Annotated in this window: 116 protein-coding genes (2 of these 116 running past the window's edge); 68 read left to right on the top strand and 48 right to left on the bottom strand. The window is 44.0% G+C overall.

Annotated elements, in window-relative coordinates:
• From proB to OCV24_RS10920, 11 genes are all read left to right on the top strand, one after another.
• On the top strand, positions 1-789 hold the 3' portion of the coding sequence (gene proB, locus OCV24_RS10970; RefSeq protein WP_170960252.1) for a glutamate 5-kinase. Its footprint begins 396 nt before the window's first position; 789 of the gene's 1,185 nt are visible here — the last part of the coding sequence; its start codon lies beyond the left edge, outside the window; its stop codon occupies positions 787-789.
• Positions 790-880: 91 nt separating this feature from the next.
• The gene (locus tag OCV24_RS10965) at positions 881-2,131 is read left to right on the top strand and encodes a glutamate-5-semialdehyde dehydrogenase (protein WP_150879174.1); all 1,251 of its coding nucleotides are present in this window, start codon (positions 881-883) and stop codon (positions 2,129-2,131) included.
• A gap of 156 nt (positions 2,132-2,287) precedes the next feature.
• Positions 2,288-2,737 (top strand): transcriptional regulator NrdR, encoded by a 450-nt coding sequence (gene nrdR, locus OCV24_RS10960; RefSeq protein ID WP_004734394.1) that lies wholly within the window; start codon positions 2,288-2,290, stop codon positions 2,735-2,737.
• A 40-nt stretch (positions 2,738-2,777) separates the two neighbouring features.
• Positions 2,778-3,881: a bifunctional diaminohydroxyphosphoribosylaminopyrimidine deaminase/5-amino-6-(5-phosphoribosylamino)uracil reductase RibD gene (gene ribD, locus OCV24_RS10955; protein ID WP_150879172.1), complete on the top strand. Its 1,104-nt coding sequence runs from the start codon at positions 2,778-2,780 to the stop codon at positions 3,879-3,881.
• A 46-nt stretch (positions 3,882-3,927) separates the two neighbouring features.
• The gene (locus OCV24_RS10950) at positions 3,928-4,584 is read left to right on the top strand and encodes a riboflavin synthase (RefSeq protein ID WP_146449511.1); all 657 of its coding nucleotides are present in this window, start codon (positions 3,928-3,930) and stop codon (positions 4,582-4,584) included.
• 108 nt (positions 4,585-4,692) lie between these two features.
• Entirely contained in the window at positions 4,693-5,802 is a 1,110-nt protein-coding gene (gene ribBA, locus OCV24_RS10945; RefSeq protein ID WP_150879170.1) for a bifunctional 3,4-dihydroxy-2-butanone-4-phosphate synthase/GTP cyclohydrolase II, read from the top strand.
• 279 nt (positions 5,803-6,081) lie between these two features.
• Entirely contained in the window at positions 6,082-6,552 is a 471-nt protein-coding gene (gene ribH / locus OCV24_RS10940) for a 6,7-dimethyl-8-ribityllumazine synthase (protein WP_004741508.1), read from the top strand.
• The gene (nusB, locus tag OCV24_RS10935) at positions 6,552-7,019 is read left to right on the top strand and encodes a transcription antitermination factor NusB (protein WP_017056253.1); all 468 of its coding nucleotides are present in this window, start codon (positions 6,552-6,554) and stop codon (positions 7,017-7,019) included. The genes ribH and nusB overlap by 1 nt, the downstream gene beginning before the upstream one ends.
• Before the next feature lie 88 nt (positions 7,020-7,107).
• Entirely contained in the window at positions 7,108-8,082 is a 975-nt protein-coding gene (thiL, locus tag OCV24_RS10930) for a thiamine-phosphate kinase (RefSeq protein ID WP_102507678.1), read from the top strand.
• On the top strand, positions 8,082-8,591 hold the full coding sequence (gene pgpA / locus OCV24_RS10925) for a phosphatidylglycerophosphatase A (protein WP_017056255.1): 510 nt from the start codon (positions 8,082-8,084) through the stop codon (positions 8,589-8,591). Before thiL ends, pgpA begins: the two co-directional genes overlap by 1 nt.
• Before the next feature lie 35 nt (positions 8,592-8,626).
• Positions 8,627-8,986 (top strand): putative quinol monooxygenase, encoded by a 360-nt coding sequence (locus tag OCV24_RS10920; RefSeq protein ID WP_046223682.1) that lies wholly within the window; start codon positions 8,627-8,629, stop codon positions 8,984-8,986.
• Positions 8,987-9,101: 115 nt separating this feature from the next.
• On the opposite strand, the gene dxs is transcribed toward OCV24_RS10920, so the two are convergent.
• The 3 genes from dxs to xseB are packed head-to-tail and all read right to left on the bottom strand — an operon-like array spanning position 9,102 to position 12,157.
• On the bottom strand, positions 9,102-10,985 hold the full coding sequence (gene dxs, locus OCV24_RS10915; RefSeq protein ID WP_137007445.1) for a 1-deoxy-D-xylulose-5-phosphate synthase: 1,884 nt from the start codon (positions 10,983-10,985) through the stop codon (positions 9,102-9,104).
• Positions 10,986-11,006: 21 nt separating this feature from the next.
• The gene (ispA, locus tag OCV24_RS10910) at positions 11,007-11,894 is read right to left on the bottom strand and encodes a (2E,6E)-farnesyl diphosphate synthase (protein WP_150879168.1); all 888 of its coding nucleotides are present in this window, start codon (positions 11,892-11,894) and stop codon (positions 11,007-11,009) included.
• Between the two features lie 20 nt (positions 11,895-11,914).
• Positions 11,915-12,157 (bottom strand): exodeoxyribonuclease VII small subunit, encoded by a 243-nt coding sequence (gene xseB / locus OCV24_RS10905; protein WP_029626968.1) that lies wholly within the window; start codon positions 12,155-12,157, stop codon positions 11,915-11,917.
• Between the two features lie 297 nt (positions 12,158-12,454).
• On the opposite strand from xseB, the gene pomA reads away from it, so the two are divergent.
• From pomA to rlmM, 7 genes are all read left to right on the top strand, one after another.
• A complete protein-coding gene (gene pomA / locus OCV24_RS10900; RefSeq protein WP_017056260.1) occupies positions 12,455-13,219 on the top strand; it encodes a flagellar motor protein PomA in 765 nt (254 codons plus the stop codon).
• Positions 13,220-13,231: 12 nt separating this feature from the next.
• Complete coding sequence (locus OCV24_RS10895; RefSeq protein WP_017056261.1) at positions 13,232-14,179, top strand: flagellar motor protein MotB; 948 nt, start codon at positions 13,232-13,234, stop codon at positions 14,177-14,179.
• A 344-nt stretch (positions 14,180-14,523) separates the two neighbouring features.
• Positions 14,524-15,972, top strand: coding sequence for a tRNA uracil 4-sulfurtransferase ThiI (thiI, locus tag OCV24_RS10890; protein WP_017056262.1), 1,449 nt, complete (start codon positions 14,524-14,526; stop codon positions 15,970-15,972).
• Between the two features lie 644 nt (positions 15,973-16,616).
• Complete coding sequence (locus OCV24_RS10885; RefSeq protein WP_017056263.1) at positions 16,617-17,525, top strand: transcriptional regulator GcvA; 909 nt, start codon at positions 16,617-16,619, stop codon at positions 17,523-17,525.
• Positions 17,518-18,141: an alpha/beta fold hydrolase gene (locus tag OCV24_RS10880; RefSeq protein WP_046223685.1), complete on the top strand. Its 624-nt coding sequence runs from the start codon at positions 17,518-17,520 to the stop codon at positions 18,139-18,141. Before OCV24_RS10885 ends, OCV24_RS10880 begins: the two co-directional genes overlap by 8 nt.
• The gene (locus OCV24_RS10875; RefSeq protein WP_136978702.1) at positions 18,131-18,529 is read left to right on the top strand and encodes a DUF423 domain-containing protein; all 399 of its coding nucleotides are present in this window, start codon (positions 18,131-18,133) and stop codon (positions 18,527-18,529) included. The genes OCV24_RS10880 and OCV24_RS10875 overlap by 11 nt, the downstream gene beginning before the upstream one ends.
• Positions 18,526-19,617: a 23S rRNA (cytidine(2498)-2'-O)-methyltransferase RlmM gene (gene rlmM, locus OCV24_RS10870; protein ID WP_017056266.1), complete on the top strand. Its 1,092-nt coding sequence runs from the start codon at positions 18,526-18,528 to the stop codon at positions 19,615-19,617. The genes OCV24_RS10875 and rlmM overlap by 4 nt, the downstream gene beginning before the upstream one ends.
• Before the next feature lie 80 nt (positions 19,618-19,697).
• Here rlmM and xni read toward each other — a convergent pair whose 3' ends face one another.
• The 5 genes from xni to queF form a co-directional block, all read right to left on the bottom strand.
• Complete coding sequence (xni, locus tag OCV24_RS10865; RefSeq protein ID WP_136978700.1) at positions 19,698-20,471, bottom strand: flap endonuclease Xni; 774 nt, start codon at positions 20,469-20,471, stop codon at positions 19,698-19,700.
• Between the two features lie 117 nt (positions 20,472-20,588).
• The gene (gene ppnN / locus OCV24_RS10860) at positions 20,589-21,956 is read right to left on the bottom strand and encodes a nucleotide 5'-monophosphate nucleosidase PpnN (RefSeq protein WP_046223690.1); all 1,368 of its coding nucleotides are present in this window, start codon (positions 21,954-21,956) and stop codon (positions 20,589-20,591) included.
• Positions 21,957-22,244: 288 nt separating this feature from the next.
• Positions 22,245-23,810: a GGDEF domain-containing protein gene (locus tag OCV24_RS10855; protein WP_017056269.1), complete on the bottom strand. Its 1,566-nt coding sequence runs from the start codon at positions 23,808-23,810 to the stop codon at positions 22,245-22,247.
• Positions 23,811-23,927: 117 nt separating this feature from the next.
• Positions 23,928-26,186, bottom strand: a complete 2,259-nt coding sequence (locus tag OCV24_RS10850) for a tetratricopeptide repeat protein (RefSeq protein ID WP_017056270.1) — start codon at positions 26,184-26,186, stop codon at positions 23,928-23,930.
• Positions 26,187-26,244: 58 nt separating this feature from the next.
• Positions 26,245-27,090, bottom strand: a complete 846-nt coding sequence (gene queF / locus OCV24_RS10845) for an NADPH-dependent 7-cyano-7-deazaguanine reductase QueF (RefSeq protein WP_017056271.1) — start codon at positions 27,088-27,090, stop codon at positions 26,245-26,247.
• A 131-nt stretch (positions 27,091-27,221) separates the two neighbouring features.
• Between queF and syd the strand changes: the two genes are divergently transcribed.
• The 3 genes from syd (at position 27,222) to OCV24_RS10830 (ending at position 30,157) form a co-directional block, all read left to right on the top strand.
• A complete protein-coding gene (gene syd, locus OCV24_RS10840; protein ID WP_017056272.1) occupies positions 27,222-27,767 on the top strand; it encodes a SecY-interacting protein in 546 nt (181 codons plus the stop codon).
• Between the two features lie 4 nt (positions 27,768-27,771).
• Positions 27,772-28,548, top strand: a complete 777-nt coding sequence (locus OCV24_RS10835) for a Zn-ribbon-containing protein (protein WP_017056273.1) — start codon at positions 27,772-27,774, stop codon at positions 28,546-28,548.
• 403 nt (positions 28,549-28,951) lie between these two features.
• Positions 28,952-30,157 (top strand): carbohydrate porin, encoded by a 1,206-nt coding sequence (locus tag OCV24_RS10830; RefSeq protein ID WP_017056274.1) that lies wholly within the window; start codon positions 28,952-28,954, stop codon positions 30,155-30,157.
• A 96-nt stretch (positions 30,158-30,253) separates the two neighbouring features.
• Here the strand turns inward: OCV24_RS10830 and metQ are convergent, their stop codons facing one another.
• From metQ to metN, 3 genes are all read right to left on the bottom strand, one after another.
• A complete protein-coding gene (gene metQ, locus OCV24_RS10825; RefSeq protein ID WP_046223694.1) occupies positions 30,254-31,063 on the bottom strand; it encodes a methionine ABC transporter substrate-binding lipoprotein MetQ in 810 nt (269 codons plus the stop codon).
• Positions 31,064-31,145: 82 nt separating this feature from the next.
• Entirely contained in the window at positions 31,146-31,829 is a 684-nt protein-coding gene (locus OCV24_RS10820) for a methionine ABC transporter permease (protein WP_017056276.1), read from the bottom strand.
• On the bottom strand, positions 31,819-32,853 hold the full coding sequence (gene metN / locus OCV24_RS10815) for a methionine ABC transporter ATP-binding protein MetN (RefSeq protein ID WP_017056277.1): 1,035 nt from the start codon (positions 32,851-32,853) through the stop codon (positions 31,819-31,821). The genes OCV24_RS10820 and metN overlap by 11 nt, the downstream gene beginning before the upstream one ends.
• A gap of 241 nt (positions 32,854-33,094) precedes the next feature.
• Between metN and gmhB the strand changes: the two genes are divergently transcribed.
• From gmhB to treC, 5 genes are all read left to right on the top strand, one after another.
• A complete protein-coding gene (gmhB, locus tag OCV24_RS10810) occupies positions 33,095-33,646 on the top strand; it encodes a D-glycero-beta-D-manno-heptose 1,7-bisphosphate 7-phosphatase (RefSeq protein ID WP_060468351.1) in 552 nt (183 codons plus the stop codon).
• A 117-nt stretch (positions 33,647-33,763) separates the two neighbouring features.
• Complete coding sequence (locus tag OCV24_RS10805; RefSeq protein ID WP_046223695.1) at positions 33,764-34,099, top strand: MliC family protein; 336 nt, start codon at positions 33,764-33,766, stop codon at positions 34,097-34,099.
• Positions 34,100-34,197: 98 nt separating this feature from the next.
• The gene (gene treR, locus OCV24_RS10800) at positions 34,198-35,142 is read left to right on the top strand and encodes a trehalose operon repressor TreR (protein ID WP_150879166.1); all 945 of its coding nucleotides are present in this window, start codon (positions 34,198-34,200) and stop codon (positions 35,140-35,142) included.
• Positions 35,143-35,347: 205 nt separating this feature from the next.
• Positions 35,348-36,772, top strand: coding sequence for a PTS trehalose transporter subunit IIBC (gene treB, locus OCV24_RS10795; RefSeq protein ID WP_150879164.1), 1,425 nt, complete (start codon positions 35,348-35,350; stop codon positions 36,770-36,772).
• A 141-nt stretch (positions 36,773-36,913) separates the two neighbouring features.
• Positions 36,914-38,599, top strand: a complete 1,686-nt coding sequence (gene treC / locus OCV24_RS10790; RefSeq protein WP_150879162.1) for an alpha,alpha-phosphotrehalase — start codon at positions 36,914-36,916, stop codon at positions 38,597-38,599.
• 100 nt (positions 38,600-38,699) lie between these two features.
• Here the strand turns inward: treC and OCV24_RS10785 are convergent, their stop codons facing one another.
• Positions 38,700-38,885 (bottom strand): hypothetical protein, encoded by a 186-nt coding sequence (locus tag OCV24_RS10785; protein WP_150879160.1) that lies wholly within the window; start codon positions 38,883-38,885, stop codon positions 38,700-38,702.
• Positions 38,870-39,781, bottom strand: a complete 912-nt coding sequence (locus OCV24_RS10780; protein WP_150879158.1) for a hypothetical protein — start codon at positions 39,779-39,781, stop codon at positions 38,870-38,872. Before OCV24_RS10780 ends, OCV24_RS10785 begins: the two co-directional genes overlap by 16 nt.
• Positions 39,782-40,104: 323 nt before the next feature.
• Here OCV24_RS10780 and OCV24_RS10775 point away from each other — a divergent pair, with 323 nt between their 5' ends.
• A complete protein-coding gene (locus tag OCV24_RS10775) occupies positions 40,105-40,644 on the top strand; it encodes a prepilin-type N-terminal cleavage/methylation domain-containing protein (protein WP_150879156.1) in 540 nt (179 codons plus the stop codon).
• Positions 40,645-40,693: 49 nt separating this feature from the next.
• On the opposite strand, the gene OCV24_RS10770 is transcribed toward OCV24_RS10775, so the two are convergent.
• Positions 40,694-42,223 carry a winged helix-turn-helix domain-containing protein gene (locus tag OCV24_RS10770; RefSeq protein ID WP_137008678.1) on the bottom strand — a complete coding sequence of 510 codons (1,530 nt, stop codon included), beginning with the start codon at positions 42,221-42,223 and terminating at the stop codon, positions 40,694-40,696.
• Between the two features lie 69 nt (positions 42,224-42,292).
• The gene (locus OCV24_RS10765; RefSeq protein WP_102507652.1) at positions 42,293-42,892 is read right to left on the bottom strand and encodes a YitT family protein; all 600 of its coding nucleotides are present in this window, start codon (positions 42,890-42,892) and stop codon (positions 42,293-42,295) included.
• A 347-nt stretch (positions 42,893-43,239) separates the two neighbouring features.
• On the opposite strand from OCV24_RS10765, the gene glyA reads away from it, so the two are divergent.
• Positions 43,240-44,490 (top strand): serine hydroxymethyltransferase, encoded by a 1,251-nt coding sequence (gene glyA, locus OCV24_RS10760; protein ID WP_017095533.1) that lies wholly within the window; start codon positions 43,240-43,242, stop codon positions 44,488-44,490.
• A 382-nt stretch (positions 44,491-44,872) separates the two neighbouring features.
• Here the strand turns inward: glyA and OCV24_RS10755 are convergent, their stop codons facing one another.
• From OCV24_RS10755 to tsaA, 6 genes are all read right to left on the bottom strand, one after another.
• Positions 44,873-45,199, bottom strand: a complete 327-nt coding sequence (locus OCV24_RS10755; RefSeq protein ID WP_004736794.1) for a hypothetical protein — start codon at positions 45,197-45,199, stop codon at positions 44,873-44,875.
• Between the two features lie 232 nt (positions 45,200-45,431).
• The gene (locus OCV24_RS10750; protein WP_017056285.1) at positions 45,432-45,623 is read right to left on the bottom strand and encodes a DUF4250 domain-containing protein; all 192 of its coding nucleotides are present in this window, start codon (positions 45,621-45,623) and stop codon (positions 45,432-45,434) included.
• Position 45,624: 1 nt separating this feature from the next.
• The gene (locus OCV24_RS10745; RefSeq protein WP_017056286.1) at positions 45,625-45,828 is read right to left on the bottom strand and encodes a YaeP family protein; all 204 of its coding nucleotides are present in this window, start codon (positions 45,826-45,828) and stop codon (positions 45,625-45,627) included.
• A 164-nt stretch (positions 45,829-45,992) separates the two neighbouring features.
• A complete protein-coding gene (locus OCV24_RS10740; RefSeq protein WP_017056287.1) occupies positions 45,993-46,688 on the bottom strand; it encodes a tellurite resistance TerB family protein in 696 nt (231 codons plus the stop codon).
• 224 nt (positions 46,689-46,912) lie between these two features.
• Positions 46,913-48,628, bottom strand: a complete 1,716-nt coding sequence (locus tag OCV24_RS10735; RefSeq protein WP_017056288.1) for a proline--tRNA ligase — start codon at positions 48,626-48,628, stop codon at positions 46,913-46,915.
• 101 nt (positions 48,629-48,729) lie between these two features.
• Positions 48,730-49,425, bottom strand: coding sequence for a tRNA (N6-threonylcarbamoyladenosine(37)-N6)-methyltransferase TrmO (gene tsaA, locus OCV24_RS10730; RefSeq protein ID WP_017056289.1), 696 nt, complete (start codon positions 49,423-49,425; stop codon positions 48,730-48,732).
• Between the two features lie 125 nt (positions 49,426-49,550).
• Here tsaA and OCV24_RS10725 point away from each other — a divergent pair, with 125 nt between their 5' ends.
• The 3 genes from OCV24_RS10725 to OCV24_RS10715 all read left to right on the top strand — a co-directional run bounded on the left by OCV24_RS10725 (position 49,551) and on the right by OCV24_RS10715 (position 51,910).
• Positions 49,551-49,811, top strand: a complete 261-nt coding sequence (locus OCV24_RS10725) for a type B 50S ribosomal protein L31 (RefSeq protein ID WP_060468340.1) — start codon at positions 49,551-49,553, stop codon at positions 49,809-49,811.
• A complete protein-coding gene (ykgO, locus tag OCV24_RS10720) occupies positions 49,812-49,937 on the top strand; it encodes a type B 50S ribosomal protein L36 (RefSeq protein ID WP_017056291.1) in 126 nt (41 codons plus the stop codon).
• 386 nt (positions 49,938-50,323) lie between these two features.
• Complete coding sequence (locus OCV24_RS10715; protein ID WP_150879153.1) at positions 50,324-51,910, top strand: AbgT family transporter; 1,587 nt, start codon at positions 50,324-50,326, stop codon at positions 51,908-51,910.
• A gap of 111 nt (positions 51,911-52,021) precedes the next feature.
• On the opposite strand, the gene OCV24_RS10710 is transcribed toward OCV24_RS10715, so the two are convergent.
• The 4 genes from OCV24_RS10710 to OCV24_RS10695 form a co-directional block, all read right to left on the bottom strand.
• A complete protein-coding gene (locus OCV24_RS10710; protein WP_017056293.1) occupies positions 52,022-52,465 on the bottom strand; it encodes a YaiI/YqxD family protein in 444 nt (147 codons plus the stop codon).
• An 84-nt stretch (positions 52,466-52,549) separates the two neighbouring features.
• Positions 52,550-52,837 carry a hypothetical protein gene (locus tag OCV24_RS10705; protein WP_017056294.1) on the bottom strand — a complete coding sequence of 96 codons (288 nt, stop codon included), beginning with the start codon at positions 52,835-52,837 and terminating at the stop codon, positions 52,550-52,552.
• 695 nt (positions 52,838-53,532) lie between these two features.
• Positions 53,533-53,841 carry a DUF3301 domain-containing protein gene (locus OCV24_RS10700; protein ID WP_017056295.1) on the bottom strand — a complete coding sequence of 103 codons (309 nt, stop codon included), beginning with the start codon at positions 53,839-53,841 and terminating at the stop codon, positions 53,533-53,535.
• Positions 53,842-53,901: 60 nt separating this feature from the next.
• Positions 53,902-54,942 (bottom strand): DUF3549 family protein, encoded by a 1,041-nt coding sequence (locus tag OCV24_RS10695; RefSeq protein ID WP_150879151.1) that lies wholly within the window; start codon positions 54,940-54,942, stop codon positions 53,902-53,904.
• A gap of 87 nt (positions 54,943-55,029) precedes the next feature.
• Between OCV24_RS10695 and OCV24_RS10690 the strand changes: the two genes are divergently transcribed.
• Both OCV24_RS10690 and truC read left to right on the top strand, forming a co-directional pair.
• Positions 55,030-55,344, top strand: a complete 315-nt coding sequence (locus OCV24_RS10690) for a YqcC family protein (RefSeq protein ID WP_136996732.1) — start codon at positions 55,030-55,032, stop codon at positions 55,342-55,344.
• Complete coding sequence (gene truC, locus OCV24_RS10685) at positions 55,344-56,081, top strand: tRNA pseudouridine(65) synthase TruC (protein ID WP_150879149.1); 738 nt, start codon at positions 55,344-55,346, stop codon at positions 56,079-56,081. Before OCV24_RS10690 ends, truC begins: the two co-directional genes overlap by 1 nt.
• 117 nt (positions 56,082-56,198) lie before the next feature.
• On the opposite strand, the gene OCV24_RS10680 is transcribed toward truC, so the two are convergent.
• From OCV24_RS10680 to map, 3 genes are all read right to left on the bottom strand, one after another.
• Complete coding sequence (locus tag OCV24_RS10680; protein WP_017056299.1) at positions 56,199-56,582, bottom strand: DUF3461 family protein; 384 nt, start codon at positions 56,580-56,582, stop codon at positions 56,199-56,201.
• Positions 56,583-56,781: 199 nt separating this feature from the next.
• Positions 56,782-59,403 carry a bifunctional uridylyltransferase/uridylyl-removing protein GlnD gene (gene glnD, locus OCV24_RS10675; protein WP_046223709.1) on the bottom strand — a complete coding sequence of 874 codons (2,622 nt, stop codon included), beginning with the start codon at positions 59,401-59,403 and terminating at the stop codon, positions 56,782-56,784.
• A 143-nt stretch (positions 59,404-59,546) separates the two neighbouring features.
• Positions 59,547-60,425 carry a type I methionyl aminopeptidase gene (map, locus tag OCV24_RS10670; RefSeq protein WP_060468331.1) on the bottom strand — a complete coding sequence of 293 codons (879 nt, stop codon included), beginning with the start codon at positions 60,423-60,425 and terminating at the stop codon, positions 59,547-59,549.
• A 456-nt stretch (positions 60,426-60,881) separates the two neighbouring features.
• Between map and rpsB the strand changes: the two genes are divergently transcribed.
• The 21 genes from rpsB (at position 60,882) to OCV24_RS10565 (ending at position 83,539) form a co-directional block, all read left to right on the top strand.
• Positions 60,882-61,613 (top strand): 30S ribosomal protein S2, encoded by a 732-nt coding sequence (gene rpsB, locus OCV24_RS10665; protein WP_032547899.1) that lies wholly within the window; start codon positions 60,882-60,884, stop codon positions 61,611-61,613.
• A gap of 138 nt (positions 61,614-61,751) precedes the next feature.
• Positions 61,752-62,597: a translation elongation factor Ts gene (tsf, locus tag OCV24_RS10660; RefSeq protein ID WP_077680693.1), complete on the top strand. Its 846-nt coding sequence runs from the start codon at positions 61,752-61,754 to the stop codon at positions 62,595-62,597.
• A gap of 161 nt (positions 62,598-62,758) precedes the next feature.
• Complete coding sequence (gene pyrH / locus OCV24_RS10655) at positions 62,759-63,490, top strand: UMP kinase (protein WP_017056304.1); 732 nt, start codon at positions 62,759-62,761, stop codon at positions 63,488-63,490.
• A gap of 98 nt (positions 63,491-63,588) precedes the next feature.
• A complete protein-coding gene (frr, locus tag OCV24_RS10650) occupies positions 63,589-64,146 on the top strand; it encodes a ribosome recycling factor (protein ID WP_017056305.1) in 558 nt (185 codons plus the stop codon).
• A gap of 98 nt (positions 64,147-64,244) precedes the next feature.
• On the top strand, positions 64,245-64,997 hold the full coding sequence (locus OCV24_RS10645) for an isoprenyl transferase (RefSeq protein WP_150879147.1): 753 nt from the start codon (positions 64,245-64,247) through the stop codon (positions 64,995-64,997).
• 15 nt (positions 64,998-65,012) lie between these two features.
• On the top strand, positions 65,013-65,855 hold the full coding sequence (locus tag OCV24_RS10640) for a phosphatidate cytidylyltransferase (protein WP_017056307.1): 843 nt from the start codon (positions 65,013-65,015) through the stop codon (positions 65,853-65,855).
• A gap of 50 nt (positions 65,856-65,905) precedes the next feature.
• Positions 65,906-67,114 carry a 1-deoxy-D-xylulose-5-phosphate reductoisomerase gene (gene ispC / locus OCV24_RS10635; RefSeq protein ID WP_077680692.1) on the top strand — a complete coding sequence of 403 codons (1,209 nt, stop codon included), beginning with the start codon at positions 65,906-65,908 and terminating at the stop codon, positions 67,112-67,114.
• Complete coding sequence (gene rseP / locus OCV24_RS10630) at positions 67,111-68,469, top strand: sigma E protease regulator RseP (protein ID WP_017056309.1); 1,359 nt, start codon at positions 67,111-67,113, stop codon at positions 68,467-68,469. The genes ispC and rseP overlap by 4 nt, the downstream gene beginning before the upstream one ends.
• Before the next feature lie 48 nt (positions 68,470-68,517).
• Positions 68,518-70,923 carry an outer membrane protein assembly factor BamA gene (gene bamA, locus OCV24_RS10625; RefSeq protein ID WP_046223715.1) on the top strand — a complete coding sequence of 802 codons (2,406 nt, stop codon included), beginning with the start codon at positions 68,518-68,520 and terminating at the stop codon, positions 70,921-70,923.
• A gap of 27 nt (positions 70,924-70,950) precedes the next feature.
• Positions 70,951-71,451, top strand: a complete 501-nt coding sequence (locus OCV24_RS10620; RefSeq protein WP_017056311.1) for an OmpH family outer membrane protein — start codon at positions 70,951-70,953, stop codon at positions 71,449-71,451.
• A gap of 6 nt (positions 71,452-71,457) precedes the next feature.
• Positions 71,458-72,489: a UDP-3-O-(3-hydroxymyristoyl)glucosamine N-acyltransferase gene (gene lpxD / locus OCV24_RS10615; protein WP_017056312.1), complete on the top strand. Its 1,032-nt coding sequence runs from the start codon at positions 71,458-71,460 to the stop codon at positions 72,487-72,489.
• A gap of 93 nt (positions 72,490-72,582) precedes the next feature.
• A complete protein-coding gene (fabZ, locus tag OCV24_RS10610) occupies positions 72,583-73,035 on the top strand; it encodes a 3-hydroxyacyl-ACP dehydratase FabZ (RefSeq protein ID WP_029626974.1) in 453 nt (150 codons plus the stop codon).
• 1 nt (position 73,036) lies between these two features.
• On the top strand, positions 73,037-73,825 hold the full coding sequence (gene lpxA / locus OCV24_RS10605) for an acyl-ACP--UDP-N-acetylglucosamine O-acyltransferase (RefSeq protein ID WP_017056314.1): 789 nt from the start codon (positions 73,037-73,039) through the stop codon (positions 73,823-73,825).
• 82 nt (positions 73,826-73,907) lie between these two features.
• The gene (lpxB, locus tag OCV24_RS10600; RefSeq protein ID WP_137025769.1) at positions 73,908-75,098 is read left to right on the top strand and encodes a lipid-A-disaccharide synthase; all 1,191 of its coding nucleotides are present in this window, start codon (positions 73,908-73,910) and stop codon (positions 75,096-75,098) included.
• A gap of 54 nt (positions 75,099-75,152) precedes the next feature.
• Positions 75,153-75,773, top strand: a complete 621-nt coding sequence (rnhB, locus tag OCV24_RS10595; protein ID WP_150879145.1) for a ribonuclease HII — start codon at positions 75,153-75,155, stop codon at positions 75,771-75,773.
• Between the two features lie 79 nt (positions 75,774-75,852).
• Entirely contained in the window at positions 75,853-79,332 is a 3,480-nt protein-coding gene (gene dnaE / locus OCV24_RS10590) for a DNA polymerase III subunit alpha (protein ID WP_017056317.1), read from the top strand.
• Between the two features lie 45 nt (positions 79,333-79,377).
• Positions 79,378-80,337 (top strand): acetyl-CoA carboxylase carboxyl transferase subunit alpha, encoded by a 960-nt coding sequence (gene accA, locus OCV24_RS10585; RefSeq protein WP_017056318.1) that lies wholly within the window; start codon positions 79,378-79,380, stop codon positions 80,335-80,337.
• A 124-nt stretch (positions 80,338-80,461) separates the two neighbouring features.
• A complete protein-coding gene (gene tilS, locus OCV24_RS10580; RefSeq protein WP_046223720.1) occupies positions 80,462-81,796 on the top strand; it encodes a tRNA lysidine(34) synthetase TilS in 1,335 nt (444 codons plus the stop codon).
• A gap of 58 nt (positions 81,797-81,854) precedes the next feature.
• The gene (locus OCV24_RS10575) at positions 81,855-82,166 is read left to right on the top strand and encodes a c-type cytochrome (RefSeq protein ID WP_017056320.1); all 312 of its coding nucleotides are present in this window, start codon (positions 81,855-81,857) and stop codon (positions 82,164-82,166) included.
• A 130-nt stretch (positions 82,167-82,296) separates the two neighbouring features.
• Positions 82,297-82,635 (top strand): nitrogen regulatory protein P-II, encoded by a 339-nt coding sequence (glnB, locus tag OCV24_RS10570; RefSeq protein WP_004738609.1) that lies wholly within the window; start codon positions 82,297-82,299, stop codon positions 82,633-82,635.
• 61 nt (positions 82,636-82,696) lie between these two features.
• Positions 82,697-83,539, top strand: coding sequence for an endonuclease/exonuclease/phosphatase family protein (locus OCV24_RS10565; RefSeq protein ID WP_046223721.1), 843 nt, complete (start codon positions 82,697-82,699; stop codon positions 83,537-83,539).
• Between the two features lie 52 nt (positions 83,540-83,591).
• Here OCV24_RS10565 and OCV24_RS10560 read toward each other — a convergent pair whose 3' ends face one another.
• From OCV24_RS10560 to gloB, 3 genes are all read right to left on the bottom strand, one after another.
• Positions 83,592-84,278, bottom strand: coding sequence for a YIP1 family protein (locus OCV24_RS10560; RefSeq protein WP_017056322.1), 687 nt, complete (start codon positions 84,276-84,278; stop codon positions 83,592-83,594).
• The gene (locus OCV24_RS10555) at positions 84,275-85,846 is read right to left on the bottom strand and encodes a LysM peptidoglycan-binding domain-containing protein (protein ID WP_077680687.1); all 1,572 of its coding nucleotides are present in this window, start codon (positions 85,844-85,846) and stop codon (positions 84,275-84,277) included. The genes OCV24_RS10560 and OCV24_RS10555 overlap by 4 nt, the downstream gene beginning before the upstream one ends.
• 70 nt (positions 85,847-85,916) lie before the next feature.
• Positions 85,917-86,675 (bottom strand): hydroxyacylglutathione hydrolase, encoded by a 759-nt coding sequence (gene gloB / locus OCV24_RS10550; RefSeq protein ID WP_017056324.1) that lies wholly within the window; start codon positions 86,673-86,675, stop codon positions 85,917-85,919.
• Positions 86,676-86,728: 53 nt separating this feature from the next.
• Here gloB and OCV24_RS10545 point away from each other — a divergent pair, with 53 nt between their 5' ends.
• Positions 86,729-87,511 carry a class I SAM-dependent methyltransferase gene (locus OCV24_RS10545; protein WP_017056325.1) on the top strand — a complete coding sequence of 261 codons (783 nt, stop codon included), beginning with the start codon at positions 86,729-86,731 and terminating at the stop codon, positions 87,509-87,511.
• 71 nt (positions 87,512-87,582) lie between these two features.
• On the opposite strand, the gene rnhA is transcribed toward OCV24_RS10545, so the two are convergent.
• Complete coding sequence (gene rnhA, locus OCV24_RS10540; protein ID WP_017056326.1) at positions 87,583-88,047, bottom strand: ribonuclease HI; 465 nt, start codon at positions 88,045-88,047, stop codon at positions 87,583-87,585.
• Positions 88,048-88,103: 56 nt separating this feature from the next.
• On the opposite strand from rnhA, the gene dnaQ reads away from it, so the two are divergent.
• Together dnaQ and OCV24_RS10530 are read left to right on the top strand one after the other, a co-directional pair.
• On the top strand, positions 88,104-88,892 hold the full coding sequence (gene dnaQ, locus OCV24_RS10535) for a DNA polymerase III subunit epsilon (RefSeq protein WP_017056327.1): 789 nt from the start codon (positions 88,104-88,106) through the stop codon (positions 88,890-88,892).
• A 9-nt stretch (positions 88,893-88,901) separates the two neighbouring features.
• Positions 88,902-90,149, top strand: a complete 1,248-nt coding sequence (locus tag OCV24_RS10530; RefSeq protein ID WP_150879143.1) for a TIGR03503 family protein — start codon at positions 88,902-88,904, stop codon at positions 90,147-90,149.
• Between the two features lie 130 nt (positions 90,150-90,279).
• On the opposite strand, the gene fadE is transcribed toward OCV24_RS10530, so the two are convergent.
• Positions 90,280-92,745, bottom strand: coding sequence for an acyl-CoA dehydrogenase FadE (fadE, locus tag OCV24_RS10525; RefSeq protein ID WP_150879141.1), 2,466 nt, complete (start codon positions 92,743-92,745; stop codon positions 90,280-90,282).
• A 329-nt stretch (positions 92,746-93,074) separates the two neighbouring features.
• Here fadE and lpcA point away from each other — a divergent pair, with 329 nt between their 5' ends.
• Together lpcA and OCV24_RS10515 are read left to right on the top strand one after the other, a co-directional pair.
• On the top strand, positions 93,075-93,650 hold the full coding sequence (gene lpcA, locus OCV24_RS10520; protein ID WP_017056331.1) for a D-sedoheptulose 7-phosphate isomerase: 576 nt from the start codon (positions 93,075-93,077) through the stop codon (positions 93,648-93,650).
• A gap of 63 nt (positions 93,651-93,713) precedes the next feature.
• On the top strand, positions 93,714-94,559 hold the full coding sequence (locus OCV24_RS10515; protein WP_017056332.1) for a class II glutamine amidotransferase: 846 nt from the start codon (positions 93,714-93,716) through the stop codon (positions 94,557-94,559).
• A 116-nt stretch (positions 94,560-94,675) separates the two neighbouring features.
• On the opposite strand, the gene purN is transcribed toward OCV24_RS10515, so the two are convergent.
• On the bottom strand, positions 94,676-95,350 hold the full coding sequence (gene purN / locus OCV24_RS10510; RefSeq protein ID WP_146449551.1) for a phosphoribosylglycinamide formyltransferase: 675 nt from the start codon (positions 95,348-95,350) through the stop codon (positions 94,676-94,678).
• 132 nt (positions 95,351-95,482) lie between these two features.
• Positions 95,483-96,523, bottom strand: coding sequence for a phosphoribosylformylglycinamidine cyclo-ligase (gene purM, locus OCV24_RS10505; RefSeq protein WP_077680685.1), 1,041 nt, complete (start codon positions 96,521-96,523; stop codon positions 95,483-95,485).
• 169 nt (positions 96,524-96,692) lie between these two features.
• On the opposite strand from purM, the gene upp reads away from it, so the two are divergent.
• Positions 96,693-97,319 (top strand): uracil phosphoribosyltransferase, encoded by a 627-nt coding sequence (upp, locus tag OCV24_RS10500; RefSeq protein WP_017056335.1) that lies wholly within the window; start codon positions 96,693-96,695, stop codon positions 97,317-97,319.
• 141 nt (positions 97,320-97,460) lie between these two features.
• Here upp and OCV24_RS10495 read toward each other — a convergent pair whose 3' ends face one another.
• Positions 97,461-98,699, bottom strand: coding sequence for a uracil-xanthine permease family protein (locus tag OCV24_RS10495; protein WP_017056336.1), 1,239 nt, complete (start codon positions 98,697-98,699; stop codon positions 97,461-97,463).
• 277 nt (positions 98,700-98,976) lie between these two features.
• Here OCV24_RS10495 and OCV24_RS10490 point away from each other — a divergent pair, with 277 nt between their 5' ends.
• A complete protein-coding gene (locus OCV24_RS10490) occupies positions 98,977-100,242 on the top strand; it encodes a DUF2066 domain-containing protein (protein WP_150879139.1) in 1,266 nt (421 codons plus the stop codon).
• A gap of 110 nt (positions 100,243-100,352) precedes the next feature.
• Here the strand turns inward: OCV24_RS10490 and OCV24_RS10485 are convergent, their stop codons facing one another.
• From OCV24_RS10485 to bepA, 4 genes are all read right to left on the bottom strand, one after another.
• A complete protein-coding gene (locus OCV24_RS10485) occupies positions 100,353-100,790 on the bottom strand; it encodes a DUF2069 domain-containing protein (RefSeq protein WP_150879137.1) in 438 nt (145 codons plus the stop codon).
• Positions 100,787-101,380 carry an NAD(P)H:quinone oxidoreductase gene (gene wrbA / locus OCV24_RS10480; protein ID WP_077680683.1) on the bottom strand — a complete coding sequence of 198 codons (594 nt, stop codon included), beginning with the start codon at positions 101,378-101,380 and terminating at the stop codon, positions 100,787-100,789. The genes OCV24_RS10485 and wrbA overlap by 4 nt, the downstream gene beginning before the upstream one ends.
• 6 nt (positions 101,381-101,386) lie before the next feature.
• On the bottom strand, positions 101,387-101,737 hold the full coding sequence (arsC, locus tag OCV24_RS10475; protein ID WP_046223728.1) for an arsenate reductase (glutaredoxin): 351 nt from the start codon (positions 101,735-101,737) through the stop codon (positions 101,387-101,389).
• Positions 101,738-101,857: 120 nt separating this feature from the next.
• Complete coding sequence (gene bepA, locus OCV24_RS10470) at positions 101,858-103,312, bottom strand: beta-barrel assembly-enhancing protease (protein ID WP_150879135.1); 1,455 nt, start codon at positions 103,310-103,312, stop codon at positions 101,858-101,860.
• A 178-nt stretch (positions 103,313-103,490) separates the two neighbouring features.
• On the opposite strand from bepA, the gene OCV24_RS10465 reads away from it, so the two are divergent.
• Positions 103,491-103,730, top strand: coding sequence for a sulfurtransferase TusA family protein (locus tag OCV24_RS10465; RefSeq protein WP_060468303.1), 240 nt, complete (start codon positions 103,491-103,493; stop codon positions 103,728-103,730).
• On the top strand, positions 103,723-104,799 hold the full coding sequence (locus tag OCV24_RS10460; RefSeq protein ID WP_017056343.1) for an AI-2E family transporter: 1,077 nt from the start codon (positions 103,723-103,725) through the stop codon (positions 104,797-104,799). The genes OCV24_RS10465 and OCV24_RS10460 overlap by 8 nt, the downstream gene beginning before the upstream one ends.
• Before the next feature lie 147 nt (positions 104,800-104,946).
• On the opposite strand, the gene bcp is transcribed toward OCV24_RS10460, so the two are convergent.
• Positions 104,947-105,417 (bottom strand): thioredoxin-dependent thiol peroxidase, encoded by a 471-nt coding sequence (gene bcp, locus OCV24_RS10455; protein ID WP_046223730.1) that lies wholly within the window; start codon positions 105,415-105,417, stop codon positions 104,947-104,949.
• A gap of 12 nt (positions 105,418-105,429) precedes the next feature.
• Positions 105,430-105,972: a glycine cleavage system protein R gene (locus OCV24_RS10450; RefSeq protein ID WP_017056344.1), complete on the bottom strand. Its 543-nt coding sequence runs from the start codon at positions 105,970-105,972 to the stop codon at positions 105,430-105,432.
• A 373-nt stretch (positions 105,973-106,345) separates the two neighbouring features.
• Here OCV24_RS10450 and dapA point away from each other — a divergent pair, with 373 nt between their 5' ends.
• Entirely contained in the window at positions 106,346-107,224 is an 879-nt protein-coding gene (gene dapA / locus OCV24_RS10445) for a 4-hydroxy-tetrahydrodipicolinate synthase (RefSeq protein ID WP_136981206.1), read from the top strand.
• Positions 107,225-107,272: 48 nt separating this feature from the next.
• A complete protein-coding gene (bamC, locus tag OCV24_RS10440) occupies positions 107,273-108,319 on the top strand; it encodes an outer membrane protein assembly factor BamC (RefSeq protein WP_150879133.1) in 1,047 nt (348 codons plus the stop codon).
• 141 nt (positions 108,320-108,460) lie between these two features.
• Here bamC and OCV24_RS10435 read toward each other — a convergent pair whose 3' ends face one another.
• The 4 genes from OCV24_RS10435 to OCV24_RS10420 all read right to left on the bottom strand — a co-directional run bounded on the left by OCV24_RS10435 (position 108,461) and on the right by OCV24_RS10420 (position 110,996).
• Complete coding sequence (locus OCV24_RS10435; protein WP_077680679.1) at positions 108,461-108,670, bottom strand: DUF2897 family protein; 210 nt, start codon at positions 108,668-108,670, stop codon at positions 108,461-108,463.
• A gap of 8 nt (positions 108,671-108,678) precedes the next feature.
• The gene (locus OCV24_RS10430) at positions 108,679-109,353 is read right to left on the bottom strand and encodes a M15 family metallopeptidase (RefSeq protein ID WP_077680678.1); all 675 of its coding nucleotides are present in this window, start codon (positions 109,351-109,353) and stop codon (positions 108,679-108,681) included.
• Between the two features lie 45 nt (positions 109,354-109,398).
• Complete coding sequence (gene dapE / locus OCV24_RS10425) at positions 109,399-110,535, bottom strand: succinyl-diaminopimelate desuccinylase (protein ID WP_150879131.1); 1,137 nt, start codon at positions 110,533-110,535, stop codon at positions 109,399-109,401.
• A gap of 113 nt (positions 110,536-110,648) precedes the next feature.
• Entirely contained in the window at positions 110,649-110,996 is a 348-nt protein-coding gene (locus OCV24_RS10420; RefSeq protein ID WP_146449564.1) for an ArsC family reductase, read from the bottom strand.
• A 205-nt stretch (positions 110,997-111,201) separates the two neighbouring features.
• On the opposite strand from OCV24_RS10420, the gene OCV24_RS10415 reads away from it, so the two are divergent.
• The 3 genes from OCV24_RS10415 to OCV24_RS10405 all read left to right on the top strand — a co-directional run bounded on the left by OCV24_RS10415 (position 111,202) and on the right by OCV24_RS10405 (position 113,836).
• The gene (locus OCV24_RS10415; protein ID WP_017056352.1) at positions 111,202-111,489 is read left to right on the top strand and encodes a winged helix-turn-helix domain-containing protein; all 288 of its coding nucleotides are present in this window, start codon (positions 111,202-111,204) and stop codon (positions 111,487-111,489) included.
• Between the two features lie 404 nt (positions 111,490-111,893).
• Positions 111,894-112,799, top strand: a complete 906-nt coding sequence (gene rimK, locus OCV24_RS10410) for a 30S ribosomal protein S6--L-glutamate ligase (RefSeq protein WP_017056353.1) — start codon at positions 111,894-111,896, stop codon at positions 112,797-112,799.
• A 53-nt stretch (positions 112,800-112,852) separates the two neighbouring features.
• Positions 112,853-113,836, top strand: a complete 984-nt coding sequence (locus OCV24_RS10405) for a succinylglutamate desuccinylase/aspartoacylase family protein (RefSeq protein WP_235588151.1) — start codon at positions 112,853-112,855, stop codon at positions 113,834-113,836.
• A 271-nt stretch (positions 113,837-114,107) separates the two neighbouring features.
• Here the strand turns inward: OCV24_RS10405 and OCV24_RS10400 are convergent, their stop codons facing one another.
• Both OCV24_RS10400 and OCV24_RS10395 read right to left on the bottom strand, forming a co-directional pair.
• Positions 114,108-114,974: a universal stress protein gene (locus OCV24_RS10400; protein ID WP_017056355.1), complete on the bottom strand. Its 867-nt coding sequence runs from the start codon at positions 114,972-114,974 to the stop codon at positions 114,108-114,110.
• Between the two features lie 150 nt (positions 114,975-115,124).
• Positions 115,125-115,343: the 3' portion of a DUF4156 domain-containing protein gene (locus OCV24_RS10395; RefSeq protein WP_136981210.1), read on the bottom strand. The gene runs 114 nt beyond the window's last position; 219 of the gene's 333 nt are visible here — the last part of the coding sequence; its start codon lies beyond the right edge, outside the window — the gene reads right to left on this strand; it ends in the stop codon at positions 115,125-115,127.

Raw genomic sequence — 115,343 nt, 5'->3', positions numbered from 1 at the left:
GATGATCGCGAGCGTTTTCTAAATGCACGGGACACGATTAATGCATTAGTCGACCACGATATTATCCCCGTGGTTAATGAAAATGACGCAGTAGCGACCAGCGAAATTAAAGTGGGTGATAACGATAACTTATCAGCACTGGTTGGTATTTTATGCGGTGCGGATAAGCTTTTGCTGCTAACCGACCAAAAAGGTTTGTTTACAGCTGACCCTCGTAAAGATCCAAATGCAGAGCTCATCAAAGAAGTAAAAACGATTGATGACACACTGCGTAAGATCGCAGGCGGCAGTGGAACTACGTTGGGTACTGGCGGAATGGCAACCAAACTGCAGGCGGCTGATATTGCTCGTCGTGCGGGGATTGAAGTGATTATCGCGGCGGGCAGTGCTGAAAATGTGGTGTTCGACTCATTGAGTGACAGCCCACAAGGCACCCGTTTCTTGCCTTTAGCAGAAGCACTTGAAAACCGTAAACGTTGGATTTTAGCTGGCCCTGCTTCTGTTGGTCACATCGTGGTAGATGATGGTGCAGTCAATGCTGTGCATACTAAAGGCAGTAGCTTGTTGGCTAAAGGGGTCGTTCGAGTTAAAGGCGAATTCTCTCGTGGTGAAGTCACTCAAGTCACAGATAGAAAAAGTAAAGTGATTGCGCGTGGCATCGCCAGTTATTCGAGCCAAGACCTAGCGAAAATAGCTGGTAAGCACAGTAAAGATATTGGTGACATTCTTGGTTACGACTATGGTTCAGAGGTCATTCACCGTGATGACCTGGTTGTGATTCAAGAGTAGCTCGTGATGATAAGGCGATGCACTGCGAATATGTATAATCGTAAAGCGCCTTTTTACATCAAACGACAGACTGAATTTAGGAGAGTTAAACATGGATTTAACTAACATGGGTATCGCAGCAAAAGACGCTGCTTTCCACCTAGCGACCGCATCAACGGCGCAAAAGAACAAGGCATTGGCGATCATCGCTGATGAGTTACAAGCAAACGCTGCAACGATTCTAGAAGCGAACGCGAAAGATATCGAATTAGGTCGCGAAGCGGGTTTAACCGACGCACTGCTTGATCGTCTACTTCTTAATGAAGAGCGCTTAACCGGCATCGCTAATGATGTGCGTAACGTGATTAGCTTGAATGACCCAGTAGGCAGCGAAATTGACAGTAAGGTACTGGAAAACGGTATGTCACTGTCTCGCCGCCGCGTGCCACTTGGTGTGGTTGGTGTTATCTATGAAGCGCGTCCGAACGTAACCATCGATATTGCAGCTCTGTGTCTGAAGACAGGTAACGCAAGCATTTTACGTGGTGGTAAAGAGACGTTCTTCTCGAACATGGAACTGGTTAAAGTTATCCAGTCTGCATTAGAGAAAGCGGAGCTTCCAGCTGCTTCTGTTCAGTACATCGAGAAACCAGATCGTGAACTTGTATCTCAGTTGCTTAAACTGGATGACTACGTGGATATGATCATTCCTCGTGGTGGTGCTAGCCTGCACAAGATGTGTAAAGAGAACAGCACCATTCCAGTGATCATTGGCGGCTTCGGTATCAGTCATATTTTTGTTGATGAAAGTGCTGACCTTAAAAAGTCGGTAGATGTTGTCGAAAACTCAAAAGTTCAGCGCCCATCAGCGTGTAACTCGTTAGATACACTGCTAGTACATGAAGCGGTTGCTGAAGCCTTCCTAGCTAAGCTAGCACAGCGCTTAGCAGGCAAAGTCACATTAGTTGTCGACGCTAGCGCAAAATCGATGCTGGCTAGTTTTAACGACCAACGTGATGCAATTGAAGGAGACTTTGACACTGAATGGCTAAGCTACACGTTAGGCGTGAAAGTAGTCGCGGACGTTGCAGACGCGATTGACCATATGCGCGTACACAATGCGAGCCACTCAGACGCAATCATGACCAATAGCCTAGAAAGCTCTGAGCGTTTCATTAACTCTGTGGGTTCGGCAGCTGTGTATGTGAATGCATCAACTCGATTTACCGATGGCGCACAGTTTGGTTTAGGTGCTGAAGTTGCTGTATCTACTCAGAAATTGCATGCTCGCGGCCCAATGGGCTTAGAAGAGCTAACAAGTTACAAATGGGTAGGTAAAGCGAACTATTTAGTTCGTGGTTAACGCTGGTCGTTAATTTTACTCTTCAGCTCATTTTTGAAATGGCTATCGAGTAACAATAATCAATGAATCACCACACAAAAGGGCCTCAATTGGCCCTTTTTCTTTCCTAACGTTTGGCAATTCCGTTACACTAATATTCAATTATTTGGAGGTGATATGCATTGTCCTTTTTGTTCAGAGAACGACACTAAAGTAATCGATTCAAGACTGGTAGCCGATGGCCATCAGGTTCGTCGTCGCCGTCAATGCCTTGCATGTAGTGAACGTTTTACGACGTTCGAATCGGCAGAACTTGTGATGCCGAAAGTCATAAAGTCGAATGGAAACCGCGAACCATTTAATGAAGATAAAATGGTGGGTGGTGTACAGCGCGCCCTAGAAAAGCGCCCAGTGAGTGCTGATGCGATTGAACTTGCGATCAGTACGATTAAGTCACAACTTCGTGCAACTGGTGAGCGTGAAGTACCAAGCGAGATGATTGGTAATCTTGTGATGGGCCAATTGAAAGAACTGGATAAAGTAGCGTACATCCGTTTTGCCTCTGTTTACCGCAGTTTTGAAGACATCCGAGAGTTTGGCGAAGAAATCGCTAAATTAGAGGACTAACCCTTTAATCATGCCGATTTTTACTCCCCTAGATTTTAAAATGATGTCGCGTGCTATTCAATTAGCGAAGCGCGGCATTTATACCACGGCACCCAACCCGAATGTGGGCTGTGTAATTGTACAAACTGACGGCCAGATCGTCGGTGAAGGTTTTCATGCCAAAGCGGGCGAACCTCATGCTGAAGTGCACGCTATGCGAATGGCGGGTGACAAGGCAAAAGGCGCGACCGCTTATGTCACGCTAGAACCTTGTTCGCACTATGGTCGAACGCCACCTTGTGCAGAAGGTTTGATTAAGGCTCAAGTTTCAAAAGTGATTTGTGCCATGCAGGACCCAAACCCAAAAGTCGCAGGTCGTGGTATCAAAATGCTACGCGATGCGGGTATTGAGGTTGAAATTGGTTTGCTAGAGCAAGACGCTCTCGACTTGAATCCTGCATTTATCAAGCGTATGCAAACTGGCATGCCATTCGTTCAGTTAAAGATGGCCGCTAGCCTTGATGGGCAAACGGCATTGGAAAATGGCCAAAGCCAGTGGATCACATCGCCAGAATCGCGTCGTGATGTTCAGAACTACCGAGCAAAATCAGGCGCGGTGCTATCAACCAGCCAGACTGTGATTGAAGACAACGCGTCGTTGAATGTTCGTTGGGCAGAGTTGCCAAGCAGTATCAAAGATCATTACGCTGAAGACGAGCTGCGTCAGCCGATTCGCGTAATTCTTGATCGTCAAAACCAACTGCGTCCTGAACTCAAGTTATTCCTGACTCCAACATCCGTGTTGAGAGTAGCGGAAGCGTCTGCTGATATTGAAGTCGGAACCACAGATGCAGGTCAGCTTGATTTGCACGATCTGATGCGTCAATTACCTGCCAATCATATCGACCATATTTGGGTCGAAGCGGGCGCTACACTGGCAAAAAGCTTGATTGAAGAACAGCTGGTGGATGAGCTAATCCTCTATTTAGCACCTAAACTTATGGGCGGTGACGGACGAGGTTTGATGGGCGCATTAGGGCTCACTTCAATGTCTGACGTTATTGACTTAGAAATTAAAGATGTTCGACAGGTTGGTGTGGATATTCGCATCGTCGCGAAACCAATTATGACTAAACCAAGAGCGGTGAAACCACTCTCGAAATAGTCACCCTAACTACATACGTGTCGTTGACAACAGAAAGAGTTTTAAAATGTTTACAGGAATTGTAGAAGCCGTCGGAACATTGAGTGCAATCACTCCCCGCGGAGAAGACATTACCGTAACGGTTAATGTTGGCAAGCTTGATATGGCTGACGTTCAGTTAGGCGATAGTATCGCAACCAATGGTGTGTGTTTGACGGTTGTTGAGTGCAACGACCACAGCTACAGTGCAGACCTTTCGCTTGAAACCCTGAAAAAAACGGGTTTTGTCGATTACCAAGCGGGCGATAAAGTTAACCTTGAGAAAGCAATGTTACCAACCACGCGTTTCGGTGGACACATCGTGTCTGGTCACGTTGATGGTGTGGGCGAGGTTGTTGAGCGTAATCAAGTAGGGCGTGCGATTGAGCTTTGGGTAGAAATGCCAGCTGAAATAGCAAAGTACGTAGCTCAAAAAGGTTCAGTCACGGTTGATGGCATTAGCCTGACTGTGAACGATTTACGCAAGAATGCCTTTAAGTTGACTATCGTTCCTCATACCTCTTCAGAAACGACCATCGACCAGTTCAATGTCGGTCGTAAAGTGAATCTAGAAGTCGATGTATTAGCGCGCTACATGGAGCGTCTACTGCAAGGCCAACAGCAAGAGTCTGAGCCTGAATCTCGATTGACGATGGAATTCTTACAGCAGAATGGTTTTGCTTAAAAGTTTGTACAAAGCGCGCTAAATACCGCTTTGTAAATCAGAGCAATATCATCAGGTTTAAATAGTGTCGGTTCTAGGAAGCAGAACCATTTCAAAGGATATAGAACAATGCCAATTAGTACTCCTCAAGAAATTATTGAAGACATTCGCCTAGGAAAAATGGTTATCCTGATGGATGATGAAGATCGCGAGAATGAAGGCGATCTGATCATGGCAGCAGAACATGTGACGCCAGAAGCGATTAACTTCATGGCGATGTATGGCCGTGGCTTAATTTGTTTAACGCTGACCAAAGAGCGTTCAAGTCGCATGGGGCTAGCACCTATGGTTCAAGACAATAATGCACAATATACCACCAACTTTACGGTTTCGATTGAAGCGGCTGAGGGCGTAACGACGGGTATCTCTGCATCAGATCGCGCGGTGACGGTTCAAGCTGCGGTAGCCAGAGATGCCAAAGCGGCTGACTTGGTTCAACCTGGTCATATTTTCCCACTGACTGCACAAGAAGGCGGCGTTTTAACGCGCGCTGGCCACACTGAAGCTGGTTGTGATTTAGCTCGTCTAGCGGGCTGTGAACCAGCTTCGGTTATTGTTGAGATCCTAAACGACGACGGCACTATGGCTCGTCGCCCTGATCTTGAAGTGTTTGCAGACAAGCATGACATCAAGCTAGGTACCATTGCTGACTTGATCGAATACCGTAACAACACAGAAACAACGATTGAGCGCGTTGCCCAATGTCATTTACCAACAGAGTTTGGTGATTTCGAGCTGGTGACTTACCGCGATACGATTGATAACCAAATCCACTACGCAATGCAAAAAGGTGACTTGTCTGATGGCGCTCCTTTAGTGCGTGTTCATCTGCATGATACGTTTACCGATCTGCTTCATTCCGACCGTGGCACTGAGCGCAGCTGGTCGTTAGATAAAGCGATGAAGCGCATTGGTGACGAAGGCGGGGTGCTGGTTATTCTTGGTAATGAAGAGTCGTCTGATTCTTTGATTTACAAAGTGAAGACATTCGAAGCACAAGATAAGAACGAGCAGCCAACCATGGCGAAGAAGCAAGGTACTTCGCGCCGTGTTGGGGTAGGTTCTCAGATTCTTCAAGATTTAGGTGTGCACGATATGCGTCTGCTTTCTTCAAGCACTAAGCGTTATCACGCATTGGGTGGTTTTGGTCTTAATGTTGTTGAATACGTTTGTGAGTAGTCACTTACCTATCAGTTTGTAGCACATAAATTAATGATGATTCTGCTTGATCTTTTGGTAACGAATTAAGCCAAAAGAGTATAGTCGCTAAGCTCAATTTTTCGTGCGTTAAATGCAGATGCTTGGCGACTTGTTGTTCCTATACGGATGGGAGCAACACTGCATTATCATCTTTACATCCCAGGTGTCCGTTCTTCTAAATTAGCATTAGATATTGCTCACAGTTTTGTGCTAGAATCCGGCGATTCTCACTTTATGAAAATAGTTAAAGGAAGGCTTATGAAAGTGATCGAGGGTGGCTTCCCAGCGCCAAATGCAAAAATTGCTATCGTTATTGCTCGTTTCAACAGTTTTATTAACGAAAGTTTACTTTCTGGTGCAATCGATACTTTAAAGCGTCACGGACAAGTAAGCGAAGACAACATTACTGTTGTTCGTTGCCCTGGTGCAGTTGAACTTCCACTGGTAGCGCAGCGCGTTGCAAAAACAGGTAAGTTCGATGCGATTGTATCTCTTGGTACAGTTATCCGTGGTGGTACACCTCACTTTGACTATGTTTGTAGTGAATGTAATAAAGGTTTGGCACAAGTGTCTCTGGAATACTCTCTTCCAGTTGCGTTTGGTGTTCTTACCGTTGATACGATCGATCAAGCTATTGAACGCGCAGGGACCAAGGCTGGTAATAAAGGTGCAGAAGCAGCACTTAGCGCACTTGAGATGATCAACGTTCTTTCTGAAATCGATTCCTAATGGGGGCCAGTGTGAAACCAGCCGCACGTCGTAATGCACGTCAATTTGCTCTACAAGCAATTTATTCTTGGCAAATTACTAAAGAAAATATTGCTACCGTTGAAGAACAGTTCTTATCTGGTGGTAAGTATGATGAAGAAGAGCATCATGCTACAGAGCCTGCTCTAGCTATGCCTGAAACAGACGTTGCATACTTCCGCGACCTACTAACTGGTGTTGCTCTTAGCCACATGGAACTTGATAGCAAGCTTCGTCCATTCGTATCTCGCCCTATGCAAGATCTGGATTTGATGGAACTCGCGCTTCTACGTTTAGCTATGTACGAGATGACTCGTCGTGAAGATGTACCATACAAAGTGGTTATCAACGAAGCTATTGAACTTGCAAAAGTATTTGCAGCAGAAGACAGTCATAAGTTTATTAACGGTGTGCTTGATAAAGCTGCGCCGCACGTTCGTAAGAAATAATACGTTCGCTTATTGAATATAAAGGTCAGCTTTTATGCTGGCCTTTTTTGTTACTAAATTATTGTGAAATCTAAAGATAGGGCATGTGATGTCTGGCGAATTTAACCTGATTGAAAAATATTTTGTAAATCGACAACCACAACGTAAAGATGTACATCTGGCTGCGGGCGATGATTGTGCTTTGGTAAAAGCCCCAAGTAATGTTGAGATTGCGATCAGTACTGACACTTTAGTTGCAGGCACGCACTTCTTAGCGGAAGCGAACCCAGCTTGGGTCGCACACAAGGCTTTGGCTTCGAATATTAGCGATCTTGCTGCTATGGGGGCGACCCCGTCTTGGGTTTCACTTGCTTTGACCATGCCTGAGGTGGATGAAGAGTGGCTTGCTCCATTTTGTGATTCCTTTTTTAAACTCGCAGACTACTTCGGTATTCAGTTAATTGGTGGTGATACAACGAAAGGGCCACTAAGCCTGACACTGACGGTGCAAGGTTTTGTGCCCGAAGGACGAGCGCTACGCAGAGATGGCGCTAAAATCGGAGACTGGATTTACGTCACGGGTAATTTAGGCGATAGCAAAGCTGGGTTAGATGTGTTACTTAACCCCGAGAAAAATAAGGCTAAACCTTATGCCCTTGAGCTTGAAGAGAGACACTACCTGAGCACTCCACGCGTTTTGGCTGGTCAGGCATTAGTGAATCTTGCCTCGTCTGCCATTGACATATCAGACGGTGTTATCGCTGACATAAAACATATCCTTAAGCGTTCTCAGGTTGGCGCTAGCATTGATGTTAGTTCGCTACCAATATCTTCTGAATTACGTCAATTCGCCCCTGATATTGAATCTGCCCAGCAATATGCCCTTACCAGTGGTGAAGAGTACGAACTGTGCTTTACTGTGCCTGAAGAAAATAAAGGTTCGTTGGAAAGTGCTTTGTCGCACACTGGAACAAAAGTCACCTGCATTGGGCAAATAAGACCTGTAGAATATTTTGAATTACACAATAATGGTGAACCGCTAAGCTGGGACTTAACTGGTTACGATCACTTTAAGGTTAATTGATGACAAACCCACTATCTCTTATTTCTCTTAAAAACCCTTGGCATCTGTTAGCAACGGGTTTTGGCAGTGGCTTATCGCCTATTATTCCTGGAACGATGGGTACGCTCGCGTCTATTCCATTGTACCTATTGTTGGTTCAATTACCTTTCCCTGCTTATATAGTAGCAGTTGTTATGAGTTGCATTATTGGTATCAAGATCTGCCAAGTGACGTCCGATGATATGGGCGTGCATGATCACGGTTCTATCGTATGGGATGAGTTTGCGGGTTTTTGGATTACCATGAGCCTAGTGCCGATGTTGAATATCCCTACTGATGATTGGAAGTGGTTATTCACTGGCTTTGTGTTATTTCGCTTTTACGATATGGTAAAACCATGGCCAATTGGTTGGCTAGATCAGCGAATCCACGGCGGTTGGGGCATTATGATTGATGATATTGTGGCGGGTATTATGGCCGCTATCTCGCTGTATGCAGTTGCACATTTCGCTGGTTGGTTAGCTAATTAAAAATAGAAAATACTGAATAAGAACAAGGAATAACAATGTCTAAGAAAGTTTATTGTGTTGCTCAGTTTCAGCCAAAAGAAGGTAAATTGAACGAGTTGTTTGAAGTATTAAAGTCGCTAGAGCCAAACACTCTGCGTGAAGATGGTTGTATTCAATACACTGTGACTCGTCATATTCAGAGCCCATTTGCAGAAGGGGATAGCTTTCCTATCGCGTTCAACGAGATTTGGGCGGATAACGAAGCGTTTGAAGCGCATTGCCAACGTCGCGAAATTCAACAGTTCTTCCAAGAGCAGTGTGTTGAAGAGACAGGCTTGGTTGAGAACTTTAATGTGGCTATCTACTCTGATGAGCCAGAGAACTACGACGCACCTGTGCTTAAGCCATGTTACTAAGCAGGTTTAATAGCGGAATAACAGCGAATAGTTAATGAGTTAGCAGATACAAAAAAAGGTTGACCTTAAGGTCAACCTTTTTTGTTTTGTAGCTTATGTCATTTGCTTGTGAAAGCTATTTAGCAAGGTAATCAGAGATAGACTTCTCAATGCCTTTCGCATCTAAGCCAAGCTCTTCATGCAGTTCACCTTGTGTGCCTTGAGCAATAAACTTGTCTGGTAGGCCAAGATTTAATACAGGCATTAGCAGCTTCTCTTGCATTAAGAATTCAACCACCCCTGTGCCCGCACCACCTGCGATTGCGTTTTCTTCGATTGTTACAAGTACATCGTGGTCAGCTGCAAGTTGTTTGATCAGAGCTTCGTCTAACGGCTTCACAAAACGCATATCTGTAACCGTCGCATCAATAGCGTCAGCGGCTTGGAGTGCACTCTCAAGGAAAGTACCGAAGCTTAGAATAGCGACTTTCGAACCATCTTTTGCTTTTGCACTTTCGCGAATGATACGACCTTTACCAATCTCAAGCGCAGTAAATTCACTTTGAATCTCAGTACCCATGCCATTACCACGAGGGTAACGAACGGCACTTGGACCTGTGTGCTGGTGGCCTGTGTATAGCATTTGGCGACACTCGTTTTCGTCGCTTGGCGCCATGATCACCATGTTTGGAATGCAGCGCATGAAGCTTAAGTCGAACGCACCTTGGTGTGTTTGACCATCGGCGCCAACAAGACCTGCACGGTCAATCGCAAACATCACCGGTAAATCCATGATAGCCACATCGTGGATCAGCTGATCGTAGCCACGTTGTAGGAACGTCGAGTAGATAGCTACAATTGGCTTATCGCCAGCAATCGCCATGCCGGTTGCTAGCGTCACTGCGTGCTGCTCAGCAATCGCAACATCGAAGTATTGCTCTGGGTACTCTTTCGAAAAACGTACCATGCCAGAACCTTCACGCATCGCTGGCGTGATCGCCATTAGCTTCGGATCCTGCGCGGCCATATCACACAGGAAGTCGCCAAAAATCTTAGAAAAAGTTGGTTTAGAGCTGGTGCTCTTAGGCAGACTTGAGTGAGCTGGAGCGAACTTAGGTACGGCGTGATAACCAATTGGGTCTTTCTCTGCTGGTTCGTAGCCTTTGCCTTTCTTGGTCATGATATGCAGGAACTGAGGGCCTTTGAGATCCCTCATGTTCTTCAGCGTTTTAATTAGCTCATTTACATCATGGCCATCAACTGGGCCAATGTAGTTAAAGCCTAACTCTTCAAACATGGTGCCAGGAACAACCATGCCTTTTAGGTGTTCTTCTGTACGACGAACGAGCTCTTTAATCGGCGGAACGCCAGATAGCACTTTCTTGCCGCCCTCACGAATAGACGTGTAAAGACTGCCAGAAAGAACTTGAGCTAGGTGGTTGTTTAGAGCCCCTACGTTTTCAGAGATCGACATCTCGTTATCATTAAGGATAACCAGCATGTCATTGTGAATATCGCCCGCGTGGTTCATCGCTTCGAATGCCATACCTGCGGTAATCGCGCCATCACCAATCACACTCACGACTTTACGATTCTTGCCTTCTTTCTTAGCACTGATTGCCATGCCGAGAGCAGCACTGATCGACGTTGAAGAGTGACCAACAGAAAGCGTGTCGTATTCGCTCTCTTGACGCCATGGGAATGGGTGCAGTCCATCTTTTTGACGAATAGTCGACAGACGGTTACGACGACCAGTAAGGATTTTGTGCGGGTATGCTTGGTGGCCAACATCCCAAACTAATTGGTCAAAAGGTGTGTTGTACACGTAGTGCAGAGCCACTGTTAGCTCTACCGTACCTAAGCCTGACGCTAAGTGACCACTTGACTGGCTCACTGAGTTAAGAAGATAGGTGCGTAATTCATCACAAAGCTGTGTTAGCGTCTCTTTCGGAAGAAGACGCAAATCCTCTGGCTTATCAGCCAAAGCAAGAGTTGGGTACTTTGATATATCAAGAGTCATAGGTAATGCGCGCTTATTGTCTTAGTTCTTGCGCTCGATGACGTATCGGGCGAACTCTTCGAGTAACTGGGTATTGTATGGGATTGCAGCCAAAGCTTGAAGCGCTTCCTGTAGCAGAGTGTGCGCTTTTTCTTGAGCACCCTCTAAACCTAACAAAGAAGGGTAGGTGCTTTTGTTTAAATTTTGGTCAGAACCCTGTGGCTTACCCAAAGTTTCGGTATCGCTAGTGATATCTAAGATATCGTCTTGAACTTGGAAGGCTAACCCGATGGCGTCGGCATACTTGTCTAATTGAGGCAGTACTTCAAACGCTTTCTCACCAGCAGAAAGTGCACCTAAACGAATTGCACTTTTCATCAGAGCCCCCGTTTTATTACGGTGAACTTCTTCCAGCTCTTCTAGTGTGACTGCGCGGTTTTCTGCTTCAATATCAAGTGCCTGACCAATGCACATACCTTGAGCACCAGAGGCTTCAGCTAGGCGTTGAATCATTCGAACGCGATTGCTTTCCCCGTCAGCACTTAATGTGCCTTCCGCAAGTATAGTAAACGCGAGAGTTTGTAGCGCATCGCCAGTTAAAATTGCTGTCGCTTCATCGTATTTGATATGGCAAGTCTGATGGCCGCGACGAAGGTCGTCATCGTCCATTGCTGGAAGATCGTCGTGAATCAGAGAATAGGCATGAATACATTCGATTGCAGAAGCTGGAGTATCGAGTTCTTCAGCGGTGCAGCCGAGCATCTCCCCTGTAATGTAGACAAGAAATGGACGTGCGCGTTTGCCGCCTAAAACTAATCCATAACGCATCGCGTTGATAAGATTCTGATTTTGGTGAGGCAGGCGATCAAGCCAAAGGTTCAGTTGCTCGTTATTACGTGCTTGATAAGACAATAATAAAGTCTCGATCATAGGGGATCTCATACAATTCGTTATTCAGGTAGTGGGTGAAAGTCACTAAGTTCTGCATTTTCGTCATTTTGCAGTAGGATACTGACACGCTGTTCAGCATCGTTTAGTTTACTTTGACCAGCACGAGCGAGGGAGATACCTCGTTCGAATTTTTTCAGCGCATCATCTAAAGCTAGATCACCATTTTCTAGTTGATCAACCAAGCCATCAAGCTCTTCGATTGCCGCTTCAAAGCTCATATTTTCAGGTTTCTTAGTAGCCATAATAAATCTGCGTTTGGAAAGATGAACGAACGTTACCCTAGGCCGCAGATATGGTCAAATGTAACCAATAAATTTTGCTATAAAGTTCGTTTTTAAGAGGCTTGAACTTACTTTGGTTGAATAACCTTAGCTTTATCGAGTTTATGCGCTATGGATAAGAGTAAAGTAAGCCAATAGTTGTGATTCAAAAACGAAAAGTGTGATACTTAGGCCAAGAATTGACTAAAAGATCTTATAGTCTGGCCGATAAGAAGATTATCGTCGACGTAGAACTACAAAAAGCATGAGGAGTGCTCAGTGGATTTAGCAACCCTAATAGGTTTAATTGGTGGATTTGCCTTTGTAATCATGGCAATGATCCTAGGTGGTAGCCTCGGGATGTTCTATGACACGACATCCATTTTGATCGTGATTGGTGGTTCAACCTTTGTTGTTCTAATGAAGTTCACCATGGGGCAGTTCTTTGGTGCGGCTAAAATTGCTGGTAAAGCATTTATGTTTAAAGCCGATGAGCCTGAAGATCTGATCGCTAAAGTGGTAGAGATGGCTGATGCAGCACGTAAAGGTGGTTTCTTAGCGCTTGAAGAGATGGAAATTAGCAACAGCTTCATGCAAAAGGGCATCGATTTGTTGGTGGATGGCCACGATGGTGATGTGGTTCGTGCTGCACTACAAAAAGATATATCGTTAACCACAGAGCGTCACGAGCAAGGCGCGAAAGTATTTTCTGCCTTTGGTGATGTTGCGCCTGCAATGGGGATGATTGGAACCCTGGTTGGTCTGGTAGCGATGCTTTCGAACATGGATGATCCAAAAGCGATCGGTCCTGCGATGGCGGTAGCACTTTTAACCACGCTTTATGGTGCAATCCTATCGAATATGGTGTTCTTTCCAATTGCAGATAAACTTGCGCTGCGTCGCGACCAAGAAACACTGAACCGTCGTCTGGTTATGGATGGTGTATTAGCGATTCAAGATGGTCAGAACCCACGAGTGATCGATGGTTACCTGAAGAGCTACCTAAATGAAGGTAAACGTACTATTGATGGTGAACCGGCGTAAGAGGAATTGAAGATGGATGAAGAGAATCCATGTAAATGTCCTCCTCCGGGGTTACCTCAATGGATGGGGACATTTGCTGACTTGATGTCACTGCTAATGTGTTTCTTTGTACTGCTACTTTCGTTTTCAGAAATGGATGTATTGAAGTTCAAGCAAATTGCAGGATCGATGAAGTTTGCGTTTGGTGTACAAAATCGTTTGGAAGTGAAAGATATCCCGAAAGGGACCAGCATCATTGCCCAAGAGTTTCGTCCTGGCCGCCCAGAGCCGACACCGATTGATGTGATCATGCAACAGACCATTGATATTACGCAGCAGACGCTAGAGTTTCATGAAGGTGAATCTGATCGAGCGGGCGGTACAATGCGTGACCAAGGCAAGATGACGGGAGGGAAGTCACCAGAAGTTTCCACTCACGATAATCAAAACTCGGAATCGGACCAGCAACAACAGCAAGCTGAAGCTCAATCGCAAGAGATGGAAACCTTGATGGAGAGTATCAAGAAGGCGCTAGAACGGGAAATCGATCAAGGTGCGATTGAGGTGGAAAACCTAGGTCAACAGATCGTTATTCGTATTCGTGAAAAAGGCGCATTCCCATCAGGTTCTGCATTTTTGCAGCCGAAGTTTAGACCTTTAGTCAGACAAGTTGCAGAGTTAGTGAAAGATGTTCCAGGTATTGTTCGAATCTCAGGGCATACTGATAATCAACGGCTTGATTCCGACCTTTATCGCTCTAATTGGGACTTATCATCACAACGAGCAGTCTCTGTCGCTCAAGAGATGGAAAAGGTACGCGGTTTCTCTCATCAACGTTTGAGAGTGCGTGGCATGGCTGATACCGAACCCGTAGAGCCCAATGATACAGAATGGCAACGCAGCCTAAACCGCCGCGTAGAGATCAGTATCATGCAGGGTGAACCACTTTACAGTGAAGAAGTCCCCGTTATTTCTGAGTAGTATCAAGTGATTGAGTGAACCAGAAAGCCCAACTTTATGATGAAGTTGGGCTTTTCTTTCTATTCATTTAGTTTCTTTGTGTTATTGGCTTGTCATCGACTGATTGCGGGTTGGTGCATCTATCAAACTATTGATGGCAAACAGAGGCGCTATTTTTAATAAGGTGCGTATTTATTAATGGTGCCAAAGCCAAGCACTCTTTTCCTTGTTTCACTTTCTCATGTATAATTCGCGCCCTTAGATTTAGATATGATCTACTCTTGCTTAAAGTGCTGTGTAAATTGTCTAATTTACTTGGCGAAGAGCCTTTTAAAAATTTTGAACATTAATGTTGTGAAAGTACTATGAAATTTATTGTTAAGCCCCATCCGGAAATTTTTGTAAAAAGTGAATCGGTGCGTAAGCGCTTCACAAGGATTCTAGAGTGCAACATTCGTAACGTAATTCAGCGTCGCTGTGAAGGAGTTGCGGTATTTAACCGTCGCGACCACATCGAAGTAACATCAGAAAGTGATAAGTACTACTCAGAAGTGTTAGAGGCATTGACTCACACGCCGGGTATTCATCATTCTCTAGAAGTACAACAGTCAGAATTTAAAGACTTACACGATATTTATGAGCAAGTACTAGAACGCAGCCGTGCTGACATTGAAGGCAAGACTTTCTCTGTGCGTGCTAAGCGTCGTGGTAAGCATGACTTTACGTCTATAGAGCTAGAGCGCTACGTAGGCGGTGGCTTAAACCAAGCGGTTGAGTCAGCGAAAGTTCGACTTAAGAACCCTGATGTGACCGTTAAGGTTGAAGTGTCTAACGACAAACTTAACCAAGTACTCGCTCGTCATAAAGGCCTTGGTGGTTTCCCTCTTGGTACTCAAGAAGATCTACTCAGCTTGATCTCTGGCGGCTTCGACTCTGGTGTCTCTAGCTACCTGCACATCAAACGTGGTTCTAAGGTTCACTACTGTTTCTTTAATCTTGGTGGCCCTGCGCACGAGATTGGCGTTAAACAAGTGGCTCACTACCTATGGAACAAATACGGTTCATCGGCAAAAGTGAAGTTCATCTCCGTCGATTTCGAACCAGTTGTTGCTGAGATCCTTGAGAATGTAGAAGACGGCCAAATGGGCGTTGTTCTTAAGCGTATGTTCATGCGTGCTGGTGGTATGGTTGCAGAGCGTTTTGGTATTGAAGCGCTAGTCACAGGTGAAGCACTTGGTCAGGTTTCTAGCCAAACGTTAACCAACCTTCGTCACATCGATAACGTGACAGATACGTTGATCCTTCGTCCGCTTATTAACTGGGACAAAGAAGACATCATCGATCTTTCTCGTATTATTGGTACTGAAGACTTCGCGAAAGTAATGCCAGAGTACTGTGGTGTTATCTCTAAGAAGCCAACCGTGAAAGCGAAGAAAGGCAAGCTTGAAGCAGAAGAAGCCAAGTTTAACTTTGAAGTGCTGGATCAAGTGATTGAGAACGCTCGTGTTATGGATATCCGTGACATTGAGAAAGAGAGCCAAGAGCAAGCGCCTGAAGTGGAACAAGTTGAAGCCGTAGCTGAGCACGCTATCGTTCTTGATATCCGTAGCCCTGACGAAGAAGACGAAAGCCCATTAGAGATTGAGGGTGTTGAAGTTAAGCACATCCCGTTCTTCAAGCTGTCGACTCAGTTTGGCGACCTTGACCAAGCGAAAGAGTACTTGCTGTACTGTGACCGTGGTGTAATGAGCCGTCTACAGGCACTTTACCTACAAGAGCAAGGTTTCCATAACGTTAAGGTTTACCGCCCATAGTGTGGTGTTAACCGAATAGTTAAATATTTGCAAAGCCGCTTACTGAAAAGTAAGCGGCTTTTTTTTGTTTTCTATGATGAATGATTTACAGTCATCAGAAACAGGAGTGAGTTTGGTGTGCTTTATTCTGAAGTGATGGGTTTAGCTGGTTTCTGAGTGGCTGAAAAAGTGTGAGCATCTTGAGCTATTCTGTTACTTTTTAATGCAACTCAATGGTTCTATTTGTATGTGTTCAGTTGATTATTTGAGTGGATGTCTGATTCTGTGATTAACGATGAAAAATAATAAAGATTAATTAGCACAGCTATTGATAAACTTGTTGTTATTTTTCTTTAAACATAAAAAAACACCGCCATAAAGGCGGCGTAAACAAATTTGACAGACAGGTCAAAATAAATACAGGAAATACATGCTTCGTTTCAGTATAGAACTGCAACAAAGCATTTGGTAGAACTCTACCCAACTCGAAAAGAACGAGTTTGCAAACACAACATCACAGGAGCTAAACCAATTGATTCTGGAGAGAATCAAGCCGTTCAGGCTAGCTACTGCGGGATGAAATATAGAATTTCTCTGGCCGCTAGGCAATGGACAAATTATAATGTTTCAGATAAAAAAAACTAATGCTTATTTAGAGAGTAACTATGTCTCGTCGATTACCCCCATTAAACTCATTAAGAGTGTTTGAAGCCGCAGCTCGACACTTGAGTTTTACGCGTGCTGCAGAAGAGTTGTTTGTTACCCAAGCTGCGGTAAGTCACCAGATCAAAGCACTTGAAGAGTTCTTATCTTTGAAGCTTTTTCGTCGAAGAAACCGTTCTTTGTTGCTGACTGAAGAAGGTCAAAGTTACTTCTTAGACATCAAAGATATTTTTACATCATTAGCAGAAGCGACGGATAAAGTGCTTGAGCGAAGTGAAAAGGGCGCCCTCACTATCAGCTTACCACCAAGCTTTGCTATTCAGTGGTTAGTGCCAAGGCTTGCCGATTTTAATCAGCAAGAACCTGATATTGATGTACGAATCAAAGCCGTGGATATGGATGAAGGCTCACTAACGGATGATGTCGATGTAGCAATTTACTATGGTCGAGGTAATTGGCCTGGGCTAAGAGCCGATAAGCTCTATCAAGAATATCTGATTCCTCTTTGTTCTCCTTCGGTGTTACTTGGCACAAAACCATTAGAGTCTCTAAGTGACTTAGCATGTCATACGCTACTGCACGATACCTCTCGAAAGGATTGGAAACAGTTCGCTAAGCAAAATAGTATTGAGGGTGTCAACGTTAATCACGGTCCGATCTTCAGTCACTCAACCATGGTGCTACAAGCGGCAGCCCATGGCCAAGGGATTGCACTGGGCAATAACGTTTTAGCACAACCTGAAATTGAGGCTGGTCGCTTGATCGCGCCATTTGACGAAGTCTTGGTTAGTAAGAATGCTTTCTATGTGGTGTGCCATGAGAAACAAGCCGACATGGGACGCATCGCCACCTTTCGCGACTGGATGCTGGCTAAAGCACAAAGTGAACAAGAGGACTTGCTGGATGAATAACGTCATTATTGATGGTGAAAATAACCCTATCACCTTTATCTTCGCCCATGGTGCGGGTGCAGGTATGGACCATGAGTTCATGCAGTCGGTGGCAAAAGGGTTAGCCTTTAAAGGGATACGAGTTATCCGTTTTAATTTCCCTTACATGATTAAACGTGCTGAAGATGGCAAGCGTCGTCCACCTGACAGAGCCCCTAAGCTGCTTGAAGCCTACCAAGAGATTATCGAGCAATGTGATGCTGATAGGCTTGTGATTGGTGGTAAGTCGATGGGAGGGCGTATGGCGAGCCATTTGTCTGAATTGGATAAAGTGGCTGCGATGGCGTGTTTGGGGTTCCCTTTCCATCCGCCGGGTAAGCCTGAGAAATATAAGGGCGATCACTTGGCTGAGTTAGCAAAGCCGTGTTTCATCTTACAAGGTGAGCGCGATACCTTTGGTAAGCGTGAAGAATTTGCTGACTTTAACCTATCTGATTCAATTCGAGTCGAATTTATTCCCGATGGCGACCACAGCTTCAAGCCGCGTAAAAGCTCTGGTTACACAGAACAGCAGAACATTGCCTTAACCGTTGAGAAGCTCTCTTCATTTATTAAAGAGGTGCTCAATGAGAAGTAAGTATTTACTCACTATCGCGGGTGTTTCGGGGGCGATTGCCGTGATGCTTGGTGCTTTCGCCGCGCACGGTTTGAAAGCTATCTTGCCTGGGTATCTTTTGAGTGTGTTTGAGACCGGTGTTCAATACCAATTTATCCATACGCTCGCGATATTGGCTTGTGGTGCGTTACTACAGGTGAAACTTGGCGCTAAATCACAAAAATATTTTTTCATTGCGGCAATTTGCTTTATCATCGGCATCCTTTGTTTTAGTGGCAGCCTTTATGGGTTAGCGCTGACAGGAATAAAATGGTTTGGCCCTATAACTCCTTTTGGTGGTCTACTATTTATCATTGGTTGGGGAGTCTTCTCCTTCGCTGCTTTGAATATAAAAGAGGTAACTCAGTGAAACACGTACTACTTTATTGTCGCTCTGGTTTTGAAAAAGAATGTGCTGGCGAAATTCAAGACAAGGCAACACAACTGGAAGTGTTTGGTTTTCCTCGCTTAAAGAGCAATACAGGTTTTGTATTGTTTGAATGTTACCAAGCAGGTGAAGCTGATAAGCTGATCAAAGAGATCGATTTTCAAACGCTGATCTTTGCTCGCCAAATGCTGGCAGTGGCTGTAGAAATTAAAGACCTGCCAATCAATGATCGTATATCTCCAATTCTTGAGGCGCTTTCTGAACAAGAAGGTTTCCCACGATGTGGTGATATCCGTATCGAAACACCAGATACTAACGAAGCTAAAGAGCTTTTGAAGTTTTGCCGTAAGTTCACTGTGCCTATGCGTCAAGCAATGCGTGGTAAAGGCTTGATGACTGCGAAAGATAACGCTAAGAAGCCAGTGCTTCACTTGTGCTTTATCGCTCCAGGCCATTGCTTTGTTGGTTACTCTTACCCAACCAATAACTCACAGTTCTTCATGGGCATTCCTCGTTTGAAATTCCCATCAGATGCCCCAAGCCGTTCTACATTGAAGCTAGAAGAAGCATTCCACGTATTCATCCCTCGTGATGAGTGGGACGAACGTCTAGCTCCGGGGATGTGGGGTGTGGATTTAGGTGCGTGTCCAGGTGGTTGGACTTACCAATTGGTTAAGCGTTCGATGTTCGTTCACTGTGTTGATAATGGCATGATGGCAGATAGCTTAATGCAAACGGGTCAAGTTAAGCACCACATGGTGGATGGTTTTAAGTTCGAACCTGACCGTAAGAACGTAACGTGGATTATTTGTGACATGGTTGAGAAGCCAGCTCGTGTTGCTCACTTAATGGGTGAATGGATCATCAAAGGTTGGGCGAAAGAAGCACTGTTCAATCTTAAACTGCCGATGAAAGGCCGTTACGATGAAGTACTGCAGGATATCGAGAACCTAAAAGTGTTCCTTATTGAGAACAAAGTGAAGTTCAAGATGCAAGCTAAGCATCTTTACCATGATCGCGAAGAGATTACGGTGCATATTCAATCACTTTCAAATATCTCACCACACTAATATTATTGTTAGTGCCAGTGATAAAGAAAATGCTCCTTTAAGGGGCATTTTTAGTTTCTGAGTCGGTGCATCATAGAGAATTAAGCGTTTGCTTCGTAGCGAATATCTTGCAGGTTAAACCCTAAGTTAATATCGGTCTTTAAGGCTGAAACCAACTTGCAGGTACGTGCGGATTCGATATGTTCATCGAATTTTTTACGATATTTCTTTGGTAGTTCTTCAGATTGGAATGCCGTTTCGATATCCGGGTAGGTGGTCAATATCTCTTTGGCTGCTTTTGGCCCAATACCTGGGATCCCCGGAACTTGACTTGAGCTTACTCCTGCTAATCCCCAATAATCAGCGAGTTGTTCAGGGTTGACACCAAATTCAGCTTCAATGAAGGGTTTGTCCAACCAGCGGTGTTGGAAGTAATCACGGATCTGTAGTGTTGGTGATAATAGTTGGCAATAGCCCTTATCCGTAGAGATTATAGTGACCTTTTCTCCATGATCAGCCACTTTCTTGGCGAGGGTTGCCACCAAATCATCCGCCTCATCTCCATCGGATAGCAGAGAGTCAATGCCTAGTTCCCACCATGCTTGCTGGATCGCATCGAGGCCTTTCATTAATGGCTCTGGCATCGGCTTACGGTTTTGCTTGTAAGTAGGCAGAATTTCAGCACGCCAGCCTCGATCTTGCTCATGATGATCAAATACTGCGATGATATGAGTTGGCTGCGACTCATTTAAAATTCGATTTAAAGTTTGCGTGGTTGTGGTGATGGTTCTTGCTATATCGGCTGGGTCCGGCTGAACTGAGTGCACGCGTCGGATGAGGTTTAAAGCATCGATAATAACAAGATGGATAGACATAAGTTTCCAATAAATAAGGGGTTGCTAGCCCCCTTATAGTACCGTATCACTTCGTGAGTTGAAACGTTAGCGACGTAAACGTCATGACTTGTTCATTTGTCTGTGGTGAATGGCTTGCTATCGGATATTTGGCGCAATTTTATAACAAGGAACGTAGTCCGTGTCGCCCGGTAATTTCATCCTATGTTGTTCCACAAAGTCATTCAGCAGCAGATCCATTTTGGTCATCAGTTCTTTATCGCCATCAATGAGGAATGGACCGTATTTTTCTATCTCTCGAATACTTTCGGCTTTGACATTACCAGCCACAATTCCTGAGAACGCTTTACGTAAATTAGCCGCAAGGCTTTCTTTTCTTTGGTCCATGTGAAGGTCGAGTGCCGCCATAGATTCATGAGTAGGAGCGAATGGCAGTTGGAACTCTGGTTCAATATGCAGTGACCAGTTGTAGCTGTATGCATCGCCGGTCTCTTTACGGTGTGAACGTACGTTCGACATGGCTTGTTTCATGATCTTAGCGGCGCGCGCTGGGTCATCAATCACAATTTCGTAGTGTTTCTGTGCTTCTTCCCCTAAGGTTTCACTGATGAACTTATCAATCGAACGGAAGTAAGCTTCGCTCTCTTTCGAGCCTGTCAAAACAATAGGCATAGGTTGATCGGCATTATTTGGGTGCATCATGATCCCTAAGATGTACAACAGCTCTTCGGCAGTACCAGGGCCGCCAGGGAAAATAATGATACCATGTGCCATACGAACGAAGGCTTCGAGACGTTTCTCTATGTCTGGCATGATCACCAGTTCGTTTACTATGGGATTTGGTGGCTCGGCTGCAATGATTGAAGGTTCGGTAAGCCCTAAATAACGATGGTTAGTATAACGCTGCTTAGCGTGGCCAATTGCAGCGCCTTTCATTGGGCCTTCCATAGCGCCCGGTCCACAACCAGTACAAATGTTCAGTTCTCGTAAACCTAATTCATTGCCGACTTCGCGAGTGTATTGATATTCAGTCGCGTTAATCGAGTGACCACCCCAACAAACAATGAGGTTCGGTTCAATGCCTTGAGTTAGAGCTCCCGCGTTTCTCAAAATACTAAATACAAGGTTAGTGATGTGGGTGGCATTGGTTAGGTTGAGTCGCTGGTTGTCGGCCAAATGCATATTGACGTAAACAATGTCACGCAGCACTGAAAACAGGTGTTCTTGGATACCCTTGATGATTGCGCCATCGACGAAGGCATTCTCGGGTGGGTTGCTCAATTCGAGTTTAATGCCACGCTCTCGACGCAGTACTTCAACATCAAACGATTGATATTTGTCGAGCAACTCCTTGGCGTTGTCGGTGTGGCTACCTGAGTTGAGTACGGCTAATGTACAGTTACGATACAGTTGGTACAGATCGCTAGATGCAGTTTTCTTAAGGCGCTCAACTTCAAGTTGAGAAAGTAAGTCCATGCTACCAGTAGGGCTAATATGAGTAATCATAATGCCTCCTTGCTGAAAAGAGCTGAGGCGACTTTGAAGTGACCCTCTAGCTCGAGAGTGAGAAGCAAACGTTGAAAGTGTTTGGTTAAAGGTGAGAGAGTTAACCAGACGAAACGGATACGACAGCGTTGCTTAATGGATTATATAAACTTGCTTAAGAGCGTATATACAGCATTGCTTGCCAAGAATGTTTGTTAAGCGAATGTAATCATTAGCTTAGCAAACATTGAGGAAATTAGTATGTGATAAGTATTTGAAAAAATGAAATAAATTAAATTTGGAGCTGGATTAGTACCGAACAAGTTGGTTTGTACCGCGTTGTTTTGCTTTATTTAACGTTTTATTTAGTCTCTCTAATACTTCTTCTGGTGTATCTGACTCTTTAAATTGAGTACTTGCAGCACACAAAGTAATAGTGATCTGCTGGTCTCGGAATTTAAATGGTAGGCGGCTAACTTGAGTTTGGATATTTTGAATCAATTGATGGCAGTATTCATCGGTTTGCTCTGGTAGCAATAAGATAAACTCTTCACCAGAAAAACGAGCTACGGTATCGGTAGTCCCCGTTTCTTTGGTGATGGTTCTTGCGATGACCTTGAGTGCTTTGTCACCAGCCGTATAGCCAAAACTATCGTTAATGGCTTTGAAGTTATCGATGTCCAGTAGTACCACTTGTAGTGCATGTTGCGCGCGAATCCAACGGCGATATTCAAGCTCTAAGCGATCGGTAAAGGCCGTTCGATTGTAGACTTTAGTCAGAGGGTCAAGCAGCATTCGCTGAGCCTGATCTTCCAAACGTTTTCGGTAATCCTGAGTCACCTCATAGAGAGAGTCTAACTGAGTTTTTCCATAACTCATTCTCTCTATCAGAGCTTGTTCTTTCTGCTCTGCGTGATTAAGCCTTTCTGAAAGGGAGGCGATTTCACGAAGCAAAGGGTTTATCGACTGCTTTAAATTATCAATGTCCGTAGCTTTATCAACAGAATTCAGGCTCTTAGTTACAAGATGGTTTAACTCAGAATTTAGACCTTGGCGGTGTTCAAAGTAGCTTTGGCTTTGGTCTGCATTTTGGTCTGCTGTTTTGATACTGGAAGCGAGTGATGTGTTGAGTTGCTCGATAAATTGCTCAGATTTTTTTCGTTCTAAGTTGGTGCCTTCGATAACCTGTTTGAGGATCTGAAGTGTTAGTTCAAGTAGGTTTTGTACTGAAACACCAAGCAGCAACTTCGCTCGAATATCGGTAAGCAGATCGCCTGATTCACCTTCGAAGTCGAGTTCAGTAATCAGATGTTGTAACTCTGTCGATAAATCGGAAAGTAATTCTTGCTCGGGCGTTTGTGTAGCTTCGGCAAAATGAGTCGGTGAGTTATTTGCCATAATCTTTATGGCACGTTCATAAATGCTGAGGAGTTTCATGGCATGATCGACTTTCTGGCTGCCATTGCATTCAGAGAAACTCAGTAAGTTACGTAGGTCGCGTTTTAGCTGAGCGGGAAGTCCAGTTATACGTTGTAACGTCTCACCACTGTGCTTAATACTATCGTCTAGATACCCGTTCTGTTTATCCATAGCCAACGTTTTCTGCTTAAGCATCCTCTCTAAGACTGCCAACTTTGGGATCATTGAGCTAATGTCTTTTTGATTTTCTAACTCTTCTCTAAGAGCAATGAGGTTTTCATCTAAATGACTGTTACTACCAACACACGCCTTACTCAAAGATGTGACAATACGCTTTAGAACTTTCTGCTCTCTCATAAACTTGAACGAGGTGTCTCTTTGCGTCAAACGAACTTGCTCTAACTGAAACTTCAGTTGGTGGAGTTGCGCCTGAATGTCTTTTTCAAGAATGCCCATAGATGTATTAATTAGCGCCGCGTAGATCGATCATGATCATGTAGTGAAGTTCCATTGCAGCAATAATAACAAAACTAAAAATAAGGTCACGACTTACCAGTATTAACCGCTCGCAAATCAGTCATCTTTTAGCATTTTTTTGATGTTGTCCTCATTCTGGTACGACGATTGTATTTTAATTAACCCTTGATTTATCGCATGTTTACACGCTTCTCTTATGTTACCAGTTGCAAGGCTAGCTGCGGGAGCATTATCGATAGCTTTTAGGTATACCCATTGGCTACTGCGCTCTTTTAAGCTGATTTCACGTGCTAGGTTAGTCGACATTAATAGTACATCTAGCAGTTCCTGGTCATTTATCGCGGTATAAGCGCGTGGTAAGAACGGGTAGTCAGCGATGCCCATACGGACAATTCGATTGATGTTACGCTCTGGCTCAAAGTTATTAACCCAAGATTGAATCTTGATGAATATTGCTTCTGGTGATAAATCACGGTCTGAGTTTGGTTCAATATAAAGCAGGTTTGAATCAGAAAAGTGGTAGACGCGAGCCGGACCTTCAAGCTTCGATTTAAGGAACTCACCGAAAGCATTTTCTAGTTCTAAGCCTGCTTTATAACCATTCTGTGTGTACATGTTCCGTAGGAAAGGTAAATCAATCATCACGAAGCGTAAACGATCGTTCAGTGGTTCATAAATCAATTCACCCAGTTGCCACTGTTCGAAGGTATGACTGGTTTGTTCTAAGGCGTTAGACAGTTTCGCATTGAGCATTCTTAAATTTGGAAGCTTCGAGCGTGAGTGCGTAAAGAGGTCTGTACGAAGTGAGTCCACTTCCTTGGCTAAGGTTTGGATAAGATAACCTCTACGAAGCACAAAGAAGAACAGAATAATACTGAACAAGAAGAGGGCAAACGATATTTTCTGGAACTTACGATGCTCCAATTTGAATTTATCTAGCTCCTGCTCTTGGCCTGCATAGTGAAGGGTTTGTTCTGCAAACTCTTTCTGTTGGCGGAATGCATCTTCACCAACACGGTTGAGTTGTTGCTGCTCTAAAGAGACAAGACTATTATATTGCTTGAGGTTTGCTAAGGCTTGTTGAGGGTGACCTGCTTGCTCATAACCTAAAGAGAGTAAGTAGTATGAGCGTTGTGACAGGTGCATGTTCTCTACTTGGCGCGAGATCTCAAGTGCACGCGTTGCATGTTTGATCACATCTTCGCTCTCTTGTAGGTGGTAAGCCAATCCAGCCGAGAGTAGGGCAGCGCGACCTTCCAGGTTTGGAATGTCGGTGTATTCTAACAGTTCAAGGGCACGGGTTAGGTACTGCTCTGCAAGAGGGTAGTTATAAAGACGTAAGTAGGTTGCCGATAAACTTAGACGAATATCAATGACTTGGTAGATATCTCGCTCGGTACTCTCGTGATCAAGAACATTAAAAAAATGCACGAGAGCCAGGTTATATTTACCTTGCAAGAAGTATACATCTCCCATTTGATTAAGCACTTGTGCCAACACCGGTGAGTTTTCAAAGTTGTCATAGAAGTCAGCGGCTTGAGAAAGGTGTTCTAATGCCTTGTCTAGCACTTGGCGTTCAAAGAAAAGTTGCGCAAGTAGGCGGTTTACTTTGGCCAAGCGTGCGCTTAGGTTTCCTTCTATTGATTTCCAGTAGCCATACAGCAATTCTGATAGTGCGTGGTTATATTCCTTGTGAGTTAGATAAAACTCTCCGACTGCGATGTGATAGTCGATGGTAACCTTTTCAGAATAGCGCTGATCTAGATAGGCTTTTGCTTCTTGGTAGAACTTCTCAGCTTCGTCGATTTTGTTGTCGTACGAGGCGATATCGGCTTTCAACATGATCAAACGATAGGTGATGCCTTCTGCTAAGAGTAACGTTTTATTTTCCGACTCTAGGTTCGCTTCGATGCTAGTAAGTTCAGCTTTTGCTTTGGCTGATTCTCTATCACTGAGCCAGAGTAACTTAACTTTTAAGATTTGAAGATCCAGTTTGAGGTACTCAAGTTTATAGGTTTTTGCGAGCCCAGACGCCTTGTCTATATGCTGAATCGCAGTACGACTGTTACCAAGGTTGTACTCTGCTTTTGCTAAGATCTTATAGGCATCGATACTGCTATTTGGTGTTCTAATCGAAGAATCTGTTTCTTCACGAGAAATCGCCGAAGGGCTTTTTTCGCGTTGATCTGAAAGGACACGCAGTGTTAGGTAGCTGTTAGCCATTTTTTTTGCTTGGTTTGGCTCGATCTCGACCAAGTTATTGGCTTCATTGAGCAGCGCTGACGAATAAATCGATGCATTAACCGATGTACTTAAGCTTAAAATAAATAGACTAACAACGTATAACCAACGCATTTCAATGTCCCTTTAATAATTAGTTAGGTTCAAGTAAGTGTGGGTGGTTCACGCCTGATTATTGGCGTGCCATACGTTTATTGTGACTTGGTCTATCTTGCTCAGTTGAACGATATGGGTTGATATCTAGGCCGCCACGACGTGTGTAACGTGCAAACACAGTTAGCTTCGAGGGTTCGCAGTGTTTCATAATATCAGTAAATATACGCTCAACACATTGTTCGTGGAATTCGTTGTGCTCACGGAAAGAAACTAAATAGCGTAGCAGTGCTTCACGATTAATTTGCTTACCTGAATACTCGATCTCAACGCTACCCCAATCGGGCTGATTGGTGATTAAACAGTTCGACTTCAATAGGTGGCTGTGCAGTGTTTCTTCAACGCCTTGTTCGCCAGCAGCGCCTTCAAGCAATGAGGCGTCAAAATCATAGCTGGTGATCTTGATGTCTTGGTTGTCGATACAGTCACCTTTCATCGTTACGATAGGCTGGTTAGTGTAGTCGGTGACCGAGTTTACATTCACAGTCACCGTCTCGCCTGCACATGCTGACAAATCTTGAGTTAGACGCTCTGTCACTTGATTCCAGTTTTCGAATTGAGTCTGGTTATAGCTGTTTAGATACAGCTTGAAAGATTTTGATTCAATTAAATTTGGACTCGTTGCTGGGATGAAAACTTCACCTACGGCCACTTGTGGTAGGCCATTGCTGTTTAACCACGAAAGTTCGTACATCGTCCAAATATCATGACCAACAAAAGGCAACTCACCGTTTAGCGCAAGATCATCACGATTTAGGCTGCGAGGTACTGGTTGCAATAAACTTGCATCGTATTGGTTAGCGTACTCAGTTTTTTCACCTAGGGTTAAACCCGTTAGCTCTTTTGCGTCAGAATATTTGCTCATACTTTCGTTTCAAATTCGATTAGAATGGGGACGATTTTACTGAATCCCCATTACCCTGTCATTAAGTCATCGCTTAATCGGAACGGAAAGGGTTCGGATTCTATTTATTATTTTGTGTTTAGGAGATTTTCATGACTCAACGTGCTCAAGACGCACTACTTTCTTTTAGTCAGCGATACGTTGACGCGTGGCAACAGCAACACCAAAGTTTACCTCGCAATGAGGAACTGGTGGACGTGGTATCGCCATGTGTAGAAGAAAAGAGCGGCGACGCCGTGTTGTGGAAGCACTATCCACGTGATCAGTTCGCTGATTTCACCAACGTTGAAACCGGCATTGAATTGACGTTACATGAAGACATCAAAACTTTCTACGGTTCGCAATACAGTGCGGATATGAATGCGACCTTTGACGGTAATGAGCTGACTTTATTACAGATTTGGAGTGATGAAGACTTCGAATGCCTACAAGAAAACATCTTAGGTCACCTAGTGACTCAACGTCGCTTAAAGCTAAAGCCTACGGTTTTCATCGCAGCAACCGACGCTGAACTGGATGTTATCTCTATCTGCAACCTAACGGGCAACGTGATTCTAGAGCGCTTAGGCACCAAAAATCGTGATGTATTAGCCGAGACATTGGCAGCGTTTTTAGCAAAGTTACAACCAGCGGTATAAATAGATGTACGTACTAGAACTTCAATTTGAGTGTTTTGATAACACAACGGTAAGCGCTGTCGACAAGGCTGTTAATGGCTTAATGGATGCACTTCGTTACAACGGTCAAGTGTTGGGTCGTGAGTTTCCTATCGTGATGGGTGATGGCGAATTTTATGTTCGTGTTGTCTGCCCAGAACAAGATAGTTTACACCCACGTAACCATTCAGACTTCGTAAAAGTCTGTTTTGAGCGCTTGTCTAACGCGAGCTTGCTTACGCCTAAAATGCGCTTGCTTGGTCGAGACCTTAACTCTGAAGAAGTGGCTGAAGACGAAGCGCCTAGCTGGCAGGTGCTTTACACGACGTTCGTTCATACCTGTTCACCGTTGCGTAGTGGCGATAGCTTGCTACCAATCCCTTTGTATCGCAATCCACCTACATTCAATGGCGACCATAAAGCGGTATTGAAATGGCAGACAGAATGGCAAGCCTGTGATGAAGTTCAAATGGGCGGGGGTTGCCGTGCTGAACATGCAACGCTGACCGAGATCAGTGATACCAAAAGCGTATTATTTAAACGTGGTTGGGGCTTAAGAGGGCGCATCGAATATCTGACTAAGATCCCAACTTACTACTACTTATACCGTGTGGGTGGCATCAGCTTAAAAGCTGAAAAAGAGCGTAAGTGTCCGCAATGTGGTGGTGAATGGCTGCTAGATGCGCCGATCCACGATGTTTTCTATTTCAAGTGTGATGATTGCCGTCTGGTATCAAACATCTCTTGGGATCATCTTAAGTAATCTATAAAGCTTAATTTGCGATTCAAGGTATCGAAGTGTTAGTCAATACTTCGATACCTTGAATCGCCCCTCAATTTTTCTCCCTGTTAGCTTCTCGTTTGTTGCTCTTTTTAACTCTCTATATTGGTCGTTAATCAGTATTTAGCTTGCCAATAATTATCGAACCTATTTTTGTCTCTAAATGTGCTCATTCCGTGCTGTATGTCTCTCTCTGTATCACTCAAATATTCACCGGAATAATCCAACGCTCATCAACTTTTCGTTACCTCAATAGTTAACCTGATCACAATAATCAACCAGTTCTCTTTCAATTTATATTCTGCTCAATATAAATGGGATCGATCCCATGGGAATGTTCCCATTTATAAAAATAACGTAATTCTAGATCTGAAAGGAATGGACGATGAAACTGTTACCTATTGCTGCTGCACTCTCTACTGCTTTACTTACACCTAATTTATACGCTGATGAAACCACGCCATTGGAGTTTAATGGCTACATGCGCGGCGGCGTTGGCCTGAGTAATGAAGGTGGTTCAAATAGTAAATGGGAAGTGAGTAAAGTTGGACGACTCGGCAACGAAAATGACCTGTATGGTGAGTTTGGTTTTAGAAAAGAGGTGTATGCCGAGGACGACGTTTCATTTTTAGTTGATTCCATGTTGTCGTACTGGCAAGGCCAAGATGAGAACGCGGCGGATAAAAGCGTGGATGTAGTTCAACTGAATGTTCAAGCGGTAGGGCTTTTTGAAGATAAAGACATTGGTATTTGGGCGGGTGAGCGCTACTACCAACGCCATGATGTACACATCGTTGATAACTATTATTGGGATGTAAGCGGTATTGGTGCGGGTGTTGAACACATCAATATGGGACCAGGTAAATTATCGGTGGCTCTGATTCAAGATACAGTGACAGGCGATGTATTTGATGGCAAAGAGACTACAGCTATGATTGCTGATATACGCTATGCGGGTATTCCATTGTGGAACAATGCGGATCTTGAGGTCGGTATTGATATGAACTTCGCCAATGAAAAGCAGGGTCAAACGGTGGACGCGGATGATAGCGTGATGCTGACAGCCAGCCTAAATCAAAACCTTAATGGTGGCTTCAACAAAACCATTCTTCAAGTTGCTAACTCTGGTTATGCCGAACAGATGACAACCTTTGGTACAGGTAAGGGTATCGTTCGTGATGCAAACAACAACGATGCTGATGGCTTCCGATTGATTAACTGGGGTGTGCTTGCTATCGGTGAGAACATCGAGTTTGGGCACACGGTTCGTTATGCGGCGTCAACGGGCGTTGGTGCAAATAACAGTGATGATGAGTCGTTCAGTGCAGTAATCCGTCCGCTTTATAAGTGGGACAAGCGTATGCGTACCATTCTTGAAATTGGCGGTTTTGTTGAAACGATTGATAACCAAGATGGCGCGGGTGGCAAGTTTACAGTGGCTCAGGCTTGGGTACCGCAAGTGGGTTTCTGGTCGCGTCCTGAATTCCGTATCTTTGCGACTTACCTAAATGATGCTGAAAATGACAATGCTTTCGGTGAAGGTAAAAACAGTGAAATGAGTGTCGGTATGCAAGTGGAAGCTTGGTGGTAAGCCGAGTCTTTCTCGTGAGTTGTCATTAATAAAAAGGGCTGACGCTAAGTCAGCCCTTTTGGGTCTTTGTTATAGTGCGGTGCTAAGTGTCGGTAATTACCAACCTTTAACTAAACCACCTTGGAAAATATCATAAGCAGCGTTGTACACTTCTTCAGTTTGGTAAGCCTTTACGAAGTTTTGTACATTTTCCGCATTTAGGTTCTCTTCACGAGAAACAATTAGGTTTACGTATGGTGAATCTTTGTCTTCAACAAATACACCATCTTTTTGTGGAGTTAGGTTGATTGAGCTTGCGTAAGTTGTATTGATGATAGATAGAGTTACATCATCCAGAGAGCGCGGTAGCTGCGCAGCGTCTAGTTCAACAATCGTTAGGTTTTTAGGGTTGCTAACTATGTCACGAACTGTCGCGAGAAGACCGGCATCTTCGCTAAGCTCAAGCAGACCTTGTTGCTCAAGAAGCAGGAGAGAGCGACCTAGGTTTGTTGGATCGTTTGGTACTGCGATACGAGCACCATCTTGAATGTCGTCTACTGATTTCACTTCTTTTGAGTAGCCAGCAATTGGATAAACAAAGGTGTTACCAGCGATAGTCAGTTTGTAACCACGATCGGCAACTTGTTGTTCTAGGTATGGTGCGTGTTGAAATGCATTGATGTCGATAGAGCCGTCATCTAGCGCTGCGTTTGGTGTTACATAATCAGTAAAGGTCACTAACTCAACATCCAAGCCGTATTGCTCTTTCGCTACTTTCGCAGCAACTTCAGCAACTTGTGCTTCAGCCCCTGCAATTACGCCGACTTTGATTTTTGAAGTGTCGACTTCTTTATCGCCACAACCTGCTAGTACTAGCGCTGAAGCTGCTGCTGCGATAGTAAGTAAACCTTTAAGGTTAAATTTCATAATAATCTCCTTTTAATAAATCTATTTAATTTGGTTCAAACGACGCTTGGTCTTAGATTGTTTGCGTTTAAACGCTGAGTCTTTATCTGTGGTCAACGCGGCGAACTAATGAATCACCGATTGATTGAATAATTTGTACCAGCACAATCAACATCACTACCGTCACAGCCATGATGGTGACATCGTAGCGGTGGAATCCGTAACGAATGGCAACATCACCCAGGCCACCGCCGCCCACAGTACCTGCCATTGCTGAGTAACTCACAAGCGTTACTAGTGTGATTGTGACTGAGTTGATGATCGTCGGTAGTGCTTCAGGAAGCAGAACCTTATTGATTATTTGTGTTGGTGTTGCGCCCATTGACTGAGCAGCTTCCACTAGACCTGTTGGCACTTCAAGTAGTGCACTCTCGATAAGTCGAGCTACGAATGGGATAGCCCCAATTGTTAATGGAACAATTGCTGCTGTTGTCCCGATAAAGGTACCGATCAACATCTTAGTCAGTGGGATAATCGCCACCATCAGCACTAAGAAAGGCACTGAACGACCTACGTTGACAACTGCACCTAGAGTCTTGTTTAGCTTGGTGTTCTCAAGTAAACCACCTTTCTTGGTTGTGTGTAGAATCACGCCTAATGGGATACCGACAGCAAAACCAACAATGCCAGCAACAGCAACCATGTACAGCGTTTCGCCTGTTGCGCCTAGTAGAAGGTTACCGTTCAAGCTGATCCAGTCAGCAATCTCGTTGAAACTAAAGGACATAACCAAGCACCTCTACTTTTACATTGTTGTCGCGTAGGAATTGGATAGCAGCATTATCATCGGCTTCATTACCGAATAGCTCGGCAACCATCATGCCGAATTTTACACCGCCAGCGTAATCAAGATCAGAGCTTAATATACTGACATCGATATTAAATTTTCGTGCAATCTGCGTCATCAGCGGAGCATCAACCGTTGCGCCCGTAAACTCAAGGCGTACCAGTGGATAGCTGCTGTTTACACGAGTCTCTTGCAAACGCGCTTGGTAATCTTCAGGAATCGTCAGATCCAGCGTTGAACGAATAAATTGATGCGCCAGTTCTGTTTTAGGGTGTGCGAATATGTCACCCACAGTCCCTTTTTCGACAAGCTCGCCGCCACCAATGATGGCGACTTCGTGACAGATGTTTTTAACCACATCCATTTCGTGAGTAATCAATAGAATCGTGATGCTTAGCTTACGGTTGATTTTTCGTAGCAGCTCAAGAATCGATTGAGTGGTTGCTGGATCCAGAGCACTGGTTGCTTCATCACAAAGCAGTACTTTTGGGTCTGATGCTAATGCACGAGCAATCGCGACACGTTGCTTTTGACCACCACTCAAATTCGCTGGATAAGTATCGCGTTTGTCTGCAAGGCCAACAAGATCGAGTAACTCACTCACTTTCGCTTCAATAGCCGCTTTATCTCTACCGGCAAGCTCTAAAGGCAGTGCTACATTGTTAAATACAGTACGAGAAGACAACAGATTGAAGTGCTGGAAGATCATACCTATGTTACGGCGCGCTTCGCTTAGTTCAGACTTGCTGAGTTTTGTTAGGTCGATACCGTCAACAATCACTTCACCTGAAGTCGGGGCTTCTAACATGTTTACACAACGGATCAGGGTGCTTTTACCTGCACCTGAAGAGCCGATGACTCCGAAGATTTGACCTTGAGGTATGTGGAGGTTGATATCAATTAAGGCATTGATTTCTTTAGTGCCTTGATAAAAAACCTTATTGACTTGATTCACTTTAATCATAGAGAAACCCGTGCAGATAGAACAGAATAATATGTCGATAGCTCGCTCGATTTACAGACGATGCTATGGTGTTCTATGATCTAAGTCAATAGATATTTTTACGTCTAGACGGCTAAACGTAAGTGGTGTTATTTAAGGTGGAAACCGTTTTTTAACAAGTGCAGAAATAAATAGATAGTGATGAAGCAAATAAAGCGTGTAATAATTAATGATTAATAGAGCGTTGATAGAGAACTGAATTTTGTCTAAACCTGCTGTTTTTTTAGATCGTGATGGTGTGATTAACGTTGATCACGGCTACGTACATGATGAGCATGACTTTGAATACATCGACGGTGTGTTTGAAGCGGCGAAAGCGTTTAAAGATATGGGTTATTTATTGGTGCTAGTGACTAACCAGTCAGGTATTGCTCGTGGCATGTTTAGCGAAGACCGTTTTCTTTCTCTGACGCAGTGGATGGATTGGAACTTTGTTGATAATGGTGTCGAGCTTGATGGCATCTATTACTGTCCTCACCACGCTGAACACGGTATCGGTGACTACAAGCAAGATTGTGAATGTCGTAAACCAAAGCCAGGCATGTTCATTTCTGCTCGTGACTTTCTGAAAATTGATATGGCTAATTCAGTCATGATCGGCGATAAAGCTGAAGACATGATGGCTGCAGAGGCAGCAGGAGTTGGCACTAAAGTATTGGTGAGAACCGGCAAGCCAATCACTGAAAAGGGTGAAGCGCTAGCTAGCGTAGTACTTGATAGCATTAAAGACGTACCCGCTTTCTTAAAAGGTTAAGCGTTTCATTGAGCACTAAGGTCATGTACCTATCCTTAAAAAGCACCTAATTGTTACTAGGGTTTATACTGTTTAAGAAGATAAGTATCGTGTCTATATAAAGATGAGGAACGAAGTATGAAAGCTATGTTAGTAGCATCTCTATGTACGGTAGCATTAATCGGGTGCTCTAAGTCAGCAGCCCCTGATAGTGAAGCATCGAATAATCAGTTCATGACTTATCAATGTGAGTCTGATGTTTCGTTTGAAGTAGCTTACCTTGATAATGAAAAAGCGGTCTTACGTTTGCTTGACGATGAATATCGTCTGACTCAGGTACCGGCAGGTTCAGGAACCAAATATATTCTAGATGATGGCACTGCAGAGGTAGTTAACAACATCACTTTGCGTACTAAAGGTGACAATGCACGTCTAGAACTTGGTCGTGTTGTGTATCGAAATTGTCAAAAGTAAGTCATCGTAAGAACGACTAGGATTTACATACAGTTAAGTGAGGGAATCTACCCTCACTTTTTCTCTTTTCTCTTTTCTCTTTTAACGTTAGACTTTTTATGAGCAAAAAACTCACTATTCTCGATATTGCTAAGCTGTCCGGTGTTGGTAAGTCAACCGTATCTCGCGTTCTGACCAACGACCCTAAAGTGAAACCTGAGACCCGTGAAAGGGTGGAAAGAGTAATTCAAGAATCTGGGTACACACCTTCAAAGTCTGCGCAATCAATGCGTGGTGGCAGTCAAAAAGTCATCGGCGTGATCATCTCTCGTTTAGATTCTCCCTCTGAAAACAAAGCCGTTAGTACCATGTTGGCTGAGTTGTATCGAGCAGATTACGATGTGGTGATTATGGAAAGTCAGCTCGACAGAGAAAAAGCCAATGAGCACCTGCAAGTTCTGAAGCGACGTAATGTGGATGGCATCATTGTGTTTGGCTTTACTGACTGTGATATCCCAGCGATCGAAACATGGGAACACAAAGCTGTGGTTATTGCTCTGGATACCGAGAACGTGACGTCGATTAACTATGATAACCAACAGGTTATTGATCGTGCTCTCGCGCACCTATCGGATCAAGGGATCTCAGATGTCGGCTTTATTGGTGTTGATCCTAGTGATAAATCAACCGGTGAACTGCGTCTTAAGGCTTATCTAGATTGGTGTGAAAACACCGGAGTGATTGCGAATTATCGTACTGGTCAACTTCATCATGAAAGTGCTTATCAGCTAGTGGATGAGATACTGACTCCTGCAACTCAAGCGATTGTTTGTGCCAGTGATACCCTGGCCCTTGGCGTGATCAAACGTCTACAAGAGCGACAACGCGAAGATGTGGTCGTGACAGGCGTTGGTGGCAACACTTTGCTCTCTTTTTTGTTTCCTCGTGTATTCAGTATTGACCCCGGCTATCAATCCGCAGGGAAATTAGCGGCTAATCTATTGATCTCCCAGCTTTTAGGTAACTCTGAGATCTCTCATCACACCCAACCTCCGATTCTATAATCCACTCAATTAAGCAAAATTGAACCGCTTGGATTAAAATTAGAGTGTGATCTCTTTCAATTAATGGGACTGTTCCCATTTTAATTTATTATTCATACGGGCATTATAATAATCGTTGTTGGGACTGTTCCCATTAATCTAAATCCTGAGTGGTTATCGCTGAATGGTTTAGATGAGTAATTGAATGAAACCAGGGTGGGGTAGTATGAGTAAGATAGCGAAGCAAGACGTTGCGCGTCTTATCGAGTTAGTCGGTGGCAAAGAAAATATTGCGAGTGTCAGCCATTGTTTGACTCGACTGCGTTTTGTATTGAACGATACGGAACAAGCAAACAAAGCAGAACTAGAAAAGCTGAAGTTGGTAAAAGGCTGCTTTACGAACGCAGGTCAATTCCAAGTCGTGATTGGCACAGAGGTTGATGAAGTGTACGCACTTCTGATTGAACAAACGGGTAAAGAGGCGTCATCAAAAGATGAGTCTAAGCTTGCAGCTCGTCAGAACATGAACTTCCTTGAGCGTGGTATCTCCCATTTAGCCGAAATTTTCGTACCACTGTTGCCTGCCATCATTACGGGTGGTTTGATTCTTGGTTTCCGTAATGTGATTGGCGACATTCGCATGTTCGACGGCAAAACCTTGGTTGAGATCAGCCAGTTCTGGGCAACCGTTCACTCTTTCTTATGGTTGATCGGCGAAGCGATTTTCTTCTTCCTACCGGTTGGTGTGTGTTGGGCGACGGTTAAGAAGCTCGGCGGAACCCCTATTTTGGGTATCACGCTCGGTGTGACCTTGGTTTCCCCACAATTGATGAACGCTTACATGATAGGTAAATCGGTACCTGAGGTGTGGGACTTTGGCTTGTTCGTGATTGAGAAAGTTGGTTATCAGGCACAGGTGATCCCAGCGATGCTAGCGGGTGTGGCTTTGGCATTTATTGAGACTAACCTCAAGCGTATTGTTCCTTCTTATCTGTACCTTGTTGTCGTGCCATTTGTATCGATTATTTTGTCTGTGATTCTAGCACACGCTTTCATTGGTCCATTTGGCCGCATGTTAGGCGATGGTGTGGCATTCGCGGCTAAAGCGGCAATGACTGGTGATTTTGCGATTTTTGGTTCAGTGGTATTTGGCTTCCTATACGCACCTTTGGTAATTACAGGTATTCACCACACAACCAACGCAGTCGACCTACAATTGATGCAAGACTTAGGCGGTACGCCAATCTGGCCTTTGATTGCTTTATCAAATATTGCGCAAGCTTCAGCGGTTGTCGGCATCATCATCTTAAGCAAGCGTGAAGGCGAACGAGATATCTCGGTTCCAGCTGCAATCTCTGCCTACTTAGGTGTGACAGAGCCTGCGATGTACGGCATCAACCTTAAATACAAATTCCCAATGCTGAGCGCAATGATCGGCAGTGCCGCAGCGGCTGCAATCTGTGGTAGTGCAGGTGTGATGGCGAATGGAATAGGTGTCGGTGGCTTGCCGGGTATCTTATCGATTCAACCGCAATATTGGTCTGTTTACTTAATTGCGATGCTGGTGGCGATTGTACTACCCGTCACGTTAACACTGTTCTTCTATAAACGAGCACAGATGAAAGGCGAGCTAGAAACCGCCAACGCGTAATGCATTAAATAAGCGATGACTCCAAAGTGAGCCATCGCTTTTTCTCTTAGTTATAGCTTTTTCTTTTAGTTATAACGGCTATTCGACCATGATTCACATGGTGATTTTTATTTTATATTTTCTGGTAAGTGAGTGTTAGAGATGGCGATGACTGAGCATGATGAAAGTTGGTGGAAAACCGCAACCATCTATCAAATCTACCCAAAGAGCTTTTGTGATAGTGGCAGTAAAGGTACTGGCGATATCAAAGGGATCATTTCAAAACTGGATTATCTTAAACACTTGAGTGTGGATGCCATTTGGTTAACCCCTGTTTACGCATCCCCAATGATCGATAACGGCTACGATATTTCAGACTACTACGCGATTAATCCTCAATTCGGCACCATGGAAGATTTCGACTTATTACTATCTGAAGCGCACCAACGGGGTATCCGTATCGTGATGGATATAGTGGTAAACCACACCTCGACAGAGCATGCATGGTTCCAATCTGCTTTGGGCGACAAAAACAGCCCGTACCGCGATTACTACATCTGGAAAGACCCAGTAAACGGCCAAGCACCCACTAACTGGCAATCTAAGTTTGGCGGTAATGCATGGGCTCTCGATGAAGCCACAGGTCAATACTACCTTCATCTATTCGCCAAAGAGCAGGCCGACCTGAACTGGGAGAACCCGGTTGTACGTGGTGAAGTGAAAGACGTTATCAGCTTCTGGGCTGAAAAAGGCGTTGATGGTTTCCGCCTTGATGTCATTAATTTAATTTCAAAGCAGCAAGACTTTCCTAACGATGATATTGGTGACGGTCGTCGCTTTTATACCGATGGTCCACGTGTACACGAATACCTGCAAGAGATCAGTGAAGAAGTATTCCAGAAATACGGCAGCGTGACGGTTGGCGAGATGTCTTCAACGACACTGGAACATTGTCAGCAATACTCAAATATTGATAACAGTGAGCTATCGATGGTGTTTAATTTTCATCACCTTAAGGTCGATTACACCAATGGTGAGAAGTGGACCAATGCGCCGTTTGATTTCTTACAGCTCAAGTCGATCTTCAATCACTGGCAAACAGGCTTGAACGGCAAAGGGTGGGGCGCGCTATTTTGGTGTAATCACGACCAACCAAGAGTGGTGAGCCGTTTAGGTGATGATCAGCAGTATCGTGTTGAGTCGGCTAAGATGCTGGCTGCGTCTGTACATATGATGCAAGGCACGCCGTATATCTATCAAGGTGAAGAAATTGGCATGACTAACCCTGGCTATACTGAGATCAGCCAATATCGTGATGTAGAGAGCACCAACATGTACGACATCATGGTTAACCGTGATGGTGTGGAGCATCAAGATATGATGGCGATTTTAGCGCAGAAATCTCGCGATAACTCTCGTACACCGATGCAATGGAACTGTGAAGCATATGCAGGCTTTTCACAAGAACAGCCATGGCTAGACGTTGCGAATAACTATACTGAGATCAATGCTGAGCAAGCGCTGGAAGATAAAGATTCTGTTTTTTACTTCTACAAGAGCTTGATTGAGTTACGTAAACAAGTGCCTGTGATTACTCATGGTAGTTATCAAGATTTATTGCCTGAACACTCATCTATTTTTGCGTATGCACGTGAGAGCGAAGGGCAAACCTTGTTGTGTATTAACAACTATTATGGTGAAGAGGCGGAATGCGTTTTACCGGAACGTTTTGATATGAGTAAGGCGAAGAGTTTGTTGTCTAACTATCAAGAAGCGAACACTTCAGTAGCATTACATCATCAAGTCTTACGTCCTTATGAGACTCGTATTCTCTTGATTGAAGGTTAACCTTGTTTCATTTTCACAAGCCTGATTCTTATTCCCCTTAAAGGGTTGGGCTTTTACAAAGGCTTTGGAGTGCTCCCCAAAGCCTTTTTTCGATGTACTGTTAGTGCTTAGTGAGCATTTCGATCTCTTCGTGTGAAAGGTGAACAAGGGGTGGTACTGACTGTGGTGTGACAGCAACAGTCAGCTCATCGAGAAGCATTGTCAGTTTGTCCATCGGCCATTGTTGAAGCTGAGCTTTAATCTCTTCGTAGGCGTCATCCCTTTCTTTTCTCACTGCTTTGTCCATTTCAAGTCCTGCAAAGTTAACGTTGTTTGCTCAAGACCACTGATTTCACTGTGTCGTACATAGCCAAATACGGGATGATAAATCGTCGTGATATTTTCATTGATGAGTGTACTACTCGACGGTTGCTCATCATTGTTGCATTCTAGAGTCAGTATTGATTGGTATTCGAGTAAGCCTACTTCTATTTGTTGATTATTAATTTTCTCAAATATTTTACCGTTTTCTATTCTTTTCTGTTCTCTTTTCCAATTCAAAGAACAGCGACTGATCACCATTTTAGAATCAACATCATACTGTTCGACTAATCGGTATGCATCTTCATCGCTGATGTCGAGTCCGTTAATATTATGTTCCCAAAATGAAGAACTGATTTGTTGATCTTTATATGTATTAGCCGATGTAGGAAACTCCATGCTATCAAAAATATGGATTAAAGAAGGCGCTTTATTAAAGAAGTCAATCAGGCTTAAAGAAGCCTCTTCATTAATTCGATATAGCTGACCATCTTTTTCATACAAAAAATCTGTATCTTCATTACTTCCTATCGAGTTCTTGATTATTCTCACATAAAAGCTATCTACACCAATATTAGAAAGGTTATTAATGACTTCTGTTAATTGAGCTGTCTCTTTTTGAGGGAGAGTGTCTAAAACGTCGATGAGTTCAATCGCATTTTTAGGAATGTATTTAATGTAAAAAACCTCTGAAGAGTTCCCATCAAGACGATTTATTTTCTCTTCATAGTTTAGCCACTGTTCATTTTTTGGAGAAAATTGGGATTTATTAAAGTCCAGATCTGAGCCGATTTGTTTTTCTGGTATAGAGGGTGATGAGCTATTACAGCCTGATAGAAATAGCGATGATAAAATAGATAATAAAGGTAATTTGTTCTTCATGATTTTAATCCGGTAAAAATGCTGAGGTGTTTATGTTGTCAGCAAGTTTGAAGATTAGCGTTTGATAAGCCAAATAATGATAGATAACAAAGATTAACGAATCTTAATTTTATGTTTAATCTTTTGTTTTTTTAAGGTTTTTTTGTTATTTCATTTCGTTTTTCATTGGTGTTCTAGCGTAGCAGTCTTATTCATTAATAGATTAACTTAAGTGACCTAAGTGTTTTGTTCGTATTTGTTTTACTTTGTTGTTTTATTTATTTAATCCAATTCGTTAACTTCTGGTCTACCAAAATGGTAATAAATAAAAGAAGGATAACTAAATGCGTAATAATAGTGGCTATAGCTTAATTGAATTGGTGATCGTTATTGTGGTGATCGGTATTTTATCGGTGGCAGCGATACCTAAATTTATGAATATTCAAAATGAAGCGAGAGAAGCTCGACTCTATAGTGTAAGAGGTGCTTTAGAATCGGGTATCAATATGGCTCATGGAATGATGATGTTAGAAGGGAAAGAACACTATCGTTATGTTTCAAATAAAATTGAGGGTCAAACTTCAGATGGTTATGGTGTGATTCCGTTACAGAACTTGCCATTTAAAGGGTGTGAGGTCGATGGAAGAAAAAGTTGTGCATTTATTTATGGTTACCCTGATGCCGACGAAAATAATCTATCCATTGTCCTAAAAGGCATTCTCGGTTCGTCTTCATTGTGGAAGGTACACCGAACGGAAAATGAAAGAGGTACTGCTTATATTACGCCACTGAATCAAAATGAATTTAAACAGTGTTCAGTTCGATATCAGGTCCCTCTTTCTCAAGAAGAAGATTATCAGATCGATGTTTTGCCTTGTGTTTAATTGATTGACATAAGATTGAATAAAACCATGATCAAATAAGTTCATGGTTTTATTTTTGTTTCTGCATCTTGATCATGGTTTGGCAATAGGCTTCAATCATATTGCGCCAATCATAAGTCATCGTTTTATTCGAAAATTTGCTCTTCAACTGATTCCAAGGTGATAAGCAAGTTTCTACTGATTCTGGTTGAGCAAGTCGTTTAAATAGCGCTTTTGATGGGACTGTATGGGATAGTGAAACGATGGATTGTAGGTAGTTTTTCATAAAGAGATCTTCTCGGCCGCTTTTATAAGAAATATCGGAAACGAGAAGGTAAATTAAGGCATTATCAATCCTTGAACCACCTACTGGAGTGCGTAGAAAATCAAAAGCGTTTTCTAGGTTTCCTGCTTTCAGGTTAATTAGGCCTAACCATATGCCTAGTTCGTCAGGAAGCGGAGTGAAACGCGTATACAGTTGGCTAATAGCCTTTTCCAACGTCTCTTTATTGGTTTCAAACAATGTGTTGTGTCGAGCAAAATAGAGGGCTTTAAATTCATCATTTGGAATGAATGAACCTTCGTCAATATCACGGTCATACTGCTTAAATACAGACAAATTATCTAGTTGCCAATCGTATTCAATCGGAATGGGGAGTGCAAAAAAACGAGCGATGTCTTGCTGTAGAGGCAAAAGGGAAAGGCTCAAGCTGTTGAGATTGATAACGTAGGTTTTTTTGAACACTTCCTTATCAGATGTAGAAAAGAGCAGCTTAGCTTCGGCATGAACAGTGGAAGGTGTTTCGAGATCTTTTAAGCGAATGTTGAGTTTGTACTCACTTGATATGCTCTCTTTTGCTCCGGGCCAATAGGGACTGTCATCGATTGTCGTCACGAAGTAACTCGGAATGTCTTGATTGACCAAATCGGTATATGGATATTCAATTTGTTGCTCAAGAATCAAAGCTTTAATGATTTTCCTATGCTGTTTTGATTGAGGGCCCGTAGCATCAATACGATGCAGAAGAAGCTCTCTCATTTGGATGGTTTGTTGTTTGCGATATTGCTCGATTAGATTGCTTGTTTTTGTAACATAAAGATAAGACGAAACAAAAAATGCTATAGAAAGGAACACGATCAAGTAATGTAAGGGCTTTATGTTGGTCAGTTTGGCACTCAACGCAAGACGTATTGTGGGCGGTGTTTCTCGGGAGGGAGTATGGTCATCTTCCTCAAGAGTGATTAGCTTCACTTGGCTGTCGCAAAGGTAATAGCCTTTACGGGGGTAAGTCACCAGTATTTTGGTTGCATCTTCATGGATTAAATATTTTTGAAGGAGCGCACGGAAGGTCGATATTCTGTTAGTCAGTACATTTTTAGAAATGTAGTCGCTATGCCAGATCTCTTGAATGATCGCATTAGAAGAAAGCGGTTCACCGACATGAGTAAGCAAAAACTCGAGCAGTTCAATGGTTCTTGGTTCTAAATCGATTATCTCATCGTTATGCCTTAAGTGCTTTTTCTGCGGATTATAGGTCATTCCCCCGATTTTAATTAGGCCGCCAACCTCTTTTGCTTCTTCAAGAATATTTCGCATCATGTAGGAACATCATTATTAATTATTTGCCTGTATTATATAGCATTTTTCTTAAACGGAGTATGCGTGTTGTCACCTGTAGTGGATTTTATATCGGTGTGGCTTATGATTCATCGCCAGTACTAAATTCAGTGCCAAAGCTCCTAAAATGGAAAGTAAGATTGTTGTAGGAGTGACAAAAAGAAAGGAAGTGAACAGTATTATCGCGTCAATCGCCATTTGTGATTTTCCGACGGAAATACCAAATTTATCTTGGATGAATAAACACAGGACATTGAATCCGCCAAGACTCGAATGATGCCTAAATAGGATCAGCATACCTAAGCCCATCAAAAGGCCGCCTGCAACAGCGCAGTAAATCTCATTATGAACGTCTAACGAAATCACCAAGTATAAATGATCGGCAAACACAGACACTAAAGCGCCAGAAATGGCACTGCTTATCGCAAAGTGACGGCCAAATCGTTTCCATGCCAATAAGTAGAATGGGCAGTTGGCAATAAAGTACAAAATACCAAAGGTTACTGGTGTAAATTGACTCAAAAGCAGTGCCAAGCCTGTCGTGCCACCAGTAAGCAGGTTTGCTGACTGTAAAAAGAAGACGCCTAATGCGACTAAAAACGTACCAGTGAGGATCGCTACCCAATCTTCTTTACGTGAGTGTTTTTCCATCGTTTTTATAATTACCTAACCAATAAAGGCGTGCATAGTAGAGAAAAACCTTAGCTTTCGGTAGCTAGAGGGGGAAAATTAAGGTAAACCTATGTAATCTGCGTTTTACAGGGTGTAAAGCGTAAAATTGACAGTAAGTACCATCTTTGGTTGGATAAGCTTTATAACCATGATGAACCTTATTTGTGATTATGAAAAAACTGCATGATAAAATTGCAATTAGCTCTTTATGACCTAAATCAAATTATGTAGAATGCGTCACATCAAAACGGTGACGGAAACGTTTGCTTTCGGTCGTTGTGTGGTTTTTTTGAAACTTTCAGTACAATCTGAGTCAGGAGATACAGATGCTTAAGCGTGACATGAACATTGCTGATTACGATGCGGATCTATTCGCAGCTATCCAAGAAGAAACTCTTCGTCAGGAAGAGCACATCGAACTTATCGCTTCAGAAAACTACACAAGCCCACGTGTAATGGAAGCTCAAGGTTCTCAACTTACAAACAAATACGCTGAAGGCTACCCAGGTAAGCGTTACTACGGTGGCTGTGAGTTCGTTGATAAGGTTGAAACATTGGCAATTGAGCGTGCATGTGAACTGTTTGGCGCACAATACGCAAACGTACAGCCACACTCAGGTTCTCAAGCAAATAACGCTGTCTACATGGCGCTACTAAACGCGGGTGATACTGTTCTTGGTATGAGCCTAGCGCACGGTGGTCACCTAACTCACGGTTCTCCTGTCAACTTCTCTGGTAAGCTTTACAACATCATCCCTTACGGTATCGATGAAGCAGGCCAAATCGATTACGAAGAGATGGAAGCGCTGGCTATCGAGCACAAGCCTAAGATGATCATCGGTGGTTTCTCAGCTTACTCTCAAGTTTGTGATTGGAAGCGTATGCGTGAAATCGCTGACAAAGTCGGTGCTTACTTCTTCGTCGATATGGCGCACGTTGCTGGTCTAATCGCTGCAGGCGTTTACCCGAACCCAGTTCCACACGCTCACGTTGTAACGACGACAACGCACAAAACGCTTGCTGGCCCTCGTGGCGGTCTTATCCTTTCTAACGAAGGCGAAGATCTTTACAAGAAACTAAACTCAGCAGTATTCCCAGGCGGCCAAGGTGGCCCTCTAATGCACGTTATCGCGGGTAAAGCAGTAGCGTTCAAAGAAGCGCTAGAGCCAGAGTTCAAAGAATACCAAGCTCGCGTAGTGGCTAACGCAAAAGCAATGGTTGCTGAGTTCCTAGCTCGCGGTTACAACATCGTTTCAGGTTCTACAGAGAATCACCTGTTCCTAGTTGACCTAATCGACAAAGACATCACAGGTAAAGAAGCAGATGCAGCACTAGGTTCAGCTAACATCACAGTGAACAAGAACTCAGTACCAAACGATCCACGTAGCCCGTTCGTTACTTCAGGTATCCGTATCGGTTCTCCTTCTATCACTCGTCGTGGTTTCTCAGAAGCAGACGCGAAAGAGCTAGCAGGTTGGATGTGTGACATCCTAGATAACATGGGTGATGAGTCTGTTATCGAAGCAACGAAAGCAAAAGTACTAAACATCTGTAAGCGTCTACCGGTTTACGCTTAATTTTTCTGGCTCAAATAGCTTAATTTCTGTGTCAAAGGTGCTCATTTACATTCGTAAACTCCGCGCCTTTTCCTTGAACTAAAGCTATTTGATTGAAAAATACGATTTGAAAGGCTCCTGTTGGGAGCTTTTTTATTGGTCTGGTAACTCTCAGAGAGTGAACGAATTTCTGTGTCGCACATACTCATTTGCTAGCGCAAACTCCGTGTGAGCTCCTTGAACTTCGCTCATCTACTTTGAAAAATACTTTTTAAGGGGCTCATTGAGTCCCTTTTTTGTATTTGTCGGTATGAGAGTTGGGTTATCTGAGAATACAGAAAGGCAGGTCCTAAAAAGGGCTGATGTTTGCACATCAACCCTTTGCTGTTTGTTGGTATCGGTTTTACTTTTTGATGCTCAGTAAAGTTCCTGACTTACATCTAAACGAGTAGTAGCTGCGACTCTCGTTGAATTTGCCTAAGCCTTCGCCATCGCAGTAGTCTATGTTGATATCACGCATTACTTCTAGCGTATCTTCACTGTTCAAAGCGAATTTAGAACCATCAGAACAGACGATACGAATTCGCTCATCATGGCTTACTGAGTAAATATCGACTTCGGTATTACACAGCTCAAAAGAGGCTTCACGAAAGTTGTCTTGCTGTGTATTTGAAGCGCAACCTGCAGTCAGTGTTGCAGCGAAAACTGCCAAAAGTCCGAGTCTTTTCATTGTTAATCCTTCGCTATCATCAGATTGGGTGATGAGTTTTATATGCTATTTGAGGTAGCCTATACAACAATACGCTTCGGTTCAAGGAGCGTTCGTTGACTCTAAGATATAAAAGTATAGATGTAGACAGATAATTTATAACGGGTTTGTTGCATGTTTACTTATTACGTATCACCAACAAAAAAGACCAACACAGAGGTTGGTCTATTAATAGGAAGCTCGTTTTAAATCATTATCGAAACTGTTTGGCTTCTGGAAGATACTCAAAACCAGCAGACGCGAGCTTAGCGATCAATGCAGCTTTGTCAATTTCGTAGAAGTTGACTACTCGATCCAAATTACCGCCGAAGTCATCGCGAAGCTTCATATTGACGATGCTCATCAACATCACTGGATCCATCTTTTCAAAGTTAGCGAGATTCATACTAGTCCTCGAAATCTGAAATCAGTAGGTTCGCGGCGGCAAATGCTGCACGTTCACGAGCTTCTTTAGCAAGGGATTCATCGGCAGCAAGGTTGTTCAATGTTTTTACTGCGCAGGTGATCGCTTTAGGGATATAGCCTTGGTCGCCACTGCCAATTTGAGAATACAGTTCACGCACTAAATCACAACAATCGTATACTTTCATTTTTATACCTAACCAAATGATAACTGATATCAATATACACATAGAGATAAGCAAAAACAAAGTGGATCTGCTCAAGAGCAGAGTTAGTTTGTCTTTGCTCAATATATTACTTAGTTAGCCTGCGGCTTAGGCTTCTCTTTACTGACTCGTTTGGTATTTATCGATTAGCCAGATACTTGTTGTTCAAGTTGATAAGTGACTTCATCAGCAAGGTTTAGTTGTTTCGCGAGCTCTTTCAGGTACGCCTTTTCCATGAAATTCTGTTCGTCGGCAACAATCAAAGAGGCTAAGTAGATCTCGCTCGCTTGCTGAGGTGAAGTGGCTAGTTGCGCAATCTCACTTGGGTCGAGTGGCTTGTGCAGTTCTTCAGATACCAACTTAGTCAGTTGATAATCAGCGCCCATGTTTTCTACTGCTTGTTCTATCTTAGCCATCTCTTCTTTATCAACATGACCATCAGCTTTAGACGCGGCTATCATCGATCGTAGAATAAGAACACCGTGATTAGCATCATTTTCATCAAATTGAGCCTGTTCGACATTGGGTGTCTGGCCTTGTTTAGATTGGTAGTCGTTGTAGACTTTATAAGCGAGAGCACCAAGAGCTGCTGCGCCACCAATGCCGGCTGCTTTCTTACCCATTTTCTTGGTCTTTTTAGAGCCCATTAACGTCCCTAACAGTCCACCACCAACAGCGCCTGCACCGAAAGCGCCAAGTGTGCTCTTGTTGATACCTTTGTCATTGCTGCTACTGCCTTGAGAGAGGCTGCTTAAACTTGAAGACCCTTGGGAAAGCTTCTGAGTGCCTTGTTTAACGAGATCTGAATTAAGTGCTTGGTTAAGTAAGCTTTTGATATCCATCGATACCTCCAATGGTGAGCATGTCCAAAAAGTTGATAACACCAATATACGGATTTGAAGATGAACAGGGGATTAACTTACGTTATTAACTCTACTGATAAATAGAAGGGAGTTTGAAGGGAAACGACAGGCACAAAAAAGGCCACCTAATGGCAGCCTTTCAATGTTTATCTAGCGAGTAACTAATTATTTAGTCAATACAGACTTATTCAGTTACTTAATTACTAAGCTAGTTGAGCTTTAAGGTGCTCGATAACCGTGTCCATTGCGATAACTTCTTTATCACCAGTACGACGGTTTTTGTATTCGAAGTTGCCTTCGTCCATGCTGCGATCACCGATAACGATAGTGTGAGGAATACCCACTAGTTCGATATCTTTAAACATTACACCAGGGCGCTCTTTACGGTCATCAAATAGTACTTCGATACCCATAGCTGTTAATTCAGCGTATAGCTTCTCAGCTGCTTCTTTAACGCGCTCAGATTTGTGCATGTTCATTGGTACGATAGCAACTTGGAACGGTGCGAGTGCGTCTGGCCAAGTGATACCGAATTTATCGTGGTTTTGCTCGATAGCCGATGCAACAACACGTGAAACACCGATACCGTAACAACCCATTTCTAGGATTACGCTCTTACCATCAGGACCAAGCACGTTACAGTTCATTGCTTTAGAGTAAGTATTACCTAGCTGGAAGATGTGACCAACTTCGATACCGCGCTTAAGTTGGATAGTACCTTGACCACATGGGCTAAGGTCGCCTTCAACAACGTTACGTAGATCTTCAACTTGAGCAAGCTCAACGTCACGACCCCAGTTAATACCGAAGTAGTGCTTACCGTCTACGTTTGCACCAGCGCCAAAGTCACTCATTACAGCAACAGAGCGGTCAACGATGAATGGCAGCTCTAGGCCAACAGGGCCAAGTGAACCAGGACCTGCACCAACAAGTGCACGGATTTCTTCTTCAGAAGCCATTTCTAGTGGAGAAGCAACTTGTGGAAGGTTCTCTGCTTTCACTTCGTTCAGTTCGTGGTCGCCACGGATGATCAGTGCAATGATGTCTGCATCTACTTCATCAGACGCTTTAACGAATAGAGTCTTAACGGTCTTCTCGATTGCTAGACCGTGCTGCTCTACAAGCTCAGCAATTGTTTTTGCGTTTGGCGTATCAACCAGTTCCATCTCTTGAGTTGGCGCTGCCGCTTCAGTTGTAGGAGCTAGTGCTTCTGCTTTCTCGATGTTCGCTGCGTAATCAGATTCAGAAGAGAATGCGATTAGATCTTCGCCGCTTTCAGCAAGAACGTGGAATTCTTGAGAGCCGCTACCGCCGATTGCACCAGAGTCTGCCAATACTGGACGGTACTCAAGGCCCATGCGGTCGAATGCTTTACAGTAAGCATCGTGCATCGCTTGGTAAGACTTTTCTAAGCCTTCTTTGTCGATATCAAAACTGTACGCATCCATCATAGAGAATTCACGTGCACGCATTACGCCAAAACGAGGGCGACGTTCATCACGGAATTTAGTCTGGATTTGGAACAGGTTTAGAGGAAGCTGTTTGTAAGAGCTAATCTCGTTACGTACTAGGCTCGTCACCACTTCTTCAGCTGTTGGGCTAAGAACGAACGGACGAGAGTGACGGTCTGTGAAACGAAGTAGCTCAGGGCCCATCTTTTCAGAACGGCCAGTCTCTTCCCAAAGCTCAAACGGTTGAACTACGGGCATCAAGATTTCAACGGCACCTGCATTATCGATCTCTTGGCGAACGATATTTTCGACTTTACGCAGTACACGTAGACCAGTAGGTAGCCAAGTATATAAACCTGAAGCTAGCTTACGGATCATACCTGCACGTAGCATCAGCTGGTGGCTGATTACTTCTGCGTCGTTTGGAGTCTCTTTCAGAGTAGAAAGAAGGTAGTTACTGGTACGCATTCTGTGGTATCCGTTTCATCATTGATAAAAGAAAATTTGCCGAGCTTAGTGGCGTCAGCAAATCTGATATAGCCGTATATAATATCAGCCTATTTGAGTTCTCAAAAGCGCTCAATGTCAGTAACATTGATGAAAAGCGTTTCAACAACGAATTTCACGTTAAGATCGAACAAATTTACCGCATATTCTTTACTGTCTGGTTTGCCTTTTTTATAGGCAGGGCGAGGATCTTGGCCAAGAACTTCTTTGATTACCTGAATGATGTGGTGCCCCTGTGGGTGTTGTACCAGCTTCGCTTGGGCTTGCTGTGAAAAGTTAACGTCGAGCACTTCTGGTTCATCGGCGGCAAACCCTCCCAATGCATCCGGAATCGAATCTGAATAGGGGATATAAGGCTTGATGTCGATGATCGGTGTACCGTCTACTAAGTCGACGCTGCCGAGATCCAACCAAGTCTGTCCTTTCTCTTGAGACACACCTTTTAGTTCAACCGCAGACATGCCAATTCCATTTGGTCTGAATGTGGCACGTGACGCGAATACACCAATACGTTCATTCCCGCCAAGGCGAGGTGGCCTCACAGTTGGTTTCCATCCTGCTTCGAGGTTTTTGTCGAACATGAACAACAACCAAACATGGCTAAATTGCTCAATATTACGGACGGACTCAAGGCAGTTTGCTGAGTCAACGAGTCTTATTCTTGAGCTGGATGTTGGTACTAATCTAGGTTGCCTTGGTACCGCGAACTTCTCTTTATAAGGAGACTCTATAAAGCCAATAGGTTCAATGGAGTACATGGACGGACACTCTCTAATTTCGATCTATGGCGAAAAAATACCATAAAATCGCTTGTCTTTCTTTTGATAATAATTATCATCCAGTATGTTATAACGTATCAATTTAATTATTTTAGGGAAACATAATGAAACCGAATATCCACCCGGACTACCGCACAGTGGTATTCCATGACACCAGCGTTGATGAGTACTTCTTAATCGGCTCAACGCTAAAAACAGACCGTACTATCGAATGGGAAGACGGCAATACTTACCCTTACTTCACGATTGAGGTGTCGTCAAAGTCGCATCCTTTCTATACGGGTAAACAACGAGTGCTACATAAAGAGGGACGCGTTGCGAACTTCACTCGTCGTTTTGGTCAATTAGGTAAAGGGAATAAGTAGATGAAAGTGGTTAAATCTCTTAAGAGTGCAAAAAGTCGTCACCCAGATTGTCAGGTTGTGAAGCGCAGAGGTCGCCTCTATGTCATCTGTAAGTCCAACCCGAGATTCAAAGCGGTTCAAAAATAGTCAGTCAATTCGACGTGACACAGCTTTAAAAACGAGGGGAAAGTCAAACTTCATTCATTTGTCAGTTTTTCTTTTCCTTCGAGAGGAAGGTTATTAAATATCAAGTGTTTTTTATAGTACGGCGAACTTTGTTTTTAAATTAATCAATGGCTTATATCGTCAATTATATTTGTAGTGAATGTGTTCTTTTGAATTATAAATCTAGTTTTAGTCCCCTGTATGGATTTATTTGCTAGTTAATCGTTCAAATAGAGTTAAAAATCATCAATTATTACACATTTTGTAACATTTTGAATTTCTAATTGATAATTTTGTCGCGTACCCTTCGCTGGCAATTTGAACATTTTTGTCACAATTGCACAGGAATCACTACAAGGAGGGAACTGATGAGTTCATCAGATTCAATAAAAAACAACTCGCCAAAGAAACCTATTTTTACCCGCTTTCTCGATGGCGTTGAATATTTGGGGAACCTTTTACCCCACCCAATTACTCTTTTTGCAATCTTCTGTGTCGCAATTTTAGTTACTTCAGGTATCGCTGGATATTTTGAGGTGTCTGTTATGGATCCTCGTCCAGACGGTGCGCCAGGTCGTGCTGCTGACGGCATGATTCACGTTGTAAGCTTACTTAACGCTGAAGGCTTACAACTCATCGTCACTAATCTCGTTAAAAACTTTGTCGGCTTTGCGCCACTAGGTACTGTGCTGGTTGCAATGCTAGGTGTTGCGATTGCTGAACACTCAGGTCTACTATCTGCGGCGATGCGTGGCATGGTAATGGGCGCATCTAAGCGTATGGTTACAGTAACCGTAGTATTTGCCGGTATTATCTCTAATACGGCCTCTGAGCTTGGTTATGTTGTGCTTATCCCTCTTGCGGCAATGCTTTTCCACTCTTTGGGTCGTCACCCATTGGCGGGTCTAGCGGCAGCATTTGCTGGTGTATCTGGTGGTTACTCTGCAAACCTTCTAATCGGTACGGTTGATCCACTGCTTTCTGGTATTACCCAAACAGCAGCGCAAATGATCGACCCGACTTACAGCGTTGGTCCTGAATCAAACTGGTATTTCATGTTTGTTTCTACTTTCTTCATTGCAATTACCGGTGCATTTGTAACTGAGAAGATTGTTGAACCAAAACTGGGTAAATACAACGACGAAGAAGCGTCTGAAGATTTATCAAACGATTCAATGGGCAAGCTAACGGAAATTGAGAAGAAAGGCCTTAAGCTGGCGGGCATCGCTGTGCTAGCCGTTTCTGCTCTTCTTGCGTGGACGATTGTTCCTGCTGATGGTGTTCTGCGTTCAGCGGCTGGTACGGTTTCAGGTTCTCCATTCCTAAAAAGTATCGTAGCGTTTATCTTTGTCTTCTTCGCGGTTCCTGGTTTTGTTTACGGTAAAGTTACCGGCTCAATGAAAACTGACCGTGACGTTATCAATGCAATGTCGAAGTCTATGTCCTCTATGGGCATGTACATCGTACTTGTATTCTTTGCTGCTCAGTTTGTTGCTTTTTTCAAGTGGACTAACTTCGGTCAAGTATTTGCAGTTGCAGGCGCGACTTTCCTACAAGATATCGGCCTAACTGGTCCAATGTTGTTCTTCGCATTCATCCTAATGTGTGGTTTCATTAACCTGATGATCGGTTCGGCTTCTGCTCAGTGGGCAGTTACAGCACCTATCTTCGTTCCAATGTTAATGCTAGTAGGCTACGCACCTGAAACGATTCAAGCGGCTTACCGTATCGGTGACTCAACAACGAACATCATTACACCAATGATGAGCTACTTCGGTCTTATCCTTGCTGTAGCAACGCGTTACATGAAGAACCTAGGTATTGGTACCCTGATTGCTACAATGCTTCCATACTCAATCGTATTCTTGGTTGGTTGGAGCTTAATGTTCTACGTTTGGGTATTCATATTCGGTCTACCAGTAGGTCCAGGTGCGGCGACGTACTACACGCCTTAGTTGTAGAACAGGGGAAACCTTCTCTTAATTGATATTAAAAAAACCTGTATTGTTTGCAGGTTGTTTTGTTTTTATAGAGAGATAGAACTAGGTTAAGCTCGGATGAGCCTGCTAGCGTTTGGCTAGAATTCTATCTAAGTGGTTCGCGAACTCACGACGGTCGGTTTGAGAAAGGGTGCTTGGTCCGCCCGTTTGGATGCCACTTGAACGCATGGTATCCATAAAATCACGAATGTTGAGACGCGCTTTAATGGTCTCTTTGGTGTAAAGCTCGCCACGAGAGCTGAGTGCTTGACCACCCTTGGTGATCACTTCGTCAGCCAGGGGGATATCTGATGTAATCACAAGATCGCCGGGTTCAGTGCGTTTTACGATTTCATCATCTGCAATATCAAACCCGCTTGGTACTTGAATTGAGTGAATGTTATTGCGCTTAGGAACGGGAACCAAATGGTTTGCCACAAAGGTGCATTCAACACCTGTGCGCTCTGCTGCACGTACGATTGTTTCACGGATAACTTTAGGACAAGCGTCCGCATCAACCCATATCTTCATAGTGTTCTATTTCTCTGTTAGCTTGTTGTCTGTCACTTATTGCTCTGTTGCCTAATTGAGCAGTTAGCTTATTGCTCAGTTAACTTATTGTTCCGTTAACTTAGCTTCTAGCGTGGCTACGCGAGCGGTAAGCTCAAGGATTTGCTTTTCCAGTTGGCTCACACGATCAAGCTCCGGCTCTTTTTGTGTCGCCACTTCAACCTTAGGGACACGATTGGCGCTTTTCCAGCTCTTGATGGTTGTGATTAAAGCAGGCATTGGAACGGATGTGCTCATGCGAGCTTTCACTAACGCAACGGTTGGCTCTTTCCCTTGTGCTTGCAGTCCTTCAAGCACCGATTTCAACTCTTCAGAAACATCTTTTGTCAGCATGTTGACCTCCATTTTTAGTCTTTGTGCATTTTACTCGCTCCAGTAAATGATAGCGAATCATAAAACAGCCCATAACGTGTGAGAGATCTCTTACAAGCGCTGTGAGATAACACGAATATATTTCTAGAGAGACTGATATGCATATGAGTAAGGTGTTGAATTTTAGTTGTTTTATATAATTAACAACTCAGTTAGATCTGAAATGTGATGAGAATCTATTGTCCGAAATCGTAAATCGCGTAAATTAAACCTTGTCGGAAGGATGCTGACACGGAACAGGAAAGCACCAAGGATTTGGTTATCTTCAGGATGAAGATTTGGTCAGTTAGGATTGAATGATCAAGCATGGAGCGTAGGACATTGTAGGGAGACAGTCAGTTGACAGGAAGTTAGCTGCAACGGAATGACAATGGACACCTTTGGGATTAAAGGGTTGGATTCGCATCAGGACGATGTAAAGGACACCGCTCAGGGAACAAGTTATGTGCGCTAACTAGGATTGTTAGCTTTCAGGATGATTGGACACCGCTAGGATGGCGAAGTAAAGGAAAGAGCTGAAGGATTACAGCCACTATTATGGATGATGCATGGAGCATTAATTAGTAGCCGGACTGCTGCGAGTAAGACCCTAGCCCTGACACTTCGGTGTCGGGGCTTTTCTTTTTCTGAGTATCGCTATACAGCGTATTGTGACGTTACATTCGATGAGGCTGTATCTCAAACCGCATCGAGCGGAATCCTACCATGGTCAGTTTGCCTTTGTAGCAGTCATCACCTAACGCTGAAAACTCAAATTGGTACACGGTGTGCCAGCGCCAAATCGTGGTCAATTCATGGCGCATCTTAAGCTTATGACCACTGAAAGCGACACTTAGCAACTGTAAGTCTAGCTCTTTACACTTTCTCGCAATGGCAGTTTTCGCAAGCTCTGATTGCCTGCGCTGTTGCCAAAATAAAAAGCAAAAGAAGCACAGTATTAAAATAGCCAATAAGTTATCTATCATTTAATCCATACTTCCTTTTATCTCTTTATTCCAATCGTGATTTGATCTTGTTTTTACGAGTTATTGAGCTTTTGCCGCTTGCTGTAGTTCAACTAAGGCATTAGCAAGCTCAGGCGATGGGTTTGAGTTCAGTAAAGGTAAAAATACCATTCTCAACGTCGGAATCATCACTAAATCTGCAAATAATTGGTTGAATAGGTTTTGGTTGCCCGTTTGTGCGAGACGTAACAAGAATTGCTCAGCAATCGCAGGATCTTGTAGCGCATGCCAGCTGCGACCCGCTAAACCAATTAATACTTCTTGGTGGCTCAAGCGTGGGCTAGCCAGAACTTGGTTAATGATGTTATTCGTGATCCCTTGTTCTGCACCTGAAAGGGCACGAACCAACGCAGACAGCAAGAATAGGTCCGGCTCTTTACTTGTGATCTCATTCTCTGCCATTTCTTGCAAACGTTGCGCGAGCTTGTCATTGATTTGCGTATGTTCAAGCGCCCCTAGTGTGGCGTATAGAGGTTCTGATGGCAGTTTATTGAGCGCTTTGCGAATCGCGACACCGTTTTGCTGGCTACCTAAGTGAGCACACATATCTGTGATGCCTTGCAAGCCAACCGTTTTCCAGTTATCCCAGCCTAGCTCACCAGTGAAGTAATGCTGAGCGTGTTCGTAATATTGGCTCGTCGCCAGGTCTAAACCTGCTCTTACTTGGCTATGGAACACGGCCATTTTGTCTTCAGAAGGCTTGAAGGTATAAGGGTTATTTGACAGCTTTTGTTGTTGCTCCTCGCTGATGTCGCCGTTCAAACGAGTGCCCATTGCTTCGATAACAAACTTCAGGAAATTACCCACATCACCTTGATGCAACAGGCCTCTTTCATCCAGTTTGAATTTTAGGAACCAGATCCAAGGTTGCTTGTGTTCGTTCCAGTAGCTAATGGCTAAGTGAGCTTGTTTTTGAAGTGGAAACGGGTACGGCTGTTTCCCTTGCTCAACATCAGAAAATAAGGTGTTGTCGATCTTCTGAATGCGACGACCTAGGTCGTAGATATCGTATTGGCAACCGCTATTTTTAAGCAACTGAGTGAGCGTGTGAATTGTTTCCATAGCAATAAAGCTCCTAACTTTCTTTCCTCAATAGATGGTACTCTATGCCCCAATTTCAAGGTCACTAGATAAATAACTTGGTGAAAAATGACAGCAGCCACAAAGTTACCTATTTTACTTCAACAATTAGAACGACAAATGCGCCAATGTTCGCTGTGGAGTGATGTTCCACCTTCGGACGAAGCTCTAGCCAGTGTTGAGCCTTTCGCGATTGATTCTCTGCAACCGGAAGAGTGGTTGCAGTGGATCTTCATCGTTAAGATCAACGCAGTGGTGAATGCACAAATGAGTCTACCAAAGGGCTTCGCGATTCATCCTTACTTTGGTGAAGTGTGGAAAAATGAGGCAGGTAAGGCCGAATTGCTAGTGACGATTCAGAGCATTGATGAGGTATGCGCGTAATGTTAGAGATCATTTATCAAGATGAGTATTTTGTCGCGGTGAATAAACCTGCGGGCATGCTAGTGCATCGTTCATGGTTGGATAAGCATGAGACTCAATTTGTGATGCAAACACTGCGTGATCAAATTGGTCAGCACGTATTTCCTCTGCACCGTTTAGACCGACCAACATCTGGTGTATTGGTGTTTGCGCTGTCGAGTGAGGTAGCCTCTGAGGTGATGCCGATGTTCGCTAACCATGAGATGAAAAAAACCTATCATGCGATTGTTAGAGGCTGGATAGAGGCGGGTGATACTTTAGATTACGCACTTAAGGTTGAGCTGGATAAGATTGCGGATAAGTTCGCGAAAGAAGACAAAGAAGCGCAAGAGGCGGTGACGGTCTATGAACCGTTAGCAAAAGTAGAAGTGCCATATTCAACGGGGCGTTTTCCAACGAGTCGCTATTGTCTTGTTAAGATGTTGCCAAAGACAGGCCGCAAACATCAGTTGCGCCGTCATATGGCTCACTTAAGACACCCAATCGTGGGCGATACTTCCCATGGTGATGGTAAGCACAACCGACTGTTTCGTGATGACCTCGATTCGCATCGTTTGTTACTGCATGCGTCTGAGTTGCGATTCATTCATCCTTTTACCCAAGAAGAGTTAGTGATGAAGGCTAACCTTGATGAAACGTGGCTAAGGTTGTTTGAAACCTTTGATTGGGATATAAAGTTATTAGATACTCAAGCTTGAGTGTTCAAATAAAAGATGAATAAAAATAAAGGGTTGATAGGAATATCAACCCTTTTGAACTTCTGTGCAATCGAACGGTGAAGCCTGAGTGTCATAGGCTAACAGCCATTGCGGGGATCATTTTAGCTTTTCTAGATCGGCTTCGATTTCTGAGATCTTACTCGAGACCACTTTCTCTAAGTGGCGTAAGTCAGTCAGAATTTTCTGCTTCACATCCATCTCAGTGGTTGGTGTTGGTTTGGTGATCTTGTTCAGTTCATCAATCACAAGAGTGAGGTTGCGGTTAATCTCAGTCACTTCTTTGTATTGATTATTGCCACCGCTAACAAGCACACTTTTTACTTGTCGTGGGTACTTAAACTTAACGCTTTTCGCAAACAGTTCACCTTTCTGCTTACGAAAGTAAATCTTCAGGATATCTTTATGAGCTTCTTGACGAAGGGAGTAACGTTCAATCTGTTTAGGTTCGTGGATACCTAAGCCAGTGAGGTTTGGATACATAAGTGACCTCTAGTTTATGAATGTAATACTTTTATGTAATTGACTTGATCAATGTAGCAGCCTAACGACGAGCTAGATAGTTGATATCTGGGAATTGATTGTAAGTTGTGGGCAAGATCGCTCTCTATCTTTGCCCACACTCAATAGGTTATTGAATCTGATTTCTCGGATTGCTTATTTTTGGAGCTAAATTGAGTTTCTAAGGTGCGAGTTCAGAAACATGCTCAGTTAACCTTTCTCTTAGCGCTTGTTCTTGTTCTTCAGAAAGCCTTCCTCCTGCTTCACTGGTTAGAATAAACAAATCTTCTGCTCTCTCACCTATCGTGGTGATTTTCGCACCGTGCAAGTTAATGTCTAATTCTGCAAAGGTTGCACCGACTTGAGCCAACAACCCTGGAGTGTCTAATGCTTTCAGTTCCATCAAGGAATGCTTTTTACTTTTGGTTGGTAGGAACTCAACTCGAGTTTTTACCTCAAAGTGCTGCAAGTTACGTGGTGTACGACGTGTTTTTATCTTAGTAGGACGCCCATCAGATAGAACATGGGTTAAGTGTTTGGCGACCGCTTTATGCCTTGCTTCATCAATGGCCTCACCATGCTGATCTAACACAACGAAGGTATCCAAAACGTGACCATCTTTGCTGAGCATGACTTGCGCGTCGTGAACATTAAAGTTGCGTCTATCGAGTTCTGCAACCACAGTTGCAAAAAGTGCTGCCTGGTCTTTACAGTAAACGAACACCTCAGTACCACCACGAGTCGCTTTTTCGCTGATCAGCACCAAGGGTTGGCTTGGGTCTTCGAGGCGAAGCAGGTGTTCACAGTGCCAAGCGATTTGATTGTGCGTATGCCGTAAGAAGTAGTCGGCTTTGAAACGCTGCCAAAGTACTTCAATTTCACGAGCGGTGAATCCTTCTTTACGCAGCAATGCGGAAGCCATTTGTTGATTGTGACGAATACGGTCTCTGACATCGACCGGGTTTTCTAGACCACGGCGTAGTGCTCGTTGTGTTGAATGAAATAATTCAGCCAATAAAGTGCGTTTCCAACTGTTCCATAGATCTGGATTCGTTGCACAAATGTCTGCGACGGTTAGACAAACCAACAGCTCTAAGGACTCTTCATCGCGCACTTTTTTGGCGAACTCTGTGATCACGTCAGGATCTTGAATATCACGGCGTTGAGCGGTGACAGACATCAATAGGTGGTTTTGTACTAACCACGATACTAGCTTGGCTTCTGGTTTAGATAATCCATGCTCAATACAGAAAGAGTAAGCTTCGACGGCACCAATCTCTGAGTGATCTCCGCCACGCCCTTTACCTATATCATGGAAGATAGCAGCAAGAATGAGTAACTCTTTCTTCTGAACTCGTGGATACACTTCGCAGCAAATAGGATGTTTGTCATGGTTCTCAATTTGACTGAAACGGTTGATGTGCTTGAGAAGACGAATACTGTGTTCATCCACGGTGTAAGCATGGAAAAGGTCAAACTGCATTTGACCAACGATTTGGCTCCACTGCGGCAAGTATGCCGAGAGCACCCCTAAATTATGCATCAGGCTAAATGCTTTATGCAGTGCGTTAGGGTGGCGAACCAACGACATAAACTTTTCACGAGCTACAGGAATGGTGTGCAAGAAACGGTTTAGTCGACGGCGTGCAGTACGTAGCTGTCGCAATGTCGGTGGGCTAACCCCTTCGATGGAAGAGTCGTTCGCGATATGGATGAACATATCGAGAATCGTTTCCGGTCGAGCCTGGAATAGGGCGGGCTTGCGCGCTTCGATCAATGTCCCTCGACGTTGGAAATCATTATCGAGAATCTCAGCTTCTTGTGTCTCACCGCCATTGATTATTGCCTGATCGAACAGTTTAAGTAGCATCTTGTTGAGCTCTGCTACGCGGCGAAGGGTTCGATAGAACTCTTTCATCATCATCTCGACACCACGGTTTCCTTCACCGGTATAACCTAGATGTTCAGCGACTTGAGCTTGATGTGCAAACGTGAGGCGATTGTCGTAACGGCGTAATTCAATATGAAGTGCAAAGCGAATGCGCCACAAGAAATCTTGGCACTCGACTAACTCACGATATTCGGCATCGGTAAGAAAGCCATACTTACTCATCTCTAATAAAGAAGTTGCACCAAAGTGTCGACGTGCAACCCAACTTAGCGTATGGATATCTCTCAAGCCTCCAGGGGTCGATTTAATATCAGGTTCTAGATTGTAAGTGGTGTCATGGTAGCGAGCATGGCGCTCTCTTTGTTCTTGAATCTTGGCTTTATAAAAGTTCTCACTTGGCCAAAAAGAATCGGAATGAATCTTCAATTTCAGTTCTTGAAAAGTGTCTTCACTGCCACACAGTAAACGCGACTCTTGTAGATTGGTTGCAACCGTTAAATCGTCGATACCAATCTCAATACACTCTGAAACTGTTCGTACTGCATGGCCGACTTCGAGTTTCAAATCCCAAAGTAGGGTGATGAATTGACTGACTTTTTCACCAAATGCATTTGGTAGTGTCTTTTGCGAAACGACTAAGATATCAATGTCGGATAAAGGGTGTAGTTCACCACGGCCATAGCCACCTACCGCTACGAGTGATATATGTGGGAGTTTATTGAATCCGAAATGTTCCCACAATCGATTGAGGAGCAAGTCCATGTACTCGGATCGTAAGAATACTAAGTCGGTGACTGGATGATGATTTAGAAATTCATTTTTTTGATACTGCGTGAAGATTTCGAGCTGATTTTTTAATTCGCAGATTTCAATTTGTTCGTCATTGAACGTAAGAGGGCATTGATAAGGCATAGTCTGCTATCCGTGCAAGCAAATGAGAATAGTAAACAATTTAACAGAAGCTGATGGAAAATCGAAATTGAGCGGATAAAAAAATATCCCCGACAACGCGAGGATACTTTTAAAAGGCTGGTTGGTGCGCTCGGTTTGATGAGCTAAGCGTTTTTCATGATACGTGGAATGGTATCATCGCTGCGTAGTGTTAGTACTTCACAGCCAGTATCGGTAACAACGAGAGTGTGTTCCCACTGAGCAGAGTTCTTGCTGTCTGCCGTATAAACTGTCCAGCTGTCTTCGTCATCTAGGCGGCAACCAAACTTACCCGCATTGATCATCGGCTCGATAGTGAAACACATCCCCGCTTTTAGCACGGTACGGTCGTTGTTTTTGTAGTGAACCACTTGTGGATCTTCGTGGAACTCAGAACCAATGCCGTGGCCACAGTAATCTTTTACGATCGAGAACTTAGCGCGTGGGTTATTTTTATTGTTTGTTTTGATGTACTTCTCGATAGCAGTACCGATTTGACCAAGTTGAACTCCAGGCTTAACTTGACGCATGCCTTCGTAAAGGGCTTCTTGAGCAACCATGCATAAGCGTTTGTTTGCCGGTGATACATCACCAACTAAGAACATCTTAGATGTGTCACCATGGTAACCTTGCGGACGAACGCTTAGGTCTGCGTTTTCGTCATCAGGTATGATTACCGTGATATCAACGTTCAGAATGTCGCCATCTTTTAGTACCGCAGGTTTGAATTGACCCGTGCTACCCGTCTCGTCTTGTGATGCTGGAATACCGTGACACACAATGTGGTTGATGGACGTACAGATTGACTTAGGGAAACCGTGGTAATCAAGTGGTGCTGAGTATGCGCCTCTTTCCATTGCGTAGTCGTGACAGATTTGGTTTAGCTCTTCTGTCGTTGTACCTACTTGGATATGAGGTTCGATCATCTCTAGAATTTCAGAAGCCAGCTTACAAGCGACGCGCATTTTTTGAATTTCTTCAGCAGTTTTAATTTTTACAGCCATTGCATATCTCTTAATTGGGTAGCACCTAAGTGTGCATATTTGGGCTATTCTAGCAGTGCAGCATTTTAGCGCAACATTCCCATACCCATTCAATGCTGGTGGAAACACTCCAAACTAAGTTAATAACGTTCTGTTTGATGATGTTGATGTGAATGGTTTAGGCCGCTATTTATAGGTAAAAACGGATGATAACGTTCATTATAGTCGTTGCCATTTTTAGAATTTTTGCTAGCCACAGATAGACAAAATATGGTATAAAGCGCGCCGGACGTCAGGACTGTTTTCTCCAATTGGCGAAGCAAGCTTGTGTCCACTAACTTATTTCTTTAAATCACACACATTCCGACACATGTTCCGGGGTGCCTCAACAACGCAGATAACGGCTGAAAAGTGGTTAGTTGTTAGGGGTCGGATTCATGGGGGATGTGGAGGCCTAACCCCATAGAGGATTTTAAAATGGCAACTGTATCAATGCGCGATATGCTTAAAGCTGGTGTTCACTTCGGTCACCAAACTCGTTACTGGAACCCAAAAATGAAGCCATTCATCTTTGGTGCTCGTAACAAAGTACATATCATCAACCTAGAAAAAACTGTACCAATGTTCAACGACGCTCTAGCTGAAATCGCTAAAGTTGGCGAGAAGAAAGGTAAAGTTCTTTTTGTTGGTACTAAGCGCGCTGCATCTGAAGCTGTTAAAGAAGCTGCTATCAACAGCAACCAGTTCTACGTTAACAACCGCTGGTTAGGCGGTATGCTAACGAACTACAAAACTGTTCGTCAGTCTATTAAGCGTCTGAAAGAACTTGAAGCGCAAGCTCAAGACGGTACTTTCGACAAGCTTACTAAGAAAGAAGCTCTAATGCGTACTCGCGAAATGGAGAAGCTAGAGAAGTCTCTTGGTGGTATCAAGAACATGGGCGGCCTACCAGACGCTCTATTCGTAATCGATGCTGATCACGAACACATCGCAGTTAAAGAAGCAAACAACCTAGGTATCCCAGTTTACGCTATTGTTGATACTAACTCTAACCCAGACGGCGTTGACTTCGTTATCCCAGGTAACGATGATGCAATCCGTGCAGTACAGCTTTACCTAAATGCTGCTGCAGACGCGGTTAAAGAAGGTCGTAACAAAGATGTTGCTGCTGTAGCTGCTGAAAAAGACGGTTTTGTAGAAGCTGAATAATAGCGGCTCTGAGCCATATTTAGTTCACATTAAGTAATCATAATAGATGGCTTGAGGAACTGAATACAGTCAATATCAGGGGCCAATTAATGAGGCCCCTGTTTTTTATCTTTTTTAGAATTTACTGAGGAATAGAGAATGGCAACTGTAACTGCAGCTCTAGTTAAAGAACTTCGTGAACGCACAGCTGCGGGCATGATGGAATGTAAAAAAGCGCTTGTTGCTGCTGAAGGCGACATCGAGCTAGCAATTGAAAACATGCGTAAATCTGGCGCAGCAAAAGCAGCTAAAAAAGCTGGTAATGTTGCTGCTGAAGGCGCAATCATCATCAAAGAAGCAAACGGCGCAGCTGCTCTTCTTGAAGTTAACTGCCAAACTGATTTCGTAGCTAAAGATGCAGGTTTCCTTGCATTCGCTAACGAAGTTGCTGAAGTTGCTCTAGCAGAACGTCTAGAAATCGCTGATCTTCAAGCTAAATTTGAAGAAGCGCGTATCGCACTAGTAACTAAAATCGGTGAAAATATCAACATCCGTCGCGTACAATTCGTTGAAGGTGTTGCACTAGCTTCTTACCGTCACGGCGAGAAAATCGGTGTTGTTGTTGCTGGTGAAGGCGAAGCTGAAACGCTTAAGCACGTTGCAATGCACGTTGCTGCATCACGTCCTGAGTTCCTAAACCCAGAAGACGTACCTGCAGACGTAGTTGCTAAAGAGAAAGCAGTTCAAGTTGAAATCGCTATGAACGAAGGCAAGCCAGCTGAAATCGCAGAGAAAATGGTTGTTGGCCGCATGAAGAAATTCACGGGCGAAATCTCTCTAACTGGTCAAGCTTTCATCATGGAGCCTAAGCAAACTGTTGGCGCTATTCTTAAAGAGAAAGGCGCTTCAGTATCTAGCTTCGTACGTCTAGAAGTTGGTGAAGGCATCGAGAAAACTGCTGAAATGAGCTTCGCTGACGAAGTTGCAGCGGTACAAAAAGGTTAATCCTTAGCGTATTGTTTGAAAAAAGACCGTGGCAATTGCTGCGGTCTTTTTATGAATAGTGACTTATTTTTTGCTCGCAATGTTAGCGGTTATGAATGCGAACTGACATCTTCAGTTTTTATCCATGACTGTTAATCACAACTCTTTGGAAGGTAAACTCCATGACTACGAACCCTAAACCAGCGTATCAACGTATTCTGTTAAAACTTAGCGGTGAAGCACTACAAGGCGAAGAAGGTTTTGGTATTGACCCGACGATCTTGGATCGTATGGCTCAAGAAGTAAAAGAATTGGTTGAACTAGGTGTTCAAGTCGGTGTTGTTATCGGTGGCGGTAACCTTTTCCGCGGTGCTGGTCTTGCTGAAGCCGGTATGAATCGCGTTGTTGGTGACCACATGGGTATGCTTGCAACGGTAATGAACGGCCTTGCAATGCGTGACGCTCTACACCGTGCTTATGTGAATGCACGTGTAATGTCAGCAATCCCTCTTAAAGGTGTGTGTGACGACTACAATTGGGCAGACGCAATCAGTCAACTACGTCAAGGTCGTGTTGTGATCTTCTCTGCTGGTACTGGTAACCCATTCTTTACTACGGATTCTGCTGCATGTTTACGTGGTATCGAAATCGAAGCTGACGTCGTTCTAAAAGCGACAAAGGTAGATGGTGTATTTACTGCTGACCCTGTAGCAAACCCAGAAGCAGAGCTGTATGATACGTTGTCTTACAATACAGTTCTTGATAAAGAACTTAAAGTAATGGATTTGGCTGCATTTACGCTAGCACGTGATCACAAAATGCCAATCCGTGTATTTAACATGAATAAACCAGGCGCACTACGTCGCGTGGTTATGGGTGAAACTGAAGGTACATTAATCAGCGACGCTGACTAATTTTTCGGGCTTACTGATGTGTTGTACTTCAGTAAGCTTATCCTTATCACTCCAAATAAAAAGCTTTCTTGAAGAAAGAACATAATCAAGGTGAAATTGTGATTAACGAAATTAAAAAAGACGCTCAAGAGCGCATGGTAAAAAGTGTTGATGCACTAAAAAACAGCCTGCAAAAGATTCGTACGGGTCGTGCTCACCCTAGCTTACTTTCTGGCATTACTGTGGAGTACTACGGTGCACCAACGCCTTTGACTCAAGTGGCGAACGTGATTGCAGAAGATGCGCGAACACTAGCAATTACAGTGTTTGATAAAACACTGACGCCTCTAGTAGAAAAAGCGATCATGACATCTGACCTGGGTTTAAACCCTATGTCAGCTGGTACAGTTATTCGTGTTCCACTTCCACCGCTAACGGAAGAGCGTCGTAAAGACCTCGTAAAAATTGTTCGTGGCGAAGCTGAAGGTGGCCGTGTTGCTATCCGTAATATCCGTCGTGACGCGAATGGCGATCTAAAAGCGCTTCTTAAAGATAAAGAAATCTCTGAAGACGAAGATCGTAAAGCACAAGACGAAATTCAAAAGCTAACTGACGCTGCGGTTAAGAACGTAGATGAAGTTTTAGCAACTAAAGAAAAAGAGTTGATGGAAGTTTAACTTCCCATATTCTTTTCTTTCCGGAAAAACGCTGTACTCACTGTTCAGCGTTTTTTTATGCTACTCTGTTCGACTATTAGAATTTGATTCACTCTTTTATGCATAATTCTCAAGCGTTCACAGACTCTCTTCCTAAACACATTGCTATCATCATGGACGGCAATGGCCGCTGGGCAAAAGCTCAGGGCAAATCTCGCGTCTTTGGCCATAAAAACGGTGTTCAGGCTGTTCGTAAAACCATCTCTTCTGCTGCCAGGCTTGGCATTAAAGCCGTTACTTTATTTGCATTTAGTAGTGAAAACTGGCGTCGTCCCGAAGAAGAAGTCGGAATCTTGATGGAACTGTTTATTTCAGTGCTGTCGAGCGAAGTGAAAAAGCTTCATAAGAATAATCTACAACTTCGTGTTATTGGTGATAAAAGTCGTTTTAATGATCGACTACAAAAGAAGATAGAAGAAGCGGAAGCTTTGACTAGCACTAATACCGGCATGGTTATTAATATTGCGGCTAACTACGGCGGAAAGTGGGATATTCAGCAAGCAATGACCTCTATTGCTCAAAAGGTAAAGTCTGGCAATATTAATGTAGACGACATTGATGAAGCTATGATTACACAACACCTTACGATGTCTGATATTCCTGAGGTTGATCTACTTATTCGTACCAGTGGTGAGTGCCGCATTAGCAACTTTATGCTTTGGCAGTTGGCTTACGCTGAAATGTATTTCACTGAACAATTCTGGCCAGACTTTAATGAAGACAGCTTAGTTGAAGCTGTGACTTGGTTTGTAAACCGTGAGCGTCGCTTTGGATGCACCGGTGAGCAAATTAAAGCTCTGATGGACAGTTAATAAGGATTTTTTGGTTTGAAACAACGAATTATTACGGCGTTGATTTTGGCTCCCCTAGTTATTCTAGGTATTTTTGAGTTATCACTTCCCACTTTTATTCTTTCACTATCAGTCATTGCGCTGTTGGGTTTTTGGGAGTGGACTCAATTTGTTGAAAGTAAATCGCGTTATTTAGCGTTGATTCCAACAGTTGTTATAAGTGCTGCAAGTTTTGCTTTTATTCCTTTTGATGCATTTAGCCTTAATAACTTATCTAGTGCTCACTACGCCATTCTAACTATTGGCTCTATTTGGTGGGTTATAGCGAGTGGTATGGCAGTGACTTACCCTAAGTCTATGCCTGCATGGAAAGATTCATTGCTACTCCGTCATGCGTTTGGTGTCCTGACTCTGCTTCCTTTCTTCTGGAGCGTGGTTATCTTGCGTGCTAACGGTATCGATGTTGATCCTTACCATGGCGCAAAATTAGTGATGTTCGTTTGCTTGCTGGTGTGGGCTGCAGACAGTGGTGCTTATTTTGCAGGAAAGAGTTTTGGTAAGCGTAAAATGGCGCCAGCGGTAAGCCCGAATAAGACGATTGAAGGTCTGGTTGGTGGCATTATTACTGCGGTGATCGTGGCTTGGATCTTTGCTGATTTGTTTGACATCCAGTTTACAAGCCCTTTCCACATGATTGTTATTACTCTTGTGACCGTCGTTATCTCTGTTCTTGGTGACCTTGTTGAAAGCATGTTTAAGCGTGTTTCTGGGGTGAAAGACAGCAGTAATCTGATTCCTGGTCATGGTGGTATACTTGATAGAATAGATAGCTTAACGGCTGCATTCCCTGTCTTTGCTCTGCTTTATTTAGCATTCTAATAAAAAGGGCAGTGATTCTGCCCTTTATTACATTTCTACGGTCATATGTGATGCGAAATCTAACTATCCTTGGCGCTACCGGCTCAATTGGTGAAAGTACACTAAAAGTCGTTGAGCAAAACCCAGACCTCTATTCGGTTGTGGCATTGGCTGCTGGCTCGAATGTTAAAAAGATGCTGGCACTAGTTGAAAAGTGGCAACCAAGCTATGTTGCTATGGCTTGCCCTGATGCAGCGTCTCTGTTGGTTGAAATGTTGTCTGCGGATTACCCGAACGTGCAAGTGCTTTCAGGAGCTGAAGGCATGTGTAAGGTCGCTTCCCTAGATGAAGTGGATACAGTAATGGCTGCGATTGTTGGTGCGGCGGGATTACTTCCTACGATGTCTGCGGTTGAAGCGGGTAAGCGTATTTTACTGGCTAACAAAGAAGCCTTAGTAATGTCTGGGCAATTGTTCATTGACGCTGTAGAAAAGTATGGTGCTGAGCTTCTTCCTGTCGATAGTGAGCACAACGCTATCTTTCAATGTCTGCCGCAAAACGTACAAACTAATCTAGGTCGTTGTGACTTGGAAGAGAACGGTATCAACCATATTCTCTTGACGGGCTCTGGTGGTCCTTTCCGCTATAGCGATATTGAAGATCTTGAGTCAGTGACACCAGAGAGAGCGATCGCACACCCCAACTGGTCTATGGGGCCTAAAATATCTGTCGACTCTGCGACTATGATGAACAAAGGTTTAGAGTACATTGAAGCTAAATGGTTATTCAATGCCTCTCAGGAGCAGTTAAAGGTCATCATTCATCCTCAGTCTGTGATTCACTCTATGGTCCAGTATAAGGATGGTTCTGTGCTTGCTCAGATGGGCGAACCCGATATGGCGACACCAATCGCCTTGACGATGTCTTACCCTGCTCGAACTGAAGCCGGTGTTAAGCCTTTGGACTTCACTAAAGTGAGCGAGCTGACCTTTTTAGAACCAGACTTTAGTCGTTATCCGTGTTTGAGGTTAGCGATTGAAGCCTGCTATCTAGGGCAACATGCAACAACGGCAATTAACGCTGCAAACGAAATTGCAGTCGACGCTTTCTTGAGTAATCAAGTGAAGTTTACCGATATTGCTGTCATTAACGAACATGTTATGAGCAAAGTATGTGAACAACATAACTCTGAGAGCTTAGATAGCTTGGAAAGCCTTCTCGAGCTAGATAATATGTCTCGTCAAATAGCCATTCAATTTATTAAAGAGCAACTAACATGAGTGGAATCCTGTGGAACTTCGCATCTTTTATTGTAGCGCTTGGCATTCTGGTTGCTGTTCATGAATTTGGACATTTCTGGGTCGCTCGTCGTTGCGGTGTAAAAGTTGAAAAATTCTCGATCGGTTTTGGTAAATCAATCTGGAGCAAAGTTGGCCGTGATGGTACTGAATATAGCCTGTCAGTGATCCCACTGGGCGGCTACGTTAAAATGCTTGATGGCCGTGTTGATGATATCTCTGAAGGACAACAACAGTACGCTTTTGACAAAAAGCCACTTTGGAAACGAACCGCGATTGTAGGAGCAGGTCCAGCATTTAACTTTATCTTTGCTGTTTTTGCATATTGGTTGGTATTTTTGATCGGTGTGCCAGCGGTTAAGCCCGTGATTGGTGAAGTGACTCCACAATCTATTGCCGCACAAGCCGGAATTGAAACTGGGATGGAACTTAAATCTGTTTCAGGAATCAAAACCGCAGATTGGGAATCAGTTAATATGGGGTTGATATCTCATATAGGTGATCAATCCATGACAGTAACGGTTGCTTCTCAAGACGATATCGGCTTTGAACAGCAAATGACATTGGATATTTCAGAATGGTCGTTCAACCCAGAAACTGAATCTGCAATGACAACGCTTGGTTTTAGACCGTACTCTCCAGAGATATCGACAGTGCTTGCTCAAGTAATTGATGATGGTGCTGCATATAATGCAGGGCTAGAAGCCGGCGATAAAATTGTTGAGATCAACGGGCAATCTATTGAACAGTGGCAGTCGGTTGTGGATCTTATTCGTGCAAACCCAGTGACCTCATTGGACATGGTGGTGTTGCGAAATGGTATTGATAAGTCATTAGTTATGACGCCAAAAAGTCGAGAGCTTTCTGACGGCTCTACAATCGGCTATGCGGGTATTGCTCCGGAAGTCGCAGAATGGCCAGAAGATTATCGCTTTGAGTTACAATTTGGTGTAGTTGAGTCTGTAGGAAAAGCATTTGATAAAACAGGTCAAATCATCGGTTTGACGCTGACAATGCTTAAGAAGCTCATCGTTGGCGATGTTGGCTTAAATAACTTGAGTGGCCCTATTTCAATCGCTAAAGGTGCAGGTACAACCGCCGATTACGGTCTGGTTTACTTCTTAGGCTTTTTGGCTCTGATTAGTGTTAACTTGGGTATTATTAATTTAGTTCCGCTGCCTATGCTTGATGGCGGACATTTGCTCTTTTTCGCTATTGAGGCCGTTACTCGTAAACCGGTACCTGAGAGAGTTCAGGAAATGGGATACAGAGTGGGAGGGGCAATCCTCTTCTCTTTGATGGCTCTGGCAATATTTAACGATTTTACTCGTCTGTGAATGGTTTCTCACAGGCATTGGTAGTAGCAAGGAATAATTAGAATAAGTATGGCGATTAAGCAAATTCTGTTCGCAAGTCTATTGGCCACTAGTGTGGCTGCGAACGGAGCACAAAACTTTGTAGTTCAAGATATTAAGATCGAAGGTTTACAGCGTGTTGCACTTGGTGCTGCTCTACTGAAAATGCCAGTGCGTATTGGCGATGAAGTGGATGAAGGCGACGTATCTGAGATCATTCGTGCATTGTATGCTTCAGGTAACTTTGAGGACGTTAAAGTACTTCGTGATGAAGGTGTATTGATTGTTCAAGTTCAAGAACGACCAACCATTGCAAGTATTTCATTCTCTGGTAACAAAGCGATCAAAGAAGAGCAGCTTCAGCAGAACCTTGATGCGTCTGGTGTTCGTGAAGGTGAAGCGCTTGACCGCACAACGCTGAGTAATATAGAGAAAGGTCTTGAAGACTTTTACTACAGTGTTGGTAAATATAACGCGACAGTTAAAGCGGTAGTCACGCCTTTGCCGCGTAACCGTTCAGACCTTAAGTTTGTGTTTACTGAAGGTGTGTCCGCTAAGATTCAGCAAATCAACTTTATCGGTAATGAAGTTTTCTCTGATGCTGACCTGCTTAGCCGTTTCAACCTCAATGTAGACGTTTCATGGTGGAACTTCCTTGCGGATGAGAAGTACCAGAAGCAAGTCTTAGCCGGCGATATAGAAGCGCTGAAATCGTACTACCTTGATCGTGGTTACCTTAAATTTAAAGTGGACTCAACACAGGTTGCTATCTCTCCTGATAAGAAAGGCGTTTATATCACGCTGGGTATTGATGAAGGTGAAGCTTACACCGTTAAAGATGTCGCATTTCGTGGTGAGCTTATTGGCCGTGAGGCTGACTTTGATGCTCTAGTACCATTTGAAGATGGCGATACGTATAACGGCTCCTCTGTGACTTCACTAGAAGAAGGCGTAAAACGTATTCTTGGTGAGTCTGGTTATGCTTACCCACAAGTTCGTACTATTCCAGAATTCAATGACGAGACGAAAGAAGTTTCGCTCGTTATCAATGTAGAAGCGGGTAGCCGTATCTACGTGCGCGATATTCGTTTTACGGGTAACAACTCAACTAAAGATGAAGTGTTACGTCGTGAAATGCGTCAAATGGAAGGCAGCTGGCTCAACTCGAAATCAATCGATACCGGTAAGAGTCGCCTGAACCGTTTAGGTTATTTTGAAACCGTGGATGTACAAACGGTTCGTGTTCCTGGCAGCGAAGACCAAGTCGATTTGGTTTATAACGTTAAAGAAGCGAATTCGGGCAGCATTAACTTTGGTGTCGGTTATGGTACTGAGTCAGGTGTGAGCTTCCAAGTTGGCCTACAACAAGACAACTTTGCAGGTTCAGGTAACCGAGTTGGCGTAAGCGCCATGATGAATGATTATCAAAAGAATATAAGCTTAGATTACCGAGACCCATACTGGAATCTTGATGGTGTGAGTTTAGGTGGTAAGATCTTCTACAACGAATTTGAAGCATCTGAAGCGGGTATTGTCGATTATACCAACCAAAGTTATGGTACAAGCCTAACATGGGGTTTCCCTATGGATGAGCTGAACCGTATTGAGTTTGGTGTCGGCTACACGCACAACAAGATCGGTAATGTTCCGACTTATATTCAGGTTGAACAGTTTGCACGAAGTATTGATCAATATGGTGATGAACACATATTAACTGATGACTTTGACATCAATATTTCTTGGACTCGTAACAATCTTAACCGTGGTTTCTTCCCTACCGAGGGTAACCACCAACGTGCTTTCGCCAAAATGACAGTACCAGGCTCTGATGCTAAGTACTTTAAAGCTCAGTACGATGTAAAACATTACATACCGCTGACCAAAAAGCATGAGTTCACACTATTGATGCGCGGCCGATTAGGCTATGGTAATGGTTATGGTCAAACGGATGGTAACGATAACTTGTTCCCATTCTACGAGAACTACTACGCGGGTGGCTTTACAACCTTACGTGGTTTTGGCTCTAACTCAGCGGGCCCAAAAGCAGTTTACGGAAGCAGTACGGGGAACAACCCGACTTACAGTTCTGCAACCGATGATTCAGTTGGTGGTAACGCGGTTGCTTTGGCAAGTTTAGAGTTAATCGTACCAACACCGTTTGCTTCTGACGAAGCTCGTAGTCAGATCAGAACCAGTGTCTTCTTTGACATGGCAAGTGTATGGGATACTGAATTCGTAGATCGCGGCGCACCTAATAGTGGCCGCCAGTATTACTACGACTACTCTGATCCAACAAACTACCGTTCATCTTATGGTGCTGCGCTTCAATGGATGTCACCGATGGGCCCACTGGTTTTCTCTCTAGCGAAACCAATTAAAATTTACGAAGGTGATGACGAAGAATTCTTTTCATTCACCATTGGTAGAACTTTCTAATATTTAAAGGACAATATTTTGAAAAATATGATTAAAGCAGCAGGTTTAGGCCTTGTAGTTCTTAGCTCTTCTTTCTTTGCAACAGCGGCAGAAGCTGCGCAAAAAGTGGGTTATGTAAACACTGCACAAGTATTCCAGGCTCTACCTCAGCGCGAAGTTGTTCTTCAAAAAATGCAGGAAGAGTTTAAAGACAAAGCGGCTGAGCTACAAAGTATTCAAGCTGAAGCCAAAACGAAGATTGAAAAGCTTAAGCGTGATGGCGAGCTACTGGGTCCTGACGAAGTTGAGAAGCTTCGTATCGAAGTCGGTCAACTAGACAGCAAGTACAAAATCAAAGCTCAAGCACTAGAAAAAGCAAGCCAACGTCGTGAAGCACAAGAGAAACAGAAGCTATTCAAAGTGATTCAAGATGCTGTAACAAAAGTTGCAGAGAAAGAAGGCTACGACATGATCGTTGATATTCAAGCTTTGCAATACGGCAAGCCAGAATACAATATCTCTGAGAAAGTAATTAAAGCACTGAAATAAGTTTTTATGAAGAACCTGACTTTAGCCGAATTGGCAACAATTACCGGTGGAGAGCTACATGGAGACGGGACTATTACCGTTTCAGCAGTTGCTCCTATGGATAAAGCGCGAGAAGGTAACATTACGTTCCTTTCTAACGTGAAGTACAGCAAGCACTTAGGTGACTGTAAAGCATCCGCTATTATGGTCAAAGAGAGTGAGCGTGAACTTTGTAAGACTAACGTAATTGTGGTTAATGACCCATATGTTGCTTTTGCTAAAGTGGCTCAAGCGCTTGATACTACTCCTGCACCTGCTGCGGCTATTGCTGATTCAGCTTCAATTTCAGGTGATGCGATCATTGGACAACATGTGTCTATTGGTGCGAATGCTGTGATTGAGTCTGGTGTGGTACTTGGTGATGACGTAAGCATCGGTGCTGGCTGCTTCATTGGTAAAAACGCAAAAATTGGCACCGGCACTAAGCTGTGGGCTAATGTTAGCATTTACCATGAAGTTGTGATTGGCGAAGCATGTCTGATTCAATCAAGCACGGTCATCGGATCTGATGGCTTTGGTTATGCGAACGAGAAAGGTGAGTGGGTTAAGATACCGCAAGTCGGTTCAGTTCGTATTGGTAACCGAGTAGAAATCGGTGCGTGTACTACTATCGACCGTGGTGCTTTGGACGATACAGTGATTGAAGATAACGTTATCTTAGATAACCAACTTCAAATTGCTCACAATGTTCACATCGGATATGGTTCAGCTCTTGCTGGTGGTACTATTGTGGCTGGCAGCACGACGATAGGTAAGTACTGTATTATTGGTGGCGGTTGTGTGATTAATGGTCATATTGAAATCGTTGACGGCGTTACAATCACCGGTATGGGGATGGTAATGCGCAGCATCACTGAGAAAGGCATGTACTCTTCGGGTATTCCTTTACAGCCAAATAAAGATTGGCGTAAAACGGCAACGCGTGTACATCGTATTGATGAAATGAACAAGCGTCTGAAAACCGTTGAAAAACTTATCGAGAAGAGTGCGGAATCATAATTCCAGCATTTCTAATAAAAGGCTCGCGTACAGCGAGTCTTTTTCGTTTATAATCCTTCTAATTAAATAAAGAATATACATAGGAATACGACTTTGACTACTGAACAGACAACGATGAACATTACTGAAATTCAGGAACTATTACCTCATCGCTACCCATTCTTAATGGTTGATCGTGTGACTAGCTTTGAAAAAGCAAAAACACTCACCGCGATTAAGAATGTTTCTGTTAATGAACCTCAGTTTACGGGCCACTTTCCAAAGCTTCCAGTATTCCCAGGTGTGTTGATTTTAGAAGCAATGGCACAAGCAACAGGTCTTCTTGCATTTAAATCTTTTGGTTCACCTTCAGGTAATGAGCTTTACTATTTTGCTAGCGTAGATAAAGCTAAATTTCGTAAGCCAGTAGTACCAGGTGATCAATTGGTTATCGAAGTTGAATTCTTAAAAGAGCGTCGTGGTATCGCATCGTTTAACGGCGTTGCTAAAGTTGATGGCGTAGTTGTATGTTCAGCTGAACTTAAATGTGCTCGTAGAGAGTTTTAATATGATTCATGAAACAGCGAAAATTCACCCGGCAGCAGTAATCGAAGGTGATGTAACTATCGGTGCTAACGTGACGGTTGGGCCTTTCACTTACATTGCTGGTAACGTGACTATTGGTGACGACACTGAAGTGATGTCGCATGTTGTGATCAAAGGTCACACAACCATTGGTAAAGAAAACCGTATCTTCCCACACGCTGTTATTGGTGAAGAAAACCAAGACAAGAAATACGGCGGCGAAGAGACTACCGTTGTGATCGGTGATCGTAACGTGATTCGTGAAGCGGTTCAAATCCACCGTGGTACGGTTCAAGACAAAGCAACCACAGTGATTGGTGATGACAACTTACTTTGTGTTAATGCTCACGTAGCGCACGATGTTATTGTTGGTAATCATACTCATATTGGTAACAACGCTATCCTTGGTGGTCACGTGACTGTTGGCGACTACGCTGGTGTTATGGCACTTTCTGCGATTCACCCGTTCTGTTCGATTGGCTCTTACGCTTACATTGGTGGCTGTTCTGCAGTTGTTCAAGATGTACTGCCGTACGTGCTTGCACAGGGTAACCACGCGGCTCCATTCGGTCTTAACCTAGTGGGCTTGAAGCGTAACGGATTTGAGAAGCCAGAAATTCGAGCACTACAGAAAGCGTACAAAGAGTTATACCGTTCAGGCAAAACACTTGAAGAAGCGAAAGCGGCTTTAGTTGAAATGGCGAAAGAGTTTACTTCGGTGGCCCCTATGCTAGAAATGCTAGAGAACTCTGAGCGCGGTATTATTCGTTAATACTTGGTGTGATTGGTATAAAAAAGATCGCTACTCGTTAGGCGGTCTTTTTTGTTTTAGGCAAGACGGGAATTGGAAAACTATGGCACAGCAAGAAGCAGCAACTAATAGTTCGGACTTCATTTCGAATGAGCCACTGCGCATAGGCATTGTTGTCGGCGAACTGTCTGGCGATACGCTTGGTGAAGGCTTTATCAAAGCGATTAAATTGCAATACCCGAATGCTGAGTTCGTTGGCATAGGCGGGCCGAAAATGAAAGCCTTAGGCTGTGAGTCTCTTTTCGAGATGGAAGAGCTGGCTGTTATGGGCTTAGTTGAGGTGCTTGGCCGTTTACCTCGCTTGTTAAAAGTGAAAGCGGAACTGGTGAAGTATTTCACTCAAAACCCACCCGATGTATTTGTTGGTATCGATGCGCCCGATTTCAATCTGAGGCTTGAGCTAGACCTTAAAAATGCAGGCATTAAAACGGTCCATTACGTGAGCCCTTCAGTATGGGCATGGCGTCCTAAGCGTATCTTTAAAATCGATAAAGCAACTGATTTGGTACTGGCGTTTCTGCCATTCGAGAAAGCGTTTTACGATAAATACAACGTTGCCTGTGAGTTTGTTGGCCATACACTGGCAGACGCAATTCCCTTGGAGCCAAGCAAACAAGACGCTCGTGAGCTATTAGGTTTAGAGCAAGACAAGCAATGGTTAGCTGTATTACCAGGCAGTCGTGGTGGTGAGATGGGGTTGATTGCTCAACCATTTATCGAGACTTGTCAGCGCATTAAGCAAAAATACCCTGATATTAATTTTGTTGTTGCGCTCGTTAATGAACAGCGTAAAAAACAGTTTACTGAAATCTGGCAATCGACAGCGCCAGAGCTTGAATTTACGTTAGTGGAAGATACTGCAAGAAACGTAATTACTGCTGCTGATTCTGTACTTTTGGCTTCAGGTACTGTTGCTCTTGAGTGTATGCTGCTAAAGCGTCCAATGGTTGTTGGCTATAAAGTGAATAAGTTGACGGGCTACATTGTCAAGAAGCTCGCTATCACTGAGTTTGTATCACTGCCGAATATTCTGGCGGGCGAAGAGATCGTGAAAGAACATATTCTTGAAGAGTGCCATCCAGATTTCTTGTTCCCATCTGTCGATAAAATGCTGTCTGCCGATAACAATGGCTTGATCGAACGTTTTACCGAGATGCATCATTGGATCCGTAAAGGCGCTGATAAGCAAGCTGCTAACGCGGTGATGAAATTGATCGGTCGAGAGTTTATTTAATCATAAAGTGCAGATCCATAAAGCACTGACTTATTGGTTACAAAGAGAATTTTCATGGCAGTAAAAGAGAAAAAAGAGCTTCCTCCGTTTGAGTACCCACAAGGCTACCAGTTGTTTGCTGGCGTGGATGAGGTTGGGCGTGGACCGTTAGTGGGAGATGTTGTGACAGCTGCGGTTATTCTGGATCCAAACAACCCAATTGAAGGCTTAAACGACTCAAAAAAATTATCTGAGAAGAAGCGTCTTGCGTTGCTTCCTGAAATCAAAGAGAAAGCTTTGGCGTGGTCTGTCGGCCGTTGTTCTCCACAAGAAATTGATGAGTTGAATATTCTGCAAGCGACCATGGTCGCTATGCAGCGAGCTATTGTTGGGTTGAGCGTTCAACCCGATATGGCCCTGATCGATGGAAACCGAGTCCCTGAGCTACCGATGGCCGGACTGGCTATTGTAAAGGGTGACTTGCGAGTGGCTGAAATTAGTGCTGCGTCTATTATCGCTAAAGTGGTTCGTGACCAAGAGATGGAAGAGCTCGACAAGATACATCCAGAGTTTGGTTTTGCTAAGCACAAAGGTTACCCGACCAAAGCACACTTTGAAGCGATTGAAAAACACGGTGTAACCGAGCATTACCGTAAGAGCTTTAAGCCAGTAAAGCGGATCCTTGGCATCGATTAAAGTTGCTTACTTGCGGTAGAAAAAAATAGAATACACACAGTTGTAACCCTAGGCTAAAACCTAGAATTCAGGGAAAATAATGTCAGATCCAAAATTTGTTCACCTACGCGTACACAGTGACTTTTCGATGGTGGATGGCCTATCTAAGGTACCGCCATTGGTCAAAAAAGTCGCTGAAATGGGTATGCCTGCTCTAGCACTTACCGACTTTACCAACCTTTGTGGTTTGGTTAAGTTCTACGGTACTGCCCATGGATGCGGGGTTAAGCCAATTATTGGTGCTGACTTCTTGATGCAGTCTCCAGATTTCGGTGATGAGTTAACGAAACTCACCGTCATTGCAACCGATAATAAAGGCTATAACAACCTAACGCTGCTGATATCAAAAGCCTACCTTCGTGGTCATATACAGCATCAGCCTGTTATTGATAAAGAGTGGTTAATTGAGCATGCTGAAGGTCTGATCATCCTATCGGGCGCGAAAGAAGGCGAGATTGGTAAGGCACTACTGAAAGGTAACCGTGAACTGGTTGCAAGTAATGTCGAGTTTTACAAAACGTATTTCCCAGACCGCTTTTACCTAGAACTGATTCGTACCGGACGTCCAGACGAAGAGTCTTACTTGCACTTTGCTTTAGAACTTGCTGAACAAGCAGACTTGCCTGTTGTCGCGACCAACGAAGTTGTGTTCTTAACTGAAGACTTGTTTGATGCTCATGAGATTCGAGTTGCGATTCATGATGGCTACACCATGGTCGATCCTCGTCGTCCTAAAAACTACAGCGCGCAACAGTACCTTCGTAGCGAAGAGGAGATGTGTGAACTTTTCTCTGATATCCCTGAAGCCCTTGAGAACAGTGTTGAGATTGCTAAGCGCTGTAACGTAACCGTTCGTCTAGGTGAATACTTCCTACCTAACTTCCCAACGGAAGGTTTGGCGATTGAAGATTTCCTGATAAAGAAATCTGAAGAAGGCCTTGAGCGACGTCTAGCGTTCCTATTTCCAGATGAAAAGGTTCGAGCAGAGCGTCGTCCTGAGTACGATGAACGACTCAAAATCGAGCTCGAAGTTGTCAACAACATGGGTTTCCCTGGCTACTTCTTGATCGTAATGGAATTCATCCAGTGGTCAAAAGATAACGATGTGCCGGTAGGTCCGGGTCGTGGTTCTGGTGCCGGCTCTCTAGTGGCTTACGCATTGGATATCACCGATCTCGATCCACTCGAATACGACTTGCTGTTCGAACGTTTCTTGAACCCAGAACGTGTATCCATGCCCGATTTCGATATTGACTTCTGTATGGATAAGCGTGACCAAGTTATTGATCACGTTGCTGAAATGTACGGTCGTGATGCGGTTTCTCAGATCATCACTTTTGGTACCATGGCGGCAAAAGCGGTAATCCGTGACGTCGGCCGTGTGCTTGGTCATCCGTTTGGTTTTGTGGACCGAATTTCTAAGCTTGTGCCGCCAGATCCGGGCATGACGCTAGAAAAAGCCTTCCTTGCTGAGCCTGCATTGCCAGAGCTTTACGATGGTGATGAAGAGGTTCGCGAACTGATTGATAAGTGTCGTATCCTTGAAGGCTGTACGCGAAATGCCGGTAAGCACGCGGGGGGGGTTGTTATTTCACCAACCACGATTACCGACTTTGCGCCCATTTATGCTGATGCGGAAGGTCACTTCCCAGTAACGCAGTTCGACAAGAATGACGTTGAAACTGCTGGCTTGGTTAAGTTCGACTTCTTGGGCTTACGGACACTGACCATCATTGATTGGGCGTTAGGCCTAGTCAACCCTCGCTTGAAGAGAGAAGGCAAAGAGCCGGTTCGTATTGAGTCGATACCTCTTGATGATAAAGCGTCGTTTAACCTATTACAAAATTCTGAAACTACCGCGGTATTCCAGCTGGAATCGCGTGGTATGAAAGACTTGATCAAACGTCTACAGCCCGACTGTTTTGAAGATATCATCGCATTGGTAGCTCTGTTCCGTCCGGGTCCTTTGCAATCGGGCATGGTAGATAACTTTATTGACCGTAAACACGGGCGAGAAGCGGTATCGTACCCTGATGAAACATGGCAACATGACTCACTCAAAGAGACGCTAGAACCAACGTATGGCATCATCCTGTACCAAGAGCAGGTTATGCAAATCGCACAGATCCTCGCAGGCTATACGCTTGGCGGAGCGGACATGTTGCGTCGTGCAATGGGTAAGAAAAAGCCAGAAGAGATGGCAAAGCAGCGTAGTATTTTCAAAGAAGGTGCGGAAGCTAACGGTATTGATGGCGAACTGGCCATGAAAATCTTCGACTTAGTAGAGAAGTTTGCAGGTTACGGATTTAACAAATCTCACTCAGCGGCATACGCACTGGTTTCCTATCAAACGCTATGGCTGAAAACACATTACCCTGCTGAGTTTATGGCGGCGGTAATGACGGCGGATATGGATAACACAGAGAAGGTTATTGGCCTTGTTGATGAGTGTTTCCGTATGAAGCTCAAGCTGCTGCCGCCTGATATCAACTCTGGCCTATATCGCTTTAATGTTGATGAAGATGGCGCGATTGTTTATGGCATTGGCGCGATTAAAGGGGTAGGTGAAGGCCCTATTGAAGCGATCATAGAAGCGCGCAATAAGGGCGGTTATTTTAAAGATTTATTCGACTTCTGCGCGCGTCTTGATCTGAAAAAGGTCAACAAGCGTGTTATCGAAAAGTTGATTCTATCCGGTGCGTTAGATAGATTAGGCCCTCACCGTGCAGCAATGATGGCATCTTTGAAAGATGCAGTTAAAGCGGCGAGCCAACATCACCACGCCGAGTCTTTTGGTCAATCTGATATGTTTGGTGTGTTGACTGATGCTCCAGAAGAGGTTGAACATAAGTATACCCAAGTGCCTAAGTGGCCAGAGAAGGTTTGGCTTGAGGGTGAACGTGAAACGCTTGGTTTGTATTTAACGGGTCACCCCGTTAATGCTTATATCAAAGAGTTAGCGAAATACACCAGCTGTCGTTTGAAGGATGCCACGCCAACGCGTCGTGACCAGTCATTAACGATTGCTGGTTTGGTGATTGCGGCGAGAGTAATGACCACAAAACGTGGTACACGAATTGGTTTGATGACACTTGATGATCGATCGGGCCGAATGGAAGTGATGTTATTCTCTGATGCACTCGATCGCTATGCTGAATTGCTCGAAAAAGACAAAATTGTGGTCGTTTCTGGACAGGTCAGCTTTGATGACTTCAACGGTGGGCTTAAAATGTCCGCGCGCGAGGTCATGGACTTAGGAAGCGCCCGTGAAAAATATGCTCGAGGGGTCTCGATATCTATCGACCAATCCCAGATTAATGATCAATTTTTTGAACGCTTTGGTCAAATCTTAGAACCTTATAGAGCCGGAACGGTCCCAGTCAATGTATACTACCAACGTGCCGACGCTAGAGCGCGGTTAACATTGGGCACAGAATGGCGTGTGACGCCAAGTGACACATTGCTAGACGAATTAAAACAGCTGCTTGGAAATAGCCAAGTAGAACTCGAATTTAACTAAAATTTAGCTTCGTGCATATGAAGCTGAATCAACAAGGATTCATAGATGAGCCTGAACTTTCTAGAATTTGAAAAGCCTATCGCTGAACTTGAAGCAAAAATCGAAGCGCTACGTGACGTTTCACGTCACGGTGGTGACGCAGCGGTAGATCTAGACAAAGAAATCGAACAACTAGAGAAAAAAAGCTTAGAGCTTAAACAGAAAATCTTTAGTGACTTAGGTGCGTGGCAGGTAGCTCAACTTGCTCGCCACCCTCAACGTCCTTATACCAAAGATTACCTGGAGCATGCATTCACAGAGTTTGAAGAGATGGCGGGCGATCGCGCTTACGCTGACGACAAAGCTATTGTGGGTGGTATGGCTCGTCTAAATGGCCGTCCTGTTATGGTTATTGGTCATCAGAAAGGTCGCGAGACGAAAGAAAAAGTGATCCGTAACTTTGGTATGCCAAAGCCAGAAGGTTACCGTAAGGCGCTACGTCTAATGGAAACCGCTGAGCGTTTCAACATGCCTATTATTACTTTCATCGACACAGCGGGCGCATATCCAGGTGTTGGTGCTGAAGAGCGTGGTCAATCTGAAGCTATCGCTAAAAACCTAAAAGTGATGGCAGGACTTTCAGTTCCTGTTATCTGTAACGTTGTGGGTGAAGGCGGTTCTGGTGGTGCACTAGCGATTGGTGTTGGTGACTACGTGAACATGCTTCAGTACTCTACGTACTCAGTAATCTCTCCAGAAGGTTGTGCTTCAATCCTATGGCGCGATTCGGATAAAGCACCACAAGCCGCTGAAGCGATGGGCCTGATTGCTCCTCGTCTTAAAGAGCTTGAGCTTATCGACGAAATCATTCCTGAGCCTCTAGGTGGCGCGCACCGCGACCCTGCACAAACCGCTCAGAACATGAAAGACATGTTAGTTAAACAGCTAGAAGAGCTAGAGCAGTTTGATAATGAAACGCTGCTTGAGCGTCGTTACCAGCGTCTAATGAGCTACGGCTACTGCTGATAAATTACCTTAGCGATAAAGCTAGCCATACGAACAAGTTGATCAAAGGGTTGGACTCAGTGCCAACCCTTTTTTATTATTAAAACATTATCCCTTCACACACGATCTCTGGTTTATTAGCCTCATGACACACTTAATTGATACCTTCACATCTGTACTCAATCAAAGCGCGCTCAAGCCTTGTCGATTGATCGTCGCTTTCAGTGGGGGTGTCGATTCACGAGTTTTGCTGGAGTTGGCTGCGCAATACGCTAGGTCCCATCACATTGAGTGCTGTGCGGTACATGTACATCATGGTCTGAGTAAGAACGCAGATCTCTGGGCTGAACAATGCCAAACATGGTGTGATGCTTTGTCTATTCCATTGGCTATAGAACGAGTGTCGTTGGATCTCAACAGCGGAGAAAGTGTAGAAAAGCTCGCTCGAGATGCTAGATACCAAGTCTTTAAAAAGCACCTTCGGCAGGGGGACTTACTTGTTACTGGTCAGCACATTGACGACCAAGTGGAGACGTTCTTGTTAGCGTTAAAGCGAGGCAGTGGCCCCAAAGGGCTCTCTTCTATGGCTCAAGTGAGCCCGTTTGCAGGCGCTTTTATTGTTCGACCTATGTTGTCAGTGACCCGAACGGATATTGAAATGTTTGCTCATTATATGGGCTTAACTTGGGTCGAAGATGAGAGTAATCAGGACGTGCGCTTTGATCGTAACTTTATTCGTCATCAAGTGACACCAGTTCTTACCGAGCGTTGGCCAAGCTTTCGTGAGTCGGTCAGTCGCAGTGCCCAACTCTGTGCAGAGCAAGAGTTATTGCTCGATGAGTTGCTTGAGTCACACTTCCAGCAAGCTTTAGGGGATAGCCAGAGATTAAGCATTGAGGCGTTATCTCAGCACTCCGAACTATTACGCGCACGCTTGTTAAGGATGTGGTTCAGCCATTGCAATCAATCGATGCCCAGTAAAAAACAGCTTAAGCTTATCTGGGATGAAGTGGCATGTGCTCAAGCGGATGCCAATCCTAAGCTAGTACTGAACGATGTCGAAGTGAGACGCTTTAATCATCACCTGTACATAGTGAAGGAGACTAAAGACTTGTCGTGTTGGCAAGCTGATGTTGTGCTTGGTGATAACTTGGAGTTGCCCGATAGTTTAGGAAAGCTACAGTTAATGTCGTCACCGAATGATGCAGTATCGAATGGTCGTAATTCGCAAAACTTCAGCTTGAAGGATACAAGTGGAGTACTACGAATTACCTTTAACCCGGAAGGATTATCGGCTCATCCAATTGGGCGTGGGCACAGTAGAAAGCTCAAAAAACTCTTTCAGGAATACCAAGTTCCCAGCTGGTTACGGCGCAGAACGCCAATATTAATGGATGGTGATCGAGTGATCGCTGTTTTAGGCTTATTCGTAGATAAAAATTACCAAGGTCAAGATTGTGAAGCACTTTGGAGCAAGTAGAAAAAGTTTGTGTCACAATTCGACGTTACTTTAATAAAAATAATTAATGGAATATGCAATGAAGAAAATTACACTAGGATTAGTTCTTGGATTTGGACTATTGAGTGGTAACGCCCTGGCGGGGGATGTTGCTGCGGGTCAGGCTAAAGCAGCAATCTGTGCGGCATGTCATGGCGCAGATGGTATCGCAGTGATCCCAGGTTATCCCAACCTGAAAGGACAAAACGAGCAGTACCTTGTTTCATCGATTAATGCGTACAAAACAAAGCAGCGTAACGGTGGTTTGGCTGCTGTTATGCAGGCTCAAGCATCAATGCTGAATGATGAAGATATCGCGAATCTAGCGGCTTACTACGCAAGTCTTAAGTAAAGTGTTCTAAAAGCGCTGATCAAACAAGATGATAAATTTCGAGCCAGAGCTTTAAAGCTCTGGCTTTTTTCATTGAATGTTTACTATAGCTAACCGATAATGAGTCATTCATACAGTTTAAGGGATGAACATGAAAAAGATTGAAGCCATTATCAAGCCATTCAAACTTGATGATGTACGTGAAGCACTTGCAGAAGTGGGTATTACGGGCATGACAGTATCTGAAGTGAAAGGCTTTGGACGCCAGAAGGGCCATACTGAGTTATACCGTGGCGCCGAGTACATGGTCGACTTTTTACCTAAAGTGAAGTTAGAAATTGTTGTGACCGACGAAGTGGCTGACCAATGTGTTGATACCATTATCGAAACGGCGCAAACGGGTAAAATTGGCGACGGTAAGATCTTCATTACTGACGTTGAACGTGTGGTACGTATTCGTACTGGCGAAGAAGACGAAGACGCCGTATAAAAAAGCGATTACCCTAAAAGGAGCGTTTATCGCTCCTTTTTCATTTTAGGTAGGGTGTTGTATGTTTAAGAAAATCACCATTGTCATCACATTATTGGTGACATTTGCTGTTGCTAGTTTTCATCTTATCTTCGTGATCCCGAGTCAGCCTAACCTGATCACTTCCTCTCAAAGTATCAGCAGCGATATCTATAGCTGCTACCAGAATTCAACACCGAAAGCGATTGATGTGTCTGATGGATTGAGCATCACTGTGTGGAACATCTACAAGCAGAACCGCAGTAATTGGCAGAGCGAATTGAACAAACTTTCGGCAGGAAGTGATTTAGTATTACTGCAAGAAGCACGTGTGACTAATGATTTTCGATTGTGGGTCACAAGTAGCCAGTGGGGCAGTATTCGCGTTAACGCTTTTGAAGCATTTAAGCAAAGTTCGGGTGTACTCAATTTAGCGACTCACTTACCGATCGAAGCTTGTGCCTATACTCATGAAGAGCCTTGGCTTCAACTGCCAAAATCAGCACTGTGGTCTCGTTACCTACTGAGTAATGGGGAAGAGTTGGCAGTTATCAATATCCATGCCGTGAACTTTACGTTTGGCACCGTAGATTACGCATCGCAACTCAATAGTTTAACTGACAAACTGCAGCAGTATCGCGGGCCCGTGCTTTTTGCGGGCGATTTTAACAGTTGGAGTAAATCTCGCTTTACGGTGTTGAAGGATGCGCTGGAAAAGGTCGGTTTGACTGAGGTGGATTTTGACCCCGATAACCGCACGCAGTTTATGACAGGATTGGTACTTGACCACGTGTTCTATCGAGGGTTAGAGGTAGAAAAAGCAAAAGCGCCCTTTACGAACGCTTCTGATCATAATCCAATGTTAGTCACCTTTAAGGTGAAATAGCCGCGAGCTCTTACTAACTTGGTTATCTAAGAAATTAGATTGAATGGGTTATCTACGAAACTAGAATGTAGATAGCCCAGATTAGGTAATAGCCAACCCATGGCAAGCCTGAAATCACTAGTGCTTGCCCACGTTCAAATTCAGTCCAAGTCAGTACAGCTGCATAACCTAGTACAATGTACCATGGAAGCAGCAGTGGTAATGAGCTAGCAAATTGAGACCAGTCATTGGTCAGCGGTAACTTGATCAAGCCGTTTAAGCTGTTCAAGTCTGCCGCGTAGTTCATCACCTGACCGTGCTTTAGGATTAGGCTTGCGTAGCTCGCTACGTCACCTAAAACCGCAGGGAATATCACTACCGATGCCGCTGCAAACCATCGCCAAAAGCTATGCTGATGTTGGCTTGGTTTGGTTGCTAGGTTAAACCAGAACGCTAACAAAACGATGGTTAACGTTCGGCCAAACACGTCGCTGATGATCTCGCTTGCAAGCAGGGTGTTGCTATCAAGTAACGCCAATTGGTCAGGGTTAGTTTGAGCGAGTTGCTGCGACAACTCTGCGCTTAACCATGCAAAATCTACATTCGAAAAATAGGCACCCCAAAATAAAAAGGGACTGAGTATTAATACGACGTAGGGTTGCCATCCCCAAGCACTTCGCTGATAAAGCGCTAAGAAACAAGCTGTTGGTGATCGGAATATATCCAGCAGCATCACGAGTGGGTTACTTGACGGGTTCATACACTTACCTTAGTTACATCAACATACAGCTTCAGTTTTTGTCCTGGCTGTAGGTATTTTTTGTTCTGTAAAGTGTTCCATTTTACAACATCTGCACTTTTTACTTTGAACTTTGATGCAATACCGCTGACTGTGTCACCAGATCTTACTTTATAGAAGATAGTGCGAATAATTGAGCCGTCTGAGCTATTTTTCCAGATGACCAATTCTTGGCCAACTCTAAGTGTGTCACGTGGCCCCATGCCATTCCACTTAGCCAGTGATTGGTGTGATACCTTATTCGCGCGTGCAATTGTCCATAAGTTGTCACCACTTTTTACTGTATGGCTGAGCTTATATTGGCCCCGACTCTTCGACTGTGTGCTTGCTAGGCGATTTGATGCGCTTAATGCGTAGGTCTTGTCGTCTTTGGTTGATGTTGGGATAAGCAGGTGCTGGCCAATACGAATATTGTTGTTGCTCAAACCGTTTGCAGAGCGGATCACTTTGCTGGTGGTGTTATATTTGCTTGCCAGTACGCTGATGCTGTCACCAGACTGAACCTTGTAGCGCACCAACTTCATACCCTTACCTTTGTTGGCTGCCAATTCTTTATTGAATTTATCAATGGTAGTTAAAGGAAGTAATAGCTGTTGGTGTTTCTCTGGTGCTGTGGCCCATTGGTTGTAAGCCGGGTTGTAACCTTGCAGTTCTTTTACCGGAATGCCTGCGTAATTAGCCGCAATAGCTAAATCAAGTTGTTCATCTGGGTTAACTAGAGTCAATACTGGCTTGTTAGGGATTGCTGGAATGTCGATGCCATACTTTTCTTGGTTAGCAATGACATCAGCCAAGGCAAGCAGTTTAGGTACATAGCTACTGGTCTCTTTTGGTAGATCCAAAGAGAAAAAGTCGATTGGCTTGCCAAGTTTCTTGTTCTTACGGATTGCTCTGTTCACACGACCACCGCCACTGTTATAGGCAGCAATGGCATGGTTCCAATCGCCATCGAAACGTCTGTTGAGATCTGATAGGAAATTTAATGCAGCATCGGTAGAAGCGGCGACATCACGACGGCCGTCGTACCAGAAGTTCTGTTCTAGCCCGTAGTCTTTACCTGTGCCAGAAATGAATTGCCATAGACCTGCAGCGCTACCATGTGAGTAGGCAAACGCATCGAAAGAACTCTCTACAACGGGTAATAGTGCTAATTCTAGTGGTAAGCCTTTTTCTTCAATTTTAGTCGTGATCAGATAAAGAAAAGGTTCAGCACGTTGTGAGACGGTTTTGAGGTGACTAGGGTGCTTTAGATACCAAGTTCGGTAGTAATTGACCTTCTTTTGGTCGGGTACTTCCATTTCAAGTTGCATCGCAATACGTTTCCAAACATCTTCTTGTGTTTTTGGAGTAACAACAGGTGCTTCAACTTTTGGTTCTTCTTTGGTCGCTTCTGATGAAGCGTTCGTTTGCGAAGCTTCTTTAGTCTGTGATGTGTTGGTTTGCTCGGGAGCTTGGTCTGGATTCTCTGACTGAGTTAATTGGCAACCAGAAAGTAGTAATACCAAAGCCCAGCTGTACTTAACTCGCATGTTACAGCCTTTTTAATAAACGGCTGCTGATAATACTTGTCACTCCCTATAAGTGACAAGTCTGTATTTGTTAAAATTCGTTCTTCCATGTACGTAAAGCGGTAAAAACTGATAAAGCATCAGTCTGTTCGGTGCGATTAGACACTGATTTCACGACACTTGGCTCGGTATAGCGCAAGAAAGGGTTAACTAATTTCTCTTGGCGTAAATTTGTGGGGATGGTCGGTTTATTTTGTGCTCGCAGTCGGTTAACTTGATCTCGATATTGCTGAAGGTGTTGGTTATCAGGCTCAACCGCAAGCGCGAATGCGATATTGGCCGCTGTGTACTCATGTGCACAGTAAACCTCTGTTTCTTGAGGAAGAGCGGTTACCTTATTGAGTGCATCAAACATTTGCTGTGGTGTGCCTTCCATGATTCGGCCACAGCCTGCTGAAAACAACACATCGCCACAAAATAACTTGGCGTCACCTACGTACCCTATGTGGCCAGCAGTATGCCCACTCAGTCCAAGCACAAGGAAAATTTCATCAAACAGCTCTAACTGGTCGCCGTCATCAACAGGGTGGGTCAATGTCGGAATCGGTTCATTTCTTGGGCCAACGACATCCACATCTGGAAATTGTCTTACCAGTTCTGGAACGCCACCAATGTGATCGTGGTGGTGGTGTGTAATCAAGATTGCATCTAAAGTTAGCTCATGGTGTGCTAAATACTCTAATACTGGAGATGCATCACCAGGGTCGACGACAGCACAACGGCGATCGCTATTTTCAATCAGCCAGATGTAATTGTCATTAAATGCAGGTATGCTTTTGATATATAACATTATTGGTTCTCCAGTCACTTTTAGTGAGACAGAATAAGTGAGACAGATTATTGATGAAGCCAGCGCGTAGCAGAAAGAAGTTTGAGCGTCCCTACACTTGGGCACAGTTGCACAATGGAGACTGGTCGAGAGAATCAATTCAAACTCGACTGGATGAGTGGTGCCCTAAGTTATTTGGTTACCATATGCTCAAACTTGGAGGCCTCAGCAGTGAGATTTCTAGCTGCACATGCAACATTCAACATCAAGTAAACCTAGATATCCAGAACCCATTACATAATGTGATAGCGGATGGCTATAATTTGCCCTTTTTAGAGAAAAGCTTCGACGTTGTGGTGTTTAGTCATCAATTAGATTATAGCAATGACCCACATAGATTATTGAGAGAAGTTGACCGAGTGATGATGGATGATGGCTATATCATCATCACAGGTTTTAACCCGTTCAGCCTAATAGGCCTTGCTAGTTTGATGCCTTGGCGTAAGAAAAGCTTGCCTTGGAGTGGCCGTATGTACACTCCAAGTCGAGTAAAAGACTGGCTAGGTGTACTTAATTATGAAGTGATTCATTGTGATACTTACGCACTGTTTCCTATGAGTAAATATCGAGCAATATGGACGTGGCTGGAGAACGGTTTGGGTGGTTGTGCATCATTTGCGGGAAGCCAATATTTTATTGTCGCTCGTAAGCGTACTTATCCACTCAAACCGATTAAGCCACATTGGCACCTCAAGCGACGTTTCTCTCCGGTTGGAGCAAGCTTCAGAACACACAGTCGCCGTACGTTGAGTTCAGCTAAGACTTCATACCCGATAAAAACAGAAAAAGCCGATTAGCAGTCGGCTTCTCATTTTAAATATGGCTCTGAAGCGAGTGTCTAACTCAGTGTACTAACTAAAGCAGGTCGTTAGCTTGGCTGATACCCCGTATCTTCTTGAGTTGGACTTTCAGCTGCGGTCCGTGCTAAATCATCACACATTTCGTTTTCTCTGTGTCCAGCGTGTCCTTTTACCCAGCGCCAATCCACGGTGTGACGAGCTGTTTCTTTATCAAGCCTTTGCCAAAGATCGGCGTTTTTAACTGGTTTCTTATCGGCAGTTTTCCAATCTCGTTTTTTCCAGTTATGAATCCACTGTGTAATGCCTTGACGCACGTACTGGCTGTCTGTCGTTAAAATCACAGAGCAAGGCTCCTTGAGGGTTTGTAGAGCTACGACAGCGGCGAGCATTTCCATCCGGTTATTGGTTGTTAGGGTAAAACCTTCCGCTAGTGTCTTTTCGACTTTTTTGTAACGAAGTACGATGCCGTAGCCGCCAGGGCCGGGGTTGCCTAAACAAGAACCATCAGTGAAAATTTCAACTTGTTTCGTCATGATTTGATACTATTACCTCAAGCACATTATCGGCATAGTCTGACACAGTTATCCTTATGAATACCAGTAGCACCCCAGAACAAAGCGTTGACGCAGAAGCGAACGCCATGACAGAAAATGACGTGAACGCACAAAATAAGCGAATTATTGTACTCGATACCGAAACAACCGGTATGAATACAGAAGGCGGCCCTCACTACTTAGGGCATCGTATTGTCGAAATCGGTGCGGTAGAAATCATCAACCGTAAGCCGACAGGACGTCACTTCCATGTCTATATCAAGCCAGATCGTGCGATTCAAGAAGAAGCGATTGGCGTTCACGGCATTACCGATGAATTCTTGGTTGATAAGCCAGAATACCAAGACATACATAAAGAATTTCTCGACTTTATCAAAGGTGCTGAGCTGGTGGCTCATAACGCGCCCTTCGATACAGGCTTTATGGATTATGAGTTTGAGAAGCTCAACCCTGCGATAGGTAAAACGGCTGATTACTGTAAAGTTATCGATACCTTGGCGATGGCGAAAAAGATATTTCCGGGTAAAAGAAACAACCTAGATATCTTATGTGACCGTTACGGTATTGATAACTCGCACCGTACCCTCCATGGCGCATTACTCGATGCGGAGATCCTAGCCGACGTCTACTTATTGATGACGGGTGGCCAAACGTCGCTGCAATTTAACGCTGGTCAACAAGAAGGCGAAGCGGAAAGTATACGAAGAGTAGAAAGTGGTCGAAAATCCCTAAAGGTTTTACGAGCTACGGCCGATGAAATAGAAGCGCATCAAAATCGTTTAGACCTCGTCGAGAAAAGCGGAAGCTGCCTTTGGCGTCAGTAGGGAGAAAGTATGTTAAGGGTATTGGCTATCGGTTACTTATTGCTGTTAAGCTTTAGCTTGCATGCAGCAACGGAATCCGTAATGAGTTTATTGGACAACCGTTTTCGCGTTGATCCCAGTATTGAACAAGTCACTTTTGTGATTTATCGAGCCGATAACTCTAAACCTGTCGTGTTGGTTCGCCCTGACGGCAAGAAATACTACTCGTGGCGCAATGCTGATAATGTCCGTTGGTACGAAGAGTCGTCCATGGACATTATCTCTATCGACAAGCCGATGCCGGGCCCTTGGCAAGCGATAGGGAAAGTATCACCGAAGAATAACATCAAGCTCCTATCTCATCTTGTTTTGGATGCTAACGAGTTTCCAGACAAGTTGTATCAAACCGAACACATCAAATTTACTGCTCGTTTGACTTCAGACGGCAAGCCTCTTGTGCTGCGTGATTTTCTCGATCGCGTCAAACTCAAGGTCACCTTTACCAAGTTTGTCGAAAATGAAGAATCGTTAGTCAGAGAAGCACGCCCTGTGCCTGTTGTGATGGGCGAGTTTTCTGACGATGGGGCTGAATTTGACGAAAAATCCGGAGATGGCGTGTTCACTGTGTCGTTACCGATTGATATTGAGCCTGGTAAATATCGAGCTCGCATTACCTCGGGCAATGGTGTGTTTTTGAGAGCGCAAGAACAAGAGGTATTAGTGTACCCAACGCCAATCATCACAACCTTTATACAGTCCCGTAAAGAGGGTTTACCTCACACTGTCGTGGTGTCTGGCGAACAGGGCATGATTGCGCCGAGTTCATTAGCGGCTCATGTTGAGCACAAGGCTCCTGATGAGTACGTGATCTACCGACAAGGCCGATCTGAAATCGATGCGATGAAAGTGTCTTTAGAGATGCCATACCACAGTGACTTGGGGATTTATAAGTGGTCGGGAATGGTTTATGCCACCGACGCATCCAGTCAACGTCCACTCGTCTTTCCAATCTCTGAGCAGTCTTATAGTGTTGTCGAAGATATTGATTTAGCGGAGTCTCGGCGCCTTCAAGAAGAAGCTCTCGCTGAACAGAAGCGTATCGCCAATGAATTAATGATACTGAAGAAGCGCGAAGCTGATAAGCAGCGTAGTATGATCATTATCGCGGTGGGTAATGTGGTCGTAATTTTATTGGGTTTATTGATTTGGTTTGTGGTTCGTAAGGTCAAAGCGAAGAAAAAAGCGTTACCAGAGATGCAGCTTAAAGCGCCAAAGTAACTCGCTTAGATGATTAGGTTGTCTGGAGAGAAGAAGCCTCTAGAGATAAATCATTAGAACTTGTGACAACGATGTCATGAACAAAAAAACGGGACTCCTAGGAGTCCCGTTTTCGTTTCTATTGCAGAACCTAGGCTACGTTATCAATCGATTGGCCTGGATATTGTGGCTTTGCTGCAAGGTCCTCTGGAGAGAAGTCATCAACATTAATCGTGTACAGTCTGTGTTCCTCCGCACTGACAAGTAATGCAGCTTCTTTCTCCGTTAAGATGCCTTTCTCAAGCCCTAGTTGAGCGACAAGGTCGAGTTTTAAGAAAGCACGTTTTTGATGCGTCTCTTTACAAACTTTGTCAAACAGAGGCTCAGCTTGAAGAATCACTTCTAGTGCTTTCTCTATTTTACCAACAGGGTTGTATTGAGTGTCCGCCAAGTATTGACCACGACCGATGCGTGAACGTGTTTCGCTTGGTGTTTGTAGGATGTGCGCGACTTGGCTATCCAGTTTGTCGTTTGGTGCGCGACGGATACGGCCAAATGGCATTAACACAACACGAAGTAGACGACCAATCACAGGGTTAGGGAAGTTCGCCAAGAACTCATCAATCGCCACTTCAGTCTGACGTAAGCTATCTTGCATTCCCCAATGTACTAACGGTAGATCTTCGGCGTGACTGCCTTCACTTTCAAAACGCTTAAGTGTTGCAGACCCTAAGTACAGTTGACTCAGGATGTCGCCCAGTCTTGCAGATAGACGCTCTCTGCGTTTCAAAGAGCCCCCTAGTACTGCCATTGAAATATCAGACAGTAGTGCTAGGTTAGCGCTGTAGCGGTTTAATTTTTGGTAATAGCGTTGTGTTTGTTTGTCGGTTTTATTCGCTGGTGTTGGCGTATCAGAACCACGACCATCGGTTAAACCAAACCACAAACTGCGAACGAGGTTACTGAGCGTAAAGCTAACGTGTCCAGCTAACGCAGAATCAAACTTATCCAGTGCATCGCTGCTTTCAGAATAAGCCGCTTCCATTTCGCTTAGAACATAAGGGTGACAACGAATCGCGCCCTGACCGTAGATGATCATTGAACGAGTCAGGATGTTTGCGCCTTCAACCGTTATTGCGATGGGTGAACCTTGGTAACCACGAGCTAAGAAGTTCGACGGACCTAAGCAAATACCTTTACCACCGACGATATCCATCGCGTCGATGATGCTGCGTTGGCCACGGTGCGTACAGTGGTACTTCACGATGGCTGATACAACAGAAGGCTTTTCGCCAAGGTCGATACCCGCAACGGTTAGGTTACTCGCTGCATCCATTACGTAAGCATTACCCGCTAGGCGTGCAAGTGGCTCTTCAACCCCTTCCATACGACCTATAGGCTGTTTGAATTGACGACGAATACGAGCGTAAGCGCCGGTTGCTAGTGCTGCAGACTTGATGCCACCTGTTGAGTTTGAAGGCAGTGTGATTCCACGACCCACCGACAGGCATTCAACCAGCATACGCCAACCTTGGCCTGCCATTTTCTGGCCACCGATGATGAAATCGATAGGGACGAAGAGATCGTCGCCTTGAGTAGGGCCATTTTGGAAAGGCACGTTTAGTGGGAAGTGGCGGTTGCCAATCTCAACACCCTTTAAATCGGTTGGGATAAGTGCACACGTGATACCAAGATCTTTTTGGTCACCCAGCAGGCCATCCGGGTCACGCAATTTAAAAGCTAAACCTAACACAGTCGCAACCGGTGCGAGAGTGATATAACGCTTGTTCCAAGTTAGGCGCATGCCCAATACTTCTTCGCCTTGCCATTCACCTTTACATACCACGCCGTAATCAGGGATTGAACCTGCATCTGAGCCGGCTTCTGGACTAGTTAGGGCAAAACAAGGGATCTCTTTACCTTCCGCTAGGCGCGGCAGGTAGTGGTTTCTTTGTTCTTCTGTACCATAGTGTTGCAATAGTTCACCAGGGCCTAATGAGTTAGGTACGCCAACGGTTGATGACAATACACTAGAAACGCCCGTGAGCTTTTGTAGAACCAGAGATTGAGCGTAAGCTGAAAACTCTAAGCCGCCGTATTTTTTCTTAATGATCATGGCGAAGAATTTGTGATCTTTCAGATACTGCCAAACTTCTGGTGGCAAATCTGCGAGTTCATGTGTCACTTGGTAATCGTTGACCATTTCACACACGGTATTTACTGGGCCATCTAAAAATGCTTGCTCAGCTTCAGAGAGTTTCGGATCGGCGATGTTTTGAAGTTTCTTCCACTCAGGCTTGCCTTTGAACAGCTCTGCTTCCCACCATACCGTCCCAGCTTCTAGAGCTTCTTTTTCTGTTTGAGACATCGCTGGTAGAACGGTCTTAAATAGAGAAAGCGCTTTTTGACTGATTAGAGTTTGGCGAATTGTTGGGACAGCAAAAATCGCAACCGCTAAGAGATAGCAAAGCCAGCCAGTGACAGCGACGCCACCAAGCAATGTTAATGCTATCATTGCGCCAGTTAAGACGATTAATGCACGTACCAGACTAACTCTATGGTAAAGGCAGACACCTAAGATGGCTGTAAAGCCGAGTAGGGAGAGCAATATGTTCATGAACGATTTCCTTTTCAGAGATCACTTATTGTTATTAAGTTTAGGTAAGAGGTCTAACCAGTCAAGTGTAAACAGAATATTAAATATTTGTAAAACTCCAAAGTGGATAAAAAGTGATCTTAATAGAGCTAAAATTCTAATTGTGAGAGGTCGGTGGTGAATGTTTGGACGAATTGACAGAGACAAGTTAATAAAGGTGGCAATCTTTGGGCTTAAGTGTCGACACAATTTCATGTTTGTGGGTAAACTCAGGTAAAAGAGGGAAAACCCCCCTCAGATCTCATTTCACGTACTTTAAGCTGCGTAAATAAATATAAGAGATAAGCCTTATGTACCAAGACCTAATCAAAAGTGAATTGAACGAAGCGGCAGACGTTCTGAACAAGTTCTTGAGTGATGACCATAACATCGCTCAAATTGAAGCTGCGGCAAAAATGATTGCTGACTCATTCAAGCAAGAAGGGAAAGTGCTTTCCTGTGGGAACGGTGGTTCACACTGTGATGCGATGCACTTTGCGGAAGAGCTTACTGGTAGATACCGTGAAAATCGCCCAGGTTTCGCTGGTATTGCGATTTCAGATCCTAGCCATTTATCTTGTGTGAGTAACGATTTTGGCTACGATCACGTGTTTTCTCGTTACGTAGAGGCGGTAGGTCGTAAAGGCGATGTGTTGTTTGGTTTGTCGACTTCGGGTAATTCCAGCAATATTTTAAAAGCGATTGAAGCTGCTCAAGCGAAAGGTATGAAAACCATCGCGCTAACCGGTAAAGATGGCGGAAAAATGGCTGGTTGTGCCGATATCGAAATCCGAGTGCCACATTTTGGTTATGCTGACCGAATTCAAGAGGTTCACATTAAGATCATCCACATTGTGATTCAACTTGTTGAAAAAGAAATGGAATAACAGTTTACAGACATTGGAGCCTAGCATAGGCTTCGCTGGTTTTAATAGGGAGTAGATTAGACCATGTGTGAATTGCTCGGCATGAGCGCGAATGTACCAACAGATATTTGTTTTAGCTTTACTGGTCTAATGCAACGTGGAGGCAATACTGGCCCACACCGTGATGGCTGGGGTATTACTTTCTATGAAGGAAAGGGTTTTCGTACATTTAAAGATCCTAATCCAAGCTGTGAATCTAAAATCGCTGAGTTGGTTCAAAACTACCCAATTAAAAGCCAAGCTGTTGTCAGTCATATCCGTCAAGCCAATCGCGGTGGTGTCAATTTAGAGAACACTCACCCTTTTACCCGTGAGCTTTGGGGACGATACTGGACCTTTGCTCATAATGGCCAATTAACGGACTACGATGATCTGGTGAGTGGGCGTTTCAGACCCGTCGGTGAAACGGACAGTGAACTCTCTTTCTGTTGGCTACTCAAACAACTTGAAGAGCGTTTCCCTGAGCCGCCTCAAGACATGGAAGGTATGTTCCGCTTCTTTGCTGAGTGCTGTGATAAGTTACGCGAGAAAGGCGTTTTCAATATGCTGTTAAGTGATGGCGAGTACGTCATGACTTACTGTACCAATCATTTGTATTGGATAACAAGACGTGCGCCTTTTGGTAAAGCGAGCTTAATTGATGAAGACGTTGAGATTAACTTCCAAGAAGAGACCACGCCGAATGATGTGGTGACTGTCGTCGCAACTCAACCTCTTACGGATAACGAAGAGTGGTTTAGGATGAAGCCGGGCGAGTACGCACTGTTTCATTTTGGTGAGCTGATTGGCAACAATCATCACGTGTTGGAAAATGTTGCTTATGCACCGAAAAAGGTCGCGAGCCAAGCGCCAACTGAACCATTGAGCTAACCGTCCCGAATAGCATTATTTGATCCGCACAAAAGAAAGGCCGTTTACTGTACTCATAAGTCAGTAAGCGGCCTTTTTGTTTCTAAGTCATTGACTTGTGAGAGTTGTCTGATGAATTACTCTTCTGCGTAACCGTGCTTGCCCAACACTTTGCCGTCTAAGACTGCTTGTCCGTTTACCATTGATAAACGATCTTCGATGAACCACTTGCAGGCCATAGGGTAAATGTTGTGTTCTTGAGTAAGCACACGGCTAGCTAACATGTCAGCATCATCATCTTCAAATACCGGAACCTTAGCTTGTAAGATCACCGGGCCACCATCAAGTTCCTCAGTAACAAAGTGAACGCTGGTACCGTGTTCTTTGTCTTGGGCGTCAATGGCACGCTGGTGGGTGTGTAAGCCCGGGTATTTAGGTAACAGAGAAGGGTGGATGTTGACCATCTTCCCAGCATAGTGACGAACAAACTCTGAACTTAGGATTCGCATGTAGCCAGCGAGTACGATTAAATCTGGCTGGTAAGCATCGATCTGAACCATCAATTCATGGTCAAACTCTTCACGTGAACCAAAGTCTTTTGGATTCACTGAATGGGCGTCAACACCCGCGGTTTTCGCTCGCTCTAAACCAAAAGCCTCTGCTTTGTTTGAGAAGACTGCCTTAATGGAGGCGTCAATCGTATGGTTATCACAGGCATCCAAAATGGCTTGCAAGTTACTTCCGCTTCCTGAAACTAACACAACGATGTTTTTCTGAGAGTGGCTGGTTTTATTTGAGTGATTGTTTTTCATAGAGTGGGTCATACGATTGATTAACGGAACTGTTTACAATGTACCTACATAAACTAAGGTTTTCTGCGGGCTAAATAGCAAAATGAGGACCACTGGGTCCTCATTGCTTAACTAAGTAAGTGAGCGTATCACTTATTTGATTTCAACTTGCTCTTCACCAGCTTCAGCGTTTGCGATCTCACCGATAACCCAGGCGTTTTCGCCTTCAGTTTTCAGTAGTTCAACAGCAGCGTCTGCTTGATCTTTAGGTAGGGCAACAACTAGGCCAACACCACAGTTGAAAGTGCGGTACATTTCGAATGTCTCCACATTACCTTTCTCTTGTAGCCAGTTGAAGATAGCAGGCCATTCCCAGCTCTTACCATCAATCACTGCTTTAGTACCTTCAGGAAGTACGCGTGGGATGTTCTCCCAGAAACCACCACCTGTGATGTGCGAGATAGCATGAATGTCATGCTCGGCAATCATCTTAAGCGCTGATTTGATGTAAATCTTAGTGGGTTCTAGTAGGTGTTCACCGATAGTGCGACCTTCTAGCTCTTCATTCTTATCAGCACCAGAAACTTCTAGAACTTTACGAATTAAAGAGTAGCCGTTTGAGTGTGGACCACTTGATCCAACAGCGATAAGTGCGTCGCCTGCTGCTACTTTAGTGCCATCAATGATGTCAGCTTTTTCTACAACACCAACACAAAAGCCCGCTACGTCGTAGTCGTCGCCCTCATACATGCCTGGCATTTCAGCTGTTTCACCACCGATTAGTGCACAACCAGCTTGAACACAGCCTTCAGCAATACCAGAAACAACGTCTGCTGCTGTATCTACATCTAGCTTACCTGTTGCGTAGTAGTCTAGGAAAAATAGCGGCTCACCACCTTGAACGATTAGATCGTTCACACACATTGCCACTAGGTCGATACCAATGGTGTCGTGTTTTTTCAGATCCAAAGCAAGGCGAAGCTTAGTACCAACACCATCAGTACCTGAAACAAGTACCGGCTCTTTGTATTTCGTTGGAAGTTCACATAGGGCGCCAAAGCCACCAATACCGCCCATTACTTCAGGGCGACGAGTGCGTTTAACTGCACCTTTAATACGGTCTACTAGTGCATTACCTGCGTCGATATCAACGCCTGCGTCTTTGTAGCTTAGAGAAGAAGTATTACCACTCACGGGATAGTCCTCGAACTTAAGTTGGATGTGAAAACGGCGTTATTCTAACAGGGCTTGTTTATGAAGAGCAAACGTTTGCGCGGTTTTTTTTATTAGAATAAAGATTCTGAAATAACCACAAAGTTCGTGTACAATCTACAGGTTTGTTTAAATATTGCCGGAGTTGGAAATGAAAGTTGTTGAAGTGAAACACCCGCTAGTAAAACATAAAATTGGCCTGATGCGTGAAGGTGAGATTAGCACTAAGCGTTTTCGTGAGCTAGCGACAGAAGTGGGTAGCCTTCTAACATACGAAGCGACATCAGACTTTGAGACTGAGCGTGTAACTATTAATGGTTGGAACGGTCCAGTTGAAGTTGACCAAGTTAAAGGTAAAAAAGTAACAGTAGTGCCAATCCTACGTGCTGGTCTAGGCATGATGGACGGCGTTCTAGAGCACATTCCAAGTGCCCGTATTAGCGTTGTTGGTGTTTACCGTGACGAAGAAACACTTGAACCAGTACCATACTTCAATAAGCTTGCATCTAATATCGAGGAGCGTATTGCTCTTGTGGTAGACCCAATGCTTGCGACAGGTGGTTCTATGATCGCAACGATTGACTTAATGAAAGAGAAAGGTTGTAAGCACTTTAAGATTCTTGTACTTGTAGCGGCTCCTGAAGGTATTGCAGCTCTAGAAAAAGCGCACCCAGACGTAGAGCTTTACACTGCTGCAATTGATGAGAAGCTAAACGACAAGGGCTACATCGTTCCTGGTCTTGGCGATGCTGGTGATAAGATCTTCGGTACTAAGTAATTCGGTTTCAGCTTAAGTTACTCTAAACCGTTTCTTAACTCGCTGAATTTAGCCGTATTAATAAGAAGGGAGAGCATTCGGTGCTCTCCCTTCTTGATCTTGTTGGCTTGTGATTCTTTTAAATCTAGCGTTACCGATTGCTTAATCGATTTGAGCTTTGTCTACTACTGTGTTGTCGCCTAGCTCTTCAGGAAGAACTAGGTTCAGTAGAATCGCCACGATACCACACAAGCTTACGCCTTGTAGGCTGAAGTCACCGATACCAAAGGCCATGCCGCCAATACCAAAGACTAAAGTAATACCCACAATCACAAGATTACGTGATTTATGCAGGTCTACATTGTTCTTGATGAGAGTATTGAGCCCAACTGTTGCGATTGAACCAAACAGCAGAATCATAATACCGCCCATCACTGGAACTGGAATCGTTTGAAGTAGTGCGCCTAGCTTACCAACCAAGGCTAAAACAATGGCCGTAACGGCTGCCCAAGTCATGATCACTGGGTTAAATGCTTTCGTTAGCATTACCGCACCAGTTACTTCACTGTACGTTGTATTTGGTGGCGCGCCCAGCATAGAAGCCGCAATCGTTGCTACACCGTCGCCAGTGATAGTGCGGTGTAAACCTGGTTTTTTAAGGTAGTCTTTGCCAGTTACGTTAGAGATGGCAAGCATGTCGCCAACGTGCTCAACGGCCGGTGCAATGGCGACAAATACCATAAAGAAGATAGCGTTGATGTTGAACTCAGGTGTTGTGAAGTTTGGTAGTGCCAACCAAGACGCTTGAGCCACGGGTGTGAAGTCTACTGCACCATATATCAGGCTGGTGATATAACCCGCAACAATACCGCCGAAGATAGGCAGCAGTTTAAGGAAGCCTTTTGAAAACACACTGATGATAATCGTCACTAACAGTGAAATCGAAGAGATCCACAGTGCAGCATCTGCATCGACAAGCTGAACCGCACCGTCGCCTGTTTTACCTAGCGCCATGTTTACCGCAACAGGCGCAAGGCCTAAACCGATAACCATGATGACTGGGCCAACAACGACGGGTGGAAGTAGTTTATGAATGAAGGCAACGCCTCGTACTTTTATCAAAGCTCCCATTAATACATACACAACTCCTGCCGCCATAAGGCCACCCATGGTTGCTCCTACACCCCAAGTCTGAATTCCGAACATGATAGGTGCGATGAAGGCGAAAGAAGACGCTAAGAAGATTGGCACTGAACGGCGTGTAATAAGTTGGAATATAAGGGTACCGATACCCGCGCCAAAAAGTGCAACGTTAGGATCAAGCCCTGTCAGTAGCGGCACTAATACAAGTGCACCAAAAGCTACAAACAGCATTTGCGCACCTTGCAAAGCATTTTTCATGTTAAATCCTTAAAAATGGTCGTTATATGAAAGTCGAAAAATAAAATTCGCAGGATTCTATCACTTGGCAAACGATTGCTACACTAGATAGATCAAATTTATTTACCTTAGTGATATTTACCTCGATCCAAATAAGGAAAATTCGCTTTACAAGTGAACGATTTATCATGGTTAGGTGATATTTTATAGTTATTAAACACAGTGGGGGTTATCGACCTTGCCCCTCAATCCATAGTTGCTTATCATCAAGGCACAAGATTTGAATATTAGGATCAGTATGCGCTACATAGCATTGTTGTTCATGGCATTATTAGCCTCTCCGAGCTATGCCTTAACTCAAGTAGATATCTTTAGTGTTGAGGTTGCGATTGACGCTAGAGGTAAACAGTCAGAGCAAGTGGCAAGAAATACTGGCATGGAGCAGGTATTGATACGTGCTACTGGCCAAACCGATGTCGCTTCGAATGATACTATTCAAAAGGCGATGCGTAAGAGTGCGCAGTATATGTCTCAAATGAGCTTTGGCGAAAGTAATGGTCAATCAACATTACGCATGCGTTTTAATGCTGCTCAAATCCGTTCATTACTAACTCAAGCGCAATTGCCGTATTGGCCTGATACTCGTTCAAACATCCTAGTTTGGTTGATAGAAGAAGATAACTACGACAAGAATATAGTATGGGAGCATACTAATTCACAGTTAGCTGCAGGCTTACAAGTAAACGCAAAAGAACGTGGATTACCCCTGACGCTACCTGTTGGCGATTTTGACGATATCACGGGCATTGAGATCTCTGATCTATGGGGAAATTTTGTTACGCCAATCAGTAAAGCGAGTCAACGTTACCCTGTTGATGCTGTGCTTGTTGTAAAGGCTCAACCTTCTGGATTACGTTGGACTTTGTATGATCAAAAGCCAAGCCAGTTGACGAGTGCGCCAGCTTCACCTGTGACAGGTTCGATATCGGGTAACAGTGCTACGGGTTCTAAGACGCTGGTTGATCAAATTAGTAACTACTACGCAGGTAAAAGTGCTGTTACCGTAGCAAGTGAATCTTCAGAGTCTATTCTCACGCAGTTTATTAGCCTGAATAACGCCCAGGATTTTTTCCATTTGGAGAATGCGCTTAAGCGTCTAAACTCAGTGGCAAGTCTAGATATCCTGAAAATTCAAAACAATGAAGTCACTTTCCAAATACACTTACTATCAACTCAACAAGAGTTTGAACAAGAAGTGGAAAGCATTCGCCAAGTCGCTAAGGTTGAAGAGTCTTATATTGAACCTGAAGTGAGCCCTGAATTTGAAACGCAAGACAACTCTATGTCTGTAGGTGATGATTCAGCAAGCGCTGTTGATACTGAAGGCGAGGGAAGTGAGATTGACTCAAGCGTTCAAGTGATTAAAGGCAGCGAGCTCTCTACGGATGCTGAGCTAACAAGCACGACTGATACGACGCTAGACGAATCTGGTGAAGAAGAACTCATCATCACGGCTCCAGTGCACACTAAGCCAAGCTTGGTATACGAATGGACTCACTCGTAATCATCTACCGCATGACAGATTGAAGTGAAAACATGAAAAAAGCCCTGCGAGAGAGATCTCGCAGGGCTTTTTGTTTATTGGGTTTTCAATTTTATAAAATCCAACCAATATTACTGCTCGAACTTAGCTTTTTCTTTCTTTTCTACTTCCGAAAGACGCTTAAGTTTGATGCCTAACTCTTTGGCACGAAAACGAGTAAATAAGATATTCCCCACGAAACCTAACGTCGTTAGCAGCAGTTCTACCGCGGCTAACAGGCGTTCACCACCGTCTACATACAGTATGGTTAACGCATGTAGGAAATACAGCATTAAGACAAAGTTAGCCCAAGCATGCGTATAAGGTTTGCCTGCCAAAATACCCGGTAAAGGTAATAAAAGCGGGATAGCCCAGGCAATAGCCAGTGTGATATTGCTTAGGTGAGGGTGAGGTGAAAGTGTCATCTGCCAAGCCACCACCCAAAGTAGAAGCAATAGGTTGCCTGATAAAGCGAGGCAACGACATAACTTTGTTTTGGGAGACATAGCTTTCTCTGACATATACATCATTGAGAGATTCCCTTTTGGTTTACAGCGATGCGAGCTAAGCGCTTGCCTAGGTTTTGAGCCAGTTCAATCTCTTCTTTGCTTAACGATGGCGCTTCTCCTGTACTGCTTGCACCGTAAGGTGTGCCACCGGTTCGAGTGTTATGCAGCGCAGGTTCAGAGTAGGGGATTCCCACCACCAGCATGCCATGGTGAAGCAGTGGCAACATCATACTTTGCTGTGTGGTTTCTTGACCGCCATGCAGTGACGAAGACGAAGTAAACACACAAGCAGGTTTATCGATAAGGTCACCATTGACCCATAATGATGTGGTGCTATCCCAAAAGTGCTTCATAGGCCCGGCCATATTACCAAACCAAACTGGACTACCTAGCGCTAAACCATTACAAGAACGGAGTTCTTGCAACGTTGCGATAGGATCGGTTGGTTGATAACGCGAATCAGCCTGCTCTTCTACCGTGTACACGTCGTTCACCGTTCTTAACATGGCTTCGCAGTTCGGGATAGATTCAACCCCTCGCGCAATCTGCCTGGCTAGAGCTTGTGTGTTGCCGTGGCGACTGTAGTAGAGAACAAGAATATTAATGCTCATATTGGATTACAGGATCTCTAGCACTTGCTCTGGTGGACGACCAATTTTTGCTTTGTTGTTCGCGACAACGACTGGGCGTTCAAATAGCTTTGGATTTGTCGCCATTGCTGAGAAAAGGTTTTCATCAGTAACCGATGCATCGCCAAGATTTGCTTCTTTGTAATCCGCTTCTTTGGTGCGCATCATCTCGCGAACACTGTCAAAACCAAGCTGAGTGAAAAGCACTTTTAGTTGCTCGACAGTTAAAGGTGTGTCTAGGTACTTGATAACCTCTGGCTGTACGCCTTTTGCTTCAAGCAGTTCGAGAGTTTGACGGCTCTTTGAGCAACGTGGATTATGATAAATCACGACAGACATGGTTCTTCCTCACTATTATTTTTGATTTAATTCGTCGATACAAGCCACTCGAGCGGCTTCATTGTATTTGTTGAGCTTTCTTTTTATTTCGGTAGCGAGTCTTTGCTAGCAAATCAAAATTTACTGCAGCGACAAGAAGCGTTCACGCTGAATCATCAGTTGGTCAATTCGAGCATCGTAACGTGCTTGCTTTAAACTTCCGAGTTCTGCGATTTGGCTTGCTTGCGTATAGTACTGAATAGCTTTGTTCCAGTTGGCTCGTAGTGCCAAAATCTCTGCACGAGCGGCGAGCTCTTCGTCGCTATTACCCAGGCTAGTACTTACTTTTGAAAGCAGATGCCAGCCACTGGCGTCGTTCGGGTTATCGTGTGTGTAACGCTGTAATACACGAACAGCTTCTTGTAGATCTTCATTCTCGAGCAATGCATTGGCGTAGTTAATGGTTAGAACTGGGTTGTTTGGCTGACGAACCAGTGCAGATTTAAGTTCTTTAATCGCAGTCTCAGGTTGCTTCTGTTCAATATGCAGATCCGAGATAGCATCTAAATAAAATAGGTTAGTCGGATCGCTATTCATTAGCTTTGTCAGAATAGGCTCGGCTTTATCTAGCTTTTTCGAATCTAGGTAAACCAGTGCTTGTCCATACTCTAGTGACGGCACTATAGCTTTAGGTGCTTTTTTCAGTTGGCGCTCAAACCAATCTAGAGCCGCATCATTATTGATACCCGCATAACGCGCGACAATGCGAGATCTCGCTAGATGGTAATCTAATGATGGAGCTAGTTTTAGCGGTGGATAACTGCGAGCTCGGGCACGAGAATCTGTAATTCGGTCTTGAGGTAATGGGTGAGTCAGCAACATGGGGGGCGGCGTGCTGGCATAGCGGTATTCGTCAGCCAAACGGCCAAAGAAACGTGGCATAGCATTCACATCGAAACCAGCTTTTGCTAGCGTGTTGATACCAAAGCGATCGGCTTCTTTTTCATTGCTACGGGTATAGTTGATTTGGCTTTGCATGTTGCCCGCAGTCGTTGCGGTTAACGCAGCAATTCCTGCTTCGGGTGCTGCGATAGCCAGTAATACAGAAGCGGCAAGTGCTGCGATGGTCGCTGGAGTACGACGAGCTTGGCCTTCCATGCTGCGTGCTAAGTGGCGCTGGGTTACGTGTGCGATCTCGTGCGCTAATACCGAAGCAAGTTCGCTTTCTGATTGTGCATGCAGGAATAACCCAGAGTGCAATGCAACATAACCACCAAAGAATGCGAAGGCATTGATATTGCGATCACGGATCATAAAGAATTGAAAAGGTGTTTTTACATCATTAGCGTTCGCGACTAGGCGATGGCCCAGTGTATCAATGTATTGGTTTAGAACCGGGTCATTGACGATAGGCTGGCTGTTTCTGATGATGCGCATGTAGGCATCACCATAGATAAGTTCTTGATCGATAGTGAGTGTACCGCCAGCAGCTGTGCCGATATCCGGTAGCTCTAAACTATTGGTATTTGCCAACGTTGGGGTACCTAATGTTGCTGCGATGCATAAGCAAGCAATTGAGCGAGCGCGTTTAAACATATTAGTCAGTAATACTCCGTTTCTTCTGACAGTAAGACAAGTGCAATGCAAATTGGTTCTGTATCCGATTTAACCTTTACCAAGCGCGTGCGCTATCATGAAGGAAGATGAATCAATGATGGCACGTTTTTAAAAACAGATTACAATATGCCTCTTATAATAAGCATCGAGTCCAAGAATGACACCTAATATTCTAGATTTACGCCAAGAGCGCTGTCCAATGGCGTTATTATTAGCCAAGCGTCACAGTGTAAAGTTAGAAGTAGGACAATCATTGTCAATTTATGTCTCTGATAACAGCTCGATGAAAGATATTGTGAGCTTTTTATCTCAGCACGCCTACGTTGTAATTACTGAGGCTTGCTCTAGCTACCATCACCTCCTCGTTACTAAAAAGGAATTGCAATCAAATGCTTGAAATGGTTAATCGTTGGTATAAACGACGTTTCTCTGATCCCCATGCCGTCAGTTTGGTTGCCATCATTCTATTCGGCTTTATTACGATCTACTTCTTTGGCCACTTAATCGCTCCGTTATTGGTCGCGATTGTGTTGGCTTACTTGTTAGAGTGGCCAGTAACACAGCTTCAGAGACTAGGGGTTCCCCGAACGCCTTCTGTGATGCTGGTGATCTTGATGTTCTTTAGTTTAATGTTGCTTGCGCTATTTGGCCTAGTGCCAACCATTTGGGGGCAAGTTGGTAACCTTATTAATGATATCCCAAGTATGTATGGGGGCTTACAAAAGTTCATCTCGACGATTCCTGAACGTTACCCTGAGTTGGCAAACTTGCAGATTGTTGAATCCGTCATGTCGAATGCGAAGAATAAAGCACTAGGCTTTGGGGAAAGCGTTGTTAAAGGTTCTGTTGCTTCTCTTGTTAGTCTAGCCACGCTTGCGGTTTACTTGATTCTTGTGCCTTTGCTTATCTTCTTCTTACTAAAAGATAAAGAAGAGATGGTTAGTATGGCGAGTGGTGTATTACCTAAAAACCGTCGTTTAGCGACTAAGGTTTGGGTAGAGATGAACCAACAGATCTCGAACTATATTCGTGGCAAGGTAGTTGAAATTTTAATCGTCGGCGGTGTCAGTTATGTCACCTTTGCGATCCTAGATTTACGTTATTCAACACTGTTGGCCGTGGCGGTTGGTTTATCAGTATTGATCCCGTATATCGGTGCGGCAGCGGTAACGGTGCCCGTAGCGATTGTTGGCCTGTTCCAGTGGGGGCTAGAACCTCAATTTTACTGGCTGTTACTTGCGTACGGTATTATTCAGGCACTAGATGGCAACGTGTTAGTACCCGTTCTGTTCTCTGAAGCGGTGAACCTACACCCTGTTGCGATTATTGTTGCTGTATTGGTGTTTGGTGGGCTGTGGGGGTTCTGGGGCGTGTTCTTTGCTATTCCTTTGGCCACGTTGGTGAAAGCGGTTTGGAATGCCTTACCGAGTCATGCGTTGGACGATGATCCTGAGCACTCGCACTAATTAAGTACTTAGTGTAAGCACTAACAAATACCCATTAAAAAAAAGGCCAAATCTTAATGAGATTTGGCCTTTTTGATTTATTCTTTTGCTACGGTGCATTGGGTTAAGAAGCTCATTTTTACTTAGCGCTTTTAACCGAAACAGCCATTAAGCTTCTTGATTGAAGTAATCTAAAACCACTTCGTGGTGAGTCTTGGTTTTGAACTTGTTGAAGACATGTTCGATTTGACCTTCTTCATCAATTAGGAAGCTAATACGATGCAGACCATCGTAGATCTTACCCATGAATTTTTTCTCACCCCAAACGCCAAACTGTTCAGCAACGCTGTGGTCTTCGTCAGATAGCAGAGTGAAGTTTAGGGATTTCTTCTCAACGAAGTTTGGTAGGCGTTTGACTGGATCAACACTCACACCTAAAACAACCACATTCAGGTCATCAAGCTGTGCTTTGATATCACGCAGACCTTCTGCTTGCACAATACAACCTGGAGTCATTGCTTTTGGGTAAAAGTAGAAAAGTACTTTTTTACCTTTGAAGTCACCAAGAGATACGATATTGCCATCTTGATCTGGAAGAGAAAAAGCAGGTGCTGGAACACCAGCCGTTAGCGTATTCATGATATTTCCTTTTTAAAGACTGTTTTTGATAAAGTTGAGCGAGCCTTGTACGGATAGGCTCTGACACAGCGAATTGAATTCTTCTTGTAGCTGCATCAAATTACATTCAGACTGCACAGAAGCAGTAATTGAGATATGGAACTGGTCGCTATCGAACTGAACCTTGGATTTATTGATGGTTTGTGCGCTAAGCGAGTCGAGGCCGATGTTTCGGTCCGCGAAGAATTGAGTGAACTGCTCGGTAAGTCCAAGCTTGTCGTCTGACTCAACGAACACCTCTAGCGTGTATGAGTTCTCAATAATATCATGAGGAGAAGTGCGCTTCATAATCGTAATTAAGTCGTGCTCTTGGCCAAGCAAGGGCAGGGTCGTTTCAACGCGGGTAATGTTGTTTGCCTTTCCAGACAGTAGCATGATAAGCGTAAATTCTTCGCCAAACATAGCGATACGGCTATCAATAATGTTACAGCCTGATTGGGTGACTAAATGAACCACTTGGTTGCATACACCTGGGCGATCAGTGCCCACAGCTGTGATTACTAGATGTTGAGTCATAAAATCACGTCTCTAAATATTCCATTGATGTTTGCATGTTAGCACAGTTAGCCTGAGGAATAAGCGTATGGGCGGGGCTTTTTATGAGGCATCTTGCGTCTTACTGGCAACAAATGATTGGAATATCGAGAGCGTTAAAATTGAGATGGCAGAGTGAGACCACAGCTTACTTGCTACTGACATCCGGCGATAGGCTTTCCGCTAGATTGAGCGCAGGTTGCCCAAATTTCAGGTATAACGCCGTTAGAAGTCGTTTTACCTCAAACATACGACAATATTTACTGCAGATGTTGCCGCTAAGCCACTTTAATGTCTTGTGTTTATTGATTGGCTTACAGTAACATGCAAAAAGAATAAATTAAGGGAGATAGACATGTTTTCAGGAAGTATCGTTGCGCTAGTTACGCCATTTAATACAGATGGTGAAGTGGATTTCGACAGCCTTAAAAAGTTAGTTGAGCACCATGTTGCTGCAGGTAGTGATGGTCTGGTTGCGGTTGGCACAACTGGTGAGTCTTCAACACTCACAATTGAAGAGCATGTCAAAGTCGTCAATAAGATCGTTGAATTTGCTGATGGTCGTATTCCTGTTATCGCTGGTACGGGTGCAAACGCAACTCACGAGTCAGTGCTATTCAGCCGTTTATTAAATGGTTCTGGCATTGCTGGTTGTTTGAGTGTGACGCCTTACTACAACAAACCGACTCAAGAAGGTTTGTACCAGCACTACAAAGCGATTGCTGAAGTGAGTGACGTTCCTCAGATTCTTTACAATGTACCGGGCCGAACTGCCGTTGACTTGTTACCAGAAACGGTTGCTCGCCTCTCTGAGATCGAAAACATCGTTGCACTTAAAGATGCGACGGGTGATCTCGACAGAATTGCAATTCACCGTGAACTTTGTGGCGAAGACTTTATCTTACTAAGTGGTGATGACTTAACAGGTTTAGAATTTGTGAAGCGTGGTGGCAACGGCGTGATCTCTGTAACCAACAATGTTGCAGCCGCTGATATGGCAACCATGTTCAAACTAGCGAAACAAGGTAAGTTTGAAGAAGCAGAAGCGATCAATGAACGTTTGATGCCTCTACATAAGAATTTGTTCGTTGAGTCTAACCCTATTCCCGTAAAATGGGCGGTTCATAAAATGGGTCTGATTGCTGAAGGTGGCTTACGTCTACCGCTGACTGAACTGTCAGAACCAGCTCAACCTGTTGTTGCTCAAGCAATGACTGAAGCGTGTATTTACTAAAACGTATGAAGTGATGCCGAAGCGAACCTTCGGCATTTAGGAGTATAAATGAAGTATTCTCACCAGCTAGTGATTGGGTCACTGGCTGTTTTTGTTCTTACAGCATGTTCTGGCAGTCCGACTCAACGTCGGCAGGCCAAAGATGATTTCGAATACTTAGAAACACCTGAGTTTTCACAATGGCAATTGCCAGAAGATGCTCAGCCTCAGTTCTACCCAAATTTTGACATTCCAAGCGGCGAATTTAGTGGTGGTACAGGTCGTGAAGTGGATATTCGTCCACCGCAACAAGTACTTGAGCTGATACCTGGTGCTCGTACTGAGCGTCAAAATGGTGAAGTAACACTATGGCTCCTTCGTGCTGAAGAAGCAGACCGAGTGTGGCAAACGGCAGTAGACATGCTAGCTCAGCGTGGGATTGGCATTCGTGAACAGTCAGAGAATGAGATTGAGACCGATTGGGTAACTTGGGTTTCTGAAGATGAAGAAGTAGAGATTGGCAGCCGTTACTCTATCTCTCGTTTCCAAGCAAACAACCGCCATGGCTTCAAGATTAACCTCATTGATTGGCGTGAAGGTACTGAAGAGAAGCCGGTAACAGCAACCAATAAAGAGCGCTATAACGCGTTCCTGACCAACTTGGTCATGGCTAAATACGATGAAAATCTTCGTGCAGAAGCAGCGCTGAAAGCACAAGAGTTGGTGAAGCGTATTCCAATCTCAATGGGTGCTGACCGCAGTGGCTTCCCTGTGATCATTGCTCGTACACCATATAATGTATTGTGGCAGCGTTTGCCTAGTTTGTTGCCTACGATGGGCTTTGATCTTGAAGAGCGTAACCAATCTCAAGGTACGGTGAAGGCGAAGTACGCCGCGCCAGATGATGAATTCTGGGAAGAGATTGGCCTACAACCTATCGATTTAGCGCCAGGTACTTACACCTTCTTATTTGGTGATCTTGGTAACCGTACGTCGATCAACGTAACGGATACATCAGGTAAGCCAGTAGAAGAAGAGCTACTTAAATCAATGGTACCGGTACTAGCACACGTTGCTGACCAAACCAAAGATGACAATGAGACGAATGCTGAATGATTAGCTTTAGCTAATAAAAAAGAGGACACATTGTGTCCTCTTTTTTTATGTTCGTTTATAAGTCAGCGGCTTATTCTAAAATCAGGCAAAGCCACCCAAATCACAAAGCTATCGAAATTATCAAGCCATCAGAGCCACAGGTTAAGCGTCTTTGTTATCCGATGACTCTTCTTTTTGATCCTTCTCTTGATTCTGCTTTTCTAAGTGATTGAGCTTATCTAAATCTCGCTCTGTTTTACCACGACCTGTCAGGTCCATATTGGCGGTCTGTTTAAGAGCTGCGATATTACCCACCACGACGCTAACCACGATGATGATGATAACCCAAGGGTTTGTAAGCCATTCCAACATAAGCGCTCCTAATGGCTGATGTTCGCTACGAAGCGCGCGTAGATCTCGTCTAGCTGCTCCATAATAATCCTATACCCTAATATTGGCTTAGATTGGAGTTGCTTGCCAAGTAAAGTGGGAGATAACTGTGATAAACACGACTCCGAAACCTCACGGTGGCTAATATGCCAAGGCTCTATCGCCACACCACCCAGGTCTTTACTGTAAGGAAAGAAGAACCCAAATTGCGCAGCATGAACAGATAACCATTGGTAAAACGCTTGCTGGTGGCCAGTAAGGTATTCCCATGGTTCTAATTGCAGCTGTATGTCTTCAGGTAAGTGGTTGCGAGCAAAGACATCGAAGTCACAACCCCAATGATGACGACTCGCACCGGGAAGTGCAGACCACCTCAGGATAGCCGATAGTTTTTGATGTTCAGTCAGTGTTGAAGCATCAAGAGGTTGGCTTTCTGAATCTAATATCGGAGCTTCGCCAGAAAACTTACGGTTCCAAATCAGAGATTGCCTTTCATAGTCGCGAAAGCCACTGGCAATCTCCATTTTAAAACCAGCGAGCTGAGCAGCTTCAATCAAATTGTTCAGATCATCCTTAACCTTACGGTGGACCAAGAAGGTCTTGGTGCCAATCAGGTTGGGTTCCAGATGAGAATCTGATTGTCCGGTAAGCTGCTCTGGTGTCATAACGTGCCTCTCAATAATTAGATGCTATGAATCGCTGATGAAAGACTATTTAGCGAACAGGTTCACTAATGTTCTTTCGTACATGTCGGTTAGTTTCTCTAAATCAGCCACTTTCACACATTCATTAACCTTGTGAATCGTTGCATTCACTGGCCCTAGCTCTACCACTTGTCCGCTCATGCGCGCAATAAAGCGACCATCAGATGTACCACCAGTCGTTAGAAGAGCTGGTTTCACATCATTGACGTGACCTACTGCATCGACAATAGCATCAAGCAGTGAACCTGCGTCTGTTAAGAACGGGTCGCCATTGAATGTCCACTTAAGGTCGTATTCGAAATCATACTTGTCGAGTGTTGTTGTGATTCGTTCAACGATGATGTCGTTGCTTAACTCGGTACTAAAACGCAGGTTAAACTGAACATTAAACTCACCAGGGATCACGTTTGACGCGCCAGTACCTGCACTTACATTTGGAATTTGGAAACTGGTTGGCGGGAAGTAATCGTTACCTTGGTCCCACTCAGTTGTTGCCAGCTCATTGATAGCAAGCAAAGAGCTGTGTACTGGGTTGTTTGCTAGGTGAGGGTAGGCAACATGCCCTTGTGTCCCTTTAATCGTTAGGTCGCCTGTAATAGAGCCACGGCGGCCGTTCTTCACAACATCACCCACATACTCTGTGCTCGATGGTTCACCCACAATACACATGTCGATTTTCTCACCACGCGCCATCAGCGCTTCAACAACTCGTACCGTACCGTTGATGAACGGACCTTCTTCATCTGAAGTGATCAGGAACCCGATTGAGCCTGTGTGATCTGGGTGCTTAGCTATGAATTGTTCTACGGCAACGATCATTGAAGCCAGAGAACCTTTCATGTCTGCTGCGCCACGGCCGTGAAGGAAACCGTCGACGATAGTCGGTTCGAATGGCTTAGTGCTCCACTGTTCAATTGGGCCAGCAGGAACCACATCAGTGTGGCCAGCAAAGGCAAACAGAGGCGCTTCTGTGCCACGGCGTGCCCAAAAGTTCGTCGTATCTTCAAATACCATCACTTCGATTTCAAAACCGAGCGCTTTTAAGCGTTCAATCATTAAGTCTTGGCAGCCTGCGTCTTCAGGGGTTACCGATTGACGGCTAATGAGGTCTTTTGCCAGAGCCAAAGTTGGGCTATCTGTCATCCTTGAATTCCTTGTTTAAATAAAACGTCTAGTTATTAATTTCGGGCGTTGAACAGGGGAAGTTCAACGCTTTGTTATCTGTTCTAATAATTGCTTATTACGCTAATTGCTGATTACGCAAAAATAGCAGCGTATTGGTCAGCTTTGAAGCCAATATGAAGCTTGCCATCGACTTTTAAGATCGGGCGCTTAATCATTGCTGGTTGTTCAACAAGCAGAGTGACGGCTTTTTCTTCCGTTAATGTGTCTTTTTGCTCTTGAGAAAGTTGGCGATAAGTCGTACCACGTTTGTTTAGCACAAGCTCACAACCAAGCTCTGAACAGAAGTTTGTTACTAACTCTTCGGTGATGCCTTGTTTGCGATAATCGTGAAATTCGAACTCGATACCTTCAGCTTCAAGCCATTTCTTTGCTTTTTTGATGGTGTCGCAATTTGGGATACCAAACATAGTGATAGTCATTATTCTTCCTTTGGGTGATTTTATTTCATTGTTATGAATTGAATCCTATCAGGAAGCGACAACTCAGACAAAATAGAGTGATGAATATTTCACAGAGTGAAAAAAAACGGTAAGAAAATGTCACTATTGGAGAGTTATTGATCAGCCTCAACATGTTGTCAGCAAAAAAAGAAATAATTGAGTTGCACATATATAGGAGGTGTCAATGGAGTTGAGTCCTGTTTTTGCAAGGCGGCTATATTTAGCATTGTTAGTGGAAAGCCTTGATAGGCCAAATGTGCCTAAACTCATCGAAAAAACGGGGTGGCCTCGTCGTACGATTCAAGATGTACTCAAGGCGTTACCGGGGATCGGTATCGAACTTATGTTTGTTCAAGATGGGCGACGTCATAATGATGGCTATTACCAGTTATCCGACTGGGGACCATTTGATAGTCAGTGGGTTTTAGAGCGTAAAGGCGATATAGAAATAAGCCTTGGATTTAGTGCATAAGCCAGCGAAAGCTGGCTTTTTTTATTGGGTGGAACGTAGAGGTAGGATGATACTTTGTAGGTTTACCTTAGCAACAACGATAGGCCCCCATAAGTGGTCCGTATTTGTAGCTAGAAATATTAATAAATAATCGAACAGGTGTACCAGTAAGGCTCGGTCATTCAACTTCAAATAGAAACCACTTGAGAGGTTATTACCTGTCTATTCTAGTGTATCGCATGCGCGATAGGTGCAAGTATTGGCGATTCGACGTGCAGAGAGCCGTTTATATGGTAGACACGACAAAGGTTTTGAATAGTTGAATATGCATTAGCTTTACAAATTATCTCGAACAAAGTGTAAGAAAAAGATGAATCCTATCTATTATATAACGAGCACTACATTTTTTTACAAGGTAAATAAGAATGAAAATCGCCATCTTATCGAGAAATTCAAAATTATACTCAACCACTCGCTTAGTGGAGGCAGGGGTTGAACGAGGACATGAAGTTGATGTGATTGATACGCTGCATTGTTATATGGATATTACGAGTAGTCGACCTACGGTTCGTTATAAAGGCAATGAGCTCCCTCTTTACGACGCTGTGATACCACGTATTGGTTCCTCTATTACTTTTTACGGTACGGCAGTAGCGAGACAATTCGAAATGATGGGAACTTTTAACGTCAATGAGTCTGTAGCGATTAGCCGATCCCGAGATAAGCTACGTTCTTTGCAGCTTCTTTCTCGCAAAGGTATTGGTCTACCGAGAACAGGCTTCGCAAGTAAACCGGACAACATTAAAGATTTAATCAAGAATGTAGGGGGAGCTCCTCTCGTTATTAAGTTGTTAGAAGGTACGCAAGGTATTGGTGTGGTTTTGGCTGACACTTCGAAAGCTGCAGAGAGCATCATTGAAGCTTTCATGGGGCTTCAAGCGAACATATTGGTTCAAGAATACATAAAAGAATCAGGGGGAGCAGACATTCGTTGCCTTGTTATTGGAGGTCGAGTTGTTGCGGCTATGAAGCGACAAGCGGCAGATGGAGAGTTCCGTTCTAACTTACATCGTGGAGGTTCAGCTGAAATTATTCGTTTAACTAAAGAAGAAAGAGAAACCGCCGTAAGTGCTGCAAAAATCATGGGATTAAACTTCTGTGGGGTAGATTTACTTCGAGCTAACAGTGGGCCAATGGTGATGGAAGTGAACTCCTCCCCAGGCCTTGAAGGTATAGAGATGGCTACTAACTTAGATATTGCTGGTAAGGTTTATGATTTTATTGAAAAAAATGCAAAGTTACACGCAAATAAAACGCGCGGTAAGGGTTAACGACGATGTCAGCTTTGTGTATTGGCACTTACAGTGTACTGCCTGGTCAACGAATGAAAATAGCGCTTCCTGTAGCTAAGTTATATACAGATGGAGAGGTTTCTCTGCCTGTTTACATTATGAGAGCGAAGCTAGATGGGCCTACAATATTTATTAGTGCCGCGGTGCATGGCGATGAACTGAATGGTATCGAAATTGTTCACAGAATCATCAACATGAAACGTTTTAAAGTACTTCGCGGGTCAATTATCTTTGCTCCTATGGTAAACGTTCATGGCGTTATACATCAAAGTCGATATTTGCCAGACCGCCGAGACTTAAATCGCAGTTTTCCTGGGTCTCCTAAAGGCTCTCTGGCGGCAAGAGTCGCTAACATTTTTAGAACCGAAATTATCGAAAAGTGCCAGTACGGAATTGATTTGCATACGGGAGCGATTCATCGAACCAACTTGCCTCAAATTCGGGCTAATGTGGAGGATGAGGCAACCGCAGAACTGGCCAAGGCTTTTGGCGCACCTTTGGTACTGCATTCGAAAGAGATTGATGGATCATTGCGTGATTGTGCAGCGAGCTCTAATACGAAAGTACTTGTGTACGAGGGAGGTGAGGCGCTGCGTTTTGATGAGGCATCCATTCGAATGGGCACGAGAGGAGTCATACGTGTCTTGCGTCATCTTAATATGATTAGTAAAGGCCGCCGCCCGAGACGTGACGCGCCTGAACCTGTGATCGCCCGAGGTAGTCAATGGGTGCGAGGAAGCGCCAGCGGTATTGTCAAACATAAGTATCACCTGGGGGATTATGTAAAGAAAGGTGATCAACTGGCCACCATTAGTAGTGCTTATGGAGAAGAGTTGGCTGTGATTATAGCACCTCGTACCGGTGTCATTATCGGGAAGCAAAACATTCCTTTGATTCAGGAGGGCGAAGCTATGTACCACATCGCTTATTTTGATGAAGATGAAGAAATGATAGCCCAGCAGATGGATAAGTTATCTGAGGATGTGGCCTCGAGAGAAATTAAAGATGACTTGTGATGGTGGTGACGACGATAAAAGTTAATGGCAGTTGGGTGTGTTCTGCGGTCCAAGTTTGTAGGGAGTTACTGATATGCACTTTGGCGGAGCCATAAATATAATACGCGAATCAAATAAGCGGGCATTACGAGAGCCAATGATAAATATAAAAATGAGAGTTATTTGGTCGACTTCCCAACTCTGATTAAACCAGAAGTTGTTTGAGGTCTTCATCGCTAGCTTCAAAACAATTAACGCCGAGAGGTTAACTGTATTGAAGTTTTTGGTGTGTTTACTTACTAACCAGTAGTAGGTCACAAGGTGGGTTTGCTAATAACACATCTACGGTACTTCCTGACCAGTAACGAGATAGAGCCGTCCGCTTGCAAGCTCCTAGCACTAGAATTGAAGCTCCCATTGATTTAACAATGTCTGGCAGACCTTCTTCTGGGTTCGCTTTTATTAATCGAAGTGGTAGGTGATTAAATTTGTTAGTCTCAAGAAAAACGGTCATCGATTGTTTTTGGTGTTTCAGAATGTCCTTAGAGTATCGATATAAGTATGGGGCAACGTACTGACAGTAAACGAGTGACATATTGGCTTTTAATCGTTTACTTAGCTCTAAGCTTCGAACAATAATTTCCTTATCTATTTCTGCGTTTTTATCGCTACGGTGAAGCGGATCGATGGCGGAAGCCACTTTCAGTGGTTGTGGCCATTTTATATCTGTGAGTAATAATATATCGCGGCCTTGACGAGATAACTCCCTAAGCAGTTGGAGTGCAACAATTCCTTTAGAATAATCAATAAGAAAGAAACCAGTGTTATTCTGATGTTCTTTAGTCAATTCATGTTCCCAACTATTGCCCGCTAGTAGGTTAAAGTTAACTTCTATCATAGGTAGTTCTAGTTCAGAGTGAATCTCTTCTATTGTTTCTAATATTGAACGACACCATTGCATGAAAAAGTCATTGTATCGGGCGCCGCTTTCTTTGGGTGTGATTAGGTATTCTAAGAAAGTGTGCTCTTCACTACGACGATAATCTTCTGCGTATATGTTTAAGGATTGAGTAGAGGCATGTGCAAAATGAATCGCCTTCAGCAAAACTCGTCTAGATGGTTTAGCGCAAACTTTAGTTAGTAGATTGGTTGAACCCATTTTCATTTCCACTTGAAATAAGGAGTTCCAATAACTCCATGTATATCATTGATTCAAGCTGTTAAATTGATTTAGTCAAGGTTTGGGTGCTTTCTTTTGGGCGTCGTAAAATCAATGTATACCGAGATATCGATTCACTAATCTATTTGCTTACTGACACAGATAGGCTGTGCCAAGCATAGTGACGGAAGTACTAAAGTCTTGGGGAAGGGTAAATATGACGGTGTCTGCGCCTAACTCAATAGCATTGGACTTGAGCTCATTCATCGCGCCTTGAATCAGAGTGTCATTTTGGAAAAATAGGTAGCTGTACCAATGGCCTTCGCTGCCAGTGACTTCCCCTTTATACTCGCATTGCTCGATATTAAT

This window comes from Vibrio kanaloae, assembly GCF_024347535.1.
In the GTDB taxonomy this organism is placed as follows: domain Bacteria; phylum Pseudomonadota; class Gammaproteobacteria; order Enterobacterales; family Vibrionaceae; genus Vibrio; species Vibrio kanaloae.
Note: the sequence above shows the minus strand (reverse complement) of the source record. Positions and strands in the feature narration are given on the sequence as shown.

Bases quoted from the DNA above. Each gene is read 5' to 3' on its own strand.
- dapE (WP_150879131.1), bottom strand. From the start codon at position 110,535: ATGACAGATAGCCCAACTTTGGCTCTGGCAAAAGACCTCATTAGCCGT.
- OCV24_RS10965 (WP_150879174.1), top strand. From the start codon at position 881: ATGGATTTAACTAACATGGGTATCGCAGCAAAAGACGCTGCTTTCCAC.
- OCV24_RS10775 (WP_150879156.1), top strand. From the start codon at position 40,105: ATGCGTAATAATAGTGGCTATAGCTTAATTGAATTGGTGATCGTTATT.
- syd (WP_017056272.1), top strand. From the start codon at position 27,222: ATGACTCAACGTGCTCAAGACGCACTACTTTCTTTTAGTCAGCGATAC.
- thiI (WP_017056262.1), top strand. From the start codon at position 14,524: ATGAAATTTATTGTTAAGCCCCATCCGGAAATTTTTGTAAAAAGTGAA.
- OCV24_RS10405 (WP_235588151.1), top strand. From the start codon at position 112,853: ATGAAAATAGCGCTTCCTGTAGCTAAGTTATATACAGATGGAGAGGTT.
- OCV24_RS10765 (WP_102507652.1), bottom strand. From the start codon at position 42,892: ATGGAAAAACACTCACGTAAAGAAGATTGGGTAGCGATCCTCACTGGT.
- OCV24_RS10450 (WP_017056344.1), bottom strand. From the start codon at position 105,972: ATGACTCAACATCTAGTAATCACAGCTGTGGGCACTGATCGCCCAGGT.
- nusB (WP_017056253.1), top strand. From the start codon at position 6,552: ATGGGGGCCAGTGTGAAACCAGCCGCACGTCGTAATGCACGTCAATTT.
- lpcA (WP_017056331.1), top strand. From the start codon at position 93,075: ATGTACCAAGACCTAATCAAAAGTGAATTGAACGAAGCGGCAGACGTT.
- ribH (WP_004741508.1), top strand. From the start codon at position 6,082: ATGAAAGTGATCGAGGGTGGCTTCCCAGCGCCAAATGCAAAAATTGCT.
- lpxD (WP_017056312.1), top strand. From the start codon at position 71,458: ATGAAGAACCTGACTTTAGCCGAATTGGCAACAATTACCGGTGGAGAG.
- metN (WP_017056277.1), bottom strand. From the start codon at position 32,853: ATGATTAAAGTGAATCAAGTCAATAAGGTTTTTTATCAAGGCACTAAA.
- OCV24_RS10725 (WP_060468340.1), top strand. From the start codon at position 49,551: ATGAAACCGAATATCCACCCGGACTACCGCACAGTGGTATTCCATGAC.
- OCV24_RS10485 (WP_150879137.1), bottom strand. From the start codon at position 100,790: ATGATGTATATGTCAGAGAAAGCTATGTCTCCCAAAACAAAGTTATGT.
- OCV24_RS10920 (WP_046223682.1), top strand. From the start codon at position 8,627: ATGTCTAAGAAAGTTTATTGTGTTGCTCAGTTTCAGCCAAAAGAAGGT.
- OCV24_RS10565 (WP_046223721.1), top strand. From the start codon at position 82,697: ATGTTTAAGAAAATCACCATTGTCATCACATTATTGGTGACATTTGCT.
- purN (WP_146449551.1), bottom strand. From the start codon at position 95,350: ATGAAAAACAATCACTCAAATAAAACCAGCCACTCTCAGAAAAACATC.
- OCV24_RS10555 (WP_077680687.1), bottom strand. From the start codon at position 85,846: ATGCGAGTTAAGTACAGCTGGGCTTTGGTATTACTACTTTCTGGTTGC.
- OCV24_RS10545 (WP_017056325.1), top strand. From the start codon at position 86,729: ATGAAGCCAGCGCGTAGCAGAAAGAAGTTTGAGCGTCCCTACACTTGG.
- OCV24_RS10515 (WP_017056332.1), top strand. From the start codon at position 93,714: ATGTGTGAATTGCTCGGCATGAGCGCGAATGTACCAACAGATATTTGT.
- OCV24_RS10895 (WP_017056261.1), top strand. From the start codon at position 13,232: ATGGATGAAGAGAATCCATGTAAATGTCCTCCTCCGGGGTTACCTCAA.
- OCV24_RS10745 (WP_017056286.1), bottom strand. From the start codon at position 45,828: ATGAAAGTATACGATTGTTGTGATTTAGTGCGTGAACTGTATTCTCAA.
- xseB (WP_029626968.1), bottom strand. From the start codon at position 12,157: ATGGCTACTAAGAAACCTGAAAATATGAGCTTTGAAGCGGCAATCGAA.
- OCV24_RS10705 (WP_017056294.1), bottom strand. From the start codon at position 52,837: ATGCTGACAAAAGATGTTTCTGAAGAGTTGAAATCGGTGCTTGAAGGA.
- OCV24_RS10805 (WP_046223695.1), top strand. From the start codon at position 33,764: ATGAAAGCTATGTTAGTAGCATCTCTATGTACGGTAGCATTAATCGGG.
- OCV24_RS10740 (WP_017056287.1), bottom strand. From the start codon at position 46,688: ATGGATATCAAAAGCTTACTTAACCAAGCACTTAATTCAGATCTCGTT.
- OCV24_RS10780 (WP_150879158.1), bottom strand. From the start codon at position 39,781: ATGAAGAACAAATTACCTTTATTATCTATTTTATCATCGCTATTTCTA.
- tsf (WP_077680693.1), top strand. From the start codon at position 61,752: ATGGCAACTGTAACTGCAGCTCTAGTTAAAGAACTTCGTGAACGCACA.
- OCV24_RS10490 (WP_150879139.1), top strand. From the start codon at position 98,977: ATGCGCTACATAGCATTGTTGTTCATGGCATTATTAGCCTCTCCGAGC.
- OCV24_RS10875 (WP_136978702.1), top strand. From the start codon at position 18,131: ATGAGAAGTAAGTATTTACTCACTATCGCGGGTGTTTCGGGGGCGATT.
- ykgO (WP_017056291.1), top strand. From the start codon at position 49,812: ATGAAAGTGGTTAAATCTCTTAAGAGTGCAAAAAGTCGTCACCCAGAT.
- OCV24_RS10700 (WP_017056295.1), bottom strand. From the start codon at position 53,841: ATGATAGATAACTTATTGGCTATTTTAATACTGTGCTTCTTTTGCTTT.
- OCV24_RS10435 (WP_077680679.1), bottom strand. From the start codon at position 108,670: ATGTTGGAATGGCTTACAAACCCTTGGGTTATCATCATCATCGTGGTT.
- bamA (WP_046223715.1), top strand. From the start codon at position 68,518: ATGGCGATTAAGCAAATTCTGTTCGCAAGTCTATTGGCCACTAGTGTG.
- OCV24_RS10830 (WP_017056274.1), top strand. From the start codon at position 28,952: ATGAAACTGTTACCTATTGCTGCTGCACTCTCTACTGCTTTACTTACA.
- OCV24_RS10850 (WP_017056270.1), bottom strand. From the start codon at position 26,186: ATGCGTTGGTTATACGTTGTTAGTCTATTTATTTTAAGCTTAAGTACA.
- OCV24_RS10690 (WP_136996732.1), top strand. From the start codon at position 55,030: ATGACAGCAGCCACAAAGTTACCTATTTTACTTCAACAATTAGAACGA.
- OCV24_RS10755 (WP_004736794.1), bottom strand. From the start codon at position 45,199: ATGAAAAGACTCGGACTTTTGGCAGTTTTCGCTGCAACACTGACTGCA.
- OCV24_RS10770 (WP_137008678.1), bottom strand. From the start codon at position 42,223: ATGATGCGAAATATTCTTGAAGAAGCAAAAGAGGTTGGCGGCCTAATT.
- rnhA (WP_017056326.1), bottom strand. From the start codon at position 88,047: ATGACGAAACAAGTTGAAATTTTCACTGATGGTTCTTGTTTAGGCAAC.
- OCV24_RS10835 (WP_017056273.1), top strand. From the start codon at position 27,772: ATGTACGTACTAGAACTTCAATTTGAGTGTTTTGATAACACAACGGTA.
- arsC (WP_046223728.1), bottom strand. From the start codon at position 101,737: ATGTCTGTCGTGATTTATCATAATCCACGTTGCTCAAAGAGCCGTCAA.
- treB (WP_150879164.1), top strand. From the start codon at position 35,348: ATGAGTAAGATAGCGAAGCAAGACGTTGCGCGTCTTATCGAGTTAGTC.
- ispA (WP_150879168.1), bottom strand. From the start codon at position 11,894: ATGATCGAGACTTTATTATTGTCTTATCAAGCACGTAATAACGAGCAA.
- lpxB (WP_137025769.1), top strand. From the start codon at position 73,908: ATGGCACAGCAAGAAGCAGCAACTAATAGTTCGGACTTCATTTCGAAT.
- pgpA (WP_017056255.1), top strand. From the start codon at position 8,082: ATGACAAACCCACTATCTCTTATTTCTCTTAAAAACCCTTGGCATCTG.
- OCV24_RS10465 (WP_060468303.1), top strand. From the start codon at position 103,491: ATGACACCTAATATTCTAGATTTACGCCAAGAGCGCTGTCCAATGGCG.
- rseP (WP_017056309.1), top strand. From the start codon at position 67,111: ATGAGTGGAATCCTGTGGAACTTCGCATCTTTTATTGTAGCGCTTGGC.
- dxs (WP_137007445.1), bottom strand. From the start codon at position 10,985: ATGACTCTTGATATATCAAAGTACCCAACTCTTGCTTTGGCTGATAAG.
- OCV24_RS10560 (WP_017056322.1), bottom strand. From the start codon at position 84,278: ATGAACCCGTCAAGTAACCCACTCGTGATGCTGCTGGATATATTCCGA.
- glnB (WP_004738609.1), top strand. From the start codon at position 82,297: ATGAAAAAGATTGAAGCCATTATCAAGCCATTCAAACTTGATGATGTA.
- OCV24_RS10735 (WP_017056288.1), bottom strand. From the start codon at position 48,628: ATGCGTACCAGTAACTACCTTCTTTCTACTCTGAAAGAGACTCCAAAC.
- gloB (WP_017056324.1), bottom strand. From the start codon at position 86,675: ATGTTATATATCAAAAGCATACCTGCATTTAATGACAATTACATCTGG.
- dnaE (WP_017056317.1), top strand. From the start codon at position 75,853: ATGTCAGATCCAAAATTTGTTCACCTACGCGTACACAGTGACTTTTCG.
- queF (WP_017056271.1), bottom strand. From the start codon at position 27,090: ATGAGCAAATATTCTGACGCAAAAGAGCTAACGGGTTTAACCCTAGGT.
- OCV24_RS10880 (WP_046223685.1), top strand. From the start codon at position 17,518: ATGAATAACGTCATTATTGATGGTGAAAATAACCCTATCACCTTTATC.
- bcp (WP_046223730.1), bottom strand. From the start codon at position 105,417: ATGAATACGCTAACGGCTGGTGTTCCAGCACCTGCTTTTTCTCTTCCA.
- OCV24_RS10715 (WP_150879153.1), top strand. From the start codon at position 50,324: ATGAGTTCATCAGATTCAATAAAAAACAACTCGCCAAAGAAACCTATT.
- map (WP_060468331.1), bottom strand. From the start codon at position 60,425: ATGGCTGTAAAAATTAAAACTGCTGAAGAAATTCAAAAAATGCGCGTC.
- OCV24_RS10750 (WP_017056285.1), bottom strand. From the start codon at position 45,623: ATGAATCTCGCTAACTTTGAAAAGATGGATCCAGTGATGTTGATGAGC.
- OCV24_RS10950 (WP_146449511.1), top strand. From the start codon at position 3,928: ATGTTTACAGGAATTGTAGAAGCCGTCGGAACATTGAGTGCAATCACT.
- tsaA (WP_017056289.1), bottom strand. From the start codon at position 49,425: ATGTACTCCATTGAACCTATTGGCTTTATAGAGTCTCCTTATAAAGAG.
- glnD (WP_046223709.1), bottom strand. From the start codon at position 59,403: ATGCCTTATCAATGCCCTCTTACGTTCAATGACGAACAAATTGAAATC.
- OCV24_RS10495 (WP_017056336.1), bottom strand. From the start codon at position 98,699: ATGAAAAATGCTTTGCAAGGTGCGCAAATGCTGTTTGTAGCTTTTGGT.
- treC (WP_150879162.1), top strand. From the start codon at position 36,914: ATGGCGATGACTGAGCATGATGAAAGTTGGTGGAAAACCGCAACCATC.
- OCV24_RS10415 (WP_017056352.1), top strand. From the start codon at position 111,202: ATGGAGTTGAGTCCTGTTTTTGCAAGGCGGCTATATTTAGCATTGTTA.
- bepA (WP_150879135.1), bottom strand. From the start codon at position 103,312: ATGTTTAAACGCGCTCGCTCAATTGCTTGCTTATGCATCGCAGCAACA.
- ribBA (WP_150879170.1), top strand. From the start codon at position 4,693: ATGCCAATTAGTACTCCTCAAGAAATTATTGAAGACATTCGCCTAGGA.
- bamC (WP_150879133.1), top strand. From the start codon at position 107,273: ATGAAGTATTCTCACCAGCTAGTGATTGGGTCACTGGCTGTTTTTGTT.
- upp (WP_017056335.1), top strand. From the start codon at position 96,693: ATGAAAGTTGTTGAAGTGAAACACCCGCTAGTAAAACATAAAATTGGC.
- accA (WP_017056318.1), top strand. From the start codon at position 79,378: ATGAGCCTGAACTTTCTAGAATTTGAAAAGCCTATCGCTGAACTTGAA.
- wrbA (WP_077680683.1), bottom strand. From the start codon at position 101,380: ATGAGCATTAATATTCTTGTTCTCTACTACAGTCGCCACGGCAACACA.
- OCV24_RS10430 (WP_077680678.1), bottom strand. From the start codon at position 109,353: ATGACACCAGAGCAGCTTACCGGACAATCAGATTCTCATCTGGAACCC.
- OCV24_RS10680 (WP_017056299.1), bottom strand. From the start codon at position 56,582: ATGTATCCAAACCTCACTGGCTTAGGTATCCACGAACCTAAACAGATT.
- glyA (WP_017095533.1), top strand. From the start codon at position 43,240: ATGCTTAAGCGTGACATGAACATTGCTGATTACGATGCGGATCTATTC.
- OCV24_RS10420 (WP_146449564.1), bottom strand. From the start codon at position 110,996: ATGACTATCACTATGTTTGGTATCCCAAATTGCGACACCATCAAAAAA.
- pyrH (WP_017056304.1), top strand. From the start codon at position 62,759: ATGACTACGAACCCTAAACCAGCGTATCAACGTATTCTGTTAAAACTT.
- fadE (WP_150879141.1), bottom strand. From the start codon at position 92,745: ATGAACATATTGCTCTCCCTACTCGGCTTTACAGCCATCTTAGGTGTC.
- OCV24_RS10710 (WP_017056293.1), bottom strand. From the start codon at position 52,465: ATGAAGATATGGGTTGATGCGGACGCTTGTCCTAAAGTTATCCGTGAA.
- OCV24_RS10575 (WP_017056320.1), top strand. From the start codon at position 81,855: ATGAAGAAAATTACACTAGGATTAGTTCTTGGATTTGGACTATTGAGT.
- OCV24_RS10820 (WP_017056276.1), bottom strand. From the start codon at position 31,829: ATGTCCTTTAGTTTCAACGAGATTGCTGACTGGATCAGCTTGAACGGT.
- dnaQ (WP_017056327.1), top strand. From the start codon at position 88,104: ATGAATACCAGTAGCACCCCAGAACAAAGCGTTGACGCAGAAGCGAAC.
- OCV24_RS10695 (WP_150879151.1), bottom strand. From the start codon at position 54,942: ATGGAAACAATTCACACGCTCACTCAGTTGCTTAAAAATAGCGGTTGC.
- rpsB (WP_032547899.1), top strand. From the start codon at position 60,882: ATGGCAACTGTATCAATGCGCGATATGCTTAAAGCTGGTGTTCACTTC.
- OCV24_RS10645 (WP_150879147.1), top strand. From the start codon at position 64,245: ATGCATAATTCTCAAGCGTTCACAGACTCTCTTCCTAAACACATTGCT.
- OCV24_RS10855 (WP_017056269.1), bottom strand. From the start codon at position 23,810: ATGGGCATTCTTGAAAAAGACATTCAGGCGCAACTCCACCAACTGAAG.
- OCV24_RS10460 (WP_017056343.1), top strand. From the start codon at position 103,723: ATGCTTGAAATGGTTAATCGTTGGTATAAACGACGTTTCTCTGATCCC.
- truC (WP_150879149.1), top strand. From the start codon at position 55,344: ATGTTAGAGATCATTTATCAAGATGAGTATTTTGTCGCGGTGAATAAA.
- ribD (WP_150879172.1), top strand. From the start codon at position 2,778: ATGATGTCGCGTGCTATTCAATTAGCGAAGCGCGGCATTTATACCACG.
- ispC (WP_077680692.1), top strand. From the start codon at position 65,906: ATGCGAAATCTAACTATCCTTGGCGCTACCGGCTCAATTGGTGAAAGT.
- OCV24_RS10400 (WP_017056355.1), bottom strand. From the start codon at position 114,974: ATGGGTTCAACCAATCTACTAACTAAAGTTTGCGCTAAACCATCTAGA.
- lpxA (WP_017056314.1), top strand. From the start codon at position 73,037: ATGATTCATGAAACAGCGAAAATTCACCCGGCAGCAGTAATCGAAGGT.
- xni (WP_136978700.1), bottom strand. From the start codon at position 20,471: ATGTCTATCCATCTTGTTATTATCGATGCTTTAAACCTCATCCGACGC.
- treR (WP_150879166.1), top strand. From the start codon at position 34,198: ATGAGCAAAAAACTCACTATTCTCGATATTGCTAAGCTGTCCGGTGTT.
- tilS (WP_046223720.1), top strand. From the start codon at position 80,462: ATGACACACTTAATTGATACCTTCACATCTGTACTCAATCAAAGCGCG.
- thiL (WP_102507678.1), top strand. From the start codon at position 7,108: ATGTCTGGCGAATTTAACCTGATTGAAAAATATTTTGTAAATCGACAA.
- nrdR (WP_004734394.1), top strand. From the start codon at position 2,288: ATGCATTGTCCTTTTTGTTCAGAGAACGACACTAAAGTAATCGATTCA.
- ppnN (WP_046223690.1), bottom strand. From the start codon at position 21,956: ATGATTACTCATATTAGCCCTACTGGTAGCATGGACTTACTTTCTCAA.
- rnhB (WP_150879145.1), top strand. From the start codon at position 75,153: ATGGCAGTAAAAGAGAAAAAAGAGCTTCCTCCGTTTGAGTACCCACAA.
- rimK (WP_017056353.1), top strand. From the start codon at position 111,894: ATGAAAATCGCCATCTTATCGAGAAATTCAAAATTATACTCAACCACT.
- dapA (WP_136981206.1), top strand. From the start codon at position 106,346: ATGTTTTCAGGAAGTATCGTTGCGCTAGTTACGCCATTTAATACAGAT.
- OCV24_RS10530 (WP_150879143.1), top strand. From the start codon at position 88,902: ATGTTAAGGGTATTGGCTATCGGTTACTTATTGCTGTTAAGCTTTAGC.
- OCV24_RS10885 (WP_017056263.1), top strand. From the start codon at position 16,617: ATGTCTCGTCGATTACCCCCATTAAACTCATTAAGAGTGTTTGAAGCC.
- OCV24_RS10620 (WP_017056311.1), top strand. From the start codon at position 70,951: ATGATTAAAGCAGCAGGTTTAGGCCTTGTAGTTCTTAGCTCTTCTTTC.
- OCV24_RS10785 (WP_150879160.1), bottom strand. From the start codon at position 38,885: ATGGACAAAGCAGTGAGAAAAGAAAGGGATGACGCCTACGAAGAGATT.
- metQ (WP_046223694.1), bottom strand. From the start codon at position 31,063: ATGAAATTTAACCTTAAAGGTTTACTTACTATCGCAGCAGCAGCTTCA.